This is a genomic window from Halomonas sp. 3H (genome assembly GCF_024206005.1).
Taxonomy (GTDB): domain Bacteria; phylum Pseudomonadota; class Gammaproteobacteria; order Pseudomonadales; family Halomonadaceae; genus Halomonas; species Halomonas campaniensis.
Genome location: NZ_CP100360.1, coordinates 2,582,359 through 2,695,009 on the forward strand (window position 1 = coordinate 2,582,359; position 112,651 = coordinate 2,695,009).

102 protein-coding genes, 6 tRNA genes and 1 riboswitch (2 of these 109 running past the window's edge) are annotated in these 112,651 nt (G+C 68.9%); of the genes, 53 read left to right on the forward strand and 55 right to left on the reverse strand.

Annotated elements, in window-relative coordinates:
- The 3 genes in view from prmC to hemA are tightly spaced (at most 16 nt apart) and all read right to left on the reverse strand, a layout consistent with a single transcriptional unit that may run on beyond the window.
- Window positions 1-145 carry the 5' portion of a peptide chain release factor N(5)-glutamine methyltransferase gene (gene prmC, locus NFC98_RS12025; protein ID WP_254277836.1) on the reverse strand. It extends 710 nt beyond the left edge of the window, so only the first 145 of its 855 coding nucleotides appear in the window; its start codon is at window positions 143-145; its stop codon lies beyond the left edge, outside the window.
- Between the two features lie 16 nt (window positions 146-161).
- On the reverse strand, window positions 162-1,253 hold the full coding sequence (gene prfA, locus NFC98_RS12030) for a peptide chain release factor 1 (protein WP_254275196.1): 1,092 nt from the start codon (window positions 1,251-1,253) through the stop codon (window positions 162-164).
- A gap of 9 nt (window positions 1,254-1,262) precedes the next feature.
- The gene (hemA, locus tag NFC98_RS12035; RefSeq protein ID WP_254275197.1) at window positions 1,263-2,531 is read right to left on the reverse strand and encodes a glutamyl-tRNA reductase; all 1,269 of its coding nucleotides are present in this window, start codon (window positions 2,529-2,531) and stop codon (window positions 1,263-1,265) included.
- Window positions 2,532-2,730: 199 nt separating this feature from the next.
- Here hemA and NFC98_RS12040 point away from each other — a divergent pair, with 199 nt between their 5' ends.
- From NFC98_RS12040 to NFC98_RS12075, 8 genes are all read left to right on the forward strand, one after another.
- On the forward strand, window positions 2,731-4,491 hold the full coding sequence (locus tag NFC98_RS12040) for a tetratricopeptide repeat protein (RefSeq protein WP_254275198.1): 1,761 nt from the start codon (window positions 2,731-2,733) through the stop codon (window positions 4,489-4,491).
- 31 nt (window positions 4,492-4,522) lie between these two features.
- Window positions 4,523-5,140, forward strand: coding sequence for a lipoprotein insertase outer membrane protein LolB (gene lolB / locus NFC98_RS12045; RefSeq protein ID WP_254275199.1), 618 nt, complete (start codon window positions 4,523-4,525; stop codon window positions 5,138-5,140).
- A 9-nt stretch (window positions 5,141-5,149) separates the two neighbouring features.
- A complete protein-coding gene (gene ispE, locus NFC98_RS12050) occupies window positions 5,150-6,004 on the forward strand; it encodes a 4-(cytidine 5'-diphospho)-2-C-methyl-D-erythritol kinase (RefSeq protein WP_254275200.1) in 855 nt (284 codons plus the stop codon).
- 80 nt (window positions 6,005-6,084) lie between these two features.
- The gene (locus tag NFC98_RS12055; protein ID WP_183330028.1) at window positions 6,085-7,026 is read left to right on the forward strand and encodes a ribose-phosphate pyrophosphokinase; all 942 of its coding nucleotides are present in this window, start codon (window positions 6,085-6,087) and stop codon (window positions 7,024-7,026) included.
- A gap of 112 nt (window positions 7,027-7,138) precedes the next feature.
- A complete protein-coding gene (locus NFC98_RS12060; protein ID WP_254275201.1) occupies window positions 7,139-7,786 on the forward strand; it encodes a 50S ribosomal protein L25/general stress protein Ctc in 648 nt (215 codons plus the stop codon).
- A 136-nt stretch (window positions 7,787-7,922) separates the two neighbouring features.
- A complete protein-coding gene (gene pth / locus NFC98_RS12065) occupies window positions 7,923-8,516 on the forward strand; it encodes an aminoacyl-tRNA hydrolase (protein WP_254275202.1) in 594 nt (197 codons plus the stop codon).
- Window positions 8,517-8,678: 162 nt separating this feature from the next.
- The gene (gene ychF, locus NFC98_RS12070) at window positions 8,679-9,770 is read left to right on the forward strand and encodes a redox-regulated ATPase YchF (RefSeq protein WP_254275203.1); all 1,092 of its coding nucleotides are present in this window, start codon (window positions 8,679-8,681) and stop codon (window positions 9,768-9,770) included.
- Between the two features lie 55 nt (window positions 9,771-9,825).
- Window positions 9,826-9,902, forward strand: a tRNA-Met gene (locus NFC98_RS12075).
- A 62-nt stretch (window positions 9,903-9,964) separates the two neighbouring features.
- On the opposite strand, the gene NFC98_RS12080 is transcribed toward NFC98_RS12075, so the two are convergent.
- Window positions 9,965-11,263, reverse strand: a complete 1,299-nt coding sequence (locus NFC98_RS12080) for a M18 family aminopeptidase (protein ID WP_254275204.1) — start codon at window positions 11,261-11,263, stop codon at window positions 9,965-9,967.
- Window positions 11,264-11,392: 129 nt separating this feature from the next.
- Between NFC98_RS12080 and NFC98_RS12085 the strand changes: the two genes are divergently transcribed.
- Window positions 11,393-13,447: a carboxy terminal-processing peptidase gene (locus tag NFC98_RS12085; RefSeq protein WP_254275205.1), complete on the forward strand. Its 2,055-nt coding sequence runs from the start codon at window positions 11,393-11,395 to the stop codon at window positions 13,445-13,447.
- A 186-nt stretch (window positions 13,448-13,633) separates the two neighbouring features.
- Here the strand turns inward: NFC98_RS12085 and NFC98_RS12090 are convergent.
- The 5 genes from NFC98_RS12090 to NFC98_RS12110 all read right to left on the reverse strand — a co-directional run bounded on the left by NFC98_RS12090 (window position 13,634) and on the right by NFC98_RS12110 (window position 15,198).
- Window positions 13,634-13,709: transfer RNA gene (locus NFC98_RS12090), tRNA-Asn, on the reverse strand.
- A gap of 31 nt (window positions 13,710-13,740) precedes the next feature.
- Window positions 13,741-13,816, reverse strand: a tRNA-Asn gene (locus NFC98_RS12095).
- A gap of 33 nt (window positions 13,817-13,849) precedes the next feature.
- A tRNA-Asn gene (locus NFC98_RS12100) sits at window positions 13,850-13,925 on the reverse strand.
- Window positions 13,926-14,069: 144 nt separating this feature from the next.
- Window positions 14,070-14,146: transfer RNA gene (locus NFC98_RS12105), tRNA-Met, on the reverse strand.
- Between the two features lie 89 nt (window positions 14,147-14,235).
- The gene (locus tag NFC98_RS12110) at window positions 14,236-15,198 is read right to left on the reverse strand and encodes a choline ABC transporter substrate-binding protein (RefSeq protein WP_254275206.1); all 963 of its coding nucleotides are present in this window, start codon (window positions 15,196-15,198) and stop codon (window positions 14,236-14,238) included.
- 202 nt (window positions 15,199-15,400) lie between these two features.
- Between NFC98_RS12110 and betI the strand changes: the two genes are divergently transcribed.
- From betI to NFC98_RS12130, 4 genes are all read left to right on the forward strand, one after another.
- The gene (gene betI / locus NFC98_RS12115) at window positions 15,401-16,000 is read left to right on the forward strand and encodes a transcriptional regulator BetI (protein ID WP_254275207.1); all 600 of its coding nucleotides are present in this window, start codon (window positions 15,401-15,403) and stop codon (window positions 15,998-16,000) included.
- A gap of 12 nt (window positions 16,001-16,012) precedes the next feature.
- Entirely contained in the window at window positions 16,013-17,482 is a 1,470-nt protein-coding gene (gene betB / locus NFC98_RS12120) for a betaine-aldehyde dehydrogenase (protein ID WP_254275208.1), read from the forward strand.
- Window positions 17,483-17,491: 9 nt separating this feature from the next.
- A complete protein-coding gene (gene betA, locus NFC98_RS12125; RefSeq protein ID WP_254275209.1) occupies window positions 17,492-19,186 on the forward strand; it encodes a choline dehydrogenase in 1,695 nt (564 codons plus the stop codon).
- Window positions 19,187-19,589: 403 nt separating this feature from the next.
- Window positions 19,590-22,037, forward strand: a complete 2,448-nt coding sequence (locus NFC98_RS12130; protein WP_254275210.1) for an acyl-CoA dehydrogenase — start codon at window positions 19,590-19,592, stop codon at window positions 22,035-22,037.
- 85 nt (window positions 22,038-22,122) lie between these two features.
- Here the strand turns inward: NFC98_RS12130 and NFC98_RS12135 are convergent, their stop codons facing one another.
- The 4 genes from NFC98_RS12135 to NFC98_RS12150 form a co-directional block, all read right to left on the reverse strand.
- Complete coding sequence (locus tag NFC98_RS12135; protein ID WP_254275211.1) at window positions 22,123-24,027, reverse strand: SLC13 family permease; 1,905 nt, start codon at window positions 24,025-24,027, stop codon at window positions 22,123-22,125.
- 127 nt (window positions 24,028-24,154) lie between these two features.
- The gene (locus NFC98_RS12140) at window positions 24,155-24,973 is read right to left on the reverse strand and encodes an enoyl-CoA hydratase-related protein (RefSeq protein ID WP_254275212.1); all 819 of its coding nucleotides are present in this window, start codon (window positions 24,971-24,973) and stop codon (window positions 24,155-24,157) included.
- A complete protein-coding gene (locus NFC98_RS12145; protein ID WP_254275213.1) occupies window positions 24,970-27,162 on the reverse strand; it encodes an acetate--CoA ligase family protein in 2,193 nt (730 codons plus the stop codon). Before NFC98_RS12145 ends, NFC98_RS12140 begins: the two co-directional genes overlap by 4 nt.
- Before the next feature lie 128 nt (window positions 27,163-27,290).
- Complete coding sequence (locus tag NFC98_RS12150) at window positions 27,291-28,112, reverse strand: enoyl-CoA hydratase/isomerase family protein (RefSeq protein WP_254275214.1); 822 nt, start codon at window positions 28,110-28,112, stop codon at window positions 27,291-27,293.
- A 251-nt stretch (window positions 28,113-28,363) separates the two neighbouring features.
- Between NFC98_RS12150 and NFC98_RS12155 the strand changes: the two genes are divergently transcribed.
- Window positions 28,364-29,290, forward strand: a complete 927-nt coding sequence (locus NFC98_RS12155; protein WP_254275215.1) for a MurR/RpiR family transcriptional regulator — start codon at window positions 28,364-28,366, stop codon at window positions 29,288-29,290.
- Window positions 29,291-29,608: 318 nt separating this feature from the next.
- Here NFC98_RS12155 and NFC98_RS12160 read toward each other — a convergent pair whose 3' ends face one another.
- Together NFC98_RS12160 and NFC98_RS12165 are read right to left on the reverse strand one after the other, a co-directional pair.
- Complete coding sequence (locus NFC98_RS12160) at window positions 29,609-30,586, reverse strand: NADPH:quinone reductase (protein WP_254275216.1); 978 nt, start codon at window positions 30,584-30,586, stop codon at window positions 29,609-29,611.
- A gap of 76 nt (window positions 30,587-30,662) precedes the next feature.
- Entirely contained in the window at window positions 30,663-31,226 is a 564-nt protein-coding gene (locus NFC98_RS12165; RefSeq protein WP_254275217.1) for a hypothetical protein, read from the reverse strand.
- Between the two features lie 166 nt (window positions 31,227-31,392).
- On the opposite strand from NFC98_RS12165, the gene NFC98_RS12170 reads away from it, so the two are divergent.
- Window positions 31,393-32,151: a glycerophosphodiester phosphodiesterase family protein gene (locus NFC98_RS12170; protein ID WP_254275218.1), complete on the forward strand. Its 759-nt coding sequence runs from the start codon at window positions 31,393-31,395 to the stop codon at window positions 32,149-32,151.
- A gap of 82 nt (window positions 32,152-32,233) precedes the next feature.
- Here NFC98_RS12170 and NFC98_RS12175 read toward each other — a convergent pair whose 3' ends face one another.
- The 5 genes from NFC98_RS12175 to NFC98_RS12195 all read right to left on the reverse strand — a co-directional run bounded on the left by NFC98_RS12175 (window position 32,234) and on the right by NFC98_RS12195 (window position 38,612).
- On the reverse strand, window positions 32,234-33,649 hold the full coding sequence (locus NFC98_RS12175; protein WP_254275219.1) for a xanthine/uracil/vitamin C permease: 1,416 nt from the start codon (window positions 33,647-33,649) through the stop codon (window positions 32,234-32,236).
- A 336-nt stretch (window positions 33,650-33,985) separates the two neighbouring features.
- Window positions 33,986-34,756 (reverse strand): ABC transporter ATP-binding protein, encoded by a 771-nt coding sequence (locus NFC98_RS12180; protein ID WP_254277837.1) that lies wholly within the window; start codon window positions 34,754-34,756, stop codon window positions 33,986-33,988.
- A 77-nt stretch (window positions 34,757-34,833) separates the two neighbouring features.
- The gene (locus NFC98_RS12185; RefSeq protein WP_254275220.1) at window positions 34,834-35,838 is read right to left on the reverse strand and encodes an iron ABC transporter permease; all 1,005 of its coding nucleotides are present in this window, start codon (window positions 35,836-35,838) and stop codon (window positions 34,834-34,836) included.
- Window positions 35,825-36,754 carry a cobalamin-binding protein gene (locus NFC98_RS12190; protein ID WP_367948952.1) on the reverse strand — a complete coding sequence of 310 codons (930 nt, stop codon included), beginning with the start codon at window positions 36,752-36,754 and terminating at the stop codon, window positions 35,825-35,827. The genes NFC98_RS12185 and NFC98_RS12190 overlap by 14 nt, the downstream gene beginning before the upstream one ends.
- Complete coding sequence (locus NFC98_RS12195; protein WP_254275222.1) at window positions 36,735-38,612, reverse strand: TonB-dependent receptor; 1,878 nt, start codon at window positions 38,610-38,612, stop codon at window positions 36,735-36,737. Before NFC98_RS12195 ends, NFC98_RS12190 begins: the two co-directional genes overlap by 20 nt.
- Window positions 38,613-38,743: 131 nt before the next feature.
- A riboswitch (cobalamin riboswitch) is annotated at window positions 38,744-38,966 on the reverse strand.
- A gap of 128 nt (window positions 38,967-39,094) precedes the next feature.
- Here NFC98_RS12195 and NFC98_RS12200 point away from each other — a divergent pair.
- A complete protein-coding gene (locus NFC98_RS12200) occupies window positions 39,095-40,183 on the forward strand; it encodes a PA0069 family radical SAM protein (RefSeq protein WP_254275223.1) in 1,089 nt (362 codons plus the stop codon).
- Window positions 40,184-40,226: 43 nt separating this feature from the next.
- Here NFC98_RS12200 and NFC98_RS12205 read toward each other — a convergent pair whose 3' ends face one another.
- From NFC98_RS12205 to NFC98_RS12240, 8 genes are all read right to left on the reverse strand, one after another.
- The gene (locus tag NFC98_RS12205; protein ID WP_254275224.1) at window positions 40,227-41,225 is read right to left on the reverse strand and encodes a zinc-dependent alcohol dehydrogenase family protein; all 999 of its coding nucleotides are present in this window, start codon (window positions 41,223-41,225) and stop codon (window positions 40,227-40,229) included.
- Window positions 41,226-41,287: 62 nt separating this feature from the next.
- On the reverse strand, window positions 41,288-42,088 hold the full coding sequence (locus tag NFC98_RS12210) for a DUF2797 domain-containing protein (RefSeq protein ID WP_254277838.1): 801 nt from the start codon (window positions 42,086-42,088) through the stop codon (window positions 41,288-41,290).
- A gap of 43 nt (window positions 42,089-42,131) precedes the next feature.
- On the reverse strand, window positions 42,132-42,416 hold the full coding sequence (locus tag NFC98_RS12215) for a YeaC family protein (protein WP_183332808.1): 285 nt from the start codon (window positions 42,414-42,416) through the stop codon (window positions 42,132-42,134).
- A gap of 28 nt (window positions 42,417-42,444) precedes the next feature.
- Window positions 42,445-43,305 (reverse strand): rhomboid family intramembrane serine protease, encoded by an 861-nt coding sequence (locus NFC98_RS12220; protein WP_254275225.1) that lies wholly within the window; start codon window positions 43,303-43,305, stop codon window positions 42,445-42,447.
- Window positions 43,306-43,471: 166 nt separating this feature from the next.
- Window positions 43,472-44,476: a metallophosphoesterase gene (locus NFC98_RS12225; protein WP_254275226.1), complete on the reverse strand. Its 1,005-nt coding sequence runs from the start codon at window positions 44,474-44,476 to the stop codon at window positions 43,472-43,474.
- A 1-nt stretch (window position 44,477) separates the two neighbouring features.
- Window positions 44,478-45,395, reverse strand: coding sequence for an NAD(+) kinase (locus tag NFC98_RS12230; RefSeq protein WP_183332804.1), 918 nt, complete (start codon window positions 45,393-45,395; stop codon window positions 44,478-44,480).
- Between the two features lie 63 nt (window positions 45,396-45,458).
- A complete protein-coding gene (locus NFC98_RS12235) occupies window positions 45,459-46,328 on the reverse strand; it encodes a carboxylate/amino acid/amine transporter (protein ID WP_254275227.1) in 870 nt (289 codons plus the stop codon).
- Between the two features lie 78 nt (window positions 46,329-46,406).
- Window positions 46,407-46,913, reverse strand: coding sequence for a YqaE/Pmp3 family membrane protein (locus tag NFC98_RS12240; protein ID WP_254275228.1), 507 nt, complete (start codon window positions 46,911-46,913; stop codon window positions 46,407-46,409).
- A 185-nt stretch (window positions 46,914-47,098) separates the two neighbouring features.
- On the opposite strand from NFC98_RS12240, the gene NFC98_RS12245 reads away from it, so the two are divergent.
- From NFC98_RS12245 to putP (NFC98_RS12270), 6 genes are all read left to right on the forward strand, one after another.
- Window positions 47,099-47,506: a CBS domain-containing protein gene (locus NFC98_RS12245; RefSeq protein WP_183332798.1), complete on the forward strand. Its 408-nt coding sequence runs from the start codon at window positions 47,099-47,101 to the stop codon at window positions 47,504-47,506.
- A gap of 369 nt (window positions 47,507-47,875) precedes the next feature.
- Window positions 47,876-47,949, forward strand: a tRNA-Gly gene (locus NFC98_RS12250).
- 92 nt (window positions 47,950-48,041) lie between these two features.
- On the forward strand, window positions 48,042-48,416 hold the full coding sequence (locus NFC98_RS12255; protein WP_254275229.1) for a hypothetical protein: 375 nt from the start codon (window positions 48,042-48,044) through the stop codon (window positions 48,414-48,416).
- Window positions 48,417-48,474: 58 nt separating this feature from the next.
- The gene (locus tag NFC98_RS12260; RefSeq protein ID WP_254275230.1) at window positions 48,475-49,272 is read left to right on the forward strand and encodes an AraC family transcriptional regulator; all 798 of its coding nucleotides are present in this window, start codon (window positions 48,475-48,477) and stop codon (window positions 49,270-49,272) included.
- A gap of 228 nt (window positions 49,273-49,500) precedes the next feature.
- Window positions 49,501-52,692, forward strand: coding sequence for a bifunctional proline dehydrogenase/L-glutamate gamma-semialdehyde dehydrogenase PutA (gene putA / locus NFC98_RS12265; protein WP_254275231.1), 3,192 nt, complete (start codon window positions 49,501-49,503; stop codon window positions 52,690-52,692).
- Window positions 52,693-52,735: 43 nt separating this feature from the next.
- Entirely contained in the window at window positions 52,736-54,214 is a 1,479-nt protein-coding gene (putP, locus tag NFC98_RS12270) for a sodium/proline symporter PutP (protein WP_254275232.1), read from the forward strand.
- A 98-nt stretch (window positions 54,215-54,312) separates the two neighbouring features.
- On the opposite strand, the gene NFC98_RS12275 is transcribed toward putP (NFC98_RS12270), so the two are convergent.
- Window positions 54,313-54,609, reverse strand: coding sequence for a cyd operon YbgE family protein (locus NFC98_RS12275; RefSeq protein WP_254275233.1), 297 nt, complete (start codon window positions 54,607-54,609; stop codon window positions 54,313-54,315).
- A 299-nt stretch (window positions 54,610-54,908) separates the two neighbouring features.
- On the opposite strand from NFC98_RS12275, the gene NFC98_RS12280 reads away from it, so the two are divergent.
- From NFC98_RS12280 to putA (NFC98_RS12300), 5 genes are all read left to right on the forward strand, one after another.
- Window positions 54,909-55,523: an OmpW family protein gene (locus NFC98_RS12280; protein WP_254275234.1), complete on the forward strand. Its 615-nt coding sequence runs from the start codon at window positions 54,909-54,911 to the stop codon at window positions 55,521-55,523.
- Between the two features lie 207 nt (window positions 55,524-55,730).
- Window positions 55,731-56,324 (forward strand): OmpW family protein, encoded by a 594-nt coding sequence (locus tag NFC98_RS12285; RefSeq protein WP_254275235.1) that lies wholly within the window; start codon window positions 55,731-55,733, stop codon window positions 56,322-56,324.
- A 233-nt stretch (window positions 56,325-56,557) separates the two neighbouring features.
- The gene (locus NFC98_RS12290; protein ID WP_254275236.1) at window positions 56,558-57,196 is read left to right on the forward strand and encodes an OmpW family protein; all 639 of its coding nucleotides are present in this window, start codon (window positions 56,558-56,560) and stop codon (window positions 57,194-57,196) included.
- A 616-nt stretch (window positions 57,197-57,812) separates the two neighbouring features.
- Window positions 57,813-59,303, forward strand: coding sequence for a sodium/proline symporter PutP (gene putP, locus NFC98_RS12295; RefSeq protein ID WP_254275237.1), 1,491 nt, complete (start codon window positions 57,813-57,815; stop codon window positions 59,301-59,303).
- Window positions 59,304-59,404: 101 nt separating this feature from the next.
- On the forward strand, window positions 59,405-63,070 hold the full coding sequence (gene putA, locus NFC98_RS12300) for a bifunctional proline dehydrogenase/L-glutamate gamma-semialdehyde dehydrogenase PutA (RefSeq protein ID WP_254275238.1): 3,666 nt from the start codon (window positions 59,405-59,407) through the stop codon (window positions 63,068-63,070).
- A 51-nt stretch (window positions 63,071-63,121) separates the two neighbouring features.
- Here putA (NFC98_RS12300) and NFC98_RS12305 read toward each other — a convergent pair whose 3' ends face one another.
- Window positions 63,122-63,454, reverse strand: a complete 333-nt coding sequence (locus NFC98_RS12305) for a YqcC family protein (protein ID WP_254275239.1) — start codon at window positions 63,452-63,454, stop codon at window positions 63,122-63,124.
- Between the two features lie 295 nt (window positions 63,455-63,749).
- Here NFC98_RS12305 and NFC98_RS12310 point away from each other — a divergent pair, with 295 nt between their 5' ends.
- The 4 genes from NFC98_RS12310 (at window position 63,750) to NFC98_RS12325 (ending at window position 66,732) form a co-directional block, all read left to right on the forward strand.
- Window positions 63,750-64,796 (forward strand): DUF3549 family protein, encoded by a 1,047-nt coding sequence (locus NFC98_RS12310; RefSeq protein ID WP_254275240.1) that lies wholly within the window; start codon window positions 63,750-63,752, stop codon window positions 64,794-64,796.
- A 2-nt stretch (window positions 64,797-64,798) separates the two neighbouring features.
- Window positions 64,799-65,236 (forward strand): RimK/LysX family protein, encoded by a 438-nt coding sequence (locus NFC98_RS12315; protein WP_183332772.1) that lies wholly within the window; start codon window positions 64,799-64,801, stop codon window positions 65,234-65,236.
- A gap of 27 nt (window positions 65,237-65,263) precedes the next feature.
- Window positions 65,264-66,172: a 30S ribosomal protein S6--L-glutamate ligase gene (gene rimK, locus NFC98_RS12320; RefSeq protein ID WP_254275241.1), complete on the forward strand. Its 909-nt coding sequence runs from the start codon at window positions 65,264-65,266 to the stop codon at window positions 66,170-66,172.
- A 113-nt stretch (window positions 66,173-66,285) separates the two neighbouring features.
- Complete coding sequence (locus NFC98_RS12325) at window positions 66,286-66,732, forward strand: hypothetical protein (RefSeq protein WP_183332768.1); 447 nt, start codon at window positions 66,286-66,288, stop codon at window positions 66,730-66,732.
- 34 nt (window positions 66,733-66,766) lie between these two features.
- On the opposite strand, the gene NFC98_RS12330 is transcribed toward NFC98_RS12325, so the two are convergent.
- From NFC98_RS12330 to NFC98_RS12365, 8 genes are all read right to left on the reverse strand, one after another.
- A complete protein-coding gene (locus tag NFC98_RS12330) occupies window positions 66,767-67,489 on the reverse strand; it encodes a vancomycin high temperature exclusion protein (RefSeq protein WP_254275242.1) in 723 nt (240 codons plus the stop codon).
- 33 nt (window positions 67,490-67,522) lie between these two features.
- Window positions 67,523-68,095 carry a putative Fe-S cluster assembly protein SufT gene (sufT, locus tag NFC98_RS12335; protein WP_254275243.1) on the reverse strand — a complete coding sequence of 191 codons (573 nt, stop codon included), beginning with the start codon at window positions 68,093-68,095 and terminating at the stop codon, window positions 67,523-67,525.
- 34 nt (window positions 68,096-68,129) lie between these two features.
- Window positions 68,130-69,389 (reverse strand): cysteine desulfurase, encoded by a 1,260-nt coding sequence (locus NFC98_RS12340; RefSeq protein ID WP_302055059.1) that lies wholly within the window; start codon window positions 69,387-69,389, stop codon window positions 68,130-68,132.
- 36 nt (window positions 69,390-69,425) lie between these two features.
- On the reverse strand, window positions 69,426-70,772 hold the full coding sequence (sufD, locus tag NFC98_RS12345) for a Fe-S cluster assembly protein SufD (protein WP_254275244.1): 1,347 nt from the start codon (window positions 70,770-70,772) through the stop codon (window positions 69,426-69,428).
- Complete coding sequence (sufC, locus tag NFC98_RS12350; protein ID WP_254275245.1) at window positions 70,769-71,521, reverse strand: Fe-S cluster assembly ATPase SufC; 753 nt, start codon at window positions 71,519-71,521, stop codon at window positions 70,769-70,771. Before sufC ends, sufD begins: the two co-directional genes overlap by 4 nt.
- Before the next feature lie 31 nt (window positions 71,522-71,552).
- Window positions 71,553-72,995, reverse strand: a complete 1,443-nt coding sequence (gene sufB / locus NFC98_RS12355) for a Fe-S cluster assembly protein SufB (protein WP_183332758.1) — start codon at window positions 72,993-72,995, stop codon at window positions 71,553-71,555.
- Between the two features lie 65 nt (window positions 72,996-73,060).
- On the reverse strand, window positions 73,061-73,525 hold the full coding sequence (locus NFC98_RS12360) for an SUF system Fe-S cluster assembly regulator (RefSeq protein WP_183332756.1): 465 nt from the start codon (window positions 73,523-73,525) through the stop codon (window positions 73,061-73,063).
- Between the two features lie 239 nt (window positions 73,526-73,764).
- Complete coding sequence (locus NFC98_RS12365) at window positions 73,765-74,106, reverse strand: zinc ribbon domain-containing protein YjdM (protein ID WP_254275246.1); 342 nt, start codon at window positions 74,104-74,106, stop codon at window positions 73,765-73,767.
- Window positions 74,107-74,248: 142 nt separating this feature from the next.
- Between NFC98_RS12365 and NFC98_RS12370 the strand changes: the two genes are divergently transcribed.
- From NFC98_RS12370 to NFC98_RS12380, 3 genes are all read left to right on the forward strand, one after another.
- Entirely contained in the window at window positions 74,249-75,151 is a 903-nt protein-coding gene (locus tag NFC98_RS12370) for a complex I NDUFA9 subunit family protein (RefSeq protein ID WP_254275247.1), read from the forward strand.
- A 48-nt stretch (window positions 75,152-75,199) separates the two neighbouring features.
- Entirely contained in the window at window positions 75,200-75,838 is a 639-nt protein-coding gene (locus tag NFC98_RS12375) for a DsbA family protein (RefSeq protein ID WP_254275248.1), read from the forward strand.
- A 67-nt stretch (window positions 75,839-75,905) separates the two neighbouring features.
- A complete protein-coding gene (locus NFC98_RS12380) occupies window positions 75,906-77,063 on the forward strand; it encodes a histone deacetylase (protein WP_254275249.1) in 1,158 nt (385 codons plus the stop codon).
- A gap of 87 nt (window positions 77,064-77,150) precedes the next feature.
- Here NFC98_RS12380 and NFC98_RS12385 read toward each other — a convergent pair whose 3' ends face one another.
- The 3 genes from NFC98_RS12385 to NFC98_RS12395 form a co-directional block, all read right to left on the reverse strand.
- Complete coding sequence (locus tag NFC98_RS12385) at window positions 77,151-77,615, reverse strand: host attachment protein (protein ID WP_254275250.1); 465 nt, start codon at window positions 77,613-77,615, stop codon at window positions 77,151-77,153.
- 65 nt (window positions 77,616-77,680) lie between these two features.
- On the reverse strand, window positions 77,681-78,193 hold the full coding sequence (locus NFC98_RS12390) for an Hsp20/alpha crystallin family protein (protein WP_254275251.1): 513 nt from the start codon (window positions 78,191-78,193) through the stop codon (window positions 77,681-77,683).
- Between the two features lie 285 nt (window positions 78,194-78,478).
- Window positions 78,479-79,237 (reverse strand): VIT1/CCC1 transporter family protein, encoded by a 759-nt coding sequence (locus NFC98_RS12395; protein WP_254275252.1) that lies wholly within the window; start codon window positions 79,235-79,237, stop codon window positions 78,479-78,481.
- A 230-nt stretch (window positions 79,238-79,467) separates the two neighbouring features.
- Between NFC98_RS12395 and NFC98_RS12400 the strand changes: the two genes are divergently transcribed.
- On the forward strand, window positions 79,468-79,917 hold the full coding sequence (locus NFC98_RS12400) for a GNAT family N-acetyltransferase (RefSeq protein ID WP_254275253.1): 450 nt from the start codon (window positions 79,468-79,470) through the stop codon (window positions 79,915-79,917).
- Between the two features lie 69 nt (window positions 79,918-79,986).
- Here NFC98_RS12400 and NFC98_RS12405 read toward each other — a convergent pair whose 3' ends face one another.
- The gene (locus NFC98_RS12405) at window positions 79,987-80,505 is read right to left on the reverse strand and encodes a hypothetical protein (RefSeq protein WP_254275254.1); all 519 of its coding nucleotides are present in this window, start codon (window positions 80,503-80,505) and stop codon (window positions 79,987-79,989) included.
- Window positions 80,506-80,690: 185 nt separating this feature from the next.
- Between NFC98_RS12405 and NFC98_RS12410 the strand changes: the two genes are divergently transcribed.
- Window positions 80,691-81,935 carry a M20/M25/M40 family metallo-hydrolase gene (locus NFC98_RS12410; protein ID WP_254275255.1) on the forward strand — a complete coding sequence of 415 codons (1,245 nt, stop codon included), beginning with the start codon at window positions 80,691-80,693 and terminating at the stop codon, window positions 81,933-81,935.
- A 191-nt stretch (window positions 81,936-82,126) separates the two neighbouring features.
- Window positions 82,127-82,384 carry a hypothetical protein gene (locus NFC98_RS12415; protein WP_254275256.1) on the forward strand — a complete coding sequence of 86 codons (258 nt, stop codon included), beginning with the start codon at window positions 82,127-82,129 and terminating at the stop codon, window positions 82,382-82,384.
- Window positions 82,385-82,440: 56 nt separating this feature from the next.
- On the opposite strand, the gene NFC98_RS12420 is transcribed toward NFC98_RS12415, so the two are convergent.
- Both NFC98_RS12420 and NFC98_RS12425 read right to left on the reverse strand, forming a co-directional pair.
- Window positions 82,441-83,349, reverse strand: a complete 909-nt coding sequence (locus tag NFC98_RS12420) for a ribose-phosphate diphosphokinase (protein ID WP_254275257.1) — start codon at window positions 83,347-83,349, stop codon at window positions 82,441-82,443.
- Window positions 83,349-84,929, reverse strand: coding sequence for a thymidine phosphorylase family protein (locus NFC98_RS12425; RefSeq protein ID WP_254275258.1), 1,581 nt, complete (start codon window positions 84,927-84,929; stop codon window positions 83,349-83,351). Before NFC98_RS12425 ends, NFC98_RS12420 begins: the two co-directional genes overlap by 1 nt.
- Before the next feature lie 194 nt (window positions 84,930-85,123).
- Here NFC98_RS12425 and NFC98_RS12430 point away from each other — a divergent pair, with 194 nt between their 5' ends.
- The 7 genes from NFC98_RS12430 to NFC98_RS12460 all read left to right on the forward strand — a co-directional run bounded on the left by NFC98_RS12430 (window position 85,124) and on the right by NFC98_RS12460 (window position 91,262).
- Complete coding sequence (locus NFC98_RS12430) at window positions 85,124-86,065, forward strand: 2-dehydropantoate 2-reductase (RefSeq protein WP_254275259.1); 942 nt, start codon at window positions 85,124-85,126, stop codon at window positions 86,063-86,065.
- A gap of 277 nt (window positions 86,066-86,342) precedes the next feature.
- Window positions 86,343-87,008 (forward strand): ABC transporter permease, encoded by a 666-nt coding sequence (locus NFC98_RS12435; protein ID WP_254275260.1) that lies wholly within the window; start codon window positions 86,343-86,345, stop codon window positions 87,006-87,008.
- A gap of 43 nt (window positions 87,009-87,051) precedes the next feature.
- A complete protein-coding gene (locus NFC98_RS12440; protein ID WP_254275261.1) occupies window positions 87,052-88,212 on the forward strand; it encodes an ABC transporter ATP-binding protein in 1,161 nt (386 codons plus the stop codon).
- Window positions 88,213-88,216: 4 nt separating this feature from the next.
- Complete coding sequence (locus NFC98_RS12445; RefSeq protein WP_254275262.1) at window positions 88,217-88,948, forward strand: ABC transporter permease; 732 nt, start codon at window positions 88,217-88,219, stop codon at window positions 88,946-88,948.
- Between the two features lie 56 nt (window positions 88,949-89,004).
- The gene (locus NFC98_RS12450) at window positions 89,005-89,886 is read left to right on the forward strand and encodes a glycine betaine ABC transporter substrate-binding protein (RefSeq protein ID WP_254275263.1); all 882 of its coding nucleotides are present in this window, start codon (window positions 89,005-89,007) and stop codon (window positions 89,884-89,886) included.
- A 91-nt stretch (window positions 89,887-89,977) separates the two neighbouring features.
- Entirely contained in the window at window positions 89,978-90,820 is an 843-nt protein-coding gene (locus NFC98_RS12455) for a nitrilase-related carbon-nitrogen hydrolase (RefSeq protein WP_254275264.1), read from the forward strand.
- 19 nt (window positions 90,821-90,839) lie between these two features.
- Window positions 90,840-91,262: a secondary thiamine-phosphate synthase enzyme YjbQ gene (locus NFC98_RS12460; protein WP_254275265.1), complete on the forward strand. Its 423-nt coding sequence runs from the start codon at window positions 90,840-90,842 to the stop codon at window positions 91,260-91,262.
- Between the two features lie 12 nt (window positions 91,263-91,274).
- On the opposite strand, the gene NFC98_RS12465 is transcribed toward NFC98_RS12460, so the two are convergent.
- The 4 genes from NFC98_RS12465 to NFC98_RS12480 form a co-directional block, all read right to left on the reverse strand.
- The gene (locus tag NFC98_RS12465) at window positions 91,275-91,646 is read right to left on the reverse strand and encodes a thiol-disulfide oxidoreductase DCC family protein (protein WP_254275266.1); all 372 of its coding nucleotides are present in this window, start codon (window positions 91,644-91,646) and stop codon (window positions 91,275-91,277) included.
- A gap of 132 nt (window positions 91,647-91,778) precedes the next feature.
- Entirely contained in the window at window positions 91,779-93,269 is a 1,491-nt protein-coding gene (locus tag NFC98_RS12470; RefSeq protein WP_254275267.1) for a CoA-acylating methylmalonate-semialdehyde dehydrogenase, read from the reverse strand.
- Between the two features lie 16 nt (window positions 93,270-93,285).
- A complete protein-coding gene (locus NFC98_RS12475) occupies window positions 93,286-94,569 on the reverse strand; it encodes a Xaa-Pro peptidase family protein (protein WP_254275268.1) in 1,284 nt (427 codons plus the stop codon).
- 73 nt (window positions 94,570-94,642) lie between these two features.
- Complete coding sequence (locus tag NFC98_RS12480) at window positions 94,643-95,524, reverse strand: hypothetical protein (protein ID WP_254275269.1); 882 nt, start codon at window positions 95,522-95,524, stop codon at window positions 94,643-94,645.
- A 122-nt stretch (window positions 95,525-95,646) separates the two neighbouring features.
- Here NFC98_RS12480 and NFC98_RS12485 point away from each other — a divergent pair, with 122 nt between their 5' ends.
- Window positions 95,647-96,540 (forward strand): LysR family transcriptional regulator, encoded by an 894-nt coding sequence (locus NFC98_RS12485; RefSeq protein ID WP_254275270.1) that lies wholly within the window; start codon window positions 95,647-95,649, stop codon window positions 96,538-96,540.
- A gap of 11 nt (window positions 96,541-96,551) precedes the next feature.
- On the opposite strand, the gene NFC98_RS12490 is transcribed toward NFC98_RS12485, so the two are convergent.
- Window positions 96,552-97,028, reverse strand: a complete 477-nt coding sequence (locus tag NFC98_RS12490; RefSeq protein ID WP_254275271.1) for a YbhB/YbcL family Raf kinase inhibitor-like protein — start codon at window positions 97,026-97,028, stop codon at window positions 96,552-96,554.
- Between the two features lie 73 nt (window positions 97,029-97,101).
- On the opposite strand from NFC98_RS12490, the gene NFC98_RS12495 reads away from it, so the two are divergent.
- Together NFC98_RS12495 and NFC98_RS12500 are read left to right on the forward strand one after the other, a co-directional pair.
- On the forward strand, window positions 97,102-97,566 hold the full coding sequence (locus NFC98_RS12495; RefSeq protein ID WP_254275272.1) for a flavodoxin family protein: 465 nt from the start codon (window positions 97,102-97,104) through the stop codon (window positions 97,564-97,566).
- Window positions 97,567-97,826: 260 nt separating this feature from the next.
- A complete protein-coding gene (locus NFC98_RS12500) occupies window positions 97,827-98,807 on the forward strand; it encodes a TAXI family TRAP transporter solute-binding subunit (RefSeq protein WP_254275273.1) in 981 nt (326 codons plus the stop codon).
- A gap of 90 nt (window positions 98,808-98,897) precedes the next feature.
- On the opposite strand, the gene fadA is transcribed toward NFC98_RS12500, so the two are convergent.
- Together fadA and fadB are read right to left on the reverse strand one after the other, a co-directional pair.
- A complete protein-coding gene (fadA, locus tag NFC98_RS12505) occupies window positions 98,898-100,076 on the reverse strand; it encodes an acetyl-CoA C-acyltransferase FadA (RefSeq protein ID WP_254275274.1) in 1,179 nt (392 codons plus the stop codon).
- Window positions 100,077-100,107: 31 nt separating this feature from the next.
- Window positions 100,108-102,285, reverse strand: a complete 2,178-nt coding sequence (gene fadB / locus NFC98_RS12510) for a fatty acid oxidation complex subunit alpha FadB (RefSeq protein WP_254275275.1) — start codon at window positions 102,283-102,285, stop codon at window positions 100,108-100,110.
- Window positions 102,286-102,477: 192 nt separating this feature from the next.
- Here fadB and NFC98_RS12515 point away from each other — a divergent pair, with 192 nt between their 5' ends.
- Complete coding sequence (locus NFC98_RS12515) at window positions 102,478-103,818, forward strand: DUF5924 family protein (protein WP_254275276.1); 1,341 nt, start codon at window positions 102,478-102,480, stop codon at window positions 103,816-103,818.
- Between the two features lie 66 nt (window positions 103,819-103,884).
- Window positions 103,885-104,328, forward strand: a complete 444-nt coding sequence (gene slyA, locus NFC98_RS12520) for a transcriptional regulator SlyA (protein ID WP_254275277.1) — start codon at window positions 103,885-103,887, stop codon at window positions 104,326-104,328.
- Between the two features lie 9 nt (window positions 104,329-104,337).
- Here slyA and NFC98_RS12525 read toward each other — a convergent pair whose 3' ends face one another.
- Window positions 104,338-104,868: a preprotein translocase subunit YajC gene (locus tag NFC98_RS12525; RefSeq protein ID WP_254275278.1), complete on the reverse strand. Its 531-nt coding sequence runs from the start codon at window positions 104,866-104,868 to the stop codon at window positions 104,338-104,340.
- A 120-nt stretch (window positions 104,869-104,988) separates the two neighbouring features.
- Here NFC98_RS12525 and NFC98_RS12530 point away from each other — a divergent pair, with 120 nt between their 5' ends.
- A complete protein-coding gene (locus NFC98_RS12530) occupies window positions 104,989-105,441 on the forward strand; it encodes a universal stress protein (protein WP_183332711.1) in 453 nt (150 codons plus the stop codon).
- A 42-nt stretch (window positions 105,442-105,483) separates the two neighbouring features.
- Here NFC98_RS12530 and NFC98_RS12535 read toward each other — a convergent pair whose 3' ends face one another.
- On the reverse strand, window positions 105,484-107,439 hold the full coding sequence (locus tag NFC98_RS12535; protein WP_254275279.1) for an ATP-binding cassette domain-containing protein: 1,956 nt from the start codon (window positions 107,437-107,439) through the stop codon (window positions 105,484-105,486).
- A gap of 146 nt (window positions 107,440-107,585) precedes the next feature.
- Here NFC98_RS12535 and NFC98_RS12540 point away from each other — a divergent pair, with 146 nt between their 5' ends.
- Both NFC98_RS12540 and NFC98_RS12545 read left to right on the forward strand, forming a co-directional pair.
- Window positions 107,586-108,488 (forward strand): TatD family hydrolase, encoded by a 903-nt coding sequence (locus NFC98_RS12540; RefSeq protein ID WP_254275280.1) that lies wholly within the window; start codon window positions 107,586-107,588, stop codon window positions 108,486-108,488.
- A 1-nt stretch (window position 108,489) separates the two neighbouring features.
- The gene (locus NFC98_RS12545; protein WP_254275281.1) at window positions 108,490-108,975 is read left to right on the forward strand and encodes a hypothetical protein; all 486 of its coding nucleotides are present in this window, start codon (window positions 108,490-108,492) and stop codon (window positions 108,973-108,975) included.
- 13 nt (window positions 108,976-108,988) lie between these two features.
- On the opposite strand, the gene NFC98_RS12550 is transcribed toward NFC98_RS12545, so the two are convergent.
- A complete protein-coding gene (locus NFC98_RS12550) occupies window positions 108,989-111,184 on the reverse strand; it encodes a thiamine pyrophosphate-dependent enzyme (protein ID WP_254275282.1) in 2,196 nt (731 codons plus the stop codon).
- A gap of 64 nt (window positions 111,185-111,248) precedes the next feature.
- Entirely contained in the window at window positions 111,249-111,815 is a 567-nt protein-coding gene (locus NFC98_RS12555) for an elongation factor P hydroxylase (RefSeq protein ID WP_254275283.1), read from the reverse strand.
- 124 nt (window positions 111,816-111,939) lie between these two features.
- Here NFC98_RS12555 and NFC98_RS12560 point away from each other — a divergent pair, with 124 nt between their 5' ends.
- Window positions 111,940-112,651, forward strand: partial view of an MATE family efflux transporter gene (locus NFC98_RS12560; protein ID WP_254275284.1) — the beginning only. Its footprint extends 737 nt past the window's final position; only the first 712 of its 1,449 coding nucleotides appear in the window; it begins with the start codon at window positions 111,940-111,942; its stop codon lies beyond the right edge, outside the window.

Here is a 112,651-nt window from a genome sequence, read left to right on the forward strand (position 1 = left end):
CCGGACGATCCCCCCAGGTGTAGAGCCAGGTGCGGTCGACGCCGAGCACGTGGCAGAGCAGCACCTCGGCATCCAGGCGCGCCGTGGGCGAGCCGGCGGCCTGCAGCCGCGCGGCGGCCCGGGCCAGCAGCGCATCGAGGCGCACGCTCCCGCGCGGCACGTCAGGCCTCCTGCTGCAGGGCGGCGAGCTGCTCCGCCTGGTACTCGTGGATCAGCGGCTCGATCACCTCGTCGAGCTGCTCGCCGCTGATCACCTCGGCGAGCTTGTAGAGGGTGAGGTTGATGCGGTGGTCGGTGACCCGCCCCTGGGGGAAGTTGTAGGTGCGGATGCGCTCGCTGCGATCCCCCGAGCCCACCAGGCTCTTGCGCTCGTCGGCCTGGGCCTGGCGGGCGGAGGACTCGGCGCTCTGCTTGAGGCGGGCGGCCAGCAGCGACATGGCCTTGGCGCGGTTCTTGTGCTGGCTGCGCTCCTCCTGGCACTCCACCACCACCCCGCTGGGCAGGTGGGTGATGCGGATGGCGGAGTCGGTGGTGTTGACGTGCTGGCCGCCGGCACCGCTGGAGCGGAAGGTATCTACCCGCAGGTCGGCGGGATTGATCGCGATGTCGCCCACCGCATCGGCCTCGGGCATCACCGCCACGGTGCAGGCGGAGGTATGGATGCGCCCCTGGGACTCGGTGGCCGGCACCCGCTGCACCCGATGGGCACCGGACTCGAACTTGAGGCGCGCATAGACGCCGTCGCCCTTGACCCGCGAGATGATCTCCTTGTAGCCACCCTGCTCGCCGTGGCTGGCGCTGACCACCTCCACCTTCCAGCCGCGCTTCTCGGCGTAGCGGGCGTACATGCGGAACAGGTCGCCGGCGAACAGCGCCGCCTCGTCGCCGCCGGTGCCGGCGCGCACCTCGAGGAAGACGCTGCGGTCGTCGTCCGGGTCGCGGGGCACCAGCAGCTGCTTGAGCCGCACGTCGAGCGCCTCGAGCTTCTCGCGCCCCTCGGCCAGTTCCAGCTCGGCCAGCTCGCGCATCTCCGGGTCACTGTCGGAGGCGAGCTGCTCGGCGCCCTCGATGTCCCCCTCGATGGCACGATACTCGCGCCAGGCCTCGACCAGCGCCTCGAGCTCGGCATATTCGCGGGAGTAGTCGCGGAACCGGGACTGGTCACCGATCACCTCGGGCTCCGCCAGCAGGGCGGAGAGCTCCTCGAAGCGCTCGCCGAAGGCGTCCAGGCGCTGACGCAGGGATGCTTTCATGAATCGGTCCTATCGGGTCTTGTCGGGAGAGGCATCGAGCAGCAGCGTGGCGGCAGCCTCGAGCAGGTCATGGCGCTCGGCGGAAGCCGCCTCGCGCAGCGCCACGGTGGGGCGATGCAGCAGGCGGTTGGTCAGCTGGTGGGCCAGGCGGTGGATCACCGCCTCGGGGTCCTCGCCGCGCGCCAGGCGGGCCAGGGCCTGCCGCTCGGAGAGTTCGCGCAGCGCCACGGCGCTCTCGCGGTAGTCGCGGATCAGCTCGCCGCCGCCGCGGATGCGCCGCTCATGGAGCCAGGCGCCCACGCCGTGCTCGATCAGCGACTCGGCCTGGTCGGCGGCCACCTGGCGGTGGCGACGGTTCTCCTCGATCACCTCCTGCAGGTCATCGACGGTATAGAGGAAGATGTCGGCGAGCTGGCCCACCTCGGGCTCGATGTCCCGGGGCACGGCGATATCGACCATGAAGATGGGGCGATGGCGGCGCTTCTTCAGCGCCCGCTCCACCATCCCCTTGCCGAGGATCGGCAGGGGCGCCGCGGTGGAGGAGATGACGATGTCGGCGTCCACCAGGGCGTCGGGGATCTCGTCGAGGGTGATCGCGCGGCCGGCCAGCGGGGCGGCGAGCAGCTCGGCCCGTTCACGGGTGCGGTTGGCCACGGTCAGCTGTCGCACCCCCGCCTCGTGCAGGTGGCGCGCCACCAGCTCGATCGTCTCGCCGGCGCCGATCAGCAGCGCCCGGGCGCGGCCGAAGTCATCGAAGATCCGGCTGGCCAGGCTCACCGCCGCATAGGCCACCGATACCGGGTTGCGGCCGATGCCGGTCTCGGTGCGCACCTGCTTGGCCACGGCGAAGGTGTGCTGGAAGAGGCACTCCAGCTCCTTGCCGAGCCCCCTGGCGTGGCGGCTGGCCTGGTAGGCGTCCTTGAGCTGGCCGAGGATCTGCGGCTCACCCAGCACCATGGAGTCGAGCCCCACGGCGACCCGCATCAGGTGGCGTGCCGCCTCGTTGTCCAGGTAGTGGTAGGCGCAGCGCGACAGGTCCTCGACCGCCAGGCCGTGGAAGCGTCCCAGCCAGTCGAGCACCACCCGCTCGCCCTGCTCCTCGGTGATGCAGTAGAGCTCGGTGCGGTTGCAGGTGGAGAGGACCGCCGCCTCCTTGACCTCGGGCAGGCCGCGCAGTTCGCCGAGCGCCGACTCCAGCTGGGTCGGCGTGAAGGCAACCTGCTCACGCACCTCCACGGTCGCGGTCCGATGATTGATTCCCAGGGCAAGCAGCGTCATGCGTCGGAGGTCTTCGCTAGTGGCGTCCGGCAACGGCGGAGTCGTGAAATGAAGGCCACGAGTCTACCACAGCGAAATCCCCTTGGGCGCCCCGTGCCGGGCTATCGCGCCAGGAGATGACGCGGCGCAAGGGCGATGACCTTTGCCCGCACCGGCCGAGCCGTTATGCTGGCGGCTCGGCCTTATGAACGAGACGCTCATGCCATCCGGACTCGACACCCTTCGTCGCGCCACGCGCGCTGGCCTGGCACCCCTGGCCCTGGCGACCCTGGTCGCCGGCTGCCAGGCGCTGCCCGCCGCCGACGCCCCCGGGGGCGCGGAGGACGACCCCATGGCCGGCGCCCCGCCCGTCACGCGCGGCCTGGATGCCGAGGGGCTGGCGGGCCTGCTGACCGCCGAACTGGCCGGCCAGCGCGGCGACTACCGCCGGGCCACCCTGGGCTACCTGGCGGCCACCGAGCGCTATGGCTCTGCCGCCCTGGCCGCCCGAGCGGCGCTGGCGGCCAGCTTCAGCAGCGACCCCGACCTGCTGGCGCGCGCCGCCGGCGAGTGGCAGCGGCTGGCGCCCGACGACGAGCCCCCCTCTCGCCTGCTGGCCGGCCTGGCGATCCAGCGCGGCGACTGGCCGGCGGCCCTGGAGCAGCGGCTGCGGCTCGTCGAGCGCGGTGGGGAAAGCGACCTGGCGGCCTTCGTCGAGTCGGCGCTGGCCGAGGGAGCCGACCCCGTCCCCCTGCTGGCGCGGCTGCGGGACCACCTGGCGCGTACCGGCCCCGGCGCCCGGCGCCACGATGCCGAGCTGGCCACCGCCCTGCTCGAGGTGGCCGCCGGCGACAACGACGCGGCCCGGCGCCGGCTGGAGCGCCTGGGCCAGAGCGCCCCGGAGCTACCGGCGCTGTGGCTGACCCGCGCCAGGCTGGCCCAGGAGAGCGGCAACCACGCCGGGGCCCGGGATGCCGCCCGCCGCGGCCTGAACGTCTCGCCGGGGGACGCACGCTTCATCCTGCTGATCGCCCAGAGCGAGCTTCGGCTGGGCAACGTGGCCGCCGCCGAGGCGCAGACCGACGCCCTGCTCGACGACCATACCGGCAACCACGAGCTGCGTCTGGCCCTGGCGCGCCTCTACCTCGACGAGGGCCACCCGGAGCCGGCCCGGCGCCTGCTGCTGCCGCTGGTCGATGCCCCCGACACCCCGCCCATGGCCTTCTACCTGCTCGGCGCCATCGCCGAGGCGGAGGGCGAGGTGGACAACGCCCTCCTCTATTACCGCCAGGTCGCCGAGGGAAACGAGTTCCTGGCCGCCCGGCTGCGCGCCGCCGAGATGCTGATCGCCGACGACCGCCTGCTCGACGCGCGAGCCTTCCTGCGCATCGAGCGGCTGCGCCACGAGGCCAGTTTCTCCGACCTGGTCTCGCTGGAGGTGGAGCTGCTCGAGCGCGAAGGGCTTACCGCCGAGGCCGATGCCCTGCTCGACCGAGAGCTGGACCGCACCCCCAACGACGAGCAGCTGCTCTACCTGCGCGCCATGCGCGCCTGGGAACAGCGCGACCTGGAAGCCATGGAGCGTGATCTGGGACGCATCATCGAGCGCAGCCCGGACAGCGCCATGGCGCTCAACGCCCTGGGCTACACCCTGGCCGACCTGGGCCTGGAGGAGCGCCTGGAGGAGGCCCGCGAGATGATCGAGCGCGCCCACGAGCTCGAGCCCGGCAACCCGGCCATCCTCGACAGCATGGGCTGGGTCCGCTTCCGCCTCGGCGACCCAGAGGGCGCCCTGCCCTGGCTGGAGCGCGCCTACGCCACCCTGCCCGACCAGGAGATCGCCGCCCACCTGGCCGAGGTCCTGTGGGCGCTGGAGCGGCGCGACGAGGCCCGCCAGCTGGTGCGCGAGGCCCTCGAGCGCTTCGATGACCGCCCGGTGCTCGACGAGCTGCTCGAGCGCCTCCCCGAACTGGCCCCCTGAGCCTGCTGCCACCCACCGGACGATACCCGCCATGACACCGCCACGCTTCCTGCGACCGCTGCCCCTCCTGCTGATCCTGGCCCTGCTGGCCGGCTGCGCCGGGCGGACCCCGGTGCCCGACGGCGAGCGCGCCGCCGGCCAGTGGGAGGCCCAGGAAGAACGGCTCGAGGCCCTGGACACCTGGGTGCTGGCCGGCAAGGCCGGGCTGCGCACCCCACAGGAATCGACCAGCGCCAACCTCGACTGGAGCCAGCACCCCCACTACTATCGCCTGCTGATCAGCGGCCCCTTCGGCAGCGGCCGCAGCACCCTCGAGGGTCGCGAGGGGCGCTTCTCGCTGACCACCGGCGAGGGCCGCTTCGAGGCCGAGACCCCCGAGGCCCTGATGGAAGAGCAGCTCGGCTGGTCGCTGCCCCTTGGCGCCCTTTCCGACTGGGTACGCGGCCTGCCGGCCGAGGGCAGTCGACACCGGATCGAGCACGACGAACTCGGCTTCCCCCAGCACATCGCCCAGGACGGCTGGGAGATCGACTATCGCGACTGGGTCCTCGCCGAGACGCTGTGGCTGCCGCGCCGGCTGGTCATGACCTATGGCGACCTGCGCGTCACCCTGGTGGTCAACGACTGGCGCCCGGTGGTGGAGGACTGAAACCGCGCCATGACCGATGCGACGATGACCCTGCCGGCGCCGGCCAAGCTCAACCGGCTGCTGCTGATCACCGGCCGCCGCCCCGACGGCTACCACGAGCTGCAGACGCTGTTCCAGTTCCTCGACCATGGCGACACCCTGCACCTCGGCCGCCGCGGCGACGGCGAGATCCGCCTGACCCCCGAGCTCCCCGGCGTGGCCCCCGAGGACAACCTGATCGTGCGCGCCGCCCGCCTGCTCCAGGCCGAGACCGGCTGCCGGCTGGGGGCCGAGCTCCACCTCGACAAGCGCCTGCCCATGGGGGGCGGCCTGGGCGGGGGCAGCTCTGATGCCGCCACCGCGCTGCTCGGCCTCGACCGGCTGTGGCAGCTGGGGCTCTCCCTCGCGCACCTGGCCGAACTCGGCCTGCGCCTGGGCGCCGATGTCCCGGTCTTCGTGCGCGGCCACGCCGCCTGGGGCGAAGGGGTGGGCGAGCGGCTCATCCCCGTGGACCTCGACACCCCCTGGTTCGTGGTGATCCACCCCGGCGTGGCGGTCTCCACCCCCGCGGTGTTCGGGGCGGGCGAATTGACACGCGACACCCCCCCGATTACCATGGCGCGCGCACTGCAGGGGGGAGCGTCGAGCTGGCGCAACGACTGCGAGGCCACGGTCCGGGCCATCTATCCCGAGGTGGCCGAGGCGATCGACTGGCTGTCGGAGCAGGCACCGACCATGCTGACCGGCACCGGCGCCTGTGTCTTTGCCAGGCTGGACGACGAGGCCGAGGCCGACCGCCTGCTGGCCCGGGCCCGGGAACGCTGGCAGGCCTTCAAGGCCCGCGGCCTGAACCGCTCTCCTCTTCATGTCGCCCTGGATCGCTGACGGGCCCCACCGCCGCGTTCGGCGCACCGCCAGGCGACATGTCCCCCAGAGATCCCCAAACACTGCATAGGTGGCCGCGCGTGTCAAAATTGATGGTTTTCGCCGGGAATGCCAATCCCGAACTCGCCAGGAAGATCGCCGAGAGTCTGGACACCCGCCAGGGCAATGCCACGGTCGGACAGTTCAGCGACGGAGAGATCGCCGTCGAGATCAACGAGAACGTGCGCGGCAAGGATGTGTTCGTCCTGCAGTCCACCTGTGCACCGACCAACGACAACCTGATGGAACTGATCCTGATGATCGATGCCCTGCGCCGGGCGTCGGCCACCAGGATCACCGCCGTGGTGCCCTACTACGGCTACGCCCGTCAGGACCGTCGCGTGCGCTCCGCCCGGGTGCCGATCTCCGCCAAGATCGTCGCCGACATGATGGTCAAGGCCGGGGTCGACCGGGTGATGACCATGGACCTGCACGCCGACCAGATCCAGGGCTTCTTCGACGTGCCGGTGGACAACGTCTACGGCTCGCCGATCCTGCTCGACGACATCGAGCGCCAGAACTACGAGAACCTGGTGGTGGTCTCCCCCGACGTGGGGGGCGTGGTGCGCGCCCGGGCCATCGCCAAGCAGCTCAACGCCGACCTCGCCATCATCGACAAGCGTCGCCCTTCGGCCAACCAGGCCCAGGTGATGCACATCATCGGCGAGATCGAGGGGCGCAACTGCGTGGTGGTCGACGACATGATCGACACCGCCGGCACCCTCTGCAAGGCCGGCGAGGCCCTCAAGGAGCATGGCGCCCACCGCGTCGTGGCCTACGCCACCCACCCGATCCTGTCCGGACCGGCGGTGGACAACATCACCGGTTCGGTGCTCGACGAGGTCGTCGTCACCGATACCATCCCGCTGTCCGATACCGCGCGGCGCAGCGGCCGGATCCGCCAGCTGAGCGTGGCCGGCCTGATCGCCGAGGCGATCCGTCGGGTCAGCAACGAGGAATCCGTCAGCGCCATGTTCCACTGAGTCACAGCACCAGGGAACAGGCGCCGGAGCAACGCCCTTCGGGGCTCCCGGAAACGTCACGGTCAGGTCGCGGGCCGCGGCGCTTTCCCTACTTCAAGCAAGAGGCAACATCATGTCCGATTTTACCCTTAACGCCAGCGTTCGTAACGACCTGGGGAAAGGTGCGAGCCGCCGCCTGCGTCGTGCGAACCTCCAGGTGCCGGCCATCGTCTACGGTGGCGAGTCCGCACCGCAGCCGATCTCCCTCGAGAAGTCCGCCTTCTACAAGGCGATCGAGGACGAGTCATTCTTCTCCTCCGTGATCAACCTGGTCGTCGACGGCAAGAGCGAGCAGGTGGTGGTGCGTGACCTGCAGCGCCACCCCTTCAAGCCGCTGGTCACCCACGCCGACTTCCTGCGCGTGGACGCCACCCACGAGATCACCATCAACGTGCCGCTGCACGTGGTGGGCGAGGAGACGTGCAAGGGCATCAAGGACGAGGGCGGCGAGCTTCACGTGCTCTCCAACGAGGTCCAGATCAGCTGCCTGCCCAAGGACCTGCCCGACTTCCTGGAAGTGGACATCACCGAGGTCGAGCTGGGCACCACCCTGCACCTCTCCGACCTGACCCTGCCGGCCGGCGTGATCCTGGTCGACCTGACCCACGGCGAGGACCACGATAACGCCGTGCTCAGCATCACCAAGCCCAAGGTCCGCGGCGGTGAGGAAGACGGCGAAGAGAGCGCCGAAGGTGAAGAAGGCGGAGAGAGCGCCGAGTAATCGCGCCCGCCTCGGGGCCGTGCCCGGCACGGCCCCTCCCCTTCCCGATCAAGCGCCTCGGCGCTTGATTTTTTTTGTGGCCGCCGCTAACGCGACGTCAAAGATCATTCCAGATGGTTTTTTGGAGGCAGACCCCATGAGCCAGGTCAGAGCGATCATCGGACTGGGCAACCCCGGTGCCGACTACGAGGCCACCCGCCACAATGCCGGCGCCTGGCTGGTGGAGGCCGTGGCCCGCCGCGGCGGCGCCGAACTGCGCCCGGACCGGAAGTTCCTGGGCCTCCATGCCCGGGTCCAGTTCGAGGGCCACGACCTCCACCTGCTCAACCCGACCACCTTCATGAACCGCAGCGGCGGCGCGGTGGCCGCGCTCTGCCAGTTCTACAGGATCGCCCCGGACGAGCTGCTGGTGGCCCACGACGAGCTGGACCTGCCCCCCGGCACCGCCCGCTACAAGACCGGCGGCGGCCACGGCGGCCACAACGGGCTGCGCGACATCGTCAGCGCCCTGGGCAACGAGCGCGGCTTCCACCGCCTGCGCATCGGCATCGGCCATCCCGGCGACTCACGCCAGGTCACCCACTACGTGCTGGGGCGCCCCGGCAAGGCCGAGCACGGCGCCATCGAGGCGGCCATCGACGAGTGCCTGGCCACCCTGCCCGACGCCCTCGGCGGCCAGTGGGCGAAGGCCATGAACCGGCTGCACAGCTTCACAGCGCCTAGCGCCTAGCGCCGAGCCACAGGCCGGTCGGCAACGGGCTGCTGTGCCGGGGTGACGCACTTCACCACGAGCCGCCCGGCATTGAGCAGCCGGGCGCTAGGCGCTTGTGGCTCGGCGCTTGTAGAATAGCCACCACTTTCCATTCGCGAACACGCTTTCCAGGACGATCCCATGGGTTTCAACTGCGGTATCGTCGGCCTGCCCAATGTCGGCAAGTCGACCCTCTTCAACGCCCTCACCAAGTCCGGCATCGACGCCGAGAACTTCCCCTTCTGCACCATCGAGCCCAACGTCGGCATCGTACCGATGCCCGACCCGCGCCTGGACAAGCTGGCCGAGATCGTCAAGCCCGAGAAGGTGATCCCCACCACCATGGAGTTCGTCGATATCGCCGGGCTGGTGGCGGGCGCCTCCAAGGGCGAGGGGCTCGGCAACAAGTTCCTGGCCAACATCCGCGAGACCCAGGCCATCGCCCACGTGGTGCGCTGCTTCGACAACGACAACGTCATCCACGTGGCCAACCAGGTCGACCCGCGTTCCGACATCGAGATCATCAACATGGAGCTGGCGCTGGCCGACCTGGACACCGTGGAGCGCGCCATTCAGCGCCTGGTGCGGGTCGCCAAGGGCGGCGACAAGGAGGCCATCGCCACCAAGGCGATCCTCGAGCGCATCCAGCCCCACCTGGCCGAGGGTCTGCCGCTGAGGAGCTTCGGCCTCGACGCGGACGAGCAGAAACAGCTCAAGGGCTTCGGCTTCCTGACGCTGAAGCCCACCATGTACATCGCCAACGTCAACGAGGACGGCTTCGAGGCCAACCCCTACCTGGACGTGGTCCGCGAGATCGCCGCCGAGGAGGGCGCCGTGGTGGTGCCGGTGTGCAACCAGCTCGAGGCGGAGATCGCCGAGCTCGACGACGAGGAGCGCGCCATGTTCCTCGACGAGATGGGCATGGAGGAACCGGGCCTCGACCGGGTGATCCGCGCCGGCTACGCCCTGCTCGGCCTGCAGACCTACTTCACCGCCGGGGTCAAGGAGGTGCGCGCCTGGACCGTCAAGGTGGGCGCCACCGCCCCCGAGGCGGCCGGCGTGATCCACACGGACTTCCAGAAGGGCTTTATCCGTGCGGAAGTCATTGCCTATGACGACTTCGTCAGCCTGGGCGGCGAGCAGGGCGCCAAGGACGCCGGCAAGTGGCGCCTGGAGGGCAAGGAGTACATCGTCCAGGACGGCGACGTGATCCACTTCCGCTTCAACGTCTGACCGCCGAGCGCTTGACATCCCGGGGGCCGGGCCGTAGACTTCGCCCCCGTTGTACGGCTACGTAGCTCAGCTGGTTAGAGCACATCACTCATAATGATGGGGTCCCCTGTTCAAATCAGGGCGTAGCCACCAGACAGCAGAAACCCGGCGCCTCGGCGCCGGGTTTCGTCGTTCCCGGGCCCGCGGCCTCGCCGTCAGTCCAGCACCTCGCGGTTGCAGAAGGCGGTCAGCACGCGGGCCAGGTGGGCGACGTCGTGGCTGCCCGCGGTCTCGCGGATCGAGTGCATGGCCCACTGGGGGGCGCCCACGTCCAGGGTCGGCACCCCGAGCTCGGTGGCGGTGATCGGCCCGATGGTGCTGCCGCAGCCCATGTCGGCGCGGGTCACGAAGGTCTGCACCGGCACCTCGGCCTGGCGGCAGAGGTCGCGAAACATCGCCGCCGTGGCGCTGTTGGTGGCGTAGCGCTGGTTGGCGTTGACCTTGATCACCGGGCCGCCGTTGAGCGCCGGCCCGTGGGCGGCATCGTGCTTGTCGCGGAAGTTGGGGTGCAGCGCATGGGCGTTGTCGCAGGAGATCATCCGCGACGCCTGGATCAGGCGAATGAAGGCCTCATCGCCGCCCTGCCCCAGCTGCCCGCAGACCCGCCGCAACACGTCGCCGAGGAAGGGCCCCTGGGCCCCGCAGGCGCTGGCACTGCCTACCTCCTCGTGGTCGTTGGCCACCAGTACCACCCCCTGACGTCCGTCCGAGGCGAGCAGCGCCTCCAGCCCGACGAAGCAGGAGAGCAGGTTGTCGAGCCGGGCGCTGGCGATCAGCTCCCCCTCGACGCCGACCCGGCTCGGCGGCTGCGTGTCATGGAGGCCGAGCTCGAAGTCGAGCAGCTCGATGTCCTCCAGGCCATGCTGCTCGGCAAGCCACGCCTTGAGCAGGCGCTCCAGGTCCGGCGACCCGCCGCCCTGGAGGAGCACCGGCGCCATCTCGGTCTGGGCGTTGATGGCCCGCCCGTTGTTGGCCTCGCGATCGAGGTGGATGGCCAGGCTCGGGATGATCGCCACCGGCCGGTCGACATGCAGCAGCACGCCCTCCAGGCGACCGTCGGGGTGGCGCACATGGACGCGCCCCGCCAGCCCCAGGTCGCGGTCGAACCAGGGCGCGAGCAGCATGCCGCCGTAGGTCTCGATGCCGAGCTGAAGCCAGCCGGCGGCACTCTGGGCGGCATGGGGCTTGAGACGCAGGCCGGGGCTGTCGGTATGGGCGCCGATCATGCGCAGCGCGGCCAACGGCTCGCGGGGCAGCTGCAGCGCGATGATCGAGGAGTCGTTGCGAGTCACGTAGACCCGCTCGCCGGGGGCCAGCTGCCACGGCTCGCGCTCGTCGAGCCGCCGGAAGCCGGCGGCCTCGAGGCGCGACGCCATGCTGGCGACGGCATGCCAGGGAGTGGGAGAGCGGCGCAGGAAGTCGAGCAGACGCTCGATCAGGTCGTCCTGGGGCATGGGTTCCTCTACATAGATGTCATGGGATGACAACCGAAGCTGCTACAATGCCTGCTCGGTTCACGCAACTCATGAACCGGGCGAGGGTCAAGGGAATAGAGTGTACATGAAACCGGGAGTGCTTCATTGATGAGCCTGCTTGCCAACCTGGGGCGTTCGACCACTGCTCTGGTCGGGCTGCTGCTGGTCGCCACCGTCGCGCTGGCCCAGCCGCAACCCACCGATGCGCAGCGCCAGGCGGCCGTGGAGGTCGCCGAGTCGCTGCGCTACGGCCACTATGCCGACATCCGCCTCGACGACGCCTGGTCGAGCCAGGCCTTCGAGCGCTACCTGGACGTCCTCGACGGCCAGCGCGCCTTCCTGCTGGCCGATGATGTCGCCGACTTCCGCCATCTGGAGGAACGCCTCGACGACGCCCTGCTGGACGGCGAGCTCGACGAGGCCTTCGCGCTCTATGATCGCTATCACCAGCGCGCCGAGGCGCGTTTCGAATGGCTGCTGGAGCGCCTGGACGAGGGCCTGGCCTTCCGCTATGAAAGCGACCTGCGCCTCGAGATCGACCGCGACGAGGCCCCCTGGGCCGAGAGCCTGGACGAACTGGACGACCTCTGGTTCAAGCGGCTGAAGAATGCGGCGCTGACCCTGGCCATCAGCGGCCAGGACGATGAGCAGGTGGTCGAGAACCTGCGCCAGCGCTACGAGGGTCAGCTCTCCCGGGTTCGCCAGACCAACGAGGAGGACGTCTTTGGCCTCTTCATGGCCGCCGTCACCAGCAGCATCGACCCGCACAGCGAGTACCTCTCCCCGCGCCAAGGCGAATCCTTCGACATCCAGATGCGGCTGTCGCTAGAAGGCATCGGCGCCCTGCTTCAGTCCGACGGCGAGTACGTGAAGGTGGCCAGCCTGGTGCCGGGCGGCCCCGCCGAGCGCGCCGGCGCCCTGGAACCCGCCGACCGCATCATCGCGGTGGGCCAGGAAGAAGGCGAGATGGTCAACGTGGTGGGCATGCGCCTGGACAACGTGGTCGACCTGATCCGCGGGCCCAAGGGCTCCGTGGTGCGCCTCGACGTGGTGCCGGCCCAGGCCGTGGACATGACCCGCTCCAAGGTCGTCGAGATCACCCGCGACACCGTCAACCTGGAGGACCAGGCGGCCCGCGGCGAGGTGATCGAGATCGAGCGCGAGGACGGCATCCACCGCATCGGCAGCATCAAGATTCCCACCTTCTACGTGGACTTCGATGCCTGGCAGGCCGGCGAGGAGGAGTTCCGCAGCACCACCCGCGACGTGGCCCGGGAGATCGAGCGCCTCAAGGCCGAGGGCGTCGAGGGCATCGTGCTCGACCTGCGCAACAACGGCGGCGGCGCCCTGCAGGAGGCCAACTCGCTGATCGGCCTGTTCATCGATCGCGGCCCCACCGTGCAGGTGCGCGATGCCCGCGGCCGCATCAGCCTCTACGGCGACACCGAGGCCGGCGCCATCTACGACGGCCCGCTGGGCGTGCTGGTCAACCGCCTCTCGGCCTCGGCCTCGGAGATCTTCGCCGGCGCCATTCAGGACTACGGCCGCGGCCTGGTGATGGGCACGCCGACCTTCGGCAAGGGCACGGTGCAGACCCTCAACGAACTCTCCCACGGCCAGATCAAGCTGACCCGTGCCAAGTTCTACCGGATCTCCGGCGACAGCACCCAGCACCGCGGCGTCGAGCCCGACATCATCTTCCCGAGCCTGATCGACCCGGAGCTGATCGGCGAAAGCAGCCTCGACAACGCCCTCGACTGGGACACCGTGCGTTCGGTGCAGTACCGCAACTACGGCGAACCCTGGCGCCACATGGAGTCCCTCAAGGACCGCCATCGCCAGCGCGCCGAGGAACTGCCCAACTTCCGCTACCTGGAGCAGCAGGCCGAGCTGACTCGCCGGATGCGCGAGCAGAACACCAGCGTCAGCCTCAACCGGGAACAGCGCCAGCGCGAGGTGGAGGCCCAGGAGGCCGAGCAGCTCGCCCTGGAGAACCAGCGCCGCCTGGCGCTGGGCCTGGAGCCCCTCGAGGAGTGGATCGACGCCCGCGGCGAGGAGAGCGACGATGAGCCGGTGGAGCAGGTGCAGGTGGTGGAAGCCGCCCATATCCTACTCGACTACTCGAAGCTCAGCGGCGGCTATCGGCTGGCCAACCGGGACTGATACGGCCCGATCACGAGCACCGCCACATCGTGCGCCGGCCCCTGGGCCGGCGCACTGCGTTTGAGGCGACGCGGAGGCGAGCGCCGGGCCGGCGCGGTGGGCCCGCCCGCCATCCGGGCACGCGAAAACGTCGGGAACCCCTAGGGAGCCCGCAGCGGTATCAGCGCGACAACAGGAAAGTACGGATGGCTCCCCGAGCAGGACTCGAACCTGCGACCCAATGATTAACAGTCATTTGCTCTACCAACTGAGCTATCGGGGAATGACCGGATACTGCAGAGGGGTGCGGCGGCTGGCTCCTCGAGCAGGACTCGAACCTGCGACCCAGTGATTAACAGTCACTTGCTCTACCAACTGAGCTATCGAGGATCGACCGTTACCGCAGCGTACTCGAACCGACGTTGGCTCCTCGAGCAGGACTCGAACCTGCGACCCAGTGATTAACAGTCACTTGCTCTACCAACTGAGCTATCGAGGAACGGCGTAGAGTACGGGGCGTAGTATACGGATCACGCCTGCCAGGTCAAGGGCCGTTTGGCGTTCCGACGCCCTCGCAACCGGCAGCCACGCAACGGAAAACGCCCGCCGGGACGAGAGCCTGGCGGGCGTCTTGCGAGCGTTCTGGTGGCTACGCCCTGATTTGAACAGGGGACCCCATCATTATGAGTGATGTGCTCTAACCAGCTGAGCTACGTAGCCATTTACCACCGCCTCGACGCCAATGCGCCGTGCGACGGGGGTGAATTATGCACGGCGGGCCGCCCCTTGGCAAGCCCACCGCGGGTACCTCAGGCGTCCAGGTCGAGCGCCCGGCGAACCGCGGTCAGGCCCTCCTCGCCATCGCGGGTCTCGACGCCCTCGAGCCACGCTTCCAGCACCTCGGGGTTGGCCTGCAGGTAGGCGCGGGCGGCATCCCGGGGATCCTCGCCCGCGTCCATGATCTCGGCCATCAGCTGGTTCTCCATCTCCAGGGTGAAGACGAGGTTCTCCAGCAGCGTCCCGACATTCGCACACTCCTCGACGTAGCCACCGCGGGTGTTGGTGTAGACGGTGGCGCCGCCCAGGTCGGGACCGAAGTAGTCGTCGGCCCCCTCCAGGTAGGCCATGTCGAAGTTGGTGTTCATGGGATGCGGCTCCCAGCCCAGGAACACCATCCAGCGCTCGTCCGGGACCCGGGCGCGCAGTTCGGCAAGCATGCCCGCCTCGCTGGAATCGACCAGCCGCCAGTCGCCGAGGCCGAAGGCGTCGTCATCGATCATCTGCTGGATCAGCTCGTTGCCGTCGTTGCCGGCCTCGATGCCGTGGAGGGTACTGTCGAACGCCTCGGCATGCTCGGCCAGGTCGGCCACCGACGTGACGCCGGCGTCATGGACGTACTGCGGCACCGCCAGGGTGTACTTGGCGCCCTCCAGGTTGGCCCTCAGACGCTCGACGCTGCCCTCCTCCACGTAGGGATCGCTGATCGACGCCATGGAGGGCATCCAGTTGCCCAGGAAGACATCGAAGTCATCGTTCTTCATGCCCTGGTAGGCGATGGGCACGGAGACCGTATCGATGCGGGTGTCGTAGCCCAGCGCCTCGAGCACCTCGGTGGTCAGCGCGGTGGTGGCGGTGATGTCGGTCCAGCCCACCTCGGCGAAGCGCACCGTGGCGCAGCTCTCCGGCTCCTGGGCGTACAGCGGCGTCGCCCCCAGGGTGGCGGCGGCACTCAGGCCCAGGGCCAGGCGGCGAGTCATGGGAGATGCGGTCATGGGAAAACCTCCTTGGGATGTCTGACGTAGCGGGCTCGGCGACAGGCCGAGGCGAGACGATGCCGGCCGGGAACGTGTCGATCTAACGTTATTGATTGAACGTTCAATAAAAAAATGGCAGGCTGTGTCTATCCTAACCATGCTCACCGGTGTGGTGGCAAGTCTGCCCAGCAACTCTGCCCATCAACAAGGAGGTCTCGAGGTGCCCAAGGTAGGAATGGAACCCATCCGCCGCCAGCAGCTGATCAAGGCGACCATGGCGGCCATCGACGAGGTCGGCCTGGCCGACGCCACCGTGGCGCGCATCGCTCGCCACGCCGGCGTCTCCGCCGGCATCATCAGCCACTACTTCGGCGGCAAGGACGGCCTGCTGGAGGCGACCATGCGGCAGATCCTCAGCGACCTGGGCGATGCCGTGGCCGCGCGGCGACGCGCCCTGGAGGACGACAGCCCTCGGTCGCACCTGAGGGCCATCATCGAAGGCAACTTCGATCGCAGTCAGGTGACCGGTCCGGTGGCCAAGACCTGGCTGGACTTCTGGGCCAGCAGCATGCACCGGCCTCAGCTGTCGCGGCTGCAGCAGGTCAACGATCGCCGCCTCTACTCGAACCTGTGCGCCCAGTTCCGGCGCGTCATGGCGCGCGACGAGGCGCGCCAGGCCTCACGCACCCTCGCCGCGGTGATCGATGGCCTGTGGCTGCGCGGCGCCCTGACCCCGGGGGGCCTGGATGCCGATTCGGCACGCCGCACGGCCCTCGACACCCTGGACCAGCTGCTCGCTGCCACCACCAACGCCGACTGAAGGAGACTCCCCATGACTCAGCGCGACTCCCTGCCCCTCTACATCAACGGCCGCGAAGTGGACGCCACCGCCGGCGAGACCTTCGAGGTCGTGAACCCCTTCGACGGCAGCCTGCTGGCCCGCGTCCAGCAGGCCTCGGCGGCCGACGTGGACGCCGCCGTGGCGGCCGCCCGGCGCGGCCAGCGCGAATGGGCCGCCATGAGCGGCATGGCGCGCGGGCGCATCCTGCAGCGTGCAGTGGCACTGCTCCGGGAGCGCAATGATGAGCTCGCCGAACTCGAGACCCGCAACACCGGCAAGCCGATCAGCGAGACCGCCGCGGTGGACATCGTCACCGGCGCCGACGCCCTGGAGTACTATGCCGGCCTCGCTGCCGCCATCGAGGGCACCCAGATCCCGCTGCGCGAGGATTCATTCGTCTACACCCGCCGCGAGCCGCTGGGCGTGGTCGGCGCCATCGGGGCCTGGAACTACCCCATCCAGATCGCCTGCTGGAAGGCGGCCCCGGCCCTGGCCGCCGGCAACGCCGTGGTCTTCAAGCCCAGCGAGGTGACCCCGCTCACCGCCATGAAGCTGGCCGAGATCCTCACCGAGGCGGGCCTGCCCGACGGCGTCTTCAACGTGGTCCACGGCGCCGGCGAGGTGGGTGCCCTGCTCACCGAGCATCCCGGCATCGACAAGGTCTCCTTCACCGGCGAGGTGGGCACCGGCAGGAAGGTAATGGCCGCCGCCGGCGGCTCCACCCTCAAGGAGGTGACCATGGAGCTGGGCGGCAAGTCGCCCTTCGTGGTCTTCGCCGACGCCGACCTGGACCGCGCCGCCGACGCCGCCATGATGGCCAACTTCTACTCCAGCGGGCAGATCTGCACCAACGGCACCCGGGTCTTCGTCGAGCGTTCGGTGAAGGACGACTTCGAGGCGAAGATCGCCGAGCGCGTGGCACGTATCCGCGCCGGCGACCCGCTGGACCCCAGCGTCAACTTTGGTCCCCTGGTGAGCTTCGAGCACCAGGAGAAGGTGCTCTCCTACATCGCGCTGGGCAAGCAGGAAGGCGCCAGGGTGCTGGCCGGCGGAGAGGCCTGGAACCAGGACAAAAAGGCCAACGGCGCCTGGGCGGCGCCCACGGTGTTCACCGACTGCACCGACGAGATGCGCATCGTGCGCGAGGAGATCTTCGGCCCGGTGATGGCGATCCTCGCCTTCGACGACGAGCAGGAGGTGATCCGCCGCGCCAACGACACCCACTACGGGCTGGCCGCCGGCGTCTTCACCGAGAGCCTCAACCGCGCCCACCGGGTGATCCACCGCCTGGAGGCGGGCATCTGCTGGATCAACACCTGGGGCGAGTCCCCGGCCGAGATGCCGGTGGGCGGGTACAAGCAGTCCGGCGTGGGCCGCGAGAACGGCCTCGAGACCCTGGCCCACTACACCCAGACCAAGTCGGTGCAGGTGGAGATGGGCCCCTTCGAATCGGTCTTTTAAGGAGGCGACATGTCCGAGCTTCGTGAATTCGACTACGTCATCATCGGCGCCGGCTCAGCCGGCAACGTGCTCGCCACCCGCCTCACCGAGGAGGCGGACGTCTCGGTGCTGCTGCTGGAGGCCGGCGGCCCTGACCACCGCTTCGACTTCCGCACCCAGATGCCGGCGGCCCTGGCCTACCCGCTGCAGGGCAAGCGCTACAACTGGGCCTTCGAGACCGACCCCGAGCCGCACATGGATGGCCGGCGCATGGAGTGTGGCCGCGGCAAGGGGCTCGGCGGCTCCTCGCTGATCAACGGCATGTGCTACATCCGCGGCAACGCCCTGGACTACGACAACTGGGCCAAGGCGCCGGGCCTCGAGGACTGGAGCTACGCCGACTGCCTGCCCTACTTCAGGAAGTCCGAGACCCGCGATGTCGGGCCGAACGACTACCACGGCGGCGACGGGCCGGTGAGCGTGACCACTCCCAAGGAAGGCAACAACCCCCTCTACCACACCTTTATCGAGGCGGGCAGGCAGGCCGGCTACGCCGAGACCGAGGACGTCAACGGCTACCGCCAGGAGGGCTTCGGCCCCATGGACCGCTTCGTCACGCCGAAGGGACGTCGCGCCTCCACCGCCAGGGGCTACCTGGACATGGCAAAGCCGCGCCCCAACCTGACCATCGAGACCCGGGCCACCACCGACGTCATCGAGTTCGAGGGCAGGCGCGCCGTGGGCGTGCGCTATGAGCACAAGGGCCAGGCGCAGCGGGTGCGTGCCCGCCGCGAGGTGCTGCTCTGCGCCGGGGCCATCGCCTCGCCGCAGATCCTGCAGCGCTCCGGGGTGGGCCCCCGCGCGGTGCTCGACGAGTTCGGCATCGAGGCGGTGCACGTCAACGACAACGTCGGCGCCCACCTTCAGGACCACCTGGAGATGTACATCCAGTACGAGTGCAAGGAGCCGATCTCCCTCTACCCGGCGCTGAAGTGGCACAACCAGCCGAAGATCGGCGCCGAGTGGCTCTTCCTCGGCCGCGGCATCGGCGCCAGCAACCAGTTCGAGTCCTGCGCCTTCATCCGCACCAGCGACGAGGAGCCCTGGCCCAACCTGCAGTACCACTTCCTGCCCATCGCCATCAGCTACAATGGCAAGAGCGCGGTGCAGGCCCACGGTTTCCAGGCCCACGTCGGCTCCATGCGCTCGGAGAGCCGCGGCCGCATCCGCCTCGCCTCCCGGGACCCGGAGGCCGCGCCGAGCATCCTCTTCAACTACATGTCCACCGAGAAGGACTGGCAGGAGTTCCGCGACGCCATCCGCCTGACCCGGGAGATCATTGCCCAGCCTGCCTTCGATGCCTACCGCGGCCGGGAGATCTCGCCAGGGCCCGAGGTGCAGTCCGATGCCGAGCTGGACGCCTTCGTGCGGGCCCATGCCGAGACCGCCTACCACCCCTGCGGCAGCTGCCGCATGGGCGAGGGCGACGACGCCGTGGTGGATGGCCAGGGCCGGGTGCACGGCGTGGAGGGGCTCCGGGTGGTGGACGCCTCGCTCTTCCCGCTGATCCCCACCGGCAACCTCAACGCGCCGACCATCATGCTGGCCGAGAAGATCGCCGACCGGATCCGCGGCCGCGACCCCCTGCCGAGAAGCGACGCCCCCTACTACGTGGCGGGCGACGCTCCCGCCCGCGGCGAGCCGCAGCGCCGCCTCGAGGCATAGCACCGCCCCCTCGCCACCCCAACGCCCCGCCCTGCCCTGCAGCGCGGGGCGTTTTGAAATGATCGCTTTACCGAGCAGCGAGAGGCGCCGGGGACAGCCTTGGAGGCGGTCCGAGGACCAAGGGTGAGGAGCACCGCTCCGAACGGGCTGGCCAGGGATGGCCAGCACCGGACCTGCAAGCGGAGCAGGACGCGAGAGCGCAGCAGGGCCGAGGTAGCGTACAGGGAGGTATTTTCAGCGCCCCCGAACAAGGCTGTCGCCGGGAAAGCCTCGAGCATGTAGGCCATGAGTGCCGAGGCCGAGATGTTTCCTGGCCACTGGCCGGTTGCACCGATGTGGGCTAGTCTGCAAGAATTCAAACATCTGTTCGAATCCTTGAGTTCCACAACAACCGGAGTCCCCCATGCTCACCCTGATCCTGCTGATCGTGGCCGTCGTCGGCCTGCTGGCGGTGATGCGCCGCGAGGCGGGTGCCCTGCCCGCCCTGGCGGTGCTCGCCGTCACGGGCCTTGCCAGCCTGCTCCTCGCCTCCACCCTGCTGGGCCTGCTGCTGCTGGCCGGCGCCATCGCCGTGGCCGCCGCCGGCCTGCCGGCCCTGCGCGGCAAGTGGCTGACCCCGCGCCTCTTCGCCCTGTTCAAGAAGGTCTCACCGAAGGTCTCCGACACCGAGCGCACGGCCCTGGAGGCCGGCAGCGTGGCCTGGGACGGCGAGCTCTTCACCGGCAAGCCGAACTGGCAGGCGCTGCTGGACTACGCGGACGAGGGCCTCACCGAGGAGGAGCGCGCCTTCATCGACAACCAGTGTTCCGTGGCGGCCGGCATGTGCAACGCCTGGGAGATCGCCAAGGAGCGCGCCGACCTGCCCCAGGCGCTCTGGGACCACCTCAAGCAGGAGCGCTACTTCGGCATGATCATCCCGAAGGCCTACGGGGGCCTGGGGTTCTCCGCCAAGGCGCAGTCCCTGGTGCTGCAGAAGCTCTCGGTCAACGAGACCCTGATGGTCACCGTGGGCGTGCCCAACTCCCTCGGCCCGGGCGAGCTGCTGCTCAAGTACGGCACCGAGGCACAGAAGGACCACTACCTGCCGCGCCTGGCCGACGGCCGCGAGATCCCCTGCTTCGGCCTCACCGGCCCCCGCGCCGGGTCTGACGCCACCTCGCTGCCCGACACCGGCGTGGTCTGCAGGCAGGTCATCGACGGCAAGGAGGTGCTTGGCGTGCGCCTCAACTTCGAGAAGCGCTGGATCACCCTGGCCCCCATCGCCACCGTGGTGGGCCTGGCCTTCCGCCTCTTCGACCCGGAGAAGCTGCTGGGCAACGAGGAGGACCGCGGCATCACCCTGGCACTGATTCCCCGCGACACCGCCGGCATGGAGATCGGCCGTCGCCACCACCCCATCGGCAGCCCCTTCCTCAACGGCCCGATCAAGGGCAAGGACGTCTTCGTCCCGCTGGATACCATCATCGGCGGCACCGAGATGATCGGCCAGGGCTGGCGCATGCTGGTGGAGTGTCTCTCCATCGGCCGCTGCATCACCCTGCCCTCCGGCGCCACCGGCACCGCCCGCTACGCCATCGGCTGGAGCGGCGGCTTCGCCCGCATTCGCCGCCAGTTCAACGTGCCGGTGGCCGAGATGGAGGGGGTCCAGGAGCCCCTCGCCCGCATGAGTGCGCTGGGCTACATCGCCCAGGCGGCGGTCTACCAGACCGCCAACACCATCGACCGCGGAGAGAAGCCGGCGGTGCCCTCGGCGATCCTCAAGAGCCAGCTCACCGAGTTCCAGCGCCAGATCCTCGGCGACGCCATGGATATCCACGGCGGCAAGGCGGTGACCCTGGGCCCGCGCAACTACCTGGGGATCGGCTATAGCGCCAACCCGGTGGCGATCACCGTGGAAGGCGCCAACATCATGACCCGCAACCTGATGATCTTCGGCCAGGGGGCGATCCGCTGCCATCCCTACGTGCTGGAGGAGTTGGCCGCCAAGGACGCCGACGACATCCGGGCCTTCGACAAGGCGTTCTTCGGCCATGCCGGCCTGATCTTCGGCAACGCCGCCCGCGCCTTCACCCAGGGCCTCGGGATCGGCAAGCCCGCCGTGCCCTTCGACGCCGAGGCGCAGCGCTACGCCCAGGAGATCGCCCGGCTCTCGGCCGGCTTCGGGCTCTGCGCCGACGCCGCCATGGCGAGCCTCGGCTCCACCCTCAAGCAGCGCGAGATGCTCTCGGCGCGGCTGGGCGACGTGCTCTCCAACCTCTACCTCGCCTCCATGGTGATCAAGCAGTGGCACGAGGGCGACAAGGTCGAGGGCGAGGCGGCGCTCTTCCACTACGCCTGCCAGTGGCTGCTGGGCCGCGCCGAGCAGGCCCTGGACGAGCTGTTCGACAACCTGCCCAACCGGGCGCTGGCCCGGGTGCTGCGTCGGGTGGTGATGCCGCGCGGCAAGCGCTTCAAGCGCCCCCACGATGACCTGGCCCGCACTATCGCCCAGGCGGTCTCCCGGGACACCGCCCTGCGCAAGAAACTGCTGGCCAACACCTGGGAGGCAGACGACGGCAGCCACCCCAATTTCCTGGCTCGCTATAACGCCCTGCTGGCGACCCAGAAGCGCGCCGAGATCCTCTACCGCACGGTCAACAAGGCCTATGCGAAGGGGGAGCTGCCCGCCGATGCGCTGCATCCCGAGCAGCGGGTGGAGGCGGCTGCCAGGGCCGGCATCATCAGCGAAGAGGATGCCACCTTCATGCGCGAGCGCGAGGCCCGGGTGCTGGAGCTGCTCACCGTGGACGACTTCGAATACGACGCCTTCGTCACCGACAAGTCCAAGGTGCTGCGCCACCACGCCGCCTGACGATTCTCACCCTCCCGCCATACCCGCGCCCCGGCCTGTGCCGGGGCGTGTTCGTTCAGGCTCGAGCGCCCCTTGCCCTCGGCTCCTACAGCGGCCATACCAGCAGAATCATCGGGATGGCTACCGCCAGCACCACCAGGGAGAGCGGCAAGCCGAGCTTCCAGTAGTCGCCGAAGCGGTACCCGCCGGGGCCCATCACCAGGGTGTTGGACTGGTGGCCGATGGGAGTGAGAAAGGCGCAGGAGGCGCTCACCGCCACCACCATCAGGAAGGGGTCCACGGAGGCATCGAAGCCACTGGCCAGGCTCGCCGCGATGGGTGCCATCAGCAGCGCCGCGGCGGCGTTGTTGACGATATTGGAGAGCACCATGGAGAGCACGAAGAGCCCCACCAGGGTGACGATCACCGGCCAATCGCTGCCCCAGGCGAGCATCGCCTCGGCGATCAGCGCCGCCCCGCCGCTGGTCTCCAGCGCCTGGCCCACCGGGATCATGGCGCCCAGCAGCACGATGACCGGTCCGTCGAGGGCCTGGTAACCCTCTCGCAGGGGCAGTACCCCCACCAGCAGCGTGACCAGGGCGGCCAGGGAGAGCGCCACCGCGGCCGGCAGGAGATCGAAAAGCATCGCCAGGATGGCCGCGGCGAAGATGCCCAGCGATACCAGCAGCATCCGCGGCTGGCCCAGGGTCAGGTTGCGGCTGGCCAGCGGCAGGCAGCCCAGGGTGACCAGGCTCTCGGAGAGCTCGCTCTCGCCGCCCTGCAGCAGCAGCACGTCGCCCGGGCGGAAGCGGATATCGCGCAGGCGCTGCTTGAGGCGCCCGCCGTCCCGGGCCACCGCCACCAGGTGCAGGCCGAACTGGTTGTGCAGGCGCAGCTGAAGCACGGTGCGGTTGACCATCATGGAGTCGTTACGCACCACCGCTTCCACCAGCTGCAGGCCCTCGGTATCCATGCCGCTCTTCTCTTCCTTCTCCTTCTCCGCTTCCTCCCCGGCCTTCTCCTCTTCCTCGGCCTGCGCTTTCTTCGCGCCCACGCTGGGCGACTCTGCCTCCCGGCGCGCTTCGGTCTCCTCCTGCTCCCCGGCTGCCGGCTCTTCCTCCTCGGCGTCCTTGCCCAGTCGCAGCCCCGCCTTGTCCTCGAGCAGCTTCATCTCCTCGGGGCCCGCCTCCATCAGCAGGATGTCGCCCTCCCTGAGGGTACCGAAGAAGGCATGGCCGGCCCGGCGCTTGTCGTCGCGGACCACGGCGAGCACCGGAATGGTCTCCTCCAGCTCCTGCTGCAGCTCACGCAGGGTCAGGCCGTTGGCCTTGGACTCCTCTCCCACCCGCAGCTCGACCAGGTAGTTGGCGGTGTCGAACATCGCCTCCGTGGAGGCCTTGCCGGCCCGCTGGGGCACCAGCCGCCAGCCAACCAGCAGGATGAAGACGAACCCGGCCAGGGCCACCACCGCTCCCACCGGCGTGAAGGAGAACATGCCGAAGTTGTCACCGGTCACCGAGCCGCGGTAGCTGGCGATGATGATGTTGGGAGGGGTGCCGATCAGGGTGGTGAGACCGCCCAGCAGCGAGCCGAAGGCCAGCGGCATCAGTAGGATCGACGGCGAGGCGTCGTGCTCCCTGGCCAGCCGCATGGCCACCGGCAGCAGCAGCGCCAGCGCACCGACGTTGTTCATGATGCCGGACAGGACCACCACGGTGCCCACCAGCACCAGCAGTTGCAGGACGAGCCGCTCGCCGACCCTGAGCACCTGCTCGGCGATGACGTCCACCACCCCGGAGCGCTCGAAGCCACGGCTGAGCACCAGCACCGCGGCCACCGTGATCACCGCCGGGTGGCCGAAGCCGAGGAAGGCCTCGTCGCCGGGCACCAGGCCCAGCATCACCGAGCCGAGCAGCGCCGACAGCGCCACCAGGTCGTAGCGGAAGCGCCCCCAGACGAACGCCGCAAGCGTCAATCCGAGCACGATAAAGACCAGGGTGCTGTCGGCCATGCGTTCACCTCCCTGTGAATGTCTATGCCGACAGCATTGCCAGGCCACCCGGTTGCGGACAAGCACTTTCTTGCGCCATAACGCAAAAACCCGGCCGAAGCCGGGTTCCTGGTTCCCGTCGGGGCCGCTACTTGGCCATCTTCTCCAGCATGGCGTTGACCGCTTCCAGGTGTTCCGGCTCGTTGTGGCACATGCCCTGGAAGACCGCGCAGAGGTCGAGGAAGTCCTTGAGCTCGGTGCGCTGCGCCATCTTCATCAGCCGCTTGGTAAGGCGGGTGGCCCTGGGCGGCTGGGCGGCGATGCGCGAGGCCAGTTCGCCCACCTTCTCCATCAACGCCTCGGGCTCGGTGACCTCGAGCACGATGCCATACTCCCTGGCTTCCGTGGCATCGATCACCCGCCCGGAGAGGGTCAGCTCGAAGGCGCGCTGGTAGCCGATCAGGCGCTGCATGAACCAGGCGCCACCGTCGCCGGGGATGATCCCCAGGTTGAGGAAGGTCTCGCCGAACTTCGCGCGGGAGGAGGCGATACGGATATCGGCCATGTTGGCCAGGTCGAAGCCGGCGCCGATGGCCGGGCCGTTGACCGCGGCGATGATCGGCACCTCCACCGCGGCCAGCGCCAGCGGGATGCGCTGGATGCCGCGGCGATAGCGGGTGGCTACCTCGGCCACATCGCCGGCGAAGTCGCCGCCGCGGCTGGCCATGTCCTTGACGTTGCCGCCGGCGGAGAAGGCGCTGCCTTCCCCGGTGATCACCAGCACCGAGACGGCGTCGCAGGCGTTGACCCAGTCGGCCACGGCGACGATATCGTCCGTGAGGGCGGTGCCGGTCAGGGCATTGCGCACGTCATGGCGATCCAGGATCAGGGTGGCCACCCGCCCCTCCAGGGTCAGGCGGGCATCGGTCAGCTGGGGCAGGTCGGCTGGGGCGTGTGACTGGCTCATGCGTCGGCGTCCTGGTCGGTGGATTCGGCGTCACGCTCGACGATAACCCGGGCGTCCACCACCGCATAGCCGTCGGCGTTGACGATCACCGGGTTGAGGTCGAGCTCGGAGAGTGCCGGGTATGCCTCGACCAGGCGAGACACGGTGAGCAGCAGGTCGACCAGGGCGGCCTTGTCCACCGCCTTCTCGCCGCGCACGCCGCCGAGGATCTTCTTCGCCTTGATCTGCTCGACCATGGACTCGGCATCGAAGCGGGAGAGCGGGATCGAACGGAAGGCCACGTCCTCGAGGATCTCGACGAAGATGCCGCCCAGGCCGAACATCAGCACCGGTCCGAAGATGGGATCGCGGATCACCCCGACGATCACCTCCACGCCCTTCTTCGCCATGGGGGTGACCAGCACGCCCTCGATCTCGGCGCCGGCGTCGTAGGCCAGACAGGATGCCAGGATCGCCTGGCGCGCCTCGCGCATGGCGACCTCGCCCACCACGTTGAGCTTCACACCGCCAGCGTCGGACTTGTGCAGGATATCCTTCGACACCACCTTCATGGCCAGCGGGGTCTCGCCGAACCGGCTGGCGGCGTCGGCCAGCTCCGCCTCGTCGCGCACCACCCGCTCCTCCGGCACCTCGACGCCGTGGTCGCGCAGGAGCCGCTTGGCCTCGTACTCCAAGAGGTCACGCCCCTCGCGGCGTGCCTGCTGGAACATGGCGGTGAGCTCGGGAAGCGGCTCGACCGCGGATTCGCGGGCCTGGCGATTCGTCTGGGCCAGGTACTGCCCGCGCTCGCCCAGCGCGGAGAGCACCCGCACCGACTGCTCGATGGAGGCGTAGACCGGCAGGCCGGCCTCGTGCAGGCGACGCAGCGCCGGGGGCTTGATCGGGGTATAGAGGCTGTAGATCACCAGCGGCTTCTCGGTGGCATTGGAGAGGTCCACCATCGCCTCGGCGCCGCGCATCTCGTCGCCCAGCAGCGACTCGGCGAAGCGGATGCTGTAGCCGCCGAACATGCCCACCAGGAAGACGCTGTCGACGTTGTCGTCGGCGGCGACGATCTCCATGCAGGTGGCCAGCAGCGACGGATTGGCGTCGGTGGAGCCGGCCACGTCCACCGGGTTGACGGTGGAAGCCTGGGGGAAGAGCACGTCGCGCAGCTGCTGGCGGGTCGCCTCGGAGAGCTCGGCGAGCTCCAGGCCCGCCTCGGCCAGGCGGTCCGAGGCGATGGTGGCCTGGCCGCCGCCGTCGGAGATCACCGCCACTCGCTTGCCGCGCGCCTTCTGCAGCAGGCCGAGCCCCTCGGCCACCGGCAGGATCTCGTCGGAGTACTGCACCACGCTGACGCCGGCCTGGCGGAGCAGGTCCACGGTCATGGCATAGCTGCCGGCCAGGGCCCCGGTGTGGGAGCTGGCGGCCTTCTGGCCCTGCTCGGTGGAGCCGGACTTGTAGACCACCACCGGCTTCATGGCGGTCACCTCCCGGGCCACCTCGAGGAACTTGCGCCCGTCGCGGAAGCCCTCCACGTAGAGGGTGGCGACGCGGGTGTGCTCGTCCTCGCCCAGGTAGCGCAGGTAGTCGTTGAAGCCGATGTCGCTCTGGTTGCCCGGGCCCACATAGGTGGAGAAGCCCACCTGGCCGTTGTGCTGGGCCTCCAGCGCCAGCGCCAGCAGCATGTTGCCGGACTGGGAGATGATGCCCACGTCACCCGGCTTGACGTTGTCCAGCGCCAGCAGGTTGACCTTGTGGTGCAGGTTGAAGATGCCCGAGGTGTTGGGGCCGATGAGGCGCACGCCGTGGGCGCGGGCCTTCTCCATCATCTCGCGCTCGAGCGCGGCCCCGTCCCCGCCGATCTCGGCGAAACCGCTGGCGAGTATCACCGCGCCCTTGATGCCGCGACGGCCACACTCGGCGATCAGCCCGGGCACCGAGGACGCCGGGGTACAGATCAGCGCCAGCTCCGGGCTGCCGGGAATCGCGGTGACCGAGGGCCACGCCTTGACCCCGAGGATCATGTCGGTCCTGGGGTTGACCGGGTAGATCTCGCCCCGGTAGCCATCCTTGATCAGGCCGACCATGGCCTTGTAGCCGCGCTTGGTGGGGTCCGCGGAGGCACCCACCACGGCGATGCCGGTGGGCGCCAGGATGTCGTGGAGGGGACTGCGGGTGGGGAGGTGTCCTTCGATGGGATTCATGTGCTGGCTGACCTTGCCCTCGGGGGCGAGTGAAGAGTGGCGAATGAAGCGTGGTTCAGGCCCGGCCGCGGCCGGGCGATGGCGATTCGGCGGTGTATGGCGAGCTCAGGCGCGGGTGGCGTCGAGACTCAGCGGCCCTGGAAACGCGGTGCGCGCTTCTCGGCGAAGGCGTCCACGCCCTCCTGCCAGTCCCGGGTGGTGCCGACGAAGGTCATGCCCTCCAGCTCGGCGGTCAGGCAGGCGTCCAGGGTGCGCTCGCCCGAGAAGTTGAGCTGCTCCTTGGCCAGGGCCATGGAGAACGGCGCCTTGCCGGCGACCTTCTCGGCGAAGGCCAGCGCGGCCTCGAGGAACCCCTCGTCGGCGAAGGCACGGTTGGCCAGGCCGATGCGTACCGCCTCGGCACCATCGATGCGTTCGCCCAGGAACACCAGCTCGCGGGCCTTGGCCAGCCCCACCAGGCGCGGCAGCAGCCAGGTGACGCCGCCGCCGAGGAAGTTGCCGATGGAGACCTCGGGCAGGCCGATCTGGGCGCTCTCGGCCATCAGCAGGAAGTCCGAGGCGATGGCGAGCTCCGCCCCGGCGCCCAGCGCATAGCCGTTCACCGCGGCGACCACCGGGGTCTGCATCTGCATCAGGCGCCGGCAGACGATCTGCTCGCCCTGCAGGTACTGGCGGCGATCGAAGGCGGTGCGACCCTCCTTGTGCTCCTTGAGGTCGGCGCCCACGCAGAAGGCGCGCCCCTCGCCGGTGATCAGCACGACGCGCACCTCGCCATCGGCCTCGACGCGGGTCAGGGCGTCGTTGAGCTCGGCGTAGAGCCGCTCGGTCACGGCGTTGAGGCGCTGGGGGCGGTTGAAACGGATCTCCATCACCTGGCCGTGGCGGCGGGTGATCAGGGTCTCGTAGTCCGGCAGTGGGGACATCGATGACTGGCTGGGGGCTTGGCTCATGGGGTACGGCACTCTCGGGGCGTGGCAGATGGTTTCGATAAGCCAGGGCGATGGTGGATCGCCATGGAAACAAACGTGTCATTATCACCATCGCGACAGCACGCTTGTTCTGCGCGCATCCTAGCCAAAGGTCGCAGGCGGGTCAACACGTGTGTGTCACGTCATTTATCGATGAGAAACGATTGTGTCATCCATGCCCGGCGCTCATCGGTTACAATGACGCCGCCCCGCCACCAACCCAGGAGATCCCCGTGCTGGATCACGACGTGCAGGAGGTCGGTTCGCCGTCCCCGGAAGCCGGCGGCACCACGCGGCTGGATACGGTCAACCAGCAGCTCGCCGAGGCCTATCCGGAACTCAGCCCGCAGCTCAAGCTCGCCGCCGGCTATGTGCTGGAGCATCCGGTGGAGATCGCCTTCCAGTCGATCCGCAAGTCGGCCGCCGCCGCCGAGGTCACCGCCTCGACCCTGGTGCGACTGGCCAAGCGCCTCGGCTTCGACAGCTACGAGCAGTTCCGCGAGGTGTTCCAGTCGGCGGTCCAGGCCGGGCCGGTGGAGCTCTCGGGACGCGCCAGCCAACTGCGCACCCTGGCCAGCCAGACCGACGACCAGGTGTTCCTCGACGTGGGCGACGCGGCCTTCGACAACATCGGCCGGCTGTTCACCGCCGACAACCAGGCACGGGTACGCGATGCCGCCCGGCTGCTGCTGGGCGCGGAGCGGATCGCCGTGGTGGGGTTTCGTGACACCTTCGCCTGCGCCTACCACTTCGCCTACGTGGGGCGCATCGCCATGCCCAACATCCAGCTGATCCGCGGCCAGGAGGGGGGACTGCTGACCGAGCTGGCGCCCTTCGGCGAGGGCGACGTGGTGGTGGCCTTCGGCTTCGAGCCCTACTGTGCCGAGACGATGCGCGCGCTGGAGATCACCCGGGCGGCGGGGGTCAGCGCCATCGTGGTCACCGACACCATGCGCTCGCCGCTGGTCCCCGGCGCGAGCATCACCTTCAACGTGGCCAACGCCACGCCGCACTTCTTCCCGTCGATCCTCTCGGCGATCACCCTGATCGAGGTGCTGCTGGCGGAGTGCGTGGCCTTCGGCCCCGACGGCCTGGTGGACAACGTGGCGGGATTCGAGACGCGGATGCGCCAGATGGGCGCCTATGTGGAGAACGGCTGAGCGCCGAGCGCCGAGCGCCGAGCGCCGAGCGCCGAGCGCCGAGCGCCGAGCGCCGAGCGCCGAGCGCCGAGCGCCGAGCGCCGAGCGCCGAGCGCCGAGCGCCGAGCGCCGAGCGCCGAGCGCCGAGCGCCGAGCGCCGAGCGCCGAGCGCCGAGCGCCGAGCGCCGAGCGCCGCAGGATGCTGACTTGCTCCGTATCGGGGGTCAATGAAAAACCCCGTCGGATTCAACTCCGACGGGGTTTTTCGTTCTCAACCTCAACACCTGCCGCCCGTCACCGCGCGGCTAGGCGCTTGCAGCTGGGCGCTGCCCGAAGGGCCTAGGGCAGCAGGATGGTGGAGCCGGTGGTCTGGCGGCCCTGCAGGGCGTCCTGGGCCTTGCCCGCCTCCGCCAGGGGGTAGCGGTGCGAGACATCGACCTTCAGCTTGCCGCTCTCGAGCATGGCGAAGAGCTCGTCGGCCATCATCTGCAGCCGCTCGGGGGTATCGGCGTACCCGTTGAGGCTCGGGCGGGTGACGAACAGCGAGCCCTTCTGGTTGAGGATGCCGATGTTGACCCCCTCGACGGCGCCGGAGGCGTTGCCGAAGCTGACCATCAGCGAGCGCGGCTTGAGGCAGTCCAGGGAGGTCTCCCAGGTGTCCTTGCCCACCGAGTCGTAGACCACGTCGCACATGGCGCCGTCGGTCAGCTCGCGCACCCGCTCGACCACGTCCTCCCTGGTGTAGTCGATGGTCGCCCAGGCGCCGTTGCTCTCGGCCAGCGCGGCCTTCTCGGGCGAGCTGACGGTGCCGATCAGCTTCACCCCCAGGGCCCGGGCCCACTGGCAGGCGATCGAGCCGACGCCGCCGGCGGCGGCGTGCCAGAGGATGGTCTCGCCGCCCTGGAGCGCGTGGGTCTGGCGCATCAGGTACTGCACGGTCAGCCCCTTGAGCATGCTGGCCGCGGCGGTCTCGAAGTCGATGCCCTCGGGCAGCACCACCAGCTTCTCGGCGGGCAGGGTATGCTGCTCGCCATAGGCGCCCAGCGGCCCCTGGGCGTAGGCGACGCGGTCGCCGGGCTTGAGGTGGGTCACGCCCTCGCCCACGGCATCGACCACGCCGGCCGCCTCGGTACCGAGTCCGGAGGGCAGCGACGGCGCCGGATAGAGGCCGGTGCGGAAGTAGATGTCGATGAAGTTGAGGCCGATCGCCCGGTTGGCGACCCGCACCTCGCCCGGGCCGGGCTCGACGGGAGTGACGTCGACGAACTCGAGCACCTCGGAGCCGCCGGTGCGGGCAAACTGGATTCGCTTGGCCATGGGGAAAGTCCTTGTTCTGCTGGAGGGATGTCGGTCGGGAGTCGGAGAGTCATCCAAACGCCGATCGCCGTCGCGGTCAAGTGGCGGGCAGGCCCTCGAGCCCCTCGACAAAGGCGTGCTTCTCCGCCTCGAAGAAGGCGCGCTCCTGCTTGAAACGCCGCAGCACGGCCTGCTCATCGAACGTCAGGGGGGACGACAGCCTGCCCGAGAGCGCCGCGGGGTGCTGGAAGGAGAGCCCGACCCGCCGGCCGTGGCCGTCCTCGACCCAGCGCGAGAGCCCGCATTCGCGCAGGAAGGCCTCGTCGATCGCCGGGGTCGGCTCGATGGCCAGGGGCGCATTCAGGGCCAGGTCGCGGATCAGCCGCCGCAGGGGCTCGCGGTTCGCCTCGAGGGAGGCGGCGAGCGTCACGGCCATGCCCTCACCGCTCTCGTCCAGCACCAGCAACGCCAGGGCCAGCGGGCGCCCCCGGTCATCCACCAGCGCCCAGAGCCTTGCTCCCTCGGCCGGGAACAGCAGGTGACGCGTCCCGCTGAAGGCCAGCAGTGGCGCCAGCCCCGCCTGGGTCCCATGGATTGCCGCACACAGGCGCGCCAGGCAGGCATCGCGCCAGGCTCCCGGTTCGAGACTCACCACCTTCATTGCTGCTCCTCGCTGTCGTGACGGAATCGCGCGAAGCCTAGCACACTCCGGCCGGGATCAGGACGCTGGGCGCGGCGCTTCCCGGTCGCTATGCTGTCGCCCATTTGCTGTCATGAAGGGCGCCGATACTGGAATCCCTTCCTCTTTCCGGAGCCGAGTCCATCGCATGCCTCATCCCGCCATCGCCCTGCCCCGCCTGATCGCCCACCGCGGCCTCTCGGCCCATGCCCCCGAGAACACCCTGGCGGCGGTGCGTGCCACTCGTGAGGCCGGCTGTGCCTGGGTCGAACTCGATGTGCAGCTGCTGGGGGACGGCACCCCGGTGATCTGGCACGACGCCACGGTCAAGCGCTGCTCCGACGGACGCGCCAGGCTCGCCGACCTGGACCTGCCCGCCGCTCGCCGGCTGGACGTGGGCAGCTGGTTTGCCGACCGCTTTCGCGGCGAGCGCATGGCGACCCTGCGCGAGATGCTGGGCCTGATCGAGGCGCTGGGCCTCGGCCTCAACCTCGAGCTCAAGGTCAACCGCGGCCGTAGCGCCGCCGCGCTGGTCGAGGGGGTGCTGCCCACCCTCCTGGATGCCCTGCCGGCCGAACGGGTGATCGTCTCCTCCTTCAACGCCGACGCCCTGGCCCGCGCCCGGGAGTTGGCCCCGGCGGACCGGCTGGCACTGGGCGTGCTGTTCGAGGGGATCACCCGTGACTGGCGGGAGCGCTGCGAGGCCGTGGCGGCCTTCAGCGTGCACGCCGACTGGAAGCGCCTCAGCCGGCGCAGCGCGCTGGCGGTCCACGAGGCGGGATATCCCCTGCTCTGCTACACGGCCAACGACCCCGCCGCCTTCGCCCACCAGTGGGCCTGGGGAGTGGCCAGCGTCATCAGCGACGACCCGGCCCGTTTCGCCGGCCACCTGCCTACGGCTAGCTGACACCGGGCGGGAGAACCGGCCGGCCACAACGACAGCGGGCCGCCCCTGGGGGCGGCCCGCCGTGGTATCGGCAAGCGGATGATCAGCGCGTGGCCGGTTCCGGCTCGCGGCCGTCGTCCTGCTCTACCACCATGTCGTCCTCGACGTGGATCGGCTCCTCCGCCTCGGCGTCACGCGCGCTGCGGGCGCGGTGCTCGATCAGGAAGTAGAGGATCAGGCCGATGCCCAGGCCCCAGGCAGCGCCGTGGGTGGCCAGCACCACGCCCATGATGCCCGCCACGCCCATGGCGGTGGCGTTCTTGATCTGCTCCACCGCCACTGCGATGCACAGGTAGCCGGTGATCAGCAGGGTGATCGAGAGCGCAATGGGCAGCACCGGCCGGAAGGCGGTGACCAGCGGCAGCATGAAGAGCGCGAAGAAGCCGACGATCCAGAACACCGAGGTGCCGGAGTAGATGCTCTCCATCGCCTTGCGGCCGTAGCGATAGCGCTCAGTGACCGTGGCCATGGCGCCGGTGAAGAGCGGGCCGGCCAGGCCCGGATAGGGTGCCAGCAGGGAGTGCATCAGGTTGCGCAGGCCGGTGATCAGGTGCACCCGGTCGACGTCCACCTCGATCTTCTCGTCGGGGCGCAGGTGGTCCACTCGCTTGATCAGGGTCTGGCCGACGATGATGTCACCGAAGGCGATGATGTAGGCGATGATCGCAGTGGGAATCGCCGCCACCATCAGCTCCAGGCCCGGCGCGCCGATGGAAAACGGCAGGTAGGCCCAGATGCCGGCGAAGTCGGGAATCGCGATGCCCCACTCCACCGTGGGTAGCGGGTACTCGCCCACCCCCCAGCCAATGGCCATGGTGACCAGCATGCCCGGCACCATGCCGTAGGCGACGATGTTGCGGGCCCAGCGGTACTTCTCGGCGAGGTCGCGGAAGGAGAGCGAGAAGAGCACGTAGAGGGTGATCAGGCCGCCGATGCCCAGCGAGATGGGCGTGTTGTAGAGGCGGCCCCCCACGCTGATCTCGCCGCTGATGGCGGCGATGCCGGCGCCCAGCAGGATGCCTGCCTTGATCGAGTCGGGCACGTTGTTGACCAGCCGGGTCCCCAGGCGGGTCACCGCCATGAACAGGAAGATCGCCGTGACCATCAGCTGCAGGGCGATCATCGCCTTGAGCGCCTCGGGGCCCGGCTCATAGTCGCCGATGAACAGCAGCACTACGGGGATCGCCGGGGTGATCCAGCCGGCGATGAAGGGAATGCCAAGCAGTGGGGGCAGGATGAAGCCGATGCCGCAGACCACCACGAAGGCCAGCGCCACCTCGTAGGGCACGCCCAGGTACTGCTCCAGCAGCGGGATCATGCCCAGGGAGATGACGAACATCACCAGCGCCTGGATGGTCTCCGGGATGGCCCAGGGGAAGTGGATGAAGGGCAGGCGGAGCTTGAAGGGTCCCACCGGCCAGTAGGGTTGTTCCTGGCCATAGTCACGTTTCAGTAGCACGTCGATAACCTCAGCGGTTCTGGTTGTTCATGGGCAGTCCTGTCGCTGTTGTTATTGTTGGCTGAGGGGGTTGTACTCGGGCCGGGCCGAGGGGGACATTCGACCTTGTAACGAGTGAGCCTGTCAGCGGGGAGATAGGCATGTCGACAATCCAACCGGTTTTTCGGGAACAGGCACCGAAACGTCGGGATCGGGCCGGGAAAGGCCGCAAAAGTTGTCGACACTACGACGACGAGATCGAACGTTTACGTGAACGTAAACTTTGGTCCAACGACCCCGTGGGGAGCGCCCGAGCCCCTGACGACGAAGAGGCTTCAACGGGGCCGGCGCGGCGAGCTACCTCGCCGGGACGAAGACCGGGGCACCCTCCACCCAGGCGGTGGCCAGACGCTGCCCGTAGAGTCGCTCCAGGGCAGCCGGGACCAGCATGGCGTCACGCGGCCCCCAGCACGCCTCGCCATCGGGGTAGAGCAGCAGGAGATGGTCGCACCAGCGTGCCGCCAGGTTGAGGTCGTGCAGGCACATCATCACCGCGCTCCCGGCCCTGGCCTGCTCGGCCAGCAGCGCCATCACCGCCGTCTGGTGGCGCAGGTCGAGGTGGTTGGTGGGTTCATCGGCGAGCCACACGCCCGGCGCCTGGGCCAGCACCGTGGCGATGGCGACTCGCTGGCGCTCGCCGCCGGAGAGCGTGCCGACCAGGCGGTCGGCCAGGTGGCCCACGCCGAGCCGGGCCAGCGCCGCCTCGGCCAGCCGGAGGTCCTCCCCCCCTTCCATCTGCCAGGGCGACAGCCAGGGGTGGCGGCCAATCAGGGCCGTCTCGCGCACCGTGGCCGGGAAGCCGTCGTGGTTCTCCTGGAAGACCAGCCCCAGGCGACGCGCCACGTGCCGTCGTCGCCACGCGGTCAGCGACCGCCCATCGAGCCGAATCTCCCCCGAGCGCGGGGCCCGCAGCCCCGCCAGGGTATGCAGCAGCGTCGTCTTGCCGGCGCCGTTGGGGCCCAGCACGCCCCACACCTGACCCGGCGCCACGGCCAGGGTAAGCGCGGCACCCTCGGACCGGCCCGGCACGTCGATCACCAGCTCGCGGGCTTCCAGGCAGCCCCCCATCGGCTCCGACCGCGCCGGCTGTGCCACGGCAGGCGGTACCTCTCGAACGCGGCTGCCTCCCTGTGTCGACCGACCCATCAGCGACTCCGGTAGAGCAGGTAGAGGAAGGTGGGTACCCCGAGCAGTGCCGTGATCACCCCCACCGGCAGCTGTTCGGGGGCGATCACCGTTCGCGCCAGGGTATCGGCCAGCACCAGCAGCGTGCCACCGGCCAGGGCGCAGGCAGGCAGGATCAGGCGCTGGTCGTTGCCCAACGACAGGCGCAGCATGTGCGGCACCACCAGGCCCACGAAGCCGATGCTGCCGGCGCTGGTCACCGCCATGGCGGTCAGCGCGCTCGCCATCAGGTAGATCGCCCACTCCAGGGGGCGCACGGCCACGCCCAGAGCCGCGGCCTGCAGCGGCCCGCGGGCCAGCACATTGAGGCTGCGCCCCAGCGGCAGCGCCACCAGGCTGGCCACCAGCAGCAGCGCCAGCGGGGCCCCCGGCGCTCCGGCATGGGCCAGGTCTCCCATCAGCCAGTAGAGCATGCCGGGCAGCCGCTCCACCGGGCTCACCGACAGCAGCAGGGTGATCACCGCGCCCCAGCCGGCGGCCACCACCACCCCGGTGAGCAGCAGCCGCGACGGCGTCCAGCTGCCGGTGCCGTGGGCCAGGCCGAACACCACCAGCGTGGAGGCAAGGGCACCGGCAAAGGCGGAACCGGTGACCAGCGTCCCGCCCACCCCTGCCAGCATGGCCACCAGCGCCCCCACCGCGGCGCCCCCGGAGAGCCCCAGCACATAGGGGTCGGCCAGCGGGTTGCGCAGCAGCACCTGCATCAGAGCGCCGGCCATGGCGAGCAGGCCGCCCACCGCGAAGGCTGACAATGCACGAGGCAGGCGCAGCTCCAGCACCAGGGTCCGCGACAGGGCGTCGCCCTCCCCGCGCAGCACCGCCCACAGGGTCTCCGGGGTGACGCCGACGCTGCCCACGGCCACCGCCAGCCCCAGGGCCACCAGGGAGGCCAGCGACAGCAGGCACAGCGGCACGGCCCAGCCATGGGCGGCCCGTGGCACGCGCCGCGGATCAGCGCCGGCCACGGGCCGTCTCCAGCGCCTCGCACAGCAGGCCCGCCCCCTCCAGCAGCCGCGGCGTCGGCCGCTGGATCAGCGAGGGCGGCACGAAGAAGAGGTTGTCGGCGGCCACCGCGGTGAGCTCGGGATAGCGGGACCAGTGGGCAAGCCATTCGCGGTTCGCCTCGCCCATGCCGCCGGCCAGGATCACCTCGGGATCGGCGGCCAGCACCGCCTCCTCGGCGATCCGCGGCGCCAGCCGATCGAGATCACCGAAGACATTGACGCCGCCGCACAGGCGGACGACCTCACCGATCCAGTGTGCATCGTTGACGGTCATCAGCGGCGAGTCCCACACCTGGTAGAAGACCGACACCGGCTCGGCCTCGGCATGGCGCTCGGCGAGCTCGGCCATCCCCTCGCGGAATGCCAGGGCCGCGCGCCGCCCCTCTCGTTCGCTGCCGGCCAGGCTCGCCAGGCGCTCCATGGCACCGGCTACCCCCGCGATGTCTCGCGGCTCCAGCTGGAACACCGGCAGGCCGAGGCGCTCCAGGCGCTCTAGCTGCTCCACCGGGTTGCCGGTGATCCAGCCGACCACCAGGTCGGGTTCGAGGGCCAGCAGCGCCTCGAGGTCCAGCCTTGCGTGGTTGCCCACCGAGGGAATCTCGCCGGCCTCGGGGGGGTAGTCGCTGTGGGCGACCACCGCCACCACCCGGTCGCCGGCGCCGGCGGCAAAGAGCAGCTCGGTGGCCCCCGGCGAGAGGGCGGCGATGCGCTCGGCCGGCTGCTCGAGGCACACCTCGCGGCCGCGGTCATCGATGGCGCAACGGGAATCGGCGCGCGCCTCGCCCGGCCCCGGCAGGGCCAGGCCGAGCAAGGCGCAGAACGCGGTAGCGGGGCCGAGGGCCCCGCTGATCCGGCCGCTACTGGCCAAAGTGAACACTCACGAAGGCCGCACGGCCGGCGTTGAGGTAGTCGAAGGGCATCGCCTCGAAGGTGACGGGGTCGAACTCGGCCCCCTGGGCCGTGACGACCTCCTTGTCCAGGACGTTCTCCAGGGTGGCTCGCAGCGACCACATCGGAGCGAACCGCCAGCCGGCCCGCAGGTTGACGATGCCATAGCCGGGCAGGCGCGCCTGGTTGGCCGCATCGTTGTAACGATGATTCTGGGCGATCCAGGAGCCGCCCAGCGACCAGTCGCCCAGCTCGCGATCGACGTCCAGGCGCAGCCCCTGGGTCGCGCGACGCGCCAGGCGCTTGCCGGCGTTGTCGCCGCTGCGGCTCTCGGGGTCCATCCAGGTCAGCGCGGCGGCGAGGGTCCAGTCATCGATCTCGGCTCCCAGGGCCAGTTCGGCGCCCCGAATGCGGGCCTCGTTGACGTTGACGGGACGGAAGGTCTCGTCCAGGGCGATCAGGTCATCCACCTCCGTCTGATAGGCGGCCAGGTCCCAGAACCAGCGGTCGTGCTGCCCGCGAATGCCGAGTTCCAGCGTGCCCGAGGTCTCCGCGGCCAGGTCGGGGTTGCTCGAGCCGACAAAGGGGAAATAGAGCTCGTTGAAGGTGGGCGCGCGAAAGGCGGTGCCATAGCTGGCCCGGGCGACATGGTGCTCGTTCAGGGCGTAGCCCAGGGCCAGGCTGCCGGTCAGCTCCTCGCCGAATGCCTGGTTATCGTCATGGCGAAGGCTGAGCTGGGTCGTCAGCGGCTGGAAGTCCAGCAGGCCCTGGGCGAACACGGCCCGGTTGTAGCGGCGCTCCTCATCGAAGGGCAGCCCCGAGGTCTCGCTGTCGCCCAGGTCATCCTCGGCGTACTCGGCACCGGCCACCAGCTCGTGCTGCCCCAGTGCCAGTGTATTCTGCCACCGGGCAGTGCGCGTGCGTGTCTCGAAGCGTGAGGCATAGCTCGGCGCCACGGTGTCGCGCTCGTCCCGCGCCTCGCTCAGGGTAAGGCGGCTGCGCCAGCGGTCGGTGACGGGAAGCTCGCCATAGACACCCGCCACCTGCTGGACGAAGTCGTCGACTGCCGGTCCGGAAGCATCGAACTCGGCGCGGCCTCGCGAACGCAGCGCCAGCAACCCCACCTCGGCATCGCCCTCGAAGGTGTGCGAGAGCCGCATCAGGCCGGAGGTGTTGTCATGGCCCTTGTCGTCACCCTCCCGGCGCACCGCGGCCCCGTCGGTGTCGAAACGGCTGCCGGCGACGTAGTAGCGGGTCCCGCCGCTGCCGCCGGCCAGGCTGGCGCTATAGCGTTGGGTGTCGAAGGAGCCGCCGCCCACGGAAACCCGCGGCCGTGGGGCGTCCGCCTCACCCTCGGGGGTAAACAGCTGGATCACCCCGCCCACCGCATCGGCGCCGTAGAGGCTGCCGCGCGGGCCGCGCACGATCTCGGCACGCTCGAACAGTCGCGGGTCGAGAAACTCCCAGGATGCTGCCCCGGTGGTGGCGGAACGCAGGCGGATGCCGTCGATCATCAGCACGTTGGCATTGCTGCCGGCCCCGCGCAGGAAGAGGCTGCTCTGCTTGCCGAAGCTTCCCTGGGTCGTGATATCCACCCCCGGCTGACCGCGCAGCAGGTCGGTCATGCTGGTGGGATCCTGGCGGCGCAGGACCGCCTCGTCCAGGACGGTGACCGAGGCCAGGCTCTCGTCGGCGGTGCGTGGCACCAGGGCGGCGGTGACCACCATGGGATTGAGGCTTACCGTATCGGCGGCGCTCTCGGACGGGGTGTCGGCGGCCTGGATGGCCAGCGGCAGTGCGGCCAGGCCGAAGGCGGCCAGGCCACGGGAGGTACGAGTCATGTTCATGTCTGTCCCTTGCTCGCCGTGCTCACCCGCACGGCGTCCTGCTTCTTCTGGTGGGCCGGCGCGGAGGAACAGGGGAAGGGGAGCGGCGCGAACGGTGCGGTCGATGCCCTGCCATGGATTCGCCCTCCGCGATACGGCATGAGCTCTCGGGCCGGTCTCCGGGCTGACGAGCGGAAGCAGGGCTTCACGGAAGGCCGCCTTCCCGTGCCTGGGCACAGTGGCATGAGGGCCGTTCTTGACTCGATCACCGTTGCGGGGGCAGCGTCGGACTCGTCGCTCGGGGGACCGAGGATTTCACCGACTTCCCGTTTCACTGGCGGCCATGCCGCCAGCACCTGAGAGTGCGCGTAAGCTAGCAACCCCACGGGGAAGCGTCAACGCGCCCCGGGCCCGGGATTGATCGGGTGCCGCCAGCCGACGGTGGGCTGACAGACTGTCGCCGGGCACATATACTGTTCATACATACAGCCAAGGTGACCTCGATGGCCCATCCCCCGCCTCGCCATGGGACAGCCCGCAAGGGCCGTGGTGCTACCCTCGATCCCCCCAACCGCTTCGCCCCCGCCATCAGCGTGGCGGAAGACGACGGCTGGTGGCAGGACGAGGCGCCGGCGAGTATCGCCACCGAGGTACGCGAGGAGCGCACGCGCAGCGCGCTGGCCTGGAACACCTCGCCGGACCTGCCCTTCGATCGCTCGATCAACCCCTATCGCGGCTGCGAGCACGGCTGCATCTACTGCTATGCCCGTCCCAGCCACGCCTACTGGGACCTCTCCCCCGGGCTCGACTTCGAGACCCGGCTGATCGCCCGCACCGGCCTGGTGGAGCGCCTGAGGGAGGAGCTGTGCCGACCGGGCTATGCCTGCCGACCCATCAATCTCGCCGGCAATACCGACATCTACCAGCCCATCGAGGCCAGCCTGGGGACCACCCGCGCGGTGCTGGAACTGCTGCTGGCGTGTCGCCACCCGGTGACACTGGTGACCAAGGGGGCACTGATCCTGCGCGACCTGGAGCTGCTCACGGCGCTGGCCGAGCGGCGCCTGGTCCGGGTGATGGTGAGCCTGACCAGCCTCGATGCCGACCTCAAGCGCACCCTGGAGCCCCGCACCGCCTCGCCCGCCGCACGGTTGCGGGTGATCCGGGCCCTGAGCAGTGCGGGGGTGCCGGTCGGCACCCTGGTCTCGCCGGTGATTCCCGGGCTGACCGACCATGAACTGGAGCGCCTGCTGGCGGCGGCTGCGGACGCCGGCGCGTCCACCGCCGGCTGGATGCTGCTTCGCCTGCCCCACGAAGTCGCCCCGCTGTTCGAGGCCTGGCTGGAGACCCACACCCCCGAGCGGGCCGGCAAGGTGATGAGCCTGATCCGGCAGTGTCGCAGCGGCAAGGACTACGACCCGCGCTTCGGCCACCGCATGCGCGGCGAGGGCGTCTTCGCCGACCTGCTGGAGCAGCGCTTCCGTGCGGCCTGCCGGCGGCTGGGGCTCAATACCTCGGCGGCCAAGGCGGCCATGCGCCTGGACACCACCGCCTTCCGCCCACCCCATGCCCAGGGCGACCTGTTCGCCTGACCCGCCGCGCCGATCGGCGGCCCGGCCGGGAAACGACACGGCCTCAGGGAATCAGCACCGCCGCACCGGAGAGTCGTCCCTCGCGCAGGTCATCGAGGGCGCGATTGGCCTCTGCCAGCGGATAGGCGCGGGTCTCGGTGCGGATCGGCACCTCGGGGGCCAGGGCCAGGAACTCCTCGCCGTCGCGACGGGTGAGGTTGGCCACCGACTTCACCGAGCGCTCCTCCCACAGCAGGCGGTAGGGAAAGCTCGGGATATCGGACATGTGGATCCCGCCGGAGACCACCACCCCACCGGGACGCACGTGGGCGAGGGCAGTGGGGATCAGTTCGCCCACCGGGGCGAACAGCAGGGCGGCGTCCAGCACCACGGGAGGCGCCTCGTCGCTACCGCCGGCCCAGCTGGCGCCGAGGCGGCGGGCGAAGGCCTGGGCCGCCTCGTCGCCGGGGCGGGTGAAGGCATAGACCCGCTGGCCACGAGCCAGGGCCAGCTGGATGAGGATATGGGCAGCGGCACCAAAGCCGTAGATGCCCAGGCGATGGGGCGCCTCGGCGCCGGCCAGGCGCCAGGTACGATAGCCGATCAGCCCGGCGCAGAGCAGCGGCGCGGCACCCTGGGCGTCGTCGTCATGGACGGGGAAGCAGTAGCGGGCGTCGGCCGCGACGTACTCGGCGTAGCCGCCGTCGCGGGTGTAGCCGGTGAAGGCGGCGCGCTCGCAGAGGTTCTCCTCACCGCGCCGGCAGGGCTCGCACTCGCCGCAGGTCCAGCCCAGCCAGGGCACGCCGACCCGCTGGCCGGGCGCCAGCCCGGTCACGCCCTCCCCCAGCGCGGTCACCTCGCCGACGATCTCGTGGCCGGGCACCAGCGGCAGGCGCGGGTCGGGCAGCTCGCCGTCCACCACGTGCAGGTCGGTACGGCAGACGCCGCAGGCCAGCACGCGCAGCTGGACCTCGCCGCGGCCGGGACGCGGACGCGGGATCTCCTCCAGCACCAGGGGCTGGCCCGGCGCATGCAGCCGCATGGCGCGCATGGTCTCGGTCATGGTGGCTCTCCTGTGGACGATCGCGGGCAGCTGCCCTGGATGCCGACAGGATAGCCGAAGGCTCAGGCGGCGACCTTTACCTCGTACCCGGTGTACTTGCGCAGGTTGATCACCCCGCTGTCGAGGATCAGGTACTGGCCCTTCAGGCCGAGCAGGGTACCGCCGATCTCCGGGGTCTTGTCGAGATTGTGGGAGACTACCTTGGTGGGGTATTCGAGCACCGGGTAGCCGAGGGTCACCGGCGGCGCGTCGAGCAGGCGGATGGCGTCGTGGCCGAAGCGCTCGCGCAGGTTGGCCAGGCCGCCCTCGAGTCGGGACAGCAGGCGGTCACGCTCGGCGGGCAGGTCCATCTCGACGGTGTCACCCTTGAGCATGGCCCGCCAGTTGGTGCGGTCGGACACCTGCTCCTTGAACAGCATCTCGACGAAGCCGGACTGCTGGCGAGTGTCCACCTCGAAGACCGGCAGGGCCTGGACGGCGCCCTGGTCGAGCCAGCGCGTCGGCACCTGGCTGCCACGGGTGATGCCCACCTTCAGGCCGGAGGCGTTGGCCAGGTAGACCACGTGAGGCTGGAAACAGTGGCGCTCGGCCCACTCCGGCTCGCGGCAGGTGCCTTCGAAGAAGTGGCAGGTCTCGGGCTTCATGATGCAGGTATCGCACTGGGCCAGCTTCTTGAAGCAGGGGTAGCAGTAGCCTTGGGCGAAGCTCTTCTTCGTCGCCCGGCCGCAGTGGGTGCAGGCGATGGCGCCGGTCCAGGTGAGCGTGAGCGGCCGACCGAGGCGCTCGTTGAGCACCAGGCGCTGCTCCCCGGCACGCAGGGTGTAGCGGGCGGGCTCGCCGCCCTGGCCCGGGGCGATGGCCATCTTGGTGAGGCAGCCCTGGACCTTGGCGGCCGCGGCGATCGACTCAGTCACGGCTGGCGTCCTTGGCCAGGCCCGCCAGCGCCGGGTCGACGTTGGCACCGCTGCTGGCCCCGCCGCAGGTGCGCCGCTCCAGGTAGCCCACCCGCTCGCTCTCCGGCACGTGGTTCTCCACCTCGTAGCGCATCACCGCCTCGAGACACAGCTCGGTCTGCTCGCGGGTCAGCATCCGGCCGTCGGGCCACTTGCGCAGGGCCACGGCCTGCTTGAGGCTGTCGTAGATGGCCGGGGTCATCTGCTGGATCATGCGCTCGAAGGTCATATCGCTCATGGTTCGTCTCTCGGTGGTGATGGCAAGCTCAGCGCTGACGGCGTGCTCGCCCGGAATGGTACCAGCCCAGCAGCAGGCCCACGACCAGCCCGCCCAGGTGCGCCTCGTTGGCCACGTTGCCGAAGCCCACGGCGCCGGCCATGTCGGTCATGGTGAAGACCATCCAGCCGAGCATGAAGACCACCAGCATCTGGGGCACGAAGAAACCGCTTCGCGGCGCCCGACGTGACATCAGCCAGACGTAGCCGAGCAGGGCGAAGTCGACCCCCGACATGCCGCCGAACAGCACGGTCCCGGAGGCGTACTGGGCCAGGTTGGCGCCGATGCCAGCGGCCAGCAGGATCGTCAGCATGCGCCCGCTGCCCTGCAGCGCCTCGACCTGGCGGCCGAAGTACCAGAGCCACAGCATGTTGAAGATCAGGTGCATCCAGCCGAAGTGCAGGAAGGCCGGCGACAGCAGCCGCCAGACCTGGCCGGAGGCCACCGCCTCGGTCAGGCTGCCCACGGCGAGGCTGCCGTTGACCACGCCCAGCGGCACGATGGCCAGGGCCGCGATCACCCGATCGCCCAGCACCGCCATCACGGCGAACACCAGCAGGCAGAGGCCCAGGGTGACCGCGGTGACCGGCGCCTGGCGCAGCGGACCGAGCAGCGAGGCCGCACCGGCCGTCGGATGCGTCGCGGCGGGCCTCCCATCGGGCATCAGCGGCTCGCCACGCTGCCAGCGGGCCACCAGCTGCAGCAGGGCGTCGTGCTGGGCCGGGTCGGCCAGCCACAGCATCTGGCCCTCCTCCTCCTCGGTGATCCGGTGGCCGATGCGGTGCGCCCAGAGGGCGCGCCGCAGCTCACCGGTATCGGCCTCGCGGGGCAGCAGGATCACCCGGTACATGGCACCTCCCCAGCCGCGCAGGGCGTGGCAAGCGGACACAAAGAAAAAGTCCGGCGGAGGGGGCCGCCGGACAAGAGCAAGGGATCATTCAAGGGAACACCTACTCTGATGACGGACACAGCCAGGAGTTCACGGCGGCGGGAAAGTTTTTTGGTAATCTTTTGTATCAATCGAGGTCGATCTCCCAGGGCCGTGGACGGGTCTGCTCCTCGCGGGGCACCCGCAGCCAGACGAAGTGGTCGGCATCCAGGCGCCGTTCGCCGCTCCAGCGGTAGGCCACCAGGCGCCCGAACTTGACGGCGCTGTAGTCCAGGCAGGCCACGTTGGGCGCCGGCAGGGCCGGCACCCCCTCACACCAGTAGTGGCCGATGAACAGCGGCGGCTCGTCGAGCCCATAGTGGCTGAGCCGGGCGCGCTCCTCGTCGGTCAGCGTCCTCAGCTCAAGATCGCCGGGCAGGTTGTCCGGCTGGAACACCACGTCACCCCAGGTCTCCGGTTCCCTGGCCCAGAAGTGGGCCCGGAAGCTGCGCCGGGTAAAACCGTCACCGGAGTGGATCTCGGTGCCGGTGGGCAGTGGGATATGGGTACCGCGGGTCAGGCGATCGAGGATCTCGAAGGCACGCGTGCCCGGCGCCGTGGACTCCACCAGGAACGCCTCGTCCATGCAGCCATTCGGCCGGCGGCTGCGCAGGTCGTCGATCATCGCCTGGTCCCAGCAGGCGTGCACCACCCGCAGGCCGTCGCGCTCCAGGCAGAGCGGAATGTCGAGGAACCAGGCCAGCGCCTCCTCCCACTCCTGGGGGTGGTCGCGATACTGCTCCAGAGTCTCCTTGATGATGCGGTTGTGGCGCGGGGTATGCTCGCGCAGCCACTCGCGCCCCAGGCCCGAGGGCGCCCGGTGGCAATAGGCCAGGGCGTTGTACTCGTGGTTGCCCATGACGATATGGGCCTCGCCCTCCTCCACCATGCGCCGGGCGATCTGCACCGCCAGGCGGATGCGCGGGCCACGGTCGATCAGGTCGCCGAGGAAGATCACGCGACGCCGGGGGTGGCGATAGACGCCGCCGCGCTGGTGATAGCCGAGCTTCTCCAGCAGGGCCGCCAGGGTGGCGCCACAGCCGTGCACGTCGCCGATCAGGTCGTATCCTTCGAGCTTCGCCTGCGTTCTCACATCAGTCTCCCAGGCGGTTGCTCCAGCCCAGCTTGCTGCGCAGGACCTCGAAGAAGTTGTGGCCGAGCGGGTGCACCAGCTGCACGCGCTGGGGCTTGCGGCGGATCACCAGCACGTCGTCGGGCTTGGCCACCGCGCGGGTCTGGCCGTCGCAGCTGATATGGGGATAGGTCTGGTTGGTCTCGCCGATGTGGATACGGATCTCGCTGGCGGCATCGATGACGATGGGCCGGCTGGAGAGGGTATGGGGAAACATCGGCACCAGGGTCACCACGTCGAGCTTCGGGTGCATGATGGGGCCACCGCCGGAGAGCGAGTAGGCGGTGGAACCGGTGGGCGTGGCGATGATCAGCCCGTCGCTGCGCTGGCTGTATACGAACTGGTCGTCGATGAACAGCTCGAACTCGATCATCCGCACCGCCTTGCCGGGGTGCAGCACCACCTCGTTGAGGGCATCGCCACTGCCCATCAGGGTGCCGTCGCGATAGAGCTCGGCGTCGAGCAGGAAGCGCTCCTCCACCTCGTAGCACCCCTCGAGCACCTCGCCCACGCGGGCCTCGAGCTCGTCCGGCGAGATGTCGGTGAGGAACCCCAGGCGGCCACGATTCACGCCCAGCACCAGGGTGCCGCTGTGGCAGAGGGACCGGGCGGCGCCGAGCAGGCTGCCGTCGCCGCCGACCACGATCACCAGGTCGCACAGCTGGCCCAGCATGCGGCGACTGGCCTCGGGATGGCCATGATCGAGGAGCACCGTGGCGGTGCGGTCCTCGATGATGACGTGATAGCCACGCCCGTCCAGGAAGCGAATCAGCCGCTTGAGGGTCTCGACCACCTTGGCGCTGCCCAGGCGGCCGATCAGACCGATACTGCGGAAGGACGCCTTGTCGCGCCCCGTCGGGGAACTCTGTTCGGATGGCATGCACGGGCCTCTCGCATCGCAGCGGCCCATTATGGCGACTGCCCCGCGCCCCGGCAAACCGGCTCAGGCGGCCGGGAGGGCGCGCCGCTTGAGCCACCACTCGTTGAGCCAGAGCGACCCGGCGATGATCGCCCCGCCCAGCGCCAGCCGGGCGAGGTCGGCGTCGCGGTTCCAGATCACCAGGTTGACCAGCAGGCCGGCGGGGATCAGGGCATTGTTCATGATCGCCAGGGCCCCGGCGTCGACCCGGGTGGCGCCCAGGTTCCACAGGAAGTAGCCGAGCCCGGAGGCCACCAGCCCCAGCCATAGCAGCACGCCCCACTGCACCCCGGTGGTGGGCAGGGCAGTGGCGTTGCCGAGCAGGGCGAAGGCCGGCAGGGCGACGACCAGCGCCCCCAGGTAGAACCAGGCGAAGATGCTGTGGCGCGGCAGCGCATCGGGGAGCTCCGCGGAGAGACGCCGGTAGCCCACCTGGCCCAGGGCGAAGCAGAGGTTGGCGCCCTGCACCACCATGAAGCCGAGCAGGAAGCCGCTGTCGAGGCCATCGTAGCGGATCACCGCGGCCCCCAGCACGGCCAGCGCCGCGGTGAGCAGGTAGAAGGGGGTGAAGCGGCCGAACAGGGCGTCGTCGAGCAGGGTGATGTAGAGCGGCGTAAAGATGGTGAAGAGCAGCACCTCGGGCACCGAGAGCAGCAGGAAGGACTGGTAGAAGAAGATGTACATCAACCCGAGCTGCACCGCTCCGAGCCCCATCAGGATCAGGCGCTGGCGGCCACGCAGCAGCCCGGGGCGCAGGAAGGGCAGGAAGACCAGGGCCGCCAGGGCGACGCGCATCGCCACGGCGAAGTAGCTGTCCACCTGGCCGGCCAGGTAGACCCCGATCAGCGAGAACGAAAAGGCCCACAGCACGGTAACGCCGACGAGATAGCCCACGGTAAACTCCATAACATGGCTTGGTTTACCGTGATTATACGCGTCGAGCGTCGCCTGCCAAGCGACGCGCTCAAGCGATCAGCGCAGCGGGCGGCGCACCCAGCGCAGGGCGTGAAGCACGCCGGGCAGCCAGCCGAGCAGCGTCAGCAGCAGGCTGAGCCCGATCCGCGAGGCGCCCCCGCGTGACAGGCCCACGGCCAGCGGCGGCATCAGGACCGCCAGCGCCACCATGGCGCCCACCGGCTCCGCTGGGGCCCGTTCCACGCCAGGACGAGCCTCGTCTGCGCCCTCGCCAGGGGTGAACGCCTGCACCGCCTCATCCCCGCGGCGCGCCTCGCTGGCCTGGTGCTCCAGAAACCGCCGGTGCGCCTCATGGTCGATCTTCTGCTGGAGTTCCTCGGCGCCCTCGGCCAGTTCGTCGTGGTGGCGCTCCCAGTCCTCCCAGTCGTGGGGGGTGCCGGCGCGGGGCCGATGATCTCCCGCTTCCCGGGCGCGCGACCAGGCCTTCTCCTCCAGGGTGGTGGGGCGCTCGCTGTCGCGCTCCCCGCTCAACCCCTTCCTGGCCAGGTACTCTCGGGCATCCATGACAGACCTCTCTCGATGACGTGGTGACAGGATGCCATATTGGAGCCCCCCACCCGACTCCGGGTTCCGAACGGACCGGCACGGCGGCAGCGGCCGCGAAACGTTGGAAGAACACGACCTCGGGGAGACGGCTGCGTGACAGGAGTCGTCTATGCTGAACTCGAACCGGCACAAGGAGACACGCCATGCCCAACAAGGCCCCCACCACCGTTCGCGAGATCATGTCCCGTGACTGCTACCGGGTCACCGGCAAGACCTCGGTGTCCACGCTGGCCGAAGGCCTGGCCCTGCACCGCCTCCCGGGGGTTCCGGTGGTCGACGAACGCGATCACCTGATCGGCTTCATCTCCGAGCAGGACGTGCTGGGCAAGGTCCTGGAGAGTTCCTACCTCAACGAGGAGCCGCCTCTGGTGCGGGAGCTGATGCGCAACGAGGTGCTCTCGGTCCCGCCCACCAAGAGCATCACCGACCTGGCCCAGGAGATGCTGGGCAGCAAACCCAAGGTCTATCCGGTGGTCGAGCAGGAACGCCTGGTGGGCATCGTGACCCGCCGTGACGTGCTGAGTGCCGTCTTGCGCATGCGCCGCACCTGACCCGTTCCCCTACCGATCACGAGGCCCCCCTCCGGCATGGTCGGAGGGGGGCCTCGGCGTCTGCCCCATACGCCTACCGGGCGCGCAAAAGAAAGCCGCCTCGGGAAGCGAGGCGGCCAAGCATCGATCGAAACTGCAAGCCAGAACAACAGTGTTAGCGACTGCTATCGCGCTGTTGCCTGTGCTACTTCAGACAGTGCTGCGAGGAAAAGTTCGGGACCGGCGACAAATTTCTTGTCGGCGCCGCCGCCGGCCGCCAGGCACCACCCGCAAAAAACTGCAAAAACAGCAACTTGCATCGAGATGACGAAAAAGACCCCGATCCAGCTTGCATGGCTAAGCGGTTGGTTTTACTATCGATTCCGCCCAGCGGGTGTAGCTCAATGGTAGAGCAGAAGCTTCCCAAGCTTAAGACGAGGGTTCGATTCCCTTCACCCGCTCCACGTTTTTGCCGTACATCTGTTCATTTTCGACGTGGGTCCAGGAGCACTCTCCAAGTGCACTTCTGAGTCGGGACCATCCCCAGGTGGCGCCCATGGCCCTCTTCCTGCTCGTCTTCGCCGTCTGCCTGCTGATCTTCGGTGGCATGGTGGCCATCCTGCTGTTATCCGGCACGCCCCGCTACCGCACCGAACCGCGCCGGCTGCTCGAGCTCATCGAGCAGGCGCTGGAAAGCCGCGTGGACGAGACCGAATGGAACACCATCGTCGGCTACCCGATCCGCCACGACGACACCCTGGACGACATCAGGCGCCGTGCCCTGCGGCTGATGGACGAACACGGCAATCACGGCCGGGTCGCCCGCGGCAGGCCACTGCTCGATCCTGAAGGCCAGGAGGAGCTCCGGGCCCTTCGCGACCACCTCGCCCGCCATATCCGTCTCAGGGAGCGTCAACGCAACGTGGAATGAACGGGCGCCGTCATCCGCGCTAGACTATCAGGCTCATGCCGACTGAACGGGGCCCGCCATGTCGAGTGCCATCCGCCAGATCCCCCTCGATACCGCCACTCAGCACCACGCCCACGACTTCCACCAGATCGTGATCGGCCTGCGCGGGCAGGCCGAGTTCGAGATCGAGGGGCTCGGCGGGTCGATCTCGGCGCTGTCGGGCTGCATCGTGCCCGCCAACCATGTGCACTACTACGCGGGGACCGGGGAGAACCGCCAGCTGATCCTCGACCTCCCCGCCCAGGCGCCCTCCCTGACCGGCTTCCACCACGAACTGGCGCGACTCTTCGATGCCCCGCGCTTCTTCACCCTGGATGACCCGCTCAGGCGCTACCTGGACTTCCTGCTCCACGAGCTGGCCGCCTCCCCGACGCCGGCCAGCGCCAGCCAGGACGAACGGCTGGCCGCCACCCTGCTCGGTTGCCTGCATGCCCGCCTGGCCGGCTCACCCGATCCGGCGCATCGCCGCCTGGACCTGAAGAGGCTCGACCGCTTCATCGAGGACCATCTACCGAGCCGCCTCACCGTCGGCGACCTGGCCCGGGAGGCCTGCCTGAGCGAGGCCCACTTCCGCCATCGCTTCCGCGAGCAGACCGGCCTCACGCCCTGGCAGTACGTCCGCCGCAAGCGCCTCGAGGCGGCACGCCGGCTGCTCGGAGAGAGTCGCCTGCCGCTCTCCGAGGTCGCCGCCCTGACCGGCTTCGCCAACCAGAGCGCGCTGTCACACGCCTGCCGCCAGGCCTTCGGCCACGCGCCGAGCCAGATCCGGCGCGCGGCCTTCCCGCCCGCCGGCCAGGTCGCCCGGGCTCGCCGCTGAGTTAAGGGCCGTCGCAGGCACCGGCCCCAGCATTTTTCTAGACGAAAGTCTAATCTCGCAATCAACCTACCGCGCCTTTCCGCGAAATCGACAACAATTCCCGCGGAATCGACAAGCACCCCCACCCTTCGGCTCCTAGAGTCTTGTCCATGGCCGCGCCTGTGGGCGCCACTTGCCTGCCGCGCCCGCGGCGGGCGGCCACCTGACGACACGACCAGGGAACCCTTCATGCTCGATGCCAACAACATGCTGGATGCCGCCACCTGGCAGCAGGACCTCGACACCCTCTTCGCCCGCATCAGCGACCACTACGTGGTCGACGAGGAGGCCTTCGTCGCCGAACTGATCAAGGTGCTGAGCGCTGACTCCCGCGACTTCCAGCGCATCGCCGGCAAGACCGCTGAGCTGGTCCGCGAGGTGCGCGAGATGGATACCGCCGTGGACTCCATCGACGAGCTGCTGCAGCAGTACAGCCTCGACACCCACGAGGGGCTGATGCTGATGTGCCTCGCCGAGGCCATGCTGCGCATTCCCGACAAGGAGACCGCCGATGCGCTGATCGAGGACAAGCTCGGCCCCGCCGACTGGAAGTCCCACCTCGGCCAGAGCGAGTCCTGGTTCGTCAATGCCTCCACCTGGGGCCTGCTGATGACCGGCCGGGTGATCAACCTGGACCACCCGAAGGATGGCCGGCCGGCCAGCTTCATCAACAGGCTGGTCAACCGCCTGGGCGAGCCGGTGATCCGGCGCGCCATGCGCGAAGCCATGAAGGTGATGGGCAAGCAGTTCGTGCTCGGGCGCGATATCGACGAGGCGCTGAAGCGCTCCCGGCCGCTGTTCGACAAGGGCTACAGCTACTCCTACGACATGCTCGGCGAGGCGGCGCGCACCCGGCAGGATGCGGCCAAGTACTTCGACGACTATGCCCGGGCCATCGAACGGGTGGGCAGGACCAGCAAGGCGCTCTCCGCGAAGACACCGGCGCCCTCGGTCTCCATCAAGCTCTCGGCCCTGCACCCGCGCTACGAGTTCGGTCGTCGCGACCAGGTGCTGCACGAGCTGGTCGACAGCGTGAAGAAGCTCGCCGCCATGGCCCGCGAGCGGGACGTGGCGCTGACCATCGACGCCGAGGAGGTCGACCGCCTGGAGATCTCCCTGGAGGTCTTCCGCGCCGTCTACGCGAGCGATACCTGCCGTGGCTGGGGCCACTTCGGCCTGGTGGTGCAGGCCTACTCCAAGCGCGCCCTGCCGGTGCTCCACTATCTCAATCGCTTGGCCGATCAGCAGGGCGACGAGATTCCCCTGCGCCTGGTCAAGGGCGCCTACTGGGACAGCGAGATCAAGGAGTCCCAGCAGCTTGGCGTCGACGGCTACCCGGTCTACACCCGCAAGGCCAGCACCGACGTGGCCTACCTGGTGTGCGCGCGCTTCCTGCTCTCGGACGCCACCCGGGGGCGCATCTTCCCGCAGTTCGCCACCCACAACGCCCATACCATCAGCACCATCCTGGAGCTGGCCAACGAGGCCACCCGCCCGTTCGAGTTCCAGCGCCTGCACGGCATGGGCGAGGCGCTCTACGATGCCGCCCTGACCCGGGCCCCGCAGGGCACCTACTGCCGCATCTACGCGCCCGTGGGCGCCCACAAGGACCTGCTCCCCTACCTGGTCCGCCGGCTGCTGGAGAACGGCGCCAACTCGTCGTTCGTACACCAACTGGTGGACCCCGACGTGCCGGTAGAGTCGCTCTGCGTGCACCCGGCCGAGACCCTGCGCCAGTACCCCACCTACGCCAACTCGCGCATCCCCCTGCCCCGCGACATCTTCGGCCCCGGCCGGCCGAATTCCCGCGGCGTGAACCTCAACGTGCGCAGCCAGTACCAGCCGCTGATGAATGCCATGGCCGCCACCATGGAGAAGGAGCACCGGGTGGGTCCGCTGCTGGCCTTCGAGGTGGCCAATGACCCGGCCAGCCAGCACGCGGTCGCCAGCCCCTACGACCGCCGCCGGAAGGTGGGCACGGTGCAGTGGACCAGCGCCGAGCAGGCCGCCCGCGCCGTGGATGCCGCCTGGGCCGCCTTCCCGCGCTGGGAGAGCACGCCGGTGGCCGAACGCGCCGCCATCATCCGCCGCCTGGGCGACCTGATGGAGACCCATATGGCGGAGCTGATGACGCTCTGCTCCCGGGAGGGCGGCAAGCTGCTCACCGACGGCGTCGACGAGATCAAGGAGGCGGTGGACTTCTGCCGCTACTACGCCATGAAGGCGGAGGAGCTGTTCGGCCAGCCGATCGCCCTGCCCGGGCCCACCGGCGAATCCAACCAGCTGATGCTCGCCGGCAAGGGCGTCTTCGCGGCGATCAGCCCCTGGAACTTCCCGGTGGCGATCTTCTGCGGCCAGGTGGTGGCCGCCGCCGTAGCCGGCAACACCGTGCTGGCCAAACCCGCCGAGCAAACCTCCATCGTCGCCCACCGGGTGATCGAGCTGCTCCATGAGGCCGGCATGCCCCGGGACGTGGTCCAGCTGCTGCCCGGCGACGGGCCCACCGTGGGCAGCGTGCTGACCAGCGATCCGCGCATCACCGGCGTGGTCTTCACCGGCGGCACCGACACGGCGCAGATCATCAACCGCGCCCTGGCCGCCCGGGAGGGCGCCGCCCTGCCGACGCTGATCGCCGAGACCGGCGGCATGAACGCCATGATCGTCGACTCCACCGCCCTGCCGGAGCAGGTGGTCGCCGATGTCATCCAGTCGGCCTTCCAGAGCGCCGGGCAGCGCTGCTCGGCGCTGCGGGTGCTCTATCTCCAGGAGGACGTGGCCGACCGGGTCATCGAGATCCTCGACGGCGCCATGGACGAGCTGCGCGTGGCCGACCCCCGCGACCTGGGCACCGACGTCGGCCCGGTGATCGACGAGGACGCCCGTCGCGGGCTCTCCGCGCACATCGAGAAGCTCAAGGCCGAGGGTCGCCTGGTGGCCGAGACCCGCCTGGACCCGGCCCTGACCGGCGACGGCACCTTCATCGCCCCGGTGGCCTTCGAGATCGACGGCATCGAGGCGCTGGAGCGGGAGCAGTTCGGCCCGATCCTGCACATCGTGCGCTACCGGGCCAGCGAGATCGACCGGGTGATCGAGTCGATCAACGGCCGGGGCTACGGACTGACCTTCGGCGTGCATAGCCGCAACGAATCCTTCGCCGATGAAATAGCGCAGAAGATTCGCGTTGGCAACGTGTACGTCAACCGCAATATCATCGGCGCCGTCGTGGGCGTACAGCCCTTCGGTGGCCAGGGCCTCTCCGGAACCGGCCCCAAGGCCGGCGGACCGCACTACCTGCTGCGCTTCGCCACGGAAAAGACGGTGACCGTCAATACCGCCGCACTGGGCGGAAACGCGTCACTGCTCGCGCTGGGAGACGAGTGAACCCCGCTCGTCTGTAACGACAATAAACTGAAGGAACCCCCTCATGGTTCAGAACAACTTGGCCATCGGCTTCACCTTCGTGGTGTACCTGGCGCTGATGCTCGGCATCGGCATCGTCGCCTACAAGCGCACCACCAACCTCTCCGACTACATCCTCGGCGGCCGCTCGCTGGGCCCCTGGACCTCGGCGATCTCCGCCGGGGCATCGGACATGTCCGGCTGGCTGCTGCTCGGCCTGCCCGGCGCGGCCTACGTCAGCGGCATCTCGGCCAGCTGGATCGCCGTGGGTCTGCTGGTCGGCACCTGGCTGAACTGGCTGATCGTGGCGCGCCGCCTGCGCCTCTACAGCTTCAAGGTCAGCGACGCCCTGACCCTGCCGGAGTTCTTCGCCAACCGCTTCCAGGACAAGTCGCACCTGCTGCGGGTGATCTCGGCGATCTTCATCCTGATGTTCTTCCTCTTCTATACCAGCTCGGGCCTGGTGGCCGGCGGCCGGCTGTTCGAGACCGTCTTCGGCTTCGACTACCGCATCGCCGTCACCATCGGCACCCTGACCATCATCATGTACACCTTCATCGGCGGCTTCCTGGCGGTCTCCTGGACCGACCTGATCCAGGGCCTGATGATGGCGGCGGCGCTGGCCATCGTGCCGATCATCGCCTTCAGCGATCTGGGCGGGGCAAGCGGCGCCGGCGCCGCCCTGGCCGCCGAGAGCGACTACATGCTCGCCTGGTTCCGGGATGCCTCCACCGGCGAGGCGCTGTCGGTCATCGGCATCGTCAGCTCCCTGGCCTGGGGCCTGGGCTACTTCGGTCAGCCGCACATCCTCGCCCGCTTCGCCGCCATCCGCAGCGACCGCGACATCCCCGCCGCCCGCCGCATCGCGGTGAGCTGGACCGCCATCGCCCTGGTCAGCTCCATCGCCGTGGGCCTGCTCGGCGTGGGCTTCGTGCAGCGCGACCTGGCCGACGGCGAGACGGTGTTCATGGTGATGGTCAACCTGATCTTCCACCCGGTGATCGCCGGCATCCTGCTGGCCGCCATCCTGGCCGCCATCATGTCCACCGCCGACTCCCAGCTGCTGGTCTCCTCCTCGGCGCTGACCGATGACTTCTACAAGGCGATCTTCCGCAAGGACGCCAGCCAGACCGAGCTGGTCTGGGTGGGCCGCTTCGCGGTGATCGGCATCGCCGTGCTGGCCTATCTGCTGGCGCTCAACCCCGACGCCACCGTGCTCGACCTCGTCGCCTATGCCTGGGCCGGCTTCGGCGCCGCCTTCGGCCCGGCGCTGATCATGTCGCTCTACTGGCGCCGCATGAACAAGTGGGGCGCCCTGGCCGGCATCGTGGTGGGCGGCGTCACCGTGGTGGTATGGGCCGAGCTCTCCGGCGGGCTGTTCGATCTCTACGAGATCGTGCCGGGGGTGATCTTCGCCTACATCGCCATCGTGGTGGCGAGCCTGGCCACCGAGGAGCCGACGGACGCCATCACGGCCGACTTCGACACCTTCGACCAGGTCTGACCGACCGGGCGGGGCCCCGGCCCCGCCCCGTCGCACTGACGCAGGAAGCCGCCCCGAAGGGCGGCTTCCTGCGTGACGGCCCCTGCTCCCTCGAGCCGTCATATCATCGCGGCGCGCACCAGCAACACCAGGGTGAACAGCGCCAGCGCCGCCAGGCTCCATGGCGGCGAGGTGGCCCGGCGCTGCCAGTGGCGCCGCGGCACCAGCCCCAGCGGGCGCATGAAGGCCGCGCCCAGCGACCAGACGCCCAGCAGGATCACCGGCAGGCGCAGCGGCATCGCCAGGTCGCTGACCAGCTGTGGCTGCAGCAGCAGCCAGACCGCCAGGCCGGCGGCAACCAGCAGGGGAACAGCCTCGCGCCACGCCGGGTGCCGAAGGGACATCTCGCGTCTCATCTGCGCTCTCCTTGTCAGCTCCCTTCAGTCAAGACGATTCCCGCCGTTCTCGCGAGCCCCGACGCTGCGCCGCGTCAAGTGTTGTACAAGCCCGAGGCCCGACAACGGGGCCGAGTGCCCCAAAAGGGAGCGCGCCTGCCGATGACCGCGAGTCATGGGTAGCTATGGGCGCCATCGAAAAACTTTACAAGACTTTTGCAAACATCGTTTCTATAGTCATAATTGTACAAGAACGCAGGACCTCAGGCACGACGCTGCCGCCCAGAACGACGACCAAGCTCGACGAGAGGAACGACCCGATGAAAAGAACCAATCTCCTGACCGTCACCGCCATCGCCGCCGGCTTTGCCATGGCCAGCCAGATGGCCCTGGCCTACAGCGCCGGGGATATCTTCGTTCGCGGCGGCATCGCCCAGACCGACGTCAAGTCCAACAATGGCGACCTGACGGCCGACAACCTGCGCCTGGATGTTTCCGACGAGCGGGGCCTCTACTACGGCGTGGGGTACCTCGTGACCGACAGGCTGGGCATCGAGCTCAGCGGCCAGGAAAAGGTCGAGCATGACCTCACCCTCGACGGAGGCCCCATCGGCAGCGTCGACCGGATGCCGATCAATCTGATGGTCAACTACTACCCCATGGGCGGCATGGACTCCCGGGTCCAGCCCTACGTGGGTGCCGGCCTCAACTACACCCGCTTCTCCGGCGAGGAGCTCGAGGGACTGGACGTGCGCCGCAGCTATGGGGCCATCGGCCAGCTGGGCGTGGACCTGGCCGTGGCCCAGGGCCTGATGCTCAACGGCTTCGTCAGCTACGCCGACGTCTCGGCCGACGTGCGCCTGGGCGGTGCCGACATCGGCGAGGCCAAGATCGACCCCATGACCATCGGCGGCGGCATCACCTACCGCTTCTGATCACTCCGGCCTACCCTGGCGTCGGGCTCCTGCCCGGCGCCTTCGTGTCCGCCCCCTCCCCTGCGCGCCCGCGGAAAAGAACTTTCACAATTATTGACCACTCGTGACGGGACATTTGGAAACAGTGTTTCGTATAATACCTTGGTCACAGGATGCCGGACGCTCCGGCAACGCGACTTCGCGTGAAGCAACAGGGAGGATCCCCATATGCGCACCACTCGACTGATCACCGCGGCCGCCATCGCCGCCAGCTGCGCCTTCGCCAGCCAGGCCGCCCTGGCCTACAGCGCCGGCGACACCTTCGTGCGTGGCGGCTTCGCCAAGTCCGATACCCGCTCCGACAACGGGGTGCTCGACGGCGTCAGCAGCGGCGAGACCGGCTTCACCCTCGGCGCAGGCTACCTGTTCCACGACAAGGTCGGCGTGGAGCTCAACGGCTCCGAGAAGATCGAGCATGAGATTGCTGGTGATGGTCTTGCCGGCACCATCGACCGGATGCCGGTCAACCTGCTGGTCAACTACTACCCGATGGGTGGCCTGGACTCCCGCGTGCAGCCCTACGTGGGCGCCGGCCTCAACTACACCCGCTTCTCCGGCGAGCCGGAAGGCGTGGACGCCCGTCGCAGCTACGGCGCCGTGGGCCAGGTGGGCGTGGATCTCGCCATCACCGACAACCTGATGCTCAACGGCTTCGCCAACTATGCCGACGTCGACTCGCGCATCTCCGTGAACGGCGACCGCATCGGCACCGCCAAGGTGGACCCGATGACCATCGGCGGCGGCGTGACCCTGCGCTTCTGATCCGCGCCGCGCCGCACAGCGTCTGCGGTAATCGCCGTCACGAAGGACGCCGCCGGGCCCAGCCCGGCGGCGTCCTTTTTGTCTCTCCCATGCTCTGATCCTTGTGCGTTGCAGCACCACTTGACCGGCGTCAAGAAAGTTCCCGGGCGGCTTGATTAAACTTCCCGTCACCCTGGCAGGCCAGGGACTGGCTAGACCACAACGCTCAACCCGGAACCTCAAGGAGCCGCCCCATGCGCAAGCACCTCCCCACCCTGCTGGCCGCCGGCCTGGCCGCCGCCGCCTTCACCACCAGCACCCAGGCCCTGGCCTACGGCGCCGGCGACTTCTTTACCCGCCTGGGCGTGGCCAAGGTGGCACCGAAGAGCGACAACGGAACTCTTAATAACGGCCTTGCCGCTGATGTTGGTGACGATACCCGCTTCGCCTTTACCCTGGGCTATCGCTTCCATGACAAGATCGGCGTCGAGCTGCTGGCCGCCGAGCAGTTCAAGCATGACATCACACTGACCGCTCCGGATGGCAGCACGATTCCTGCCTCCACCAAGCATCTGCCGCCGACCCTGACCGTCCAGTACTACCCGCTGGGCGGCACCGCGGCCAGCGTGCAGCCCTACGTCGGCGTGGGCGTCAACTACACCCGCTTCTCCAGCGAGACGATCGGTATCGAAGGCGCTGAACTGAACCTCGACAGCTCCTGGGGCGCCGCCGGCCAGGTGGGCGTCGACCTGCTGATCAATGACAACTGGGCGCTCAACGCCGCCGCCTGGTATCTCGATATCGATACCGATGTCAGCTTGGGAACCACTGATCTTGGCAAGGTCGAGATCGACCCCTGGGTGGTGATGGGCGGTATCAGCTACCGTTTCTGATCGCCCCTCACCCCACGACGAGGCCCGCCACCGGCGGGCCTCGTTGCGTTGGCAGGCGCGAAGGCGGTACCGGCATGCGGTCGCTCCCCATCAGGCCCAGAGCAGCGTTCACACACCGTGAAATGATCCACCGTCGCGATAGGCGCTAGTATGAGTACTACATTTCCCATCAAAGGGGGCTCGACATGTCGAGCGCTACCCGCCCGATCGGTTCAACCGCGTCACCCCTCAGCGCGCCCCCCTCCCTGACCGGTTTTCCCCATCGGCCGCCCCCTTCGACGCTTCGCCCCTCTCCACCGTGGCCCCTTTCCACCGCGAAAGAGCCGGCGTGATTCGGCTAGGCTGCTACGCTTTTCCTCAACGCTTTTCAACAACGTACGGACCCGATCGATCCAGCTGCGCTGGAGACACCCCATCATCCCCAACGCCCTTGACGAAAGAACTGCCACAGGAGGCACGCATCGAGCAGGACCCCCTGGCGTGACAGGCGGCAGCGCCACGTTGCGCATGACGAAGGTGGAGTGACAACAATAAACCCGCGCCGCTACCGGACTCCGAACGGTAGATGCGTCATCCGGCCGGAGCCTGCTCCGGCCCAATGAACTGGAGGTACTTCATGGCTACTGGAGTCTGGATAAGCCTGCTTGGTTACTTTGCGCTCATGATCGCCATCGGCGTCTATGCCATGCGCAAGTCCACGTCCTCGTCCGAGGACTACATGCTGGGCGGACGCGCCCTCAGCCCCCAGGTGGCGGCCCTGTCGGCCGGGGCCTCGGACATGAGCGGCTGGCTGCTGCTGGGCCTGCCCGGGGCGCTGTTCGTTTCCGGCCTGGGCTCGGCCTGGATCGGTATCGGCCTGCTCGTCGGTGCGTTCTTCAACTGGACCCTGGTCGCACCTCGCCTCCGTGAACAGACGGTTCACTACGGCAACGCCATCACCATCCCGGAGTTCCTGGCCAACCGCTTCCCGACCCGGGCGCTCTCCCTGCGCACGGTGTCGGCCGTGGTGATCGTCATCTTCTTCGCCGTCTACACGGCCTCCGGCCTGGTGGCCGGCGGCAAGCTGTTCGAGAGCGCGTTCTCGGGCATCTACAACTTCGGTGGCATGAGCGATTACGCCATGGGCGTGGTGATCACCCTGGGGGTGGTGCTGGTCTATACCGTCGTCGGCGGCTTCCTGGCCGTGAGCCTGACGGACTTCGTGCAGGGCTGCATCATGATGCTGGCGCTGGTGATCATGCCGGCGGTGGTGCTCTTCGGCGAAGGCGGCGGCGGCTTCTCCCAGGCGTCCGAGACCCTCAATAGCGTCGACCCCACCCTGCTGTCGTGGACGGCGGGACTGACCTTCGTCGGCTGGCTCTCCGCGGTCACCTGGGGCCTGGGGTATTTCGGGCAGCCGCACATCATCGTGCGCTTCATGGCCATCCGCTCCCTCAAGGATGTGCCCATTGCCCGCAACATCGGCATGAGCTGGATGGCGATCTCCCTGATCGGCGCGGTCTCTCTGGGGATATTCGGCCGCGCCTATGCGGTGCGCAATGGCCTGGACGTCCAGGATCCGGAGACCATCTTCATCATCCTGGCGAACCTGCTGTTCCACCCGCTGGTCACGGGCTTCCTCTATGCGGCCCTGCTGGCCGCGATCATGAGCACCATCTCCAGTCAGCTGCTGGTGTCCTCCTCCTCCCTCACCGAGGACTTCTATCGCCTCTTCCTGCGCAAGGAGGCCAGCGAGAAGGAGACCGTGGCCGTCGGCCGGGTCTGCGTGGTGCTCGTCGGCCTGGTGGCCGCCGTCATCGCCTCCGACGAGAACTCCCAGGTGCTGGGGCTGGTCAGTAACGCCTGGGCCGGCTTCGGTGCAGCGTTCGGCCCGCTGATCATCCTGTCGCTGATGTGGCCGCGCACCAACGGTGCCGGCGCCATTGCCGGCATGGTGGTGGGTGCCGCCACCGTCATGATCTGGATCTCGCTGGGCTGGAACGGCTCCTTCATGGGCGGACCCGGTGTCTACGAGATCATTCCCGGCTTCATCGCGGCCATGATCGCCATCGTGGTGGTAAGCAGTGCCACCGCCGATGCCGGCGAATACCAGCACATCAATCGCTAGCAGAGCGCGCAACACGCCATCAACGTGATGAAAGGGGTCCCGCGGGAGCCCTTTCCGGCGTCGCCTCGACGCGGCGTGTCGGAACCCCAGGGAGTTCGAGCATGAACAAAGCAGACCTTCACCCCCATGACGCCATCAGCGAATCCCGTGCGCGCATCCGCGCCCGCTATTCGGCCGACGAGGCCAAGGTGCTGGATGAACTCGTCGGACAGCTCAGGCTGTCGGAGGAAGAGCGACGCCGGGTGGCCGACGCCGGGGCGAAATACGTCGAACGGGTGCGCAAGGAGAAGAAGCCGTCGATGATGGAGTCGTTCCTGGCCGAGTACGGGCTCTCCACCGCCGAGGGCGTGGGGCTCATGTGCCTGGCCGAAGCGCTGTTGCGCGTGCCCGACGCGGAGACCATCGACGACCTGATCCACGACAAGATCGAGCCCTCCGACTGGGGCGCCCACCTGGGCAAGTCCTCGTCGTCCATGGTCAACGCCTCCACCTGGGCCCTGCTGCTGACCGGCAAGGTGCTGGACGAGGATCCCAAGGGCCCGGTGCGGGCCCTGCGCGGCCTGGTGCGCCGCATGGGCGAGCCGGTGGTGCGCACCGCGGTGGGCCAGTCGATGAAGATCCTCGGCCGCCAGTTCGTGCTCGGCCAGACCATCGAGGAGGGCATGAAGAATGCCCGCGAGCTGGAGAAGCAGGGCTACACCTACTCCTACGACATGCTGGGCGAGGCGGCCCGCACCGACGACGACGCCCGGCGCTACCACGCGGCCTATGCCAAGGCGATCACCGCCATCGCCAAGCAGGCCAAGGGCGACGTGCGCGGCAGCCCCGGCATCTCGGTGAAGCTCTCGGCGCTGCATCCGCGCTATGAATACACCCACCGCGACACGGTGATGGCCGAGCTCCTGCCTCGCGCGCAGGAACTGGTGCGGCAGGCGGCCAAGGCCAATATCGGCTTCAATATCGATGCCGAGGAGCAGGACCGGCTGGACCTCTCCCTGGATGTGATCGAGGCGCTGATGGCCGACCCCAGCCTGGAGGACTGGGACGGCTTCGGGGTCGTGGTGCAGGCCTACGGACGTCGCGCCGGGCCGGTGATCGAGGCGCTCTACGACCTCGCCGAGCGGCACGACCGCCGGATCATGGTGCGGCTGGTCAAGGGGGCCTACTGGGACACCGAGATCAAGCTCTCCCAGGAGATGGGGGTCGAGACCTTCCCGGTGTTCACCCGCAAGGTCAACACCGACGTCAGCTACATGGCCTGCGCCCAGATGCTGCTCGACCGGCGCGACCGCATCTACCCGCAGTTCGCGACCCACAACGCCCATACCTGTGCCGCGGTGGTCGCCATGGCGGGCGACGACAAGGACAGCTACGAATTCCAGCGCCTGCACGGCATGGGCGAGTCGCTGCACCAGATCGTCAAGGATGCAGAAGGCACCCACTGCCGCATCTACGCCCCGGTGGGCGCCCACCGCGACCTGCTGGCCTACCTGGTACGCCGCCTGCTGGAGAACGGGGCCAACTCCTCCTTCGTGAACCAGGTGGTGGACGCCTCGATTCCCCCGAGCGAGGTCTCGAAGGACCCGGTGGCCGGGATGCAGCAGCTGGGCGAGGCCATCTCGAGCCCGCTGATCCGCCAGCCCGGCGAGCTGTTCGCCCCCGAGCGCCGGAACTCCAAGGGCTACCGGATCAACGAGCCCGCCTCGATCCTGCCGCTGCTCGAGGCGCGGGAGGGCTTCGCCGACGCCACCTGGATCGCCGGCCCGATGCTGGCTGGCAGCCCGGCACCCCGTGGCGAGGCCCGCGATGTCGTCTCCCCCGCCGACACCTCCCGGGTGGTCGGCCAGGTGCATGAGGCGACCCCGGAGGAGGTCGCGACCGCCCTCGACGCCGCCGAGGAAGGCTTCCGCGACTGGTCGGCGCGGCCGGCGGCGGAGCGGGCCGAGGTCCTGCGCCGCACCGCCGACCTCTACGAGAAGCACATCGCCGAGCTGACCGTGATCACCACCCGCGAGGCGGGGAAGATGATGTTCGACGGCATCGCCGAGGTGCGCGAGGCGGTGGACTTCCTGCGCTACTACGCCAACGAGGGCGAACGGCTGGAGGCGGAGGAGCCCGGCAGCGCCCGCGGCATCTTCGTCTGCATCAGTCCCTGGAACTTCCCCCTGGCCATCTTCACCGGCCAGATCGCCGCGGCCCTGGCGGCCGGCAACGCGGTGCTCGCCAAGCCCGCCGAGCAGACGCCGCTGATCGCCGCCCGCGCCATCGAGCTGATGCGCGAGGCCGGACTGCCCGAGGCGGCCCTGCAGCTGCTGCCCGGCGACGGGCCGACGGTGGGTGGGCCGCTGACCAGCGATCCGCGCATCGCCGGGGTCTGCTTCACCGGCTCGACCCCGGTGGCCCAGATCATCCACCAGGCCCTGGCGCAGAATGCCGGTCCCGACGCGGTGCTGATCGCCGAGACCGGTGGCCTCAATGCGATGATCGTCGACTCCACGGCGCTGACCGAGCAGGCGGTGCGCGACATCCTGATCTCCTCCTTCCAGTCGGCCGGCCAGCGCTGTTCGGCGCTCAGGATGCTCTACGTCCAGGAAGAGGCGCGGGAGCGCCTGCTCGACATGCTCGACGGCGCCATGGACGCGCTCAGCATCGGCGACCCGTGGAACACCGACACCGACGTCTCGCCGGTGATCGACGCCGAGGCCCAGACCGAGATCGGCGACTACGTGAAGGCGCAGCAGAAGGCCGGCAAGGTGATCAAGACCCTGCCGGTGCCGGATGTCGGCACCTTCGTCACCCCGGCGGTGGTCGAGGTCGGGGGCATCGAGGATCTCGAGCGCGAGATCTTCGGCCCGGTCCTGCACGTGGCCACCTTCAAGGCGCGGGACATCGACAGGGTGGTCGACGCGATCAACGACCGGGGATACGGCCTGACCTTCGGCCTGCACACCCGGATCGACGACCGCGTGCAGCAGATCGTCGAGCGGCTCCATGTGGGCAACATCTACGTCAACCGCAACCAGATCGGCGCCATCGTCGGCTCCCAGCCCTTCGGCGGCGAGGGGCTCTCGGGCACCGGGCCCAAGGCCGGCGGGCCGCTCTATGTCACCCGCTTCCGCCGCACCGCCGACGCCGAGCAGCACGAGGCGCCGACGGGGAAGACCGTGCCCCTGGGCGATCTTCAGGCGGCACTCGACGGCCTGGACGCGCGCAACTGGGCGGCGCGACCCGACCGGGTGGAGGTGCTGCGCAAGGCGCTGTCGGGGAAGCGTGGCGTGATTCGCAAGGCGCTGGCCGAGGCCGCGGCCCTGGACATGACGCCCCAGACGCTGCCGGGGCCCACCGGGGAAAGCAACCGCCTGGCGATGTATCCCAAGGGACCGGTGCTCTGCCTGGGTCCAACCCTGGAGATCGCCATCGCCCAGGCGGTGCAGGCCCTCGGTGCGGGCTGCGCGGCGGTGCTGGTCGTCCCGGGCGCTACCCAGGCCGTGCAGCCGCTGGTCGAGGCCGGGGCCCCCGCCGCCGCCCTCGACGGCAGCCTCGAGGCCGAGACGCTGACCCGGGTCGAGGGCATCGCGGCCGTGGCTGCCGCGGGGGCCAGCGACTGGACCCGGGAGCTGCGCGTCGCGCTGGCCGGTCGCGAGGGCGCCATCGTGCCGCTCGAGACCCAGACCATCGCGCCCGAGCGCTACGTGGTGGAGCGCCACCTGTGCATCGACACCACCGCCGCCGGTGGCAACGCCAGCCTGCTGGCGACCGCCGAGTAGTCGACCTGGCCGGCCCGAAAGGGCCGGCCCACCCCGCCGCTCACGTCCGGCTCAGTGCTCGGTGACTAGCCGGTCGACCGCCTCGACCGCCCGCTTCATCATCAGCCGTTCGCTGGTCCGCGCGCCCGACTGGGCCATCCAGGCCTCCACCGCGGGGGCCACCTCGCACTTCGCCGGCATCGGTGCCTGCATCTCCACCAGCGCTTCCAGACGCACGATGAACACGAAGCGCAGCCACTGGGGCAGCGACATGGTGTCGGCGCAGAACGGTGCCACGCTGTCGAAGGCGGCGGGCTCGGGGCGCTCCATGCGCCACTGCCCGGTGGCACGCATGGTCGCCTCCAGCTCGCGCAGGGCAACCGCCAGCTCCTGGTGAACGCTCATTTCGGGTACCTCATTGACATGTGGGGCCATTATCCCCGTTAGCTCGGGACCCGGCCACCCCGCACGCCCTGTCCACCGCCCGGGGTCCCCCTTCCGGGCGTCTTGTGCACAGTTCACAGTTTTCCTGAACGGGGCTGTGGATAATCTCTGGAAAGTCGCCTGCCGGCCAGGCATGACGGGGCCTTCGGCCTATCGATCATTTCCTGACCAGCGGCGTGGATCCCTGAGGACTCCTCCGCTGCTGACAGCGCTTGACCACCGCGGTAGAGTGCACGCTTCGAAAACGGGAGACGCCATGCAACCGATCCACAGCCTTCACGACTTCTTCGTTCGCAGCGGCGCCGAGGTGTGGCTCTACCACCTGGGGCGACGCGTCGAACCTTGCAGCCTGGAGACCCTGGCGGCCTTCGAGCGTGGCGAGGCGCCCTGGCCGGCCCCCTGGCAGGGCCAGGCGCGCCTGGGCCTGGTGTTTCGCCTCGGCGACGTCCGCGATCCGCTGATCTGGTTCCTGGCGCTGCCGCTGGACGAGCAGGGCCAGCTGGTGGCGGCGCCCCGCGACGCCTTCGTCCAGCGTCTGCTGGAGACCCTGGGGCGCAGCGTGGCCAGCGTCGGGCGCGAGGGAGGCGAGGCGGTGGAGAACCTGATGAAGGACAACCCGCTGGCCTTCACCCCCACCCTGCCCTTCCAGGCCGTGCTGCATGCCCGTGCCAGCCTCGACCTGGGCCAGCCGGCCAGCCAGCACCTGGAGCCGGTGGAGGCCTACCTGAGCGGCCAGCAGGCGCTGGACTGGCAGGCCCTCGGCCTGCAGGGGCTGGCCGACTTCGTCGTGCGCATGGATGTCGAGCAGCGCCGTCAGCTGGCCGCTCGCCTGCCCGCGCTGCCCGGCGAAGTGCTCACCTCGCTGTGCTACTGTCTGGAGCATGTGGCCATCGATGATGCCCTGGCCAGCGCCCTGCGGGTAAGGGGCGAGGCAGACGCCGCGGCGGGAGACGTGGAGGCGTTCTGTGCCTGCGTGCGCGCCATGGGTGGCGCGGAGGCGGCAGCGGCCGGTGCCTGGTTCGACGCCCTGCTCGCCGACCCGGACGCCTGCGGCCCCGACCTGCTGGCGGCCATGGCGGGACGCGGCTGGCATCATCTGGAGGACGCCCGGCGCCTGCCGCGCTTCCTCACCCGCCTCGCGGAGTGCCGCAACGCCGACTTCATGAGCGTGGCCCGCGACCTGGCGCTGGTCCCGAGGCTGCGCCTGCCGGTGCTGATGGCGCTGCGCGAGGCGGCACCGGACTCGGCCATCGGCCAGCGCCTGGCGGCGCTGACACGTCATACGGGGACACCGGAAGGATGACCATGAAAGAGCTGCCCTATACCCCCAAGGCGGTGATCGGCCGCCGCGAGATGATCGTGCTGCCGGAGATGCACCTGACGCTGTGTGCCAAGGCGGATACCGGCGCCCGCACCTCGGCGCTGCACGCCGAGGACATCGAGTCCTTCGAGGAGGACGGCCAGCTGTGGGTCAGCTTCACCACTCGCAGCGGGGGGCCGGACACCCCGCCCCATGTCTTCCGCATGCACCTGCATGACCGGCGCAAGGTGCGCAGCTCCAACGGGCAGGAGGAGTGGCGCTACGTGATCCGTACCCTGCTGCGCCTCGGCGACCTGGAGTACCCGGTCGAACTCACGCTGACCGACCGCCGCGACATGCGCCACCCGATGCTGCTCGGCCGCCGCGCCCTGCGCCGCCTGCTGGTGGCCCCCGGTGCCGCCTTCCTGCACGGCGAACCCTGACCTTCACCGGCCATCCGGAGCCTTCCGATGCATATCGCGCTGCTGTCCCGCAACCGCAACCTCTACTCGACACGCCGCCTGGTGGAGGCCGCCGAACAGCGGGGCCATACCGTTCGGGTGGTCGACACCCTGCGCTGCTACATGAGCATCGCGGCCCATCATCCCTCCATCCACCTCAAGGGCGAGGAGCTCGAGCCCTTCGACGCGGTCATCCCGCGCATCGGCGCCTCGGTGACCTTCTATGGCTGCGCCGTGCTGCGCCAGTTCGAGATGATGGGCACCTACGTGCTCAACGATTCCGTGGCCATCACCCGCTCCCGGGACAAGCTGCGCTCCCTGCAGCTGCTCTCGCGCAAGGGCCTAGGGCTGCCGATCACCGGTTTCGCCCACTCCCCCGACGACATCCCCGACCTGATCACCATGGTCAAGGGCGCCCCGCTGGTCATCAAGCTTCTGGAGGGCACTCAGGGCATCGGCGTCGTACTCGCCGAGACCAACCAGGCCGCCGAGTCGGTGATCCAGGCCTTCATGGGCATGAAGGCCAACATCATGGTGCAGGAGTACATCAAGGAGGCCCGCGGGGCCGATATCCGTTGCTTCGTGATCGGCGACAAGGTGGTGGCCTCCATGAAGCGCCAGGCCGCCGAGGGGGAGTTCCGCTCCAACCTGCACCGTGGCGGCACCGCCAGCGTCATCCGCATCACCCCCGAGGAGCGCTCCACGGCCATCCGTGCCGCCAAGGCGATGGGCCTGCGGGTGGCCGGCGTCGACCTGCTGCGCTCCAATCACGGGCCGGTGATCATGGAGGTCAACTCCTCGCCCGGGCTGCAGGGTATCGAGACGGCCACCGGCAAGGACATCGCCGGCCTGATCGTCGAACATATCGAGAAGCACGCCGCTCCGAGCCGCAAGGCACCGCCTAAGCCCAAGGGGTAATTGCCAGGACGGCCCGGGCCAGGCCCAATGGGGAGGAAATTTATTCCTCCCCGGGGGTAGCAAAACAGTGTTTCCCCCGCCACAATCTGCGTCACCGGAGGAGGTGACCGCTCATGTTTCTCGACAATCGCCAGGTGGCGATGGACAGCGTCCTGGAGGCGCTGGCCGACAGCATCGACTATTTCCAGGACAACCTGGAGCGCTTGCGCCCGTCCCTGCGCGACACCCTGAAGCCCCACTACGAGGCCCGGGACCGGTCGATGCACGAGTTGCAGGAGCTGGCCCGCCAGCATCTCAACATGCTGCCGCGCGACGCGGATGTGGAGCGCGATGACTACATGTGGCTTTGGAGCCGGCTGAAGAGCTTCGTCGGCAACGAGAGCCAGGTGGTGATCGGCGAACTGCTCGAGCAGGAGCGTGTGCTGATGCAGGCGCTCTCCACCCTCTACACCCATCCCCTGCCCGAACCCATCGAGCCGGTCATCGAGGCGTGCTGGAAGGGCTGCCGCGGCCTGATCCGTGAGCTCTACGCCCTGCAGAAGCAGCGCCAGCGCCGCTAAGCCCTGCCCTCTCGCTCACCCGTCCCCGATTTCCTCAGCCGTCCCCGATTTCGGCCGTCCGCGGCTCGGGCGCCGGCGGCTCCCAGGCCCGCGGCGTGATCTCCAGCGGCTCCAGCGGGCCGAGGAAGTGGGGGGAGCGCCCCCACAGGTAGAGATCACCCAGGGTGGCCACCCGCGCCACCCACTCCCTGACCTGCAGTCGCCAGACCCCCGCCACCCGCTGGGCGGGCACCGCACAGCCGCTGGCCTCCACCCCCAGGGCATCGGCGATGAACAGCGCCCGCGGCAGGTGCCACGCCTGGGTGATCAGCAGCGCCCGCTCCACCCCGAACACCTCCCGGGCCCGGGCCAGGGTATCGAAGGTGCTGAAGCCGGCGTAGTCGAGGGTCATGTCGTCGTCGGACACCGCGCGCCCCCGCAGGTCCCGCCACATGGTGATGGGCTCGTTGTAGAACCGGGTGCGATTGTCGCCGGAGAGCAGCAGGTGGTCGACGCGGCCCAGGCGGACGAGGCGCGCCGAGGCACTCATGCGGGCCTCGAAGTGGGGGTTGCGGACCCCGCTGCGCGTCCAGTGGGAGGTACCGAAGACGATCCCCACCTGCTCGGCACGGCACAGCGGCAGCTCGTGCTCGATGCGGGCGCGGGTCTGTCCCAGCACCCAGAGGTTGGCGACCACGAACAGCAGCGCGGCCAGGAGCGTGGCCGCCCCCAGCGTCATCAGCAGGCCCCGGAAGGCCGCCCACACCGTTCGCTTCATGGCACTCCCCAGGCCCCGCCGCGGGGGGTGGCGTCAGAACATGCCGAGCTCGAGCTTGGCCTCGTCGCTCATCATCTCACGACTCCAGGGCGGGTCGAAGACGATCTCGGTATGCACCTTGGCGATCTGGGGGGCACCGAGGATCTTGTTGCGGGCGTCGGCGGCGATCACGTCGCCCATGCCGCATCCCGGCGCGGTGAGGGTCATGCGAATGGTAACGATGCGCTCGCCGGTGATCAGGCGCTCGATGCGACAGCCGTAGACCAGCCCCAGATCGACGATGTTGACCGGGATCTCCGGATCGAAGCAGGTGCGCAGCTGGTCCCAGACGAACTGCTCGATCTCGTCCTCGGAGGCATTCTCATCGAGGGTCGGCCGCGGCAGCGCCTCGAGGCCCAGGGCATCGAGGTTGGCGCCCTCGATCAGGTAGAGGCGCCCCTCGTAGCCCACGCTCACCGTGCTGCCCTTGGCCTGCATCACGCTGACGATGCTGTCCTCGGCGAGGGTCACGGTCTTGCCGAAGGGAATGGAGATGGCCTCCACGTCGCGCTGCAACGGCAGCGTCTGGCCCTTCTCCAGGCGGGCAATCTGCTCGATTTCGCTCATGGCTCTCTCTCGTTCCGTGATCCGGTGCCTGGTCTCAGCGCACCATGCCGATGACCCGCTCCAGGGCCTCGACGAAGACGTCGATCTCTTCCAGGGTGTTGTAGGCGGCAAACGAGGCCCGGCAGGTGGCATCCACGCCGAACTGGGCCAGCAGCGGCTGGGCGCAGTGGTGGCCGGTGCGGATCGCCACCCCGAGCTGATCGATCAGCAGGCCGATGTCCTGGGCATGGGCGCCGTCGACCACGAACGACAGCACGCCGGCCTTGTCCGGGGCGGTGCCCAGGATTCGCAGGCCGTCGATGCGCGACACTGCGGCCGTGGCATGGGCGAGCAGCCGCCCCTCCCAGGCACCGATGGCGCCGAGGCCGACGCCGGCCACCCACTTCAGCGCCTCGCCCAGGGCGATCACCTCGGCGATGGCCGGAGTGCCGGCCTCGAACTTGTGGGGGATCTCGGCGAAGGTGGTGCCCGCCTCGAAGGAGACGGTCCGGATCATCTCGCCGCCGCCCTGCCAGGGCGGCATCACCTCGAGCAGTGCCGCCTTGCCATAGAGCACGCCGACCCCGGTGGGGCCGTAGACCTTGTGCCCGGAAAAGGCGTAGAAGTCGGCGTCGATGTCGCGGACGTCCACCGCCTGGTGAGGCGTGGCCTGGGCGCCGTCGACCAGGATCAGGGCGCCCCGGGCGTGGGCGATGGCCGCCATCTCCCTGACCGGGTTGATCGTGCCGAAGGCGTTGGAGACATGGTTCACCGCCACCAGCTTCGTGCGCTCGCCGAGCAGCTCCCGGTAGGCCGCCATATCCAGCACGCCGCGCTCGTCCACCGGGATCACCCTGATGGTAAAGCCGAGTTTCGCGGCCAGCAGCTGCCAGGGCACGATGTTGGAGTGGTGCTCCAGCCGCGAGATCAGGACTTCATCGCCGGCCCGGAGATTGGCACGCCCCCAGCTGTTGGCCACCAGGTTGATCGCCTCGGTGGTGCCGCGGGTGAAGATGATCTCGCGGCTGTCGGCGGCATTCAGGAAGCCGCGCACGCTCTCCCGGGTCCCCTCGAAGGCCGCGGTGGCCTCGTCGGCCAGGGTGTGCAGCCCGCGGTGGATATTGGCATTGTAGCGACCGTAGTAGTCGTCGAACGTCGCGATCACCTGCCGCGGGGTCTGGCTGGTGGCGGCATTGTCGAGATAGACCAGCGGCCTGCCGTGCACCCGGCGCGCCAGGATCGGGAAATCGGCCCGCACCGCGGCCACGTCCAGGGACGGGGCCTCGAGTTCGCTGCTGGTGGCCAGGTCAGTCATCCGGTAGTCCTCGCTCGGTGATCGTCTGTTGCCCGCTCATTCATCGCCCAGGGCCACGGCCGCTTCCACCAGCCCGGCCAGGTTGAAGCGCTCGGGGAGCTTGCCGGCCACCGCCAGCTCGACCCGCTCGGCGATGGCGTCGAGGCCCACCTCTTCCAGCACCTCGCCGGCGAAGGCCAGGGTCAGCAGGCCGCGGGCCGTCTGCTCGTCGATGCCGCGGGTGCGCAGGGCGAAGACCGCCTCCGCGTCGAGCTGGCCGGTGGTGGTGCCGTGGGAGCACTTGACGTCGTCGGCATAGATCTCGAGTTCGGGCTTGGCATCGATCTCGGCGCGGTCGGAGAGCAGCAGGTTGGCGTTGCTCTGGTAGCCCTCGATCTTCTGGCTGTCGCGCTTGACCACCACCTTGCCGTTGAACACGCCATGGGCACGGTCGTCGAGGATGCCCTTGTAGTTCTCGTTGGAGTAGGTGTGGGGCGCGTTGTGGTTGGCCAGGGTGTGGCTGTCCACGTGCTGGCGGCCCTGGCCGTAGAAGAGGCCGTAGAAGTTGGCGGTGCCCCCCTGGCCGTTGAGCTCGCTGATCAGGTCGGTGCGCACCAGGCCGCCACCCAGGTTCAGGTTGAACGAGGTGTAGGTGCTGTCGCGGCCCTGCTCCACGTGGATGCTGGCCACGTGCAGGTCGGCCAGCGGCGCCTCCTGCAGCTTGTAGTGGGTCAGGATCGCCCCGCGGTCGAGCATGATCTCGGCCACCAGATTGGTGAAGTTGGCCGCGGCCTCCTCGCCGATGTGATGCTCGATCACGGTGGCCTGGCTGCGCCCGCCCGCCTCGATGAGGATGCGCGGATGGCTCATCACCGCCCGCTCGCCGGACCGGGAGAGGAACTGCAGCACGATCGGCTTCTCCACCACGGTACCCGGCGCCAGGCGCAGCACGGCGCCCTCCTCCATGAAGGCGGTATTGAGGGCCGAGAAGGGCGAGAACTCCACTCCGGTCAGCCGGCCCAGGGGGCCGCCCACCGCCTCGTGGTTCTCCTCCAGCGCCCGCGACAGCGGCAGCAGCGCCACCCCCGCCGGCAGGCCCTCGAGCTGTGACAGCGGCGCCGAGAAGACGCCGTCGACGAAGGTCAGGCGATGGGCCTCCAGGGGCAGGGTCAGCGCCGCGGCCGAGGCCTGGGAGAACTCGGCGTTGTCGGCCAGGGCGAAGTCGCCACGGGCGATGGCGCGCACGTCGGTGTACTTCCACGCCTCGTCGCGGCGGGTCGGGAAGCCCATCGCCTCGAAGCGCGCGGCCCCGGCCTGGCGCCGTGCGGCAATCCAGGTCGGCTCCGCCCCCCGGGAGGCGCTGCGCTCGCTCAGGCGATCGAGAAAGGTCTGCACATCGCTCATGCCGCGGATTCCTCCAGTACCCAGTCGTAGCCGCGTGCCTCGAGTTCCTTGGCCAGCTCGGCATCGCCGCTCTTGACGATGCGGCCATCCACCAGCACATGGACGTGGTCAGGCACGATGTAGTCGAGCAGGCGCTGGTAGTGGGTCACCAGCAGGATGGCCCGCTCCTGGGCGCGCAGGCTGTTGACGCCGTCGGCCACCACCTTCATGGCATCGATGTCCAGCCCCGAGTCGATCTCGTCGAGCATGGCGAGCTTGGGCTCGAGCACCAGCATCTGGAGGATCTCGTTGCGCTTCTTCTCGCCGCCGGAGAAGCCCTCGTTGACGGAACGCTGCAGGAAGCTGGCGTCCATCTTCATCTCGGCGATCTTCTCCTTGATCAGCTTCATGAACTCCGGCGCCGGGATATCCTCCTGGCCATGGGCGGCACGCTTGGCGTTGAGCGCCGCCTTGAGCAGGTAGATGTTCTTCACCCCGGGGATCTCGACCGGGTACTGGAAGCCCAGCAGCATGCCAGCCAGCGCCCGCTCCTCGACCTCCATCTCCAGCACGTCCTGGCCCTCGAAGGTGATCGAGCCCGAGGTGACCTCGTAGCCCTCCTTGCCGGCGATCACCGCCGAGAGAGTGGACTTGCCGGCCCCGTTGGGGCCCATGATGGCGTGGACTTCACCGGCGTTGATGGTCAGGGAAAGGCCCTTGAGGATTTCCTTGCCTTCGACCGTGACGTGCAGATCCTTGACTTCGAGCATCTTCGCTACCTTTGAATTCTGAAAATGGGGATTAACCGACCGCGCCTTCGAGGGTGACGCTCAGCAGCGCCTCGGCCTCGACGGCGAACTCCATCGGCAGCTCCTGGAAGACGTCCTTGCAGAAGCCGTTGACGATCATGCTCACCGCGTCCTCCTCGGAGATACCCCGGCTCTGGCAGTAGAAGAGCTGGTCCTCGCCGATCTTGGAGGTGGTGGCCTCGTGCTCGACGGTGGCGGTGCTGTTGCCGATCTCCTGGTAGGGGAAGGTGTGGGCGCCGCAGGTGTCGCCGATCAGCAGCGAGTCGCACTGGGTGAAGTTGCGCGCCCCCTTGGCCCGCGGGCCGATCTTGACCAGGCCGCGATAGGACTGGTTGCTGCGGCCGGCGGAGATCCCCTTGGAGATGATGCTGGAGCGGGAGCCCTCGCCGATGTGGATCATCTTGGTGCCGGTATCGGCCTGCTGGCGGCCGTTGGTCACCGCCACGGAGTAGAACTCGCCGATGCTGTCCTTGCCGCGCAGCACGCAGGAGGGGTACTTCCAGGTGATGGCGGAGCCGGTCTCGACCTGGGTCCAGCTGATGCGCGAACGGTCGCCACGGCAGTCGCCGCGCTTGGTGACGAAGTTGTAGATGCCACCCTTGCCGTCCTCGTCGCCGGGGTACCAGTTCTGCACCGTGGAGTACTTGATGTAGGCATCGTCCAGGGCCACCAGCTCGACCACCGCCGCGTGCAGCTGGTTCTCGTCGCGCATCGGCGCGGTGCAGCCCTCCAGGTAGGAGACCTGGGCGCCCTCCTCGCAGATGATCAGGGTGCGCTCGAACTGGCCGGTGTTGGCGGCGTTGATACGGAAGTAGGTAGAGAGCTCCATGGGGCAGGTCACGCCCTTGGGCACGAAGACGAAGGAGCCGTCGGTGAACACCGCGGAGTTGAGCGCCGCGAAGTAGTTGTCGGCCACCGGCACTACGGTCCCCAGGTACTGCTTGATCAGTTCCGGGTAGTCGCGGATCGCCTCGGAGATGGAGCAGAAGATCACCCCCGCCTCGTGCAGCTTCTCCTTGAAGGTGGTGGTCACCGATACCGAGTCGAACACCGCGTCCACCGCCACGCCGGCCAGGGCCGCGCGCTCGTGCAGGGGGATGCCCAGCTTCTCGTAGGTCTCGAGGAGCTTGGGGTCCACCTCGTCGAGACTCTGGGGCTTGTCCTCGTCACGCTTGGGCGCACTGTAGTAGGAGATCGCCTGGTAATCGATGGGCGGGTAATCCAGATGCGCCCAGGAGGGCGGTGTCATCTTCAGCCACTGGTGGTAAGCCTTGAGGCGCCACTCGAGCATCCACTCCGGCTCGCCCTTCTTGTTCGAGATGAAGGCGATGGTGCCCTCGTCGAGACCGGGCGGTACCGTGTCGCTCTCGATGTCGGTCACGAAACCTTCCTTGTAGTCGCGACGGACAAGCTGTTCCATTTCCTGACTTGCCATGGTGTCTCCCCTCCCGGGCGGTTGGGCTGGCGAGGGTCACTCGCCCTCATGATTCGTAAGTGGTCTCAGGCCGTGTCGGCGGCCAGGCTGACGCTCTGGATAGGCAGCTGCACCGGCAGCTTGATCGGTGCGGTGTCGGCCAGGTGGGCCAGCGTCACGCTGTCGAGCAAGGTTCGGACGGCCAGCGACACGCGCTGCCAGTTGTCCGACACGCCGCAGGTGGCGGCGAGGTCGCAGTCGCCCTCGGCGTGGCTGCACTCGGTCATCGCCACCGGCCCCTCGATGGCGGTGATGATGTCGATGGCGGTGATGCGCGAGGCGGGACGTGCCAGCGAGTAGCCCCCCTGGGCCCCGCGGCGCGACTCGAGGAGCCCCGCCTTGACCAGCATCTTCAGGGTCTTGGAGACCGTGGGGTGCGGCAGCTGAACGGCGTCGGCTAGCTCGGCCGCCGCATGGGACTGCTCCGGATGTCGGGCGATCTGCGCCATCACCACGGCGGCGTAGTCGGTCAGCCGCGAAAGCTTGAGCATGCCTGCCCTCCTCGGTGTCGCGCACGCCGGGAAGGCGGCGCGCCTCAATTGGGGACCATTTTAGTCCTGTATAAGTTCGATGTGAAGCCCGCCTCCCCGTTTCCTGGCTACAACCGGCAGGATGGCGGCAGGATCGCCGCCGATGGCATCAATAACGACAATCATTCTCATATGAAGCATCTATCCCCGCGCCCGGCCTACCGCCTCGGGGCCTTCTCCGAGGGGCAGGTCACTCACCGTCATGCCTTCTTCACGAACTGCGACTTCAGCTTCATAGGGCCGATGCCGTCGACCTTGCAGTCGATGTCGTGGTCACCCTCGACCAGGCGGATGTTCTTGACCCGGGTGCCCACCTTCACCACCAGTGAGGAGCCCTTCACCTTGAGGTCCTTGGCCACAGTGACGGTGTCGCCGTCGGCCAGGGGGTTGCCGTTGGCATCTCGCACCTCGGGCGTCTCGTCGGCAGCTTCCGAGCCGCCGTCGCGGGACCACTCGTGGCCACACTCCGGACAGACATACTGCAGGCCGTCGTCATAGGTGTAGGTGGAACCGCAGGACGGGCAGTGGGGAAGATCACTCATGGGGGCAGCTCCTGTGCGCCGGGTATCGAAGGCGGCAAGCCTACACCGCCCACCCCCGGGGCTCCAGCGGCGCGGCACCCCGGCGCATGACGCGCCGCGCCGGGCCTGGCAGGATAGGCCTCACCCGTCACGGAGACGCACCATGCCCGACCACCCGATCACGGTATTCGGCGGCACCGGCTTTCTCGGCCGGTCCATCGTCCGCGAGCTGGTGGATGCCGGCCGGCCGGTGCGACTGGTCGCCCGCCGCCCCGCCCTGCCCGACTGGGCCGAGGAGGATGATCGCATCGAGCTCGTTGCCGCCGATCTCCGCAACGAGGCGTCGGTGGCCCGGGCCGTGCAGGGGGCCGACGCCGTGGTCAATGCGGTGAGCCTCTACAAGGAGCGACGCGGACTCGACTTCGAGGCGATCCACGTGGCGGGGGCCGCGCGTCTGGCACGCCTGGCGCGCGAGGCCGGCATCGAGCGGCTGGTGCAGATCTCGGGGATCGGCTGTCGCCTGGATTCCCCCTCGCCCTATGTGCGGGCGCGCGCTCGCGGCGAGCATGCCGTGGTCGATGCCCTCTCCCGGGCGATCCTGCTGCGGCCTAGCGTGCTGTACGGCCCGCAGGACGCCTTTCTCTCCAGCCTGGCCGGCCTGACGCGCCTGCCGGCGATCCCCCTGTTCGGCCGCGGCGAGACCCGCCTGCAGCCGGTGCATGTGGTGGACGTAGCCCGCGCGGTGGTCTCGCTGGTCGGGGCGCATCCGCCCGGGCGCTGCCTGTTCGAGCTCGGCGGCCCCGAGGCGCTCGGCTACCGCGAGATCGTCGAGCGGGTGATGGCCCACCTGAAGCGCGACCGCCCCCTGGTGCCGGTGCCCTTCTGGGGCTGGCACCTGCTGGCCGCACTGCTCTCTCCGCTTCCCGGCGCCCCGCTGACCCGTGATCAGGTGTGGCTGATGCAGCGCGACAACCTCGTCGGCGACGGCGTCGGCACCTTCCGGGACCTGAGCATCGTCCCCCGCTCGCTGAGCGAGAGCCTGCCGTCCTGCCTGGCCGCCGGCTGAGCGGCCTGGCAGGATAGGCCCACCCGCCCACTGACCGCAGGAGCCCCCATGGCCCAGCCGCGCATCGCGCTCGACGTCTTCAGCGACTACGTGTGTCCCTTCTGCTACCTGGAAATGCCGGAGCTCGACGCCCTGGCCGAGCGCTTCGCCGGTCGGATGACGATTCGCTGGCGCGCCTTCGAGCTGCGCCCCGACCCCGAACCGACCCTGGACCCGGACGGCGACTACCTGCATGACGTCTGGGGCCGGGCCGTCTATCCCATGGCCGCCGAACGCGGCATGACCCTGCGGCTGCCGCGGATCCAGCCGCGTTCACGGCTGGCCCACGAGGCCGCCGCCTGGGCCGAGGACCAGGCGGCCCACCAACCGGGCGCCGGCGAGGCCATGCGCGGGGCGCTGTTCCGCGGCTTCTTCGAGGAGAGCCTGGACCTGGCCGACCCACTGGTGCTGACGCGAGTGGCCGATGGACTGTCCCTGGACGGCAGCGCGCTGCGTCGGGCGCTGGAGAACGGTGACCATCGCCAGGCGGTGATGGAGGATCAGCGCACCGCCCGCGACCTCGGCATCCAGGGCGTGCCAGCGCTGCGCTTTTGCCTGGATGGCGAGCACGCCGGCATGCTGGAGGGCGCCCAGCCACGCCGCCAGCTGTTCCTGGCCGTGGAGCGGCTGCTCGACGCCCTAGGCTAGCTTACCGGCTATGCTGGAGGTGGCGGCTCCACGCGGGTGGGGCCCGGCCGACCAGGGAGCCTGAGCCGTGAGCAACCAGAACAGTGTGATCGCCTTCTACGACGAGCGCATGCTGGCCCATGAACCGGACATCGAGGTGCCGTTCCTCCCGGGGCGGATGGACACGCGCATCCGCTCGCTGCTGTCGGGGCTGGGCGTGCCCTGGAAGTACCCGGAACACCCCGCCAGGCTGACCGCCATCCGCCATTTCCTCGAGCTCGAACCGGTGCCCGGGGTGACCTTCGAGCCGGGCGTGGCCGCTACACGAGAGGAGCTGGCCCGGGTCCATACCCTCTCCTACCTCGACAGCATCTACCAGCTGCGCGGCAAGAGCGCCTGGCTGGACGTGGATACCACGGCGGTGTCTCCCGGCAGCGTCGAGGCCGCCGAGGTGGCTGCTGGCACGGCCATCGCCGCGGTGGAGGCGGTCGTCAAGGGGCGGGCGGAGAGCAGCTTCGCGCTGGTCAGGCCGCCCGGCCATCACGCCGAGCCGGTGCGCGCTCGAGGCTTCTGCCTGTTCAACAACGTGGCAGTGGCCGCTGCCCATGCGCGCCTGGCGCTGGGCTGCGAGCGGGTGATGATCGTCGACTGGGATGCCCATCATGGCAACGGCACCCAGGACATCTTCTGGGCCGACCCTGATGTGCTGCTGGTGGACATTCATCGCGCCTCGCCCTTCTACCCCGGGACAGGCAGCCTCGAGGAGGTCGGGGTGGGTCTGGGAGAAGGCACCAACGTCAACGTCCCCATGCCAGCCGATGCCGGTGACGCCGCCTATCTCAAGGCGTTTCGCGAGATCCTGGTGCCGGCGGCGGAGTGGTTCCGGCCAGACCTGATCCTGGTCTCAGCGGGGTTCGACCCCCACAGCCATGACCTGGCGCTGAATGTCTCCTATGACGGCTTTGCCGCCATGACCGGCATCCTGCAGTCACTCGCCCGTCAGCAGTGCAGCGGCCGGCTGGTCTTCGTGCTGGAGGGCGGCTACAACCTCGTCTCCCTGTCACGCGGCGTGAGATCGGTGCTGCGCGTGCTGGCCGGCGAGGCACCACCGGAACCCGGCCTGCGCGGCATTGCGGAGGTGGAGGCCGCCGCCGCCTTTCATCGCAGTGCCTTCGTCAGCGAACCGCAAGCGTCGGCTGCGCCGCCCGACGCCGGCCGGGACAGTCATGGGAAGGACAGGCCGTGATGCCGCACCGGGGCATGACATCCCCGATCCGTCAGAGGGTCACACCGCCCACTGCCCGCCTGAGGTAGTCGTCATCGTGTCCTGCTCCTACTCCTCTTGGGAGAGGGGTGCCCGGGGCAGACGCTCCGGCAGGTGCGCCCGAATCTCGTCGCTGCTCAAGGCGGTGAGGTCCTTGTGAAGCTCGAGCACGACGCGCTTCGTGACATCATCGGGCAGCGCCTCGCGCAACAGCCCCAAAAACCGCGGCGTGGCGCTGATGATCAGGTGTCGGTAAGCGCCATCATGCAGGCCGACGGCCAGGCGATCCCCCACCTCTTGCGCGAAACGTATCGCCTCCTGCTCCTTGGGCGAATGGTGCTTGCCCATCGCATGACGCCCCTCACCCATGGAGTCGAAGGCGCGTCCCGGTCTATCGGCATTCAGGTCCTGGTCATGCAGGCGGCCCTCCGGATTGGCCAGATCCTCCACCTCCTCCAGCGCCCCTCTCCGGTCGGACGCCGAGAAGAGACGTGCTCGTGCCTGATCGGCGACGACTACCCAGGTGGTTTCCATGTCGTTCTCTCACACAAGGAATGACTGGCATGCCGTCATACCCGGATGCCAGTCATTACGGATAGTTACTTGACCTCGACCCTGCGACGGTTGGCCTTCTTGTGCTTCGGCAGGGTCAGCTCGAGGACCCCGTTCTTGAAAGTGGCCGCCGCCTTGTCGGCATCAATCTCACCGGGCAGTGCCACCGTCCGGGTGAAGGAGCCGCGGGAGATCTCGGAATGGTAGTACTCGCCCACCTCCTCCTTGCTCTCCTCGCGGTGGTCGCCCTTGATGGTCACCGCGCCATCGGTCACCGAGACATCGAGCTCCTCGCGCTCGAAGCCCGGCACCTCGGCGCGCACCACCACCTCGGCGTCGCGGTCGATGACATCGACCTTCGGCATGCCCTTCTCGAAGGCGGCAAAGCGCTGCCAGAGGGGATGCTCCCAGCGCGACGGCATACCGCCACGATCGAAGAAGGTTTCGAGCAGTCGATCAAACTCCCGGAATGGGCTAATCGCCCGGGACTCGGCCTGGGGGGCAGACTTGCCGGCCGAGACCGGAACCTCCTCGGTGTCCTTGGAAGCTTTCTTGGCCATGATGAGGGCTCCTCGAATGGCGTTAGCGAATGGCGAGGCCCATGGAAAAACCGGGATGCCAGGATCGACAATTCCCGACCGTCCTGCCACTGGCGGGCCAGCCTCATCATCAAGGTAGTCCAGCCGGCTCCCGCGCACTCGACAGGGGCCAGCATGATTTTCTTCATGCCGTCGCCCTGCCCGCCGATATCCTCGTGTCTCGGCTCGGGCGAGGCGGCGATGAGGTCCACGCTTCTGTCGCCAGCGCGGCGCTACCGTGCAACCTGGCCTGGGGAGGGGCGACACCTACATCTCCACGCCGAACAGCGCCTGTGCCAGATGGCCGGTCAGGAAGGCCAGCCCCGCCGCGGCGCCGCCGATCAGCAGGGTCCTCAGCCCCGACTTCAGCACCGGCTGGTGGTAGACCAGGCTCTTGCCCATGCCGATGAGGAAGAACATCAGTCCGGCCACCGCCAGGCTCGCCAGGAACTGCCGGGTGGTATCCAGCCCGGGCATAGCGTAGGGCAGCAGCGGCATGGCGCCGACCACCAGGAAGGCGACGAAGGTGACCAGCGCCGAGCGCAGCGGACTCAGCCCCTCGCTCTGCAGACCATGCTCCTCGGAGATCATGGTCTCCACCCAGACCTCACGGTCGCTGCAGATGGTGTCCACCACCCGCTCAAGGGTCTCGCCCGTGAACCCCTTGCGCTGGAAGATCTGTCGGACCTCCTCGCGCTCTCCCTCCGGGACCACGTCGATATGGTGGTTTTCGCTGCGTCGCACCCCGTCGACATGCTCGCGCTGGGCCTGGATCGCCTCGTAGTTGCTGATCGCCATGCTGAAGCCATCGGCCAGCAGGTTGGCGACCCCCAGCACCAGGGCGACGGTGGCCGAGAAGCCCGCCCCGAAGGCCCCGGAGACCACCGCAAAGGTGGTCACGCAGCCGTCAATACCGCCGAGGATGGCATCGGGCAGGTGCCTGCTTCGTGACGGAGCACGCAGGCGCCGCTCGATCACCTCCGGACGATGCTCCCGCTCCAGCGCTTCGTGCCGACTGTCGTTCATGGCCCCCTCGACGTCTCCTTCATCCTGCTTCCAGCTTGGCACAGCCGTCCGCAGACGGATAAGACAAGACACCGGCGTTTCCTGTCCGAAGGATGCACCATACTGAAAGCGCAACATGACGGGATCTGGTGGCGATGTCATCGCGTCCCCCGAGCACACGGGGCCAATGCTGACGCGCAGCGTGGACGCCACCCCGCCGGCGGGCGATACCCCAAAGAGAGGAGCATGCGATGGACGTGGTACTGAAGGAGGTCACCCGCGAGAACTTCGAGGCTGTCATTGCGCTTGAGGTCGCCACATCGCAGCGCGACTATGTCGCCGACAACATGTACTCCCTTGCCGAATCGAGCTTCCATCCGACCTATCGACCTCGCGCCATCTGTTGCGATGGCGAAGTGGTCGGCTTCCTCATGTATGAATCCTTCGAGCACGACGACCGGCCACCCGCCTACAATATCTTCCGCCTCATGGTCGACCGACATCACCAGGGACGAGGCATCGGGCACAGGGCCATGCAGTGCGTGCTGGAGGAGATCCAAGCTCAGGGCCCCTTCGAGCGAATCGCGATCTGCTATGTGCCAACCAACCAGGTCGCCAGGGAGTTCTACGCCAGCCTCGGTTTCCAGGAGACCGGGCTGAGCGAGGAGACCGGCGAGGTCGTCGCCGAGATCCGGGGATGACGGGGCTCGCCTCCGGCAGGCCGGGGAAGCGCCACGCTGGACGGACGGGTGACCACTCGCCCCGGGGCGTCATCGCCTGGATGATGGCCAGCGCCAGCCGTGGCGCTGCCACCAGGCCCGGGCCCTGGCGAGGTTCTCGGCATTGTGCCGCGGGTCCAGCACGGTACCGAGCTCGAGGGTGTCACCGCCGGTGGCGGCCACCAGCGACGGATCCTGTGAAGCGAGCATCAGCGCGTAGAGCACCAACATCAGCTCATACTCGTCCGGGGACTCGAGACGCGAGGCCAGCAGGGGAATGGCCGGTTCGCCGATCCGTCCCAGCCGCTCGGCCGCGATGTACCAGGGCCGCGGATGCTCCTCCCCGCCATAGGACTCGACGAAACGGCGGTCCGGCAGCCGGCTGATGTAGTAGTGCACCTCGTCCTCCACGCCGTCGAACAGCGGCGGCAGCCAGGCCGCCTCCTCCGCCCCGGTGCCAGGCATGCCCTCCTCGGGGGGCGCTGCGACCTCTGGTTCCGGCTCGGGTGGTGACGGCGGAGCGCCGGCGCAGCCTGCCACAAGCAGTACCGCCAGACCGAGGGGCAGCATCACTGACATCCTTGACCACATGCCTGGCTCTCCTTCTCGCTCATGGCCCAGCGATTGAGGGTATGTCGCCCAGCATAGCCTGGCCGATGGCAGCAGTGGCACCCGAAGACGCCTCGGACAGACCGCAACCGCCCGGAATGGTAAGCTCTGTGCGATGATCTCACCCTGAAACGAGAGAGAACGCAATGAGCGATACCCCCTGGACAGAGCCCATGCCCGAGCCGCAGTTTGAGCTGATGCGACGCATCCTCGCGGCCCCCAGCCCCGTGGGCCTGGAGGCGGCCATGACCTACGGCGTGCTCAAGCCCCACTTCGAGAGCTTCGCCCCCGCCAGCTGGCAGCTGCACCAGTTCAAGGGCCACGCCGGGGTGGTGCTGGACACCCACCCCGGCCGCGACGATCTGTTCAAGGTGATGGTGATCGGCCACGCCGACAAGATCCGCATGCAGGTGCGCTCCATCGGCGAGGACGGCAAGATCTGGATCAACACCGACGCCTTCCTCCCCAACGTGCTGGTCGGCCATGAGGTCACCCTGTTCAGCGAGGATCCGGCCGCACCCGGCCGCTACCGGCGCATCGAGGGCGGCACCGTGGAGGCCCTGGGTGCCATCCACTTCTCCGACCCGGCCCAGCGCAACGGCGAGAAGGGCATCAAGAAGGAGCAGATCTACCTGGACCTGCAGATCCACGGCGAGAACAAGAAGCAGCAGGTGGAGAAGCTGGGCGTGCGCCCTGGCGACGCCATCCTCTTCGACCGGCCCATCCGCCACGGCTTCAGCCCGGACACCTTCTACGGCGCCTACCTGGACAACGGCCTGGGCTGCTTCGTCACCGCCGAGGTGGCGCGACTGATCGCCGAGGCGGGCGGCACCGAGCAGGTGCGGGTGCTGTTCGCCATCGCCAGCTACGAGGAGATCGGCCGCTTCGGCAGCCGGGTGCTGGCCGGGGAGCTCAGGCCCGACGCCATCATCGCCGTGGACGTGAACCACGACTATGCGGCCGCCCCGGGCATCGGCGACCGCCGCATGCAGCCGCTGGAGATGGGCAAGGGCTTCACCCTGTCGGTGGGGGCCATCGCCAGCGAGCAGTTCAATCGCCTGATCGAGACCACCGCCCGGGAGCACGACATCCCCATGCAGCGGGACATCGTCGGCGCCGATACCGGCACCGACGGCATGGCCGGCGTGCTGGCCGCCGTGGACTGCGTGGCCACCTCCATCGGCTTCCCGATCCGCAACATGCACACCATCTCCGAGACCGGCAACACCCGGGACGTGACGGCGGCGATCCATGCCATCACCCACAGCCTCCAGGCGCTGGACGGCCTGCCCGACCCGCACCGGGAATTCCTGGACAACCACCCGCGCCTCGACGAGGCCGGGACGCTGGGCCATCAGGGGGCAGACAAGCCAACGTCTGACGCCGAGTAGGCGTCACCGGCGACACGACAGGGCCCCGGACAGCCGCGCCCGGGGCCCTGTCGTTTTCGGCATTCCTCATGCCGGGCCGGAATGATGTCGTGGACGCATGGGCCTTGTAACAACGGAATCGGGAATCGCTAACGGCCCGGCAGGCCACTGGCTATGATGGCGCCGTACACCCACCAGCCCATGTGAGCGCCATGAAAGCCTTCCTCGTCGATGTCTTCGCCATCCACTCCCGCGGCCAGGAGATGCACCTTGGCGGCGGCATCTTCCATGCTCCCAGTGCCACCGAGGCCGAGAGCCTCGCCACCCAGGAGTTCTGGCGCACCAGCTTGAGCGACGGCGGCTATGACATCGGCTTCCAGACGGACCAGCCGGAGACCGGCTGGCAGGTGAAGAGCCTGGAGCACCTCGAGACCCTGAAGTCCCTGATGCCCCGCCCCGCCTTCGCCTGACGCCAGGCCACGAAGGCATCCAGGCGCCGCCCACCGGGGCGGCGCCGTCGTTTGCGCTATCCGGAAGCCGACACCCCCGCTGCCGCCAGCGCCTCGGCGAGCACCGGCGCCATGGCGATGGCGTTGCTGTGGTGGGCGATGCAGTCGGTGCTCCAGATCTCGCCGACACCGGCCTCCCGGATCACCGCCTGGGCATCGCCGGCAAACAGGGCATGGGTCAACGCCACGTCCACGGAGGCCGCCCGGGCCGCCAGCAGTGCCTCGGCGGCGCGGGCCACGGTATGGCCTGAGCTCGCCACGTCATCCATCAGCACCACCCGCCGCCCGGCCACCTCGATCTCGGGCAGGGTGATCGTCACGTCGCGGTCACCGCGGCGGGTCTTGCGACAGACGTCATGGTCGAGGCCGGTGACCTCGGCGGCCTGGGCGACCCACTGCCGTGCCTCCTCGTCGGGCCCCAGCAGCAGCGCACCGGGGCGTTTCTCGGCGATCAGCTCGGCCAGGCGCGGGGCACCGGAGAGCGCCACGGCGTGCGCCAGGGGGATCGCCTGCTCGAGCCGCTCGATGCGATGCAGGTGGGGGTCCACGGTGATCACGGCGTCGAACAGCTCGGCGAGGAAGCCACCGACGATGCCCTGGCTGACCACCTCGCCGGCGTGGAAGGCGATGTCCTGGCGCATATAGGCGAGATACGGCGCCACCAGCACCAGCCGGGAGACGCCCTGCCCGCGGGCGTGGCGCGCCAGCAGCAGCAGCTCGACCAGCTTGTCGTTGGGGCGGTCGAGGCTGCGATAGATCACCAGGGTCTCGGGGAAGGCCGCTGCCTCGGCGAAGGGCAGGGTGAGCTTGAGCTCCTCGTCGGGAAAGCGGTGGCGGTCGACGGCATGGGCGGCCATGCCCGCCGCCTCGGCGAGCCGCCGCGCCGGTGCCGCCTCGTCGGGGAAATGGAGCAGTGCAGGGGTCATCAGAACTCCACGTTCAGGCGGGTGATCTGCGCGGCCTGACCGATGCTGAAGCCGCTGTCCCGCTCGCTGGACTGGTGGGCGAAGGCCAGTTCGTTGCGAAAGGCCGCATGGACCCGATAGAGCGGCTGGCCCGCCTCGACGCGGTCGCCGATGCGTGCCAGCAGGTCGACACCGGCCCCGGCGGCCTTGGGGGCGCCGGCCAGGCGGGCGATGCGCGCCAGCTTGAGGTTGTCGATGCCGATGACCATCCCCGCCTCATGGGCCACCACCTCGAAATGGTGGGCCGCCAGCGGAGGCGCATCGGGGTCGAAGGACTTCGCCCCCTGCGCGGCGATGATTGCCTGCATCTTCTCCAGGGCCCGGCCGGAATCGAGGATGTCCCGGGCGATGCCGAAGCCGTCGCCGCCGCGCACGTCAGGGTCGAACTCCAGCATGCGGCCCGCCAGGCGCAGCGCCTTCTGGCGCAGGTCCATGGGCGCCTCGGGATGGTTGGAGAGCACCTGCATCACGTCGCGGGCTTCCAGCACCGGGCCGATCCCCCGTCCCACCGGCTGGCTGCCGTCGGTGATCACTACGTCCAGGGTCAGCCCCATGCGCCCGGCCACGAACTCGAACAGCTTGCGCAGCTGGCGGGCCTCGGGCATGGAGCGCACCTTGGCGTGAGGCCCCACGGGGATGTCGAGCAGCAGGTGGGTGGAGCCGGCGGCCACCTTCTTGGAGAGGATCGAGGCCACCATCTGCCCCGGGGAGTCGATGGAGAGCGGGCGCTCCACCGAGATCAGCACGTCGTCGGCCGGCGAGAGCTGGCTGGTGCCGCCCCAGGCCAGGCAGCCGCGGTGGGTACGCACGATGTCGCCCAGGGCGTCGAACGGCAGGTCGACGTCGGCCAGCACCTCCATGGTGTCGGCGGTACCCGAGGGCGAGGTGATGGCCCGCGACGAGGTCTTGGGACAGAGCAGGCCGTGGGCGGCGACGATGGGCACCACCAGCATGGAGGTACGGTTGCCGGGAATGCCACCGATGCAGTGCTTGTCCACCACCGGCTGCTCATGCCAGTCGAGGCGCCGCCCGACGCGGACCATGGCATCGCTGAGGTAGAAGACCTCCTCGCGGTCGAGCTCGCCGCGGTCGCAGGCCACCACGAAGGCGGTCAGCTCGATCTTGGAGTAGCGCAGCTCGGCGATGTCGCGAATGATGCCACGGAAGTCGTCGCGTGACAGTCGCTCGCCGGCCAGCTTGCGGTGCAGGGCCGGGATCGAGGCCGGCGGCTCCGCCTGGGAGACGCTGACCGGGTGGCCCTCTTCCGTCCCCAGGGAGGCGTAGGCATCCTCGGAGAGGCCGAGCTGCTGACAGTCGACGATGCTGGTGTCGTCCACCACGTTGAGGCTGGCCAGGATGCGCCGGCCGTTGGCGCGGATCTCCACCTTGGAGAGCGCCTGGAAGCCCTCGGCGCGGTAGAGGTCACATTCGCGGTGCAGGTAGGCGACGTTCTCGCGGTAGGTGTCGATGCCCACGCGCTTCAGGGAGAGCGGCGACAGGGTGTCGTCCAGCGGCACCGCCTCGGGATGGGACTTCTTCATGGCATGTTTCCATGGGGCATGGCCCGGCAACGCGGCGTATCCGGCCAGGCGGGATTCGGTTAGCGCCATCGTATCAGCCCCCCGGGGGGCCGTCATGGCGGCTCGACCTCACCGGCGGGATGCCCCCGACGATGCCGACACGCCCCGACCGGTGTAGGCTTCAATGACATCCGACGACCGAGGAGAGGGAGAGCATGCGTTTCGCGATCATGGGCAGCGGCGGCGTAGGCGGCTACTTCGGGGCACGGCTGGCCCAGGCCGGCCACGCGGTGACCTTCATCGCCCGCGGTGAGCACCTGGCGGCGATGCGCCGCGATGGCCTGACGGTCTCGAGCATCGCGGGCGATGTCCACCTGCCCGAGGTGAGCGCCACCGACGACCCCGCCGAGGTGGGCGCCGTGGATTGCGTGCTGGTGGCGGTGAAGGCGTGGCAGGTGCCCGAGGCCGCCAGGGCGATCCGCCCGATGATCGGGCCGGATACCTTCGTGGTACCGCTGGAGAACGGCGTCGAGGCCGCCGACGAGCTGGCCGCCGTGCTCGGCCAGGCCCATGTGCTCCAGGGGCTTTGCGGCATCCTAGCCTGGCGGGAGGGCCCCGGGCATATCCGCCACGCGGGCGTGGAACCTTTCGTGCGCTTCGGCGAGCGCGACAACCGCCGCAGCAAGCGCGCCGAGCGCCTCAAGGAAGCCTTCGACGCGGCCCGGGGCGTCGCCGCCGAGATCCCCGACGACATCCAGGTCGCGGTGTGGAGCAAGTTCCTGTTCATCTGCGCCATGAGCGGGATCGGCAGCATCACCCGGGCCCCCATCGGCGTCACCCGTACGCTGCCCGAGACCCGCGAGATGATCGAACGACTGCTGGCCGAGATCGAGGCAGTGGCCCGGGCCCTTGGCGTGGCCCTGCCCCGGGATGCCGCGACACGCGCCCTGCGCTTCATCGACGCCCTGCCCGAGGCGAGCACCGCCTCCATGCAGCGCGACATCATGGCGGGCCTGCCCTCCGAGCTGGAGTCCCAGAACGGGGCCGTGGTGCGACTGGGCCGGCAGGCCGGGGTCGACACGCCGGTGAATGCCCTGGTCCATGCCGCCCTGCTGCCCCAGGAGCGCCAGGCCCGAGGCGAGGCGCCCGCGACCTGAGGTCGCCGGGTGCCGACACATCCGCATAACGGCTTCGGGTCACCGAAGCCGTTATGCATCAGTGATATCAATTCCACTCATTGAGCATCGTCATTCATTGACAACCACAATAAATCGCGGGGTTTGTTAAGCTTTCTTCCGCCGAGTGAGGCATTCCGCCGCAGCTCGCCCGCCTGCTGTCATTCCGGCCGTCCCCGCTATGTCCTTGCGGCGGCACGGTGCCCCGGGATGCGTCCGGTCCTGCCGGCGCGCCGCCGCGATCACGAGGAGAGTCGACTTGGAACTGCTTCATTACGCCCTGGACAATCTTGACCTGCTGCTCATGCGCACCGTCGAGCACATTTCCCTGGTCGGCGTGGCGGTGGGGATCGCCACCCTGACCGGCGTGCCCATCGGCATCGCCATCACCAAGAACGAGCGGGCGGCGCGCTGGGTCCTCTACGTGGCCTCGATCATCGTCACCATCCCGTCGATCGCCCTGTTCGGCATCATGATTCCGGTGCTGTCGATCTTCGGCCACGGCATCGGCTATGTGCCCGCGGTAATCGCGGTGCTGCTCTACTCGCAGCTGCCAATCATCCGCAACACCTACACCGCCATCAACAACGTCAACCCGGCTCTGCGCGAGGCCGCCCGGGGGATCGGCATGAGTCCCAACCAACGGCTGCGGCAAGTCGAGATCCCGCTGGCGGTGCCGGTGATCATGGCCGGCGTGCGCACCGCCGTGGTGCTCAATATCGGGGTGATGGCGATCGCCGCCTATATCGGTGCCGGCGGCCTCGGTACCTTCATCAGCCGTGGGATCTCGCAATCGGATCCGCGCCAGCTGATCGTCGGCGCCGTGGCGGTGAGCCTGCTGGCCATCATCGTCGACTACACCCTGCTCTTCGTGCAGAAGCGCCTGACACCCAAGGGCATGGAGCGTGCCGCCGAGACGGCCTGAACGCCCCTGCAACGTCTCCCCCGGCCCCTGACAAGGAAACGACATGATTCAGCTCGATAACCTGACCAAGGTCTTCGACACCCCCAAGGGTGCGGTTGTCGCCGCCGACCATATCAGCATGGAGGTGCCTCCCGGCGAGATCTGCATCCTGCTCGGCCCCTCCGGGTGCGGCAAGACCACCACGCTGAAGATGATCAACCGCATCGTGAAGCCCACCTCCGGCAAGGTGTTCATCAACGGCGAGGACACCACCGGGATGGATACCCAGTCCCTGCGCCGCAATATCGGCTATGTGATCCAGCAGATCGGCCTGTTCCCCAACATGACCATCGAGGAAAACATCACCATCGTTCCCCGACTGCTGGGCTGGGACCGGGCCCGATACCGCGAGCGGGCCCGGGAGCTGATGGCGATGATCGCCCTGGAGCCCGACGCCTTCCTCAAGCGCTACCCCAACGAGCTCTCGGGCGGGCAGCAGCAGCGTATCGGGGTCGCCCGGGCACTGGCCGCCGACCCGCCGGTGATGCTGATGGACGAGCCTTTCGGCGCCATCGACCCGATCAACCGGGCGGTGATCCAGGACGAGTTCCTCAAGATGCAGCAGGAACTCAAGAAGACCATCATGTTCGTCAGCCACGACATCGACGAGGCGATCAAGATGGGGGACCGCATCGCCGTGTTCCGCGAGGGCAAGCTGGTGCAGTACTCCGCCCCGGATGACCTGCTGGCGGCTCCGAAGAACGCCTTCGTGGAGTCCTTCCTCGGCGAGGACCGGGCGCTCAAGCGCCTCAACCTGGTCAAGGTGCGCGAGATCGTCACCGACGAGATCGGCACCGTCTCGCCCGGCGACACCCTGGCGCAGGCCCTGGCCCAGATCGACGATTTCGGCTACCAGAACTCGATCCTGATGGTCAACGATCGCCGCCAGCCGGCCGGCATCATCAGCCGCTCGGTGGCCCGTACCACCAAGGGCTACTGCCGCGACCACTTCCAGGCCGTGCCGGCGGTGATCGGGCTGGATGACGACCTGCGCAAGGCGGCCTCACTTATGTTCGCCCACGACACCACCTGGTTGCCCTGCGTGGACGACGACGGCAAGGTGTGCGGCCAGATCACCCAGCGCGCCATGACCAGCCACCTGGGCGCCCGTTTCCGGGCGCGCCAGGGCGACGCCCGAAACCCCGACGCCGCCCTCGAGGAGTGAGCCGATGCCCATTCAGACCATGAAAGGGGCCCTGCGCGCACTGCTGCTGGTGGCGATCTTCTTCGCCGGGGTGTGGAGTCATTCAAGCGGGCTCATCGATGACTTCCTCTGGTACCTGCCAGACGTGCAGTACCTGATGGGCGAGCACCTATGGCTGACCGCCATGTCCGGCGGCCTGGCCATCGCCGTGGCCATCCCGCTGGGTATCCTGCTGTCGCGCCCCAGCATGGAGCGCTGGGCCGAATCGCTGATGCAGGTGCTCAACGTGGGCACCACCATCCCGACGCTGGCCGTGCTGGCCCTCTCCATGAGCTTCCTGGGCATCGGCACGGTGCCGGCCGTGTTCGGTCTCTTCGTGGCCACCCTGCTGCCGATCACCCGCAACACCTATGCCGGTCTCAAGGGGGTCAACCCCGCCCTGATGGAGGCCGCGGCCGGCATCGGCATGTCGCCTACCCAGCGGCTGTTCCAGGTGGAACTGCCTAATGCCCTCTATGTGATCTTCGCAGGCATCCGCACCGCCCTGACCATCAACGTGGGCACCGTGCCGCTGGCGTTCCTGATCGGCGCCGGCGGCCTCGGCGAGCTGATCTTCACCGGTATCGATCTGTATGACCCGGTGATGATGCTGGCCGGCGCCATCCCAACCGCGCTGCTGGCAATCGTCGTCGATGCCGTGATCGCCTTCATCGCCTTCGTGGTGGTGCCCCGCGGCGTCAACCCGGCCCGTGCCTGAGGCCGCTCGACCCTTCAGGCAATGTCCGACACCCAAGCGACAAGAGGTACGACCCCATGAAGCACCTGATGACGACTCTGACCGGCCTGGCCCTGGCCGGCGCCATGACCACCGCCCAGGCCGCCGACATCTCGGTGGGCGGCAAGAACTTCACCGAGCAGCAGATCCTCTCCAGCATGACCAGCCAGTACCTGGAGGGGCAGGGGTACGACGTGGATACCCGCGCCGGGATGGGCTCGGCGGTCCTTCGCCAGGCCCAGGAGAACGGCCAGATCGATCTCTACTGGGAGTACACTGGCACCTCCCTGATCAACTACAACGATGTCTCCGAGCGCCTGGGCCCCGAGGAGACCTACGCGCGGGTCAAGGAGCTGGATGCCGAGAAGGGCCTGGTGTGGCTCGCCCCCTCGGCGGCCAACAACACCTATGCCCTGGCGATGCGTGCCGATGACGCCGAGGCGCGCGGCATCCTATCGCTCTCGGACCTGGCCCAGGCCATCAACGACGGCGAGTCGCTGGAGATCGGCCTCAACGCCGAGTTCTATGCCCGCGACGATGGCTGGCGCCCGCTGATGGAGGCCTACGAGTTTCAGGTCGGCCGCCGCGACGTCAGCCGCATGGATACCGGCCTGGTCTACCAGGCGCTGCGCGATGGCGATGTCGACGTGGGCCTGGTGTTCGCCACCGACGGCCGCATTCCCGCCTTCGACTTCCACGTGCTGGAGGATGATCGCGAGTTCTTCCCCGCCTACGCCCTGACCCCGGTGGTGCGCCAGGAGACACTCGACGAGTTCCCCGAACTCGAGGAGCAGATGAACGCCCTCTCCGCCCTGCTGGACGACGAGACCATGGCCACACTGAATGCCCGGGTCGATGTGGATCGCGAGACCATCGAGCGAGTCGCCCAGAGCTTCCTCGAGGAGCACGAGCTGCTTTGAGGCAGACGTCCGTACTGGCATAATCTAGGCAGCCACAGACTGCACCGGGAGGGCCGCCACTTGGCGGCCCTCCGCCGTCACGGGAGGCGCCATGCACTATCAGGACCGACTGCGCGTGGGTGCCGCGCAGATCAACGCCGAACTCGGCGCGGTGGACCACAACCTGGCGCAGCACCTCGCCACCATACGCGAGGCCTGCGAACGCGGCATCGAACTGCTGGTCTTTCCCGAGCTCTCGCTGACCGGCTATGGCCTGGGCAGCCGGGTGATGCAGGTGGCGATGCCGCTGGAGGACCCGCGCCTGCGCGAACTGGCCCTGGCCTGCGGCGAGATGCAGACGGTGGTGGGCTTCGTCGAGGAGGCGAGCCCCGGCGAGTACTACAACGCCCTGGCCATCCTCCAGGACGGCGAGATCGCCGCCGTGCACCGCAAGCTCAACCTGCCCACCTACGGCGGGCTCGAGGAGGGCAAGTGGTTCACCCACGGCAGCGAGCTCACCCTCACCCCGGTACTCCCCGGCTGGTCGGCCACCCAGCTGATCTGCGCCGACCTGTGGAACCCGGCGCTGGTCCACGCCGCCCTGCTGCCCCGCCCCACGGTGCTCTGCGCGCCGATCAACTCCGCCAGCGGCATCGTCAGCGACGACTTCTCCAACGAGCAGAACTGGGCACTCAACGTGCGTTTCTACGCCATGACCTACGGCACCCCGGTGATCATGGCCAACCGCTTCGGCCCCGAAGGGCCGAGCCACTTCTGGGGCGGCTCGCGCATCCTCGGTCCCCGTGGCGAGCCGCTGGCCGAGGCCGAGTATCGCGAGATGCTGATCACCGCCGAGCTGTCACGCACCGCCATCGCCAGGGCCCGTTTCGAGTTGCCCACCCACCGCGATGCCGACACCCCGCTGATCCGCGAGCTGATGTCCGGCTACCGCTGAGTGAAAGGAGACGAGCGAGATGTGGCAACAAACGGAGATACGGCTGCCCGCCGTGGAGAGGGGCTTTCATCTGATCTCCGAGCGAGTGGAAGCCGCACTTCCCGGGCTGGCTCGCTGCCGGGTGGGCCTTTTGCACCTGCAGCTGCTCCACACCTCGGCCTCGCTGACCCTGAACGAGAACGCCGACCCCGACGTGCGCCACGACATGGACGCCTTCCTGCGCCGGCTGGTACCGGGCGACCTGCCCTACTTCCGCCATACCCTGGAGGGCTCCGACGACATGCCGGCCCACGTGATCGCCAGCCTGCTGGGCACCCAGCTGACCCTGGCGGTGCGCGAGGGGCGCCTGGCGCTTGGCACCTGGCAGGGCATCTGGTTCGGCGAACACCGCGACCACGGCAGCTCGCGCCGGCTGGTGGCGACGCTCAGCGGCGAGGAATGAGAAAGCCGGGCCTCAGGGCAGGCGCCCTTCCCGGGCCAGGCGCCGCCTGACCCAGCCGTCATAGAGCCGGCGCAGCAGAGGCTTGAGCCCCGGCAGGCCAATCAGCCAGGCCAGGGGCCTGAGTCGAGGCACACGACACATCAGCAGGATATAGGCATCGATGCCCTCCCGGATGGGCCCGCCCTCCTCCTCCACGTGCAGCGAGAGCAGCGCGGCCTGCGGGTCGACGCCCTTATCGCGCAACGCCTGCTGATGCTCGGTCACGTCGCACCACGCTACCCGCTTGCCGGCCTCTCCCGCCCAGCGCTCGTAGCGGGCGCGATCCCGGCGGCAGCCGGGGCAGATGCCATCGTAGTAGACCTTCAGCGTTGGGGTATCGGGCATGGCAGCGCCTCATGGCCGTCAGATATGACACAGGGTACAGGGCAGACCCTTCGCGGGCCGGGACGTTCACCCACGACGTCGACCCTCCACGGGGGAGGGACGACGCAGGCGCCGGGTGACGGGGCGGCGGATCTAGCCGGAGGGAAAGCTAAGTTGGACCTTTTCCCGTGCGCTCCGGGCAGGCCATCGCTGGGAGACCGACTTGCGGCGGGTGTAGAAGCGCACCGCGTCGGGGCCGTAGGCGTGGAGGTCGCCGAACAGGGATTCCTTCCAGCCGCCGAAGCTGTGGAAGGCCACCGGCACGGGCAGCGGCACGTTGATGCCCACCATGCCCACCTCGATGGCATCGCTGAAGCGCCGGGCCGCCTCGCCGTCGCGGGTGAACACGCAGGTCCCGTTGCCGTACTGGTGGGCGTTGATCAGCGCGATGGCCTCCTCGAAGCTCTCGACGCGTACCACGCAGAGCACCGGACCGAAGATCTCGTCGCGGTAGATGCCCATCTCCGGGGTCACCCGGTCGAACAGGGTGGCACCCAGGAAGTAGCCCGGCGATTCTTTGACCAGCGGGTGCCGGCGACCGTCCACCACCAGCTCGGCGCCGGCCGCCTCGCCCTGTTCGATGTAGCCCGCCACCTTGTCGCGGTGGGCGGCGTTGACCAGGGCCCCCATGTCGAGGCCCGTCTCGGTGCCGGGTCCGATCTTCAGGGTGCGCGCCTGTTTGCCGACCTTCGCCACCAGGGCGTCGGCGGTCGCGTCACCCACGCAGACCACCACCGAGATCGCCATGCAGCGCTCGCCGGCGCTGCCGAAGGCGGCACCGATCAGGGTGCTGGCAGCGTTGTCCAGGTCGGCATCCGGCAACACCACGGCGTGGTTCTTGGCGCCGCCCAGGGCCTGAACGCGCTTGCCGTTATCGGCGCCGCGACGGTAGATCGCCTTGGCCACCGGGGTGGAACCGACGAAGGAGAGCGCCTTGACATCGGGGGCGTCGATCAGCGCCTCCACGGCAACGCGGTCACCTTGGACTACCTGGAAGAGCCCGGAGGGCAGGCCCGCCTCCTCCAGCAGCTCGGCCATCTTCATGGCCGCAGAGGGCACCTGCTCCGAGGGCTTGAGGATGAAGGCGTTGCCGCAGGCAATGGCCATGGGATACATCCACAGCGGCACCATGGCCGGAAAGTTGAACGGCGTGATCCCGGCGACGATACCCAGCGGCTGATGGTTGGAGTAGGTCTCGATGCCGGGGCCGGCGTTGTGGGAGTACTCGCCCTTGAGCAGCTCCGGCACGCCGCAGGCGTACTCGACGTTCTCGATGCCGCGCTTGAGCTCGCCCATGGCGTCCTCGAGTACCTTGCCGTGCTCGCGGCTGATCAGCGCGCAGAGCCCGTCGGCATCGCGCTCCAGCAGCATCTTGAAGCGGAACATCACCTGGGCGCGCTTCGCCGGCGGGGTGTCGCGCCAGGCGGGCTGGGCCGCCCTGGCGGCCTCGATGGCGCGCTCCACGGTAGCGGTGTCGGCCAGGGGCACGCGGCCGATCACCTGGGCGCTGGCCGGGTCGGTCATGTCCAGATGGCGATCGCCCGGCACGGGTTCGCCGCCGATCCAGTGGGTCAGGGTCTGCATCTCGCGTCCTTGGGGTTCAGAATTCACGGCCAAGCAGGGCCTCGTCGAAGGGGTAGCGGGAGAGCTTCTCGATGCCGGTGTCGGTGATCAGCACCTCCTCCTCGAGCTTGACGCCGTCGGCCGCGCCCACCTCGCCGATGTAGCTCTCCACCGAGACCACCATGCCGGGCTCGAGGATGCCGTCCTTCGAAAAGCGGTCGAAGTCCATATGGTGCGCCACCAGGGGGGTCTCGCCGTGCATGCCCACCCCGTGGATGATCGAGGGATAGCGGCGATCAAGGAAGCGCTCAGGGATCTTCCAGGCCTGCTCGGCGATCTCGCGATAGCTGATGCCGGGCTTGAGAATGCCCATGTTGTGCTGCACCTGGTCGTAGGCCATGCGGTAGAGCTCGCGCTGGTAGGCGCTGGGCCGGCCGGGGCCGACGTGGAAGGTGCGCGAGAAGTCGGAGTAGTAGCCGTGGCAGCCGATGGTATCGGTGTCCAGCGCCACCAGCTCGCCGGGGCGAATCTTGCGGTCGCTGGCCTCGTGGAACCAGGGGTTGGTGCGCGGCCCGGAGTTGAGCAGGCGGGTCTCGATGAACTCGCCGCCGCCGCGGATCACCTCGCCGTACATGATGGCGAAGAGCTCGTTCTCGGTGACGCCGGGCTTGATCGCGGCCTCCACCTCGGCCACCGAGGCCTCGCTTGCCGCCATGGACTGGGCCAGGCAGGCGATCTCCTCGGGGGTCTTGATGCGCCGGCAGTGCAGGGTGTCCTGCATGCAATCGAAGACATCGAGCCCCTGGGCCTCCAGGGAGCGGGCCAGGTTGAGCGCGCAGCGGTCCAGGCCGACCTTCCTGTTGCCGCGGCCGTGCGCCTGGACCAGCTCGGCGATCTCCAGACCGAAGGGGTCCGAGGAGAAGTTGTCGCGCTGGTTCACCGCCGACCACACCACCTTGGAGGTGCGCGACTCGTCGATGGTCTCCAGCCAGGTGGAGATGTGCGCGCTGCCCGGGTACTCGAAGAGGATGATCGGGCCTTCCAGCGGCACGTAGATGTAGCGCGTGGAGTTGCGCAGGAAGTAGCCGAACATGTTGCGCGAACCAGTGGCGTAGCGCTGGTTGTTCGGGTCGAACAGCACCAGGGCGGCGTAGCCCTGCTCGGCCATCATGGCGCGCAGGCGCGCCAGGCGCCCGGCGCGCAGCTGCACGGGGTCGAAGGCGGTGGGGATGCTGTCGCCGTTGGCCATCGGCGCAGACGGCACGACCGGAATCCGGTCCGGTTCGCTGTCGGTCAGTTTCTCTGACTCTACGATACTCATGGGGGTCTCTCGCTGTGTCGTCAGGGGTGTGCCGCACGGGATCGGCGGCCATTCAGGGATGCCGGGCAGGCGCTCAGTCAACCAGGCTGTCGGTGCGGTTCATGCCCTCCTCGAGGAGCCGCTCGTGGACCGGCGCCATGCGCCCGAAGATGCGCTGGGCGCGCTCGGGGCGACCGATGAAGCCCGGCTCCTTGGCGTAGGCAAAGATCACCGTATGGCGCTCGCGGTCGCCCTCCACCGGGGTGACCCGGTGCAGCGAGTAGCGGCCGAAGAACACCTGCAGGTCGCCGGGCTGCAGCTCGAGGGACTTGAGGCGCGAGCGGTCGCCGTCGATCACCTTCTCCACCTCGTCGAAGTTCTCGCCCTCGGGGCTGCGGATGCCCGGGGCGTACTCGAAGCGGCCACCGCCGTGGGACTGGCGGGTCATCATGGTGACGATGAACTCGTTGGTGTCGTAGTGCCACGGATGCTGGCAGCCCTCGCGCAGCACGTTGACCACCAGGTCGGCCAGCGGGTCGGCGTACTGGTGGATCTCCTCCATGCCCACCACGGCGCCGATGAAGCGCTGGAAGCCGGGATGCTCATAGACCTGGCGGATGATGGTGTCGCCATCGATACGGTCGCCCGCCACGAAGCCGTTGGTGCGGTCGTCGAAGCGGTTCAACGGGTGGCTGGCCGGTTTCTCGGGATCCCCGGCGCTGTTGTAGGGGTTGGTCTCGGTCTGGTTGTAGTGGGCCTGCGGCGAGAGGCGCTCGGTCTCGCGCTCGAGGCGTGCCAGCGCTTCCTCGGGAACGAAGTTCTTGAGCACCACGCAGCCGTCCTCGTCGAGCTGGCGACGGCACTGCGCGATCAGATCGCGCCCCGCCGGGCTGTCGAGGTCGTGGAGGGGATAGCGGGCCAGGTCGATCAGGCCGTCCAGGGAGTCGGTCGCTTGTCGCTCGGCCGTGGCGTGCATCGGTGGTCTCTCCTGTCGTCAGGGAAGTCAGGTATTGACGTGTCGTATGGACAGGGTAGTGACGACGGATTCATAATTTAAATGAATGCTTGAGATACAACCCATTGAAGAGGCTCATTGATATGGATACCGACCTGCTGCGTGCCTTCGTCACCGTGGCCGAGTGCGAGGGGTTCAGCGCCGCCGGCAAGGTCCTGCACCGTACCCAGTCGGCCGTCAGCCTGCAGATCAAGCGCCTGGAGGACCAGATGGGCAAGTCGCTGTTCCAGCGCACCAGTCGCAGCGTGATGCTGACCGGTCCCGGTGAGCGGCTGCTGCCCTATGCGCGGCATATGCTGACCCTGGAGGATGAGGCCCGGGAGGCCCTGGGACAGCTCTCCCGGGGCGAACTGATCCGCTTCGGCACATCCGAAGAGCAGGCCGCGACCTATCTACCGGAACTGTTGCCTCGCTTCGCGGAGCGCTACCGGACTGCCCGTCTGGAGGTTCACTGCAACATCAGCGCCTCGCTGGTGGAGACCTTCCAGGAGGGGCTGCTCGATGTGGTGCTGTCGATTCGTCACGCCCCGACCCAGTCGGGACAGCTGCTGGGCTGGGAGCCCATGGTCTGGGTGGTGGCCGAGGATCGTCGGCCCGAGGAGTGGGAGCTCCTCCCGCTGGCCCTCAATCCGGAGGGGTGCATCTTCCGCGCCCATGCCCTGTCGGCGCTGGGCCGGGAGGCGCGACGCTGGGAGATGCGCTATGTGAGCCAGTCACCCACGGGGATCAATCTGCCGGTACAGGCGGGGCTGGCCATGACGGTCAAGACTCCCCGTAGCGTACCGGAAGGGTGCCGCATCGTCGGAGAAGAGGAGGGGCTGCCGCCCCTCGGCCGAGTGGAGATCGAACTGCATCGCCGCCCCGGCCACACCAGCGAGGCACTGGAGGCGTTCTGCCAGGAGCTCGAGGCCATGGTGACCGGGAACGAGACGGTGGCGTCCCCCCGGCCGGCCGAGGCGCTCGACCGGGGCGAGTGACCGGCGCAGGCTCACCCGCGCCGATAGGTGCCCACCAGGCGGTTCATGCCCAGCAGGTGGGGCTCGACCTGGGTGAGCAGGTCGCGCAGCTTGAGCCCCTCGGGCAGGCCGGTGGCCTTGTCCAGCGCCAGCACCCAGAAGTAGTAGCGGTGCAGGCCGTGCCCCTCGGGCGGCATGGGCCCGCCGTAGCCCGTCTTGCCAAAGTCATTCTTGCCGCGGGTGCCGGCGCGGGTCGCCTCCTCCAGGGAGGTGGTGGAGGCCGGCAGGTTGTAGAGCACCCAGTGCACGAAACCGTAGGCGCCGTGCTGCACCAGGGGCGCATCCGGGTCGTGGCAGATCACCGCGAAGCTCTTGGTCCCCTCCGGCGCTCCCTGCCAGGCCAGCGCCGGGGAAAGGTCATCGCCCTCCCCGGTGTGGATGGCGGGAATCGCGCCGCCATCCTCGAAGGCGGGGCTGGTGAGCCGCATGGTCGACAGGGCAAATGCCATCGTGGATCCTCCTGAACGATAGGTAACGAGTGCAAACCACCTCAGCCTCGGAAAATGCCCAGGAGCTGTCAACATGAACAAGCGTCTGCTGATCGTGGCCCATGCCCCCTCCCCCAATACCCTCAGCCTGCGCGAGGCCGCCGAGCGGGGCGCCCGCCACCTCGAGATCGAGGGCGTGGAGGTGGTGGTCAAGCCCCCCCTCGAGGCCGGCCCCGAAGACGTGCAGGCCTGCGACGCCATCCTGCTCGGCACCACCGAGAACCTGGGATACATGAGCGGCGCCCTGAAGGACTTCTTCGATCGTTCCTACTATCCGGTACTCGAGGAGAAGCAGGGCCTGCCCTGTGCGCTCTATATCCGTGCCGGCCACGACGGCACCGGCACCCGCCGAGCCGTGGAGGGCATCGTCACCGGGCTGCGCTGGCGGTGGGTCCAGGCGCCGCTGCTGCTGCGCGGGGAGTGGCAGACCGCCTTCGTCGAGCAGGTGGAGGAGCTGAGCATGGCCATGGCCGCGGGGCTCGAGTCCGGAATCCTCTAAGTTTATGCGATTAAATTTCGTTTAAACGCCATTCCCGCTCCTTGGTGGCTGCTATACATCAAGGAGCGTCTGACTACGCAGGCATAATCAAGACGTTGCTAAAACGGCACCGCCTGATCAAGCGATAACAAGACAAGCACAACAACACAACAATACCGCCCGTCGACCAGCAACGCAGAGAAGTCACCCCGCCTTCGGCTTCCACCCGGCCCTCTTGGTCATGCTCGTCCCTGGTCGGCTCACGCAGCGCGAGGTGAGTCATGAAACGATCTACTGGGCTGCTGGCCATCGGCCTGACCAGCCTGTTCCTCTGGGCCCCGTCATCGACGCAAGCCGACACTTCCCTGACCATCGCCACGGCCAGCCCAGCCGGCGTCTACCACCTCGCCGGACGCGCCATCTGCCGGGTGGTGGACATTCCCTGCACCGCCGAATCCAGTGACGGCTCCAGCGCGAACCTGCGGGCCGTGCGGCAGGGAGACGTGGAGGTGGCGCTGGCCCAGTCGGACATCCACTTCTATGCCGTCAACGGCAGCGAGGCCTTCCGTGCGGCCGGGCCGGATGCCGGCCTGCGCTCGCTCTTCTCGTTGCACAGCGAACCCTTCACCCTGGTGGTGCGTCGCGATGCCGGGATCCACGCCTTCGACGACCTGCTGCAGCGCTCGGTGAACATCGGCAATCCCGGTTCGGGGCAGCGCGGCACCATGCTGCGCCTGATGGATAGTCGGGGCTGGAGCCGCAGCAGCTTCCGCATGGTCAACGACCTGCCCGCCGACCAGCAGGCGATGGAACTCTGCCACGGCAACATCGACGCCATGGTCTATACCGTGGGCCACCCCAACGCGTCGGTGGCCCAGGCCATTCGCCTCTGCAATGCCGAGCTGATCGACGTGGAAGGCGACGCCATCGACCGACTGGTCGAGGCCTATCCGTTCTTCAGCCCTGCCTGGATCGCCGGCGGCCTGTACGGCCCCGACCAGCCGGCCGTCAGGACCTTTGGCGTGCGGGCCACCCTGGTGGCCTCGGCCGACACCGACCCGGAACAGGTCTACCGGCTGGTCGCCGGGGTCTTCGACAACTTCCAGCGCTTCAAGGCCCACCATCCTGCCTTCGGCATGCTCACCCCGCAGGCGATGATCCGCGATGGGCTCACCGCCCCGCTCCACGAGGGGGCCCTGCGCTACTACCGCGAACAGGGCTGGCTCGACGACGGCGCCATGACCGCGGAAGTGATCCGTTGACCCGCCAGGACGACGACGCCGGCGGCACCCCGAGGGGTGCCGCCGGCGCGTGGGCGATGTCGAGGGCGCCGGCCTGCCGCCGGCGCTCGGCTACTTCAGGCGCTCGAACACCGTGGCCACCCCCTGCCCCATGCCGATGCACATGGTGGCCAGCCCCAGGGTGGTGTCCCGCTGCTGCATCACGTTGAGCAGGGTGGTGCAGATGCGGGTCCCGGAGCAGCCCAGCGGGTGGCCCAGGGCGATGGCGCCGCCATTGAGGTTGACCTTGTCGTCCATGGCCTCCAGGAAGCCGAGGTCCTTGAGCACCGGCAGGCCCTGGGCGGCGAAGGCCTCGTTGAGCTCGACGGTCTGGATGTCGTCGGCGGCGAGGCCGGCGGCCTTGAGCGCCTTCCTGGAGGCCGGCACCGGGCCGTAGCCCATGATCGAGGCGTCGCAGCCGGCCACGCCAGTGGAGAGCACCCGGGCGATGGGCTCGAGGCCCAGCGCCTGGGCACGCTCGTAGCTCATCACCAGCATCCCCGAGGCGCCCACGGAGAGCGCGGAGGAGGTGCCGGCGGTGACGGTGCCGCCGCGCGGGTCGAACACCGGCTTGAGCTCGGCCATCTTCTCCAGGCTGGCGTCACTGCGGATCACCTCGTCGCGCTGGACCCGGACCCTGAAGCCGCGCTGGTCGTGGCCCTCCACCCCGATGATCTCGTTGTCGAAGTAGCCCTTCTCCATGGCGGCCTGGGCGCGCTGGTGGGAGCGCACGCCGAAGGCGTCCTGGTCCTCCCGGGAGATGCCGTGCATCTTGCCCAGCAGTTCGGCGGTGAGGCCCATCATCATCGCCGCCTTGGCAGCGTGCTTGCTGGCCGCCGGGTTGACGTCGACGCCGTGGGTCATGGCGACATGCTCCATGTGCTCCACGCCACCCACCAGGTAGACGTCGCCCATGCCGGCCTTGATGTTGGCCGCGGCGGTATGCAGGGCGCTCATGGAGGAGCCGCACAGGCGGTTGACCGTCTGGGCCGGCACACTGCGCGGAATGCGGGTCAGGATCGCCGCGTTGCGAGCAATGTTCATGCCCTGCTCCAGGGTCTGGTTGACGCAGCCCCAGAGGATGTCATCGATCTCACCGGGGTCGACGCCGGGCGAGCGCTCGAGCAGCGCCTCCATCACCGCGGCGGAGAGGTTCTCGGCGCGCACGTGGCGGAAGGCGCCGTTCTTGGCCTTGGCCATGGCGGTCCGCACGCCGTCGACCACCACGATATCTCTCGGGTTCAAGCTCATCGTTCTGTTACTCCTGTTCGTGGTGGGGGGCTCAGGCCTGGGCCGGGGCGCCGTAGAAGGTCTCGCCGGCGGCGGCCATGGCGCGCAGCTTCTCGGTGGGGGCGTAGAGCGGCCCCAGTTCCTCGGCCAGGCCATCGGCCAGCTTGACGAAGGCGTCCACGCCCATGGCGTCGATGTAGCGCAGCGCGCCGCCGCGGAACGGCGGGAAGCCGATGCCGTAGATCAGCGCCATGTCCGCCTCGGCCGGGCTGCCGACGATATCATCCTCCAGGCAGCGTACGGTCTCGAGGCAGAGCGGCACCATCATGCGGCTGATGATCTCCTCGTCGGAGAACTCGCGGCTCTCCCTGGCCACGCCCTTGACCAGCTCGATGGCGGCCTCGTCGCGGACCTTCTTCGGCTTGCCCTTGCGGTCCTCCTCGTAGGCGTAGAAGCCCCTGGCGTTCTTCTGGCCCAGGCGGTCGTTCTCGAACATCGCCTGGATGGCGCTCTTCTGCTCGCCGTCACCGCCCAGGCTGCCCATGCGCTCCGGGAAGCCCTCGGCCATCACCTCGCCGGCATGCACCGCGGTGTCCATGCCCACCACGTCGAGCAGGTAGGCGGGACCCATGGGCCAGCCGAACTTCTCCATGACCTTGTCGACCCGCTGGAAATCGGCCCCCTGGGCCATCAGCTGGCTGAAGCCGCCGAAGTAGGGAAAGAGCACGCGGTTGACCAGGAAGCCCGGGCAATCGTTGACCACGATGGGCGTCTTGCCCATGGCGCGGGCATAGGCCACGGTGGCCGCCACCGCCGCGTCAGAGGTCTTCTCTCCGCGGATCACCTCCACCAGCGGCATGCGATGCACCGGGTTGAAGAAGTGCATGCCGCAGAAGTTCTCGGGGCGCTTGAGGTTCTGCGCCAGGCGGGTGATGGAGATGGTGGAGGTGTTGGAGGCCAGGATGGTCTCCTCCCCCACCCGGCCTTCCACCTCGGTGAGCACCGCGTCCTTGACCTTCGGGTTCTCGACCACCGCCTCGACCACCAGGTCGACGTTGCCGAAATCGCCATAGGAGAGGGTGGGGCGAATGTTGCTCAGCTTCTCGGCCATCTGCTCGGTGGTCAGCTTCTTGCGCTCCACCTGCTTGGCGAACAGCTTGCGCGCCTCCTTGAGGCCGAGTTCAATGGCGTCTTCCTTGATGTCCTTCATCAGGATCGGGGTGCCCTTGGAGGCGCTCTGGTAGGCGATGCCGCCGCCCATGATCCCGGCACCGAGCACAGCGGTCTGCCTGACCGGTCGCGCCTGCTTCTCGAACCGCGCACCCTTCTTCTTGACCACCTGGTCGTTGAGGAAGAGCCCCACCAGGTTATAGGCCACGTCGGAGAGCGCCAGCTTGGCGAACGCCTTGGCCTCGATGGCCTGGGCTCGGGCGCGCTCCTCGCCGGCGCCCTTCTGGATCACCTTGATCGCCTCCACCGGTGCCGGGTAGTGCGGACCCGCCTTGCCGGCCACGTAGCCCTTGGCGGTCTCGAAGGCCATCATCTGCTCGATGGGACCCAGCGTGAGCGGCTGGCTCTTCTCCTGGCGGCGGGCCCGGTAGTCGAGCTCGCCGGCGTTGGCCCGGGCGAGGATATCCAGGGCGGCGGCCTCGAGCTCCTCGCCGGGCACCACGGCGTCCACGGCCCCCACCTTGAGGGCGGCATCGGCCCGGTTCTGGGTACCGCCGGCGATCCACTCGATGGCGTTGTCGGCGCCGATCAGGCGCGGCAGGCGCACGCAGCCGCCCCAGCCCGGCAGGATGCCCAGCTGGGTCTCGGGCAGACCGATCTGGGCCTTGTCGCTCATCACCCGGAAGTCGGTGGTCAGCAGCACCTCGCAGCCGCCCCCCAGCGCCAGGCCGTTGATGGCGGTGACGGTGGGGAACGGCAGGTCCTCGATGGCATTGAAGATGCCGTGGACACGCTCGAGCATCTCGACCAGGAAGTCGCTGCCCTTGCCGAACATGCCCTGGAACTCGGTGATGTCGGCCCCGACGATGAAGGCTTCCTTGGCACTGGTCAGCATCAGCCCCTTGAGGCCGCTCTCGGCCCGGATGGCCTTGACGGCGTCGTCGAGCTCGGCCACTACCGCGCTGGAGAGCTTGTTGACCGATTCATCCTTCAGGTCGAAGGTGAGCGTGGCGATGTCGTCGCCGCGCGTCACCGTGATGGCATTGCCCTGATAGATCATTCCGCGAATCTCCCGATTTCATACGGCCGTTTGAATGCGCACAGCTTGGTTCACTCCTGCGCAAACGTCAACCCCTCCCATCATCGCCTGCCACCCACGCAACAGGGGCGCACGATACCGCCACCGGCGAACGCTGCTAAGGTAACAACCTGGCGCGTCACTTCCTCACCTCGATCAGGATAGCCGACCTCCATGCCACGCCCCTCAGCCGGCCCAGTGCCCGACGATCCGCCGCGAAGCCCCCCGCAGCTGCATGCCTTCCAGCAGCGGGTCGAGCGCCTGGTGGAACGGCTGCGCCCCTGGAGCTGGCTATGGCCCCCGGCCGCCTTCGCGGCGGGGCTCGGCAGCTTCTTCCTGGTGGATCGCCAGCAGTGGCTGGGGGCGCTGCTGGCGCTGGGGATGCTGGCTGCCTGGCTGCTGCTGCTCTCCGAGAGCCTGATCGGCCGGCTGCTGGCGCGCCGCGGCTACCCCACCCTGCCCCATGGCGTCACCCTGTTCATCGCCCAGATGATTCACCAGGAGACGCTGTTCTTCTCGCTGCCCTTCCTGCTCGCCACCACCGTCTGGAGCAGCGGCCAGGCGCTGTTCACCCTGCTGCTGCTCGGCATGGCGCTGTTCTCCATCATCGACCCGCTCTACTACCGGGTGGCGGACCGCTTCCGCTGGCTCTACTTCGCCTTTCACGCCCAGTGCGTGTTCCTGGTGGTGCTGGTCACCTTGCCGATCATGCTCAAGCTGACCACCGGCCAGAGCCTCAAGCTGGCGCTCGCCGCCATGCTGCTGTTCAGCCTGCCGAGCCTGCTGCACCTGCTGGGCCGCGAGACGCCGCGGCGCTGGGTGATGATCATGGCACTGCTGCCGGTGCTGGCCGGGGCCGCCTGGCTCGGGCGGGTCTGGGTGCCGCCGGCCAACCTGTGGATCAGTGCCATGGCGCTGTCACCGGGCTTCGACAGCGAGGCCAGAGCGCCGCTGGGCAGCCTCAGGCTGACCCCCGAGGCGCTGTCCGGCAGCGGGCTCTACGCCTACACGGCGATTCGCGCACCGCTGGGGCTGCGGGAGGAGGTGTTCCACGTGTGGCGACACCAGGGCGAAGTGATCGACCGCATTCCGCTGGTAATCGAGGGCGGCCGCGAGGCGGGCTACCGGGCCTGGAGCCACAAGCAAAACTTCCCGGACGACCCCGCAGGGCGCTGGCGGATCGACGTGATGACCGACAGCGGACAGCGGATCGGCGTGTTGCGCTTCACCGTCGATGACGGCGAGGTGGGCACCCTGGCCGACGGCAGGCCGCTGTCGCCTCCGGGCCTGCCGGGGCTCGACTGGCGGCGCCTGGTACCCGGCATGTCGGCAGCGCCGCGGGAGGACACCGACGACGACCCGCCACCGGAACCGGGCGAGGAGACCCCGTCAGCGCAGGCCGCCGAGGACACTCCGCCTCGGGAAGCGAGCGAGGCGCTGCCCACGGGGGAGGCGGCCGAGCCGGCGGCGGAAGACAGGGCGAGTGACGAACGGGACGAACGGGACGAACGGTAAGCCTGCTTGCATTCCACGCGGGGGGTTCGGACAATCCCGTGACGCCCCTTGGAATCCAGAGTCCCCATGCATCAGAACATCGGTTTCCAGCTCAGCCGCGTGCCACGCCTGTGGCGCGCGATCATCGACGAGCGCCTGGCACCGCTGGGGCTGACCCAGACCCGCTGGGTCACCCTCTACCACCTGTGGCGGCTGGGTGACGGCCAGCCCCAGTGCGACCTGGCCCGCGCCATCGGCGTCGAGGCACCCTCCCTGGTCCGCACCCTCGACCAGCTCTCCGAGCAGGGCCTGATCGAGCGCCAGCCCTGCGACCAGGACCGCCGCACCAAGCGCGTCTATCTCACCCGGGAGGCCACCCCCCTGCTGGAACAGATCGAGCAGGTAGTGACCCAGGCCCGGGCCGAGATGCTGGCCGGCCTGAGCGACCAGGACGTGGCCACCCTCTCCGAGCTGCTCTCGCGCATCGAGGACAACGGGCTGGCGATCCAGGCCCGCGACGCCGAGGAGTGATCCCCCGTCCTACTCGCCGGAGTCGCCGAAGGCGGAGGCGGCCGTCGGGTCGTCCGGGCGACCGGCGAGCCCGTCGCGCAGCGCCTGGAAATCCTCCAGGTAGGTCGAGACGCGCTCGAAGCCCTGGGACTCGTGCCACCAGAGGCCCAGCGCGCGAGCGCCGGACTCCACCACCAGCGCATCCTGCGGCAGCCGGCCGAGCAGCGACCTGAGCCGCGTCTCCAGGGGGGCGGGCAGGGGCCGCAGGGGCTCGTGGCGCCACCGCCAGCCGTGGGCAAACGGCTTCAGGGCATCGGCGGCATGGCTGTCGCGCACCAGCAGGAAGTCGGGACCCGGCCGCTCCTGCGGGTAGTGCCAGCGATAGACCGGCATCGCCGTCTTGATGCCATGCAGCGGCGGCGACTCCAGCTTGACGCTGACGCCCGCCCTCATGACCTGGCTGCGCAGGTCGGCGATACGCCGCTGGCGGGGGCTCGGCTTGAGCCACATCACCGGTGAGATCACCAGCATCAGGGCGAATAGAATGAAGAACCAGGCCATGCCTCTCTCCCGACAGGGTTGATGCGTGAATCTTGATACAAGTCGTTGTCTTGGCACGCCACGCGGCCTAGAGTGAAGGCATACTGCCCAACCCGTTGGACCCCTGCCAAGGAGCTCCCCATGAGCAACGAATACCGCCATGTGCTGGTCGCCGTCGACCTGACCAAGGACTCTCACAAGGTGCTGGAGCGTGCCCACCAGATCGCCGACCGCAACCAGGCCAAGCTGTCGATCATGCACACCCTGGAGCCGCTGGGCTTCGCCTACGGCGGCGACATCCCCATGGACCTGACCAGTATCCAGGACCAGCTCGACGAGCATGCCAAGCAGCGGCTGGCCGAGATCGCCGACCCCCATGTGGCCAAGGAGGACCAGCACGTGCTGGTGGGCATGCCCGACACCGAGATCCACCGCTTCGCCGAGGAGAACGGCGTGGACCTGATCGTGGTCGGTTCCCACGGCCGCCACGGATTCGCCCTGCTGCTGGGCTCCACCTCCACCGGCGTACTGCACGGTGCCCAGTGCGACGTGCTCGCCGTACGCGTGGGCAAGAAAGGCGAGAGCGCCGAGTAACCGCTTCCCTGCCACTCCCAAGGCGCCCGCTGGGCGCCTTTCCTATGCGTCGCCGGAGGCCATGGCCTCCAGCTCCATCCACCGCTCCATGGCGGCGTCCAGCGCCGCCTGGGTCTCGGCGAGGGCCTCCAGGGTCGCCGTCACCGCGTCGGCCTCCTGCTGGTAGAAAGCCGGATCGCCCACCTTCGCTTCGAACTCGGCGACTTTGCCTTCCAGCCGCTCGATTTCGGCCGGCAGGCCGTCGAGCTCGCGCTGCAGCTTGTAGGAGAGCTTGGCCGGCTTTTTCCCTCCCCCCGCTGAGGGCTCCTTCGCCGCCGTCGCCTTCGAGGTCAGCGGCGACTGCTCGGCCATCTCCTCGGTGGTCTGGGCCGGCTCGGCCCCCTGGCGGGCCGCTCCCTCCCAGGGCGCCGGCGGCAGCTTGCCGCCCTGGCGCACCCAGTCGCTGTAGCCCCCCACGTACTCGCGCACCCGCCCCTCGCCCTCGAAGGCCAGCACGCTGGTCACCACGTTGTCCATGAACGCCCGATCGTGGGAGACCAGCAGCAGGGTGCCGTCGAAGTCGAGCAGCAGCTCCTCGAGCAGCTCCAGGGTCTCGACGTCCAGGTCGTTGGTCGGCTCGTCGAGCACCAGCACGTTGGCCGGCTGGGTGAACAGCTTGGCCAGCAGCAGGCGGTTGGACTCCCCACCCGAGAGCGCCTTGACCGGCTGGCGGACCCGCTCCGGGGTGAAGAGGAAGTCCTGCAGGTAGCTCATCACGTGTCGGTCACGGCCGCCCACCGTGACCCGGTCGCTGCCCTGGGCCACGTTGTCGTAGACGCTCTTCTCGGGCTCGAGCCCGCCGCGCAGCTGGTCGAAGTAGGCCACCTGCAGCTTGGTCCCGAGCTGCACCTTGCCCTCGGTGGGCGAAAGCTCGCCCAGCAGGATCTTGAGCAGGGTTGTCTTGCCGGCGCCGTTGCGGCCGATCAGACCGATGCGGTCGCCGCGCTGGATCTCCAGGGAGAGGTCGCGGATCACCGCCTCGTCGCCGAAGCGCTGGGTGACATGCTCCAAGGCCACCACCCGCTTGCCGCTGCGCTCGCCGCTGTCCACGCTGAGGCTGGCCTTGCCCTGGCGCTCGCGACGCTCGCTGCGCTCGCGCCGCAGTTGCTCCAGCGCCCGCACCCGCCCCTCGTTGCGGGTGCGCCGCGCCTTGATGCCCTGACGGATCCACGCCTCCTCCTGGGCCAGCTTCTTGTCGAACTCGGCGTTCTCGCGGGCCTCCACCTCCAGCTCGTGGCTCTTCTGGGCCTGGTACCTGGCGTAGTCGCCGGGATAGCGGCCGAGGCGTCCGCGGTCGAGCTCGAGGATGGCCGTGGCCAGCTTCGACAGGAAGGCGCGGTCGTGGGTGATGAACAGCACGGCGCCGTTGAAGGCGGCCAGCTGCTCCTCGAGCCAGGCAATGGTGTCGAGGTCCAGGTGGTTGGTGGGCTCGTCGAGCAGCAGCAGGTCCGGCTCGGCCACCAGCGCCCGGGCCAGCGCCACGCGCCGCCGCCAGCCCCCGGAGAGCGCAGCCATCTCGGCGTCCTCGGGCAGCCCCAGGCGGGTCAGCACCACGTCGATGCGCTGGTGGAAGGACCAGCCGTCGATCGCCTCGAGGCGCGTCTGCAGCTCGGACATGCGGCGCATGTCGGGCTCGTCCTCGTGGATCAGGTGGTGGTACTCGGAGAGCAGCTCGCCCGCCTCGGGCAGGCCCTGGGCCACCACGTCGAAGATGGTCTGGCCGGAGGCCTCGGGGAGATCCTGGGCGAGCACGCCGATCTTCAGACCCGGAGCGCGCCAGATGCTGCCGCCGTCGGGCAGCATCTCGCCGGCGACCAGCTTGAGCAGCGTCGACTTGCCGGTGCCGTTGCGCCCCACTAGGGCCAGGCGCTCGCCCTTCTCCAGCACCAGGTCGGCGCCGTCGAGCAGCACATGGGTACCATAGGCCAGTTGCAGCTGTTCCAGACGTAGCAGGGTCACGCTCACACCTCATCGAATCGCGAAGGCGGCTAGTGTATCGCAACTCCGGCCCGCCGTGGCCGTGCCACCATGGTGACCGCCGACGTTCCCGAGTAAACTGCGGCGCGCCCCGACGATCCGGCCATCACGACCACAGGAGCTCCGCCTTGGCTGAACCGACCGACGGCTTCGATGACTTCCTGCCCCAGGCGCTGCGCTTCCGCGCCGCTGCCCCCCTGGTGGACATCGGCGCCAACCTGACCCATGAGAGCTTCGCCCGCGACCTCCCCACGGTGCTGGCCCGCGCCCGCGCCGCCAACGTCACCACCCTGATCCTCACCGGCACCGACCGCGAGCACGCCGAACAGGCCGTGGCCATGGCCCGCCGCCATGCCGACACCGGGCTGGCCCTGTATGCCACCGCCGGGGTGCACCCCCACGACGCCAGCCGCTGGGATGCCGGCCTCGCCGCCGCCATGGCCGACCTGCACCGCGAGCCCGAGGTGGTGGCGGTGGGCGAGTGCGGGCTCGACTTCAACCGCAACTTCTCCACGCCCGCCGAACAGGAGCTCGCCTTCGAGGCCCAGCTGGGCCTGGCGGCACAGAGCGGCAAGCCGCTGTTCCTGCACGAGCGCGACGCGGGCCGGCGCATGCGCGAGATGCTGCACGCCTGGCGCGACGACATCGGTGACGCCGTGGTGCACTGCTTCACCGCCGATCGCGACACCCTGTTCGGCTACCTGGATCTCGACCTGCATGTCGGTCTGACCGGCTGGCTGTGCGACGAGCGCCGCGGACACCACCTGCGCGAGCTGGTCGGCGAGATTCCCCTGGACCGCCTGATGGTGGAAACCGACTGCCCCTACCTGCTGCCGCGCAATTTACCTGCCAAACTCAAGGGCAGGCGCCATGAGCCGGCCCTGCTGCCGTGGATCGTGCGCGAGATCGCCCACTGGCGCGGCATCGACGAGGCCGAGCTGGCGACGGCGACCACCCGCACGGCCCGAGCCTTCTTCCGCCTGCCGATGGCGGACCCTCACCCCCCAGCCACCCGACACGAGGACTCCTGACATGGCCGACCTACCCGGCTTCATTGCGGTCGAGACCGGCGAGGACGGCGGCCTGCCGCTGGCGATCGCCTGGACGCTGCCCGACGGGCGCGTCAAGCACACCCTGATCCAGCCCGAGGACGACTGGCTCGACGCCGAGACGGTATCGCTGGGCGATTACAGCCTGGAAGAGCTCGCCTCCATGGGGGTGAGCCCGCTGGACGTGATCCGCGAGCTGGAGAACGACCACTTCAGCGACACCCTCTACACGGCAGGCGTCAGCGACGACGAGGCCGCCCTGTCACGCCTCTTCGACACCTATGGCCTGGATCCCTTCGTGGAGCTGGCCCCCGCGGAGAGCCTCTACGCCGCCCTGGCGCCGGGCGACTGGGCACGGGCGCGCGGCGAGCTGTTCGGCGAGCTGGGGCTCGAGCCGCTGCGCCCGGAGCACGAGGTGGAGGTGATGCTGCACCTGCACCAGCGCATGAACGACGAAGACGAAGACTGACCGGCGCCCTGCATCAGCGCCTCCCCGTCAGGCGGCGCGCGGCCTCGAGGATCGTCGCCACCGAGGGAAGCGTCAGGGTGGCCGCGGGGCCCAGCGGGATGAAGCTGTCCTCCGCCGTCAGCCGCGCCAGCCGCTCGCCGGCCATGCCGCGCTCCACCAGGCCGGTGACCAGCGCCTCGCTGAGCGAGCCGGATCGCCGGCACTCGTCCACCACCAGCACCCGCTCGCAGCCGGCCACCCGGCGGTGGATGGCGTCGTGGTCGAGCCCCGTCAGCCAGCGCAGGTCGATGATGCGCAGGGCGACTCCCTCGGCCTCCAGGGCAATGGCGGCCTGCCGCGAGAGCAGGACGCCGTTGCCGTAGGTGATGATCGCCAGGTCGCCCCCCTCCCCCCACTGCCCCGGCTCCCCCGGAGGCAGCCGATACCCGGGCCCCGGGTCGGCGCAGCACCAGCCGTCATCGCCCTCCTGCTGCAGGTCGCGGCGGTGGTAGAGGGCGATGGGTTCGATGATGACCACCACTCGCTGCTCCTCGTCGGCCAGACGCACCGCTTCCTGCAGCAGCCCCACGGCATCGGCCCCGTTGGAGGGACAGGCCACCAGCAGCCCGGGGATGTCGCGCAGCACGGCGATGGCGTTGTCGTTGTGGAAGTGGCCGCCGAAGCCCTTCTGATAGCCGAGCCCGGCGATGCGCACCACCATGGGGTTGGCATACTGGCCATCGGAGAAGAAGCTCAGGGTGGCGGCCTCGCCGCGCAGCTGGTCCTCGGCATTGTGCAGGTAGGCCAGGAACTGGATCTCCAGGATCGGCACCAGGCCGTTGTGGGCCAGCCCGATCCCCAGCCCCAGGATGCTCTGCTCGTCGAGCAGGGTATCGATCACCCGATGGGCGCCGAAGCGCGCCTGCAGCTTCTGGGTCACGCCGTAGACGCCGCCCTTGCGGCCGATGTCCTCGCCGGCCATCACCAGGTGGGGGTGGCCGTCCATCAGGCGCTGCAGGGCCTGGTTGATCAGCTTCGCCATGGGGGCCGGGGCGGTCTCGCGCTCATGGCGGGCTGGGGCCGGCTGCCCGCGCCCCGGGCGCGACGGTGGAACGAGACTGGCCATGACCTGCGCGGCGCTGTCAAGCTTCGGGCGACGGATCGCCGCCTCGGCCAGCCGCGCCACCTCGTCGCCGATGGCCCGGTAACGCTCGGCGAGCTGCTCCCGCGTCAGGACCCCGTGGCGGCGCAGCAGGCCGGCGCTGACCAGCAGCGGATCCCGGGCCTCGTCGGCGGCGATGCGCTCCGCCGAGAGGTAGGCCTGCTGGGCATCGGAGCCGGCATGGCCGAACAGCCGCACGCAGCGCAGGTGCAGGAACACCGGCTGGCGGCGCTGGCGGGCGATGGCCTCGGCATCGCGGGCCGCGCGCCAGCTGTCGAGCAGGTCCAGCCCGTCGCCGCTCAGGAAGTGGAAACCGGGCCGGGCGCGCATGCTGGCCTCGATCCAGCCGGCCGGGGTGGGCGTGGAGATGCCGATGCCATTGTCTTCGCAGACCATTACCAGCGGCATGGGCAACCCCTGGTAGGCCGCCCAACCCGCCGCATTGAGCGCCCCCTGGGCGGTGGAGTGGTTGAAGGAGGCATCGCCGAAGCTGCACAGCACCACGCTCTCGGCCGGCCACTCCCCGCTGACGCCCAGGCGCCGGCAGAGCCCCAAGCCATGGGCCGCCCCCACCGCCTTGGGCAGGTCAGAGGCGATGGTGCTGGTCTGGGGCGGCACGTTGAGGGCCTTCGAGCCCAGCACCTTGTGACGCCCGCCGGAGATCGGGTCGTCGCGGGAGGCCACGAAGCTCAGCAGCAGGTCCCAGAGCGGGGCCTGGGCGGGACGCTGGCGACTGCGCTCGATCAGGAAGGCGGCATCGCGATAGTGCAGGAAAGCGGGATCGCTCGGGCGGAAGGCCCGAGCGACCGCGGCATTGCCCTCGTGGCCGGCGCTGCCGATGGTGTAGAACCCCTCGCCTCTGGCCTGAAGGCGACGGGCCTCCAGGTCCAGATGGCGACTCATCAGCTGGGACTCGAACAGCTCGAGCAGCGCCGGACCGTCGAGTCCAACCTCGTCGAGGCTCAGGGACGATGCCGGGGTCGGCCAATCGTCATCGCGTAGGGCGGCAAGGAAGCGCTGCTCCTGGGGCAGGGGCTCGGGGGTGCGGGGCGGGGAAGCGGTGGCCACGGCGAACTCCGGCTGGGGGAACGCCTTCAGCCTAGTCGACTTCGCCCGGTCCGGTCGCCGGCGATCAGGCCAGGGCGGAAAGGGCCGGTTCGAGCCGCCGACGCCCCGCGGCGATGGCGACCTCCCGGGGGTCACCCTCCCGGTAGAAGCGCTGCAGGGCGAGCCGGAAGGCGGCGGCGCGCCGTGGCAGCCCCTCGGCCAGGTAGCGGTCGGCCCTTGCCTCCACCCGCGCCCGGAAGGCCTCGCGGTCCACCGCCACGTCGCCGCCGAGGTTGTCGACGCTGACATGGAAGACCCGCCCACAGGCCTCGGTGAACAGCCGCTCCAGCGCCTGAGGCGCCACCTCAACCGCCTCGAAGTCACGCTGCTGGTCGGCATCGCGGCCATCGGGCAGGTACCAGTAGCCGTAGTCCTCCAGCTGGCGCCGGCGCGCGCCGGCGATGCACCAGTGGCTGATCTCGTGCAGCGCGCTGGCGTAGTAGCCCCGCGCGAAGATCACCCTGTGGAAGGGCGTGTCGGCATTCGCCGGCAGGTAGAGCGGCTCGTCGCCGCCGCGCACCAGGCGGGTGGCGAAGGTGTCGTGGAAGAGGCCGTCGAACAGGGCGATGACGTCGTCGAGGCGGTGGGTCACACGAGCTCCGGGGTGGGGGGGAAGGGCGAGCATTATAGCGAGCCGCGCAGGCGGGCGAAAATCCTCGGGAGTTGCTAGGATAGCCGGCTTCCACGACCCCCCGAACCGCAGGGAGCGCACGCCCGTGGCCAGCCCACTCGCCAACCTGACACGCACCAGCCGCAGGGAGACGCGGCCGCTGCTTGGCCTCGCCCTGCCGATCTGTGGCGCCCAGCTCGCCCAGGCCGGCATGAGCGTGGCCGACGTGATGATGACCGGACGGCTCAGCGCCACCGACCTGGCGGCCGTGTCGGTGGGCTCGAGCCTGTGGATGCCGCTGATGCTGTTCATGACCGGCACCCTGATGGGGCTGACGCCCATCGTCGCCCAGCTGCTCGGCGGTCGCCGGGTCGCCGGCATCCGGCCCCATGTCCACCAGGCGCTGTGGGTGGCGCTGGCCCTGGGCATCGCCGCCGGCCTGCTGCTGTGGTTCGCGGTGATGCCGATCTTCGCCCTGATGCAGGTCCCCCAGGAGGTGGCGACGCGCTCGGCGGCCTACCTGTCCGCGGTCGCCTTCGGCATGCCCGGGGCGGCGCTGTTCCAGGCGCTGCGCGCCTTCTCCGACGGCATGAACCATACGCGCCCCTCGCTGTGGATCAGCCTGATCGGGCTGGCCGTCAACGTCCCCAGCAACTTCGTGCTGATCTACGGCGGCGAGGGGCTGACCGGGCTGCTGGGCGACTGGCTGCCGGCCTGGGTGGCGGGACTGCCGGCGCTGGGCGCCCTGGGCTGCGGCATCGCCACGGCGCTCTCGCTGTGGGTGATGAGCCTGGCCATGGCCCTCTACACGCGTCGCT

Excerpts from the sequence above, each read along its gene's own strand:
- prfA (WP_254275196.1), bottom strand. The coding sequence starts at position 1,253 with ATGAAAGCATCCCTGCGTCAGCGCCTGGACGCCTTCGGCGAGCGCTTC.
- hemA (WP_254275197.1), bottom strand. The coding sequence starts at position 2,531 with ATGACGCTGCTTGCCCTGGGAATCAATCATCGGACCGCGACCGTGGAG.
- NFC98_RS12040 (WP_254275198.1), top strand. The coding sequence starts at position 2,731 with ATGCCATCCGGACTCGACACCCTTCGTCGCGCCACGCGCGCTGGCCTG.
- lolB (WP_254275199.1), top strand. The coding sequence starts at position 4,523 with ATGACACCGCCACGCTTCCTGCGACCGCTGCCCCTCCTGCTGATCCTG.
- ispE (WP_254275200.1), top strand. The coding sequence starts at position 5,150 with ATGACCGATGCGACGATGACCCTGCCGGCGCCGGCCAAGCTCAACCGG.
- NFC98_RS12060 (WP_254275201.1), top strand. The coding sequence starts at position 7,139 with ATGTCCGATTTTACCCTTAACGCCAGCGTTCGTAACGACCTGGGGAAA.
- pth (WP_254275202.1), top strand. The coding sequence starts at position 7,923 with ATGAGCCAGGTCAGAGCGATCATCGGACTGGGCAACCCCGGTGCCGAC.
- ychF (WP_254275203.1), top strand. The coding sequence starts at position 8,679 with ATGGGTTTCAACTGCGGTATCGTCGGCCTGCCCAATGTCGGCAAGTCG.
- NFC98_RS12080 (WP_254275204.1), bottom strand. The coding sequence starts at position 11,263 with ATGCCCCAGGACGACCTGATCGAGCGTCTGCTCGACTTCCTGCGCCGC.
- NFC98_RS12085 (WP_254275205.1), top strand. The coding sequence starts at position 11,393 with ATGAGCCTGCTTGCCAACCTGGGGCGTTCGACCACTGCTCTGGTCGGG.
- NFC98_RS12110 (WP_254275206.1), bottom strand. The coding sequence starts at position 15,198 with ATGACCGCATCTCCCATGACTCGCCGCCTGGCCCTGGGCCTGAGTGCC.
- betB (WP_254275208.1), top strand. The coding sequence starts at position 16,013 with ATGACTCAGCGCGACTCCCTGCCCCTCTACATCAACGGCCGCGAAGTG.
- betA (WP_254275209.1), top strand. The coding sequence starts at position 17,492 with ATGTCCGAGCTTCGTGAATTCGACTACGTCATCATCGGCGCCGGCTCA.
- NFC98_RS12130 (WP_254275210.1), top strand. The coding sequence starts at position 19,590 with ATGCTCACCCTGATCCTGCTGATCGTGGCCGTCGTCGGCCTGCTGGCG.
- NFC98_RS12135 (WP_254275211.1), bottom strand. The coding sequence starts at position 24,027 with ATGGCCGACAGCACCCTGGTCTTTATCGTGCTCGGATTGACGCTTGCG.
- NFC98_RS12140 (WP_254275212.1), bottom strand. The coding sequence starts at position 24,973 with ATGAGCCAGTCACACGCCCCAGCCGACCTGCCCCAGCTGACCGATGCC.
- NFC98_RS12145 (WP_254275213.1), bottom strand. The coding sequence starts at position 27,162 with ATGAATCCCATCGAAGGACACCTCCCCACCCGCAGTCCCCTCCACGAC.
- NFC98_RS12150 (WP_254275214.1), bottom strand. The coding sequence starts at position 28,112 with ATGAGCCAAGCCCCCAGCCAGTCATCGATGTCCCCACTGCCGGACTAC.
- NFC98_RS12160 (WP_254275216.1), bottom strand. The coding sequence starts at position 30,586 with ATGGCCAAGCGAATCCAGTTTGCCCGCACCGGCGGCTCCGAGGTGCTC.
- NFC98_RS12165 (WP_254275217.1), bottom strand. The coding sequence starts at position 31,226 with ATGAAGGTGGTGAGTCTCGAACCGGGAGCCTGGCGCGATGCCTGCCTG.
- NFC98_RS12170 (WP_254275218.1), top strand. The coding sequence starts at position 31,393 with ATGCCTCATCCCGCCATCGCCCTGCCCCGCCTGATCGCCCACCGCGGC.
- NFC98_RS12180 (WP_254277837.1), bottom strand. The coding sequence starts at position 34,756 with ATGGGGGGCTGCCTGGAAGCCCGCGAGCTGGTGATCGACGTGCCGGGC.
- NFC98_RS12195 (WP_254275222.1), bottom strand. The coding sequence starts at position 38,612 with ATGAACATGACTCGTACCTCCCGTGGCCTGGCCGCCTTCGGCCTGGCC.
- NFC98_RS12200 (WP_254275223.1), top strand. The coding sequence starts at position 39,095 with ATGGCCCATCCCCCGCCTCGCCATGGGACAGCCCGCAAGGGCCGTGGT.
- NFC98_RS12205 (WP_254275224.1), bottom strand. The coding sequence starts at position 41,225 with ATGACCGAGACCATGCGCGCCATGCGGCTGCATGCGCCGGGCCAGCCC.
- NFC98_RS12210 (WP_254277838.1), bottom strand. The coding sequence starts at position 42,088 with ATGGCCATCGCCCCGGGCCAGGGCGGCGAGCCCGCCCGCTACACCCTG.
- NFC98_RS12215 (WP_183332808.1), bottom strand. The coding sequence starts at position 42,416 with ATGAGCGATATGACCTTCGAGCGCATGATCCAGCAGATGACCCCGGCC.
- NFC98_RS12220 (WP_254275225.1), bottom strand. The coding sequence starts at position 43,305 with ATGTACCGGGTGATCCTGCTGCCCCGCGAGGCCGATACCGGTGAGCTG.
- NFC98_RS12230 (WP_183332804.1), bottom strand. The coding sequence starts at position 45,395 with ATGCCATCCGAACAGAGTTCCCCGACGGGGCGCGACAAGGCGTCCTTC.
- NFC98_RS12240 (WP_254275228.1), bottom strand. The coding sequence starts at position 46,913 with ATGGATGCCCGAGAGTACCTGGCCAGGAAGGGGTTGAGCGGGGAGCGC.
- NFC98_RS12245 (WP_183332798.1), top strand. The coding sequence starts at position 47,099 with ATGCCCAACAAGGCCCCCACCACCGTTCGCGAGATCATGTCCCGTGAC.
- NFC98_RS12255 (WP_254275229.1), top strand. The coding sequence starts at position 48,042 with ATGGCCCTCTTCCTGCTCGTCTTCGCCGTCTGCCTGCTGATCTTCGGT.
- NFC98_RS12260 (WP_254275230.1), top strand. The coding sequence starts at position 48,475 with ATGTCGAGTGCCATCCGCCAGATCCCCCTCGATACCGCCACTCAGCAC.
- putA (WP_254275231.1), top strand. The coding sequence starts at position 49,501 with ATGCTCGATGCCAACAACATGCTGGATGCCGCCACCTGGCAGCAGGAC.
- putP (WP_254275232.1), top strand. The coding sequence starts at position 52,736 with ATGGTTCAGAACAACTTGGCCATCGGCTTCACCTTCGTGGTGTACCTG.
- NFC98_RS12275 (WP_254275233.1), bottom strand. The coding sequence starts at position 54,609 with ATGAGACGCGAGATGTCCCTTCGGCACCCGGCGTGGCGCGAGGCTGTT.
- NFC98_RS12280 (WP_254275234.1), top strand. The coding sequence starts at position 54,909 with ATGAAAAGAACCAATCTCCTGACCGTCACCGCCATCGCCGCCGGCTTT.
- NFC98_RS12285 (WP_254275235.1), top strand. The coding sequence starts at position 55,731 with ATGCGCACCACTCGACTGATCACCGCGGCCGCCATCGCCGCCAGCTGC.
- NFC98_RS12290 (WP_254275236.1), top strand. The coding sequence starts at position 56,558 with ATGCGCAAGCACCTCCCCACCCTGCTGGCCGCCGGCCTGGCCGCCGCC.
- putP (WP_254275237.1), top strand. The coding sequence starts at position 57,813 with ATGGCTACTGGAGTCTGGATAAGCCTGCTTGGTTACTTTGCGCTCATG.
- putA (WP_254275238.1), top strand. The coding sequence starts at position 59,405 with ATGAACAAAGCAGACCTTCACCCCCATGACGCCATCAGCGAATCCCGT.
- NFC98_RS12305 (WP_254275239.1), bottom strand. The coding sequence starts at position 63,454 with ATGAGCGTTCACCAGGAGCTGGCGGTTGCCCTGCGCGAGCTGGAGGCG.
- NFC98_RS12310 (WP_254275240.1), top strand. The coding sequence starts at position 63,750 with ATGCAACCGATCCACAGCCTTCACGACTTCTTCGTTCGCAGCGGCGCC.
- NFC98_RS12315 (WP_183332772.1), top strand. The coding sequence starts at position 64,799 with ATGAAAGAGCTGCCCTATACCCCCAAGGCGGTGATCGGCCGCCGCGAG.
- rimK (WP_254275241.1), top strand. The coding sequence starts at position 65,264 with ATGCATATCGCGCTGCTGTCCCGCAACCGCAACCTCTACTCGACACGC.
- NFC98_RS12325 (WP_183332768.1), top strand. The coding sequence starts at position 66,286 with ATGTTTCTCGACAATCGCCAGGTGGCGATGGACAGCGTCCTGGAGGCG.
- NFC98_RS12330 (WP_254275242.1), bottom strand. The coding sequence starts at position 67,489 with ATGAAGCGAACGGTGTGGGCGGCCTTCCGGGGCCTGCTGATGACGCTG.
- sufT (WP_254275243.1), bottom strand. The coding sequence starts at position 68,095 with ATGAGCGAAATCGAGCAGATTGCCCGCCTGGAGAAGGGCCAGACGCTG.
- NFC98_RS12340 (WP_302055059.1), bottom strand. The coding sequence starts at position 69,389 with ATGACTGACCTGGCCACCAGCAGCGAACTCGAGGCCCCGTCCCTGGAC.
- sufD (WP_254275244.1), bottom strand. The coding sequence starts at position 70,772 with ATGAGCGATGTGCAGACCTTTCTCGATCGCCTGAGCGAGCGCAGCGCC.
- sufC (WP_254275245.1), bottom strand. The coding sequence starts at position 71,521 with ATGCTCGAAGTCAAGGATCTGCACGTCACGGTCGAAGGCAAGGAAATC.
- sufB (WP_183332758.1), bottom strand. The coding sequence starts at position 72,995 with ATGGCAAGTCAGGAAATGGAACAGCTTGTCCGTCGCGACTACAAGGAA.
- NFC98_RS12360 (WP_183332756.1), bottom strand. The coding sequence starts at position 73,525 with ATGCTCAAGCTTTCGCGGCTGACCGACTACGCCGCCGTGGTGATGGCG.
- NFC98_RS12365 (WP_254275246.1), bottom strand. The coding sequence starts at position 74,106 with ATGAGTGATCTTCCCCACTGCCCGTCCTGCGGTTCCACCTACACCTAT.
- NFC98_RS12370 (WP_254275247.1), top strand. The coding sequence starts at position 74,249 with ATGCCCGACCACCCGATCACGGTATTCGGCGGCACCGGCTTTCTCGGC.
- NFC98_RS12375 (WP_254275248.1), top strand. The coding sequence starts at position 75,200 with ATGGCCCAGCCGCGCATCGCGCTCGACGTCTTCAGCGACTACGTGTGT.
- NFC98_RS12385 (WP_254275250.1), bottom strand. The coding sequence starts at position 77,615 with ATGGAAACCACCTGGGTAGTCGTCGCCGATCAGGCACGAGCACGTCTC.
- NFC98_RS12390 (WP_254275251.1), bottom strand. The coding sequence starts at position 78,193 with ATGGCCAAGAAAGCTTCCAAGGACACCGAGGAGGTTCCGGTCTCGGCC.
- NFC98_RS12395 (WP_254275252.1), bottom strand. The coding sequence starts at position 79,237 with ATGAACGACAGTCGGCACGAAGCGCTGGAGCGGGAGCATCGTCCGGAG.
- NFC98_RS12400 (WP_254275253.1), top strand. The coding sequence starts at position 79,468 with ATGGACGTGGTACTGAAGGAGGTCACCCGCGAGAACTTCGAGGCTGTC.
- NFC98_RS12405 (WP_254275254.1), bottom strand. The coding sequence starts at position 80,505 with ATGCTGCCCCTCGGTCTGGCGGTACTGCTTGTGGCAGGCTGCGCCGGC.
- NFC98_RS12410 (WP_254275255.1), top strand. The coding sequence starts at position 80,691 with ATGAGCGATACCCCCTGGACAGAGCCCATGCCCGAGCCGCAGTTTGAG.
- NFC98_RS12415 (WP_254275256.1), top strand. The coding sequence starts at position 82,127 with ATGAAAGCCTTCCTCGTCGATGTCTTCGCCATCCACTCCCGCGGCCAG.
- NFC98_RS12420 (WP_254275257.1), bottom strand. The coding sequence starts at position 83,349 with ATGACCCCTGCACTGCTCCATTTCCCCGACGAGGCGGCACCGGCGCGG.
- NFC98_RS12425 (WP_254275258.1), bottom strand. The coding sequence starts at position 84,929 with ATGAAGAAGTCCCATCCCGAGGCGGTGCCGCTGGACGACACCCTGTCG.
- NFC98_RS12430 (WP_254275259.1), top strand. The coding sequence starts at position 85,124 with ATGCGTTTCGCGATCATGGGCAGCGGCGGCGTAGGCGGCTACTTCGGG.
- NFC98_RS12440 (WP_254275261.1), top strand. The coding sequence starts at position 87,052 with ATGATTCAGCTCGATAACCTGACCAAGGTCTTCGACACCCCCAAGGGT.
- NFC98_RS12445 (WP_254275262.1), top strand. The coding sequence starts at position 88,217 with ATGCCCATTCAGACCATGAAAGGGGCCCTGCGCGCACTGCTGCTGGTG.
- NFC98_RS12450 (WP_254275263.1), top strand. The coding sequence starts at position 89,005 with ATGAAGCACCTGATGACGACTCTGACCGGCCTGGCCCTGGCCGGCGCC.
- NFC98_RS12455 (WP_254275264.1), top strand. The coding sequence starts at position 89,978 with ATGCACTATCAGGACCGACTGCGCGTGGGTGCCGCGCAGATCAACGCC.
- NFC98_RS12460 (WP_254275265.1), top strand. The coding sequence starts at position 90,840 with ATGTGGCAACAAACGGAGATACGGCTGCCCGCCGTGGAGAGGGGCTTT.
- NFC98_RS12465 (WP_254275266.1), bottom strand. The coding sequence starts at position 91,646 with ATGCCCGATACCCCAACGCTGAAGGTCTACTACGATGGCATCTGCCCC.
- NFC98_RS12470 (WP_254275267.1), bottom strand. The coding sequence starts at position 93,269 with ATGCAGACCCTGACCCACTGGATCGGCGGCGAACCCGTGCCGGGCGAT.
- NFC98_RS12475 (WP_254275268.1), bottom strand. The coding sequence starts at position 94,569 with ATGAGTATCGTAGAGTCAGAGAAACTGACCGACAGCGAACCGGACCGG.
- NFC98_RS12480 (WP_254275269.1), bottom strand. The coding sequence starts at position 95,524 with ATGCACGCCACGGCCGAGCGACAAGCGACCGACTCCCTGGACGGCCTG.
- NFC98_RS12485 (WP_254275270.1), top strand. The coding sequence starts at position 95,647 with ATGGATACCGACCTGCTGCGTGCCTTCGTCACCGTGGCCGAGTGCGAG.
- NFC98_RS12490 (WP_254275271.1), bottom strand. The coding sequence starts at position 97,028 with ATGGCATTTGCCCTGTCGACCATGCGGCTCACCAGCCCCGCCTTCGAG.
- NFC98_RS12495 (WP_254275272.1), top strand. The coding sequence starts at position 97,102 with ATGAACAAGCGTCTGCTGATCGTGGCCCATGCCCCCTCCCCCAATACC.
- NFC98_RS12500 (WP_254275273.1), top strand. The coding sequence starts at position 97,827 with ATGAAACGATCTACTGGGCTGCTGGCCATCGGCCTGACCAGCCTGTTC.
- fadA (WP_254275274.1), bottom strand. The coding sequence starts at position 100,076 with ATGAGCTTGAACCCGAGAGATATCGTGGTGGTCGACGGCGTGCGGACC.
- fadB (WP_254275275.1), bottom strand. The coding sequence starts at position 102,285 with ATGATCTATCAGGGCAATGCCATCACGGTGACGCGCGGCGACGACATC.
- NFC98_RS12515 (WP_254275276.1), top strand. The coding sequence starts at position 102,478 with ATGCCACGCCCCTCAGCCGGCCCAGTGCCCGACGATCCGCCGCGAAGC.
- slyA (WP_254275277.1), top strand. The coding sequence starts at position 103,885 with ATGCATCAGAACATCGGTTTCCAGCTCAGCCGCGTGCCACGCCTGTGG.
- NFC98_RS12525 (WP_254275278.1), bottom strand. The coding sequence starts at position 104,868 with ATGGCCTGGTTCTTCATTCTATTCGCCCTGATGCTGGTGATCTCACCG.
- NFC98_RS12530 (WP_183332711.1), top strand. The coding sequence starts at position 104,989 with ATGAGCAACGAATACCGCCATGTGCTGGTCGCCGTCGACCTGACCAAG.
- NFC98_RS12545 (WP_254275281.1), top strand. The coding sequence starts at position 108,490 with ATGGCCGACCTACCCGGCTTCATTGCGGTCGAGACCGGCGAGGACGGC.